The organism is Nonomuraea sp. SYSU D8015 (assembly GCF_008065375.1).
Taxonomy (GTDB): Bacteria; Actinomycetota; Actinomycetes; order Streptosporangiales; family Streptosporangiaceae; genus Nonomuraea.
Genome location: NZ_VJYI01000001.1, coordinates 1,297,400 through 1,412,742, shown reverse-complemented (window position 1 = coordinate 1,412,742; position 115,343 = coordinate 1,297,400). Strand labels below are relative to the sequence as shown.

Below are 115,343 nucleotides of genomic sequence, written 5' to 3'. Positions count from 1 at the left end.
CCCCGTCCCCGTCCAGCGGGCCGGGGCAGGCCAGACCCACTCCGAGGACCTTCCCGTCCGGCACGCCCGCCTCGCGCAGGATCCGCCGCGCCGCCCTGGCCATCTGCCGGATGACCGCCTCGGGGCTCAGCGCGGTCCGTACCGCGAGGTGCGAGCGCGCGACCGGCCGCCCCGCGAGGTCGGCCAGCACGCAGGAGATCTCCTGGGGGTCGAAGTGCACGCCGACCGCGTACCCGGCGCCGGGGTCCACGCGCAGGATCGTCCTGGGCTTGCCGCCGCTCGACGGCACGGACCCGTCCTCGACGACGAGGCCCTCTTCCAGCAGCCTGCGCACGATCACGGAGACGGTCTGCGCGGTGAGCCTGGTGCGGGCGGCGATCTGCACCCGGCTGATGCCGTCGGAGGCCTGGATCGTCTCCAGCACCACGGCCCGGTTGTAGCTGCCGATCTTGGGCAGGTTCGCGCCGAGCTGCATGTCAATATGTCAACACAAAGTATTGACTAAGTAAATCAAAAAGATTTACCTTCCAGTCAACTCAAGGTAACAAGGGGAGGCCGTGATGAAACGGACGCTGGCCGGTTCCCTCCTGCTGCTGACAGCCCTCGCCGGCTGCGGCTCCGACCCCGCGCAGGACGCATCCGGCAGCAAGGAACTCGAGGTCCTCTACAGGGTGGAGCCGACGTGGCCGCATCTGGAGAAGATGCTCACCGGCGCGAAGAAGCAGTACGAAGCCGCCCACCCCGGCGTCAAGGTCAAGCTGACCGCCGTCCAGGGCAACAACGAGGCGTACTACACGAAACTGGCGCTGCTCAACCGCTCCCCCGACTCGGCGCCCGATCTCTACTACCACGACACGTTCCAGGTCAACGCGGACGTCGCGGCCGGCAAGCTGGCCCCGCTCGACGACTACCTGGCCAAGTGGCCCGACTGGAACACCCAGTTCCCCGACTCCGTCAAACAGGCCGCCAAGGGCACGGACGGCAAGATCTACGGCGTCCCGGTCAGCACGGACACGCGCGGCCTGTGGTATCAGAAGGACGTCTTCGCCAAGGCCGGACTTCCCGTCCCGTGGGAGCCGAAGACCTGGAACGACGTGCTGACGGCGGCCCGTACGATCAAGCAGAAGGTCCCCGGTGTCATCCCGTTCACCATGTACTCCACGAAGATCCACGGCGAGGCGTCGACCATGCAGGGCTTCGAGATGCTCCTGTACGGCACCCCCGGCGGCACCCTCTACGACGAGACGCAGAAGAAGTGGGTGGCCGGCGGCAAGAACTTCACCGACGCCCTGACCTTCATCAACACGATCTACCGCGAGGAGCTCGGGCCCAAGCAGGCCGACGCGCACAACGCCAAGCTCGGCGACAAGATCACCCTGGAGTGGTTCCCCCAGGCCGAGCTCGGCATCTCCCTCGACGGCGCCTGGGCGTCCTCCGCCTGGAAGGCGACCGGCACCAAGCCGTGGCCTCAGTGGACCGAGAAGATCGGCTGGACGCCCATGCCGACCCAGAACGGCGAGCCGCCGGGCGCGGTCAGCATGTCGGGCGGCTGGGTGATGGCGATGAGCGCCTACACCCAGAACAAGCAGGAGGCGTTCGACTTCATCACCGTGGCCACCAACAAGGAGAACTCGATGGTGTACTCGGTCGGCACCGGCGACCTGACCGCCCGCAAGGACGTGGCCGCCGACCCGAAGTACACCGAGGGCAACCCGAGCATCAAGTTCTGGACCGACCTGGCCTCGGTCACCCACTACCGGCCCGCCTTCGAGGAGTACCCGAAGGTCTCCACCGAGATCCAGGAGGCCATGGAGGCGGTCACGACGGGCGCGCAGACCCCTGAGGAGGCGACGGCGGCCTACGTCAAGGCGCTGCCGGCGGCCGTGGGAGGCCCCGACAAGGTCCTGGCCCGATGACGGTCGCCACGGCGCCGCAGTCCCCGCCCGTGACGAGCCCGCCCGCGCGCGGCCCGGCACGGCGCGGGGCACTGCGCTGGATCCTCCCGCTCGGCCCCGCCCTGGTGCTGCTGGCGTTGTTCCTGGCCGGGCCGATCCTGTGGAGCGTCTACATCGCCTTCACCAACGAGACGCTCACCGGCTCCGCCTCGGTGAACTCGCAGTTCGTCGGGTTCGCCAACTTCGTCAAGCTCTTCGGCGACCCGAGCTTCCTCAACTCCTTCTTCCTGACGTTCGTCTTCGTCATCGGCTCGGCCGTCATCGGCCAGAACACCCTGGGCCTGATCATCGCCCTGCTCCAGCGCGGCCGCGGCCGGGTGACGCGCAGCGTGGTCAACGGCGTCGTGATCGCCGCCTGGGTGGTGCCGGAGGTCGTGGCCGCGGCCTGCTGGTTCTCGTTCCTGGCCGAGGACGGCACGCTCAACACGGTCCTCCGCATCGAGCAGGAGTGGCTCTACACGGCGCCGATGGTCGCGGTCATCCTGGCCAACATCTGGCGCGGCACGGCGTTCTCGATGCTGGTGTACTCGGCCGCGCTCTCGGAGGTCCCCGCCGACCTGGTGGAGGCCGCCGCCGTGGACGGCGCCGGGCCGGGACGCCGCCTCCTCCACATCACGCTCCCCCTGATCCGCAGATCGATCATGGCCAACCTCATGCTGATCACCCTGCAGACCCTGGCCAGCTTCGGCCTCATCTACGCCCTCACCGGCGGCGGCCCCGGGACGGCGAGCCAGACGACGCCGCTGTACATGTACGAGCAGGCGTTCCGCTACTTCGAGATCGGCTACGGCTCCGCGATCGCCCTGGTCCTGCTGGTGATCGGCGCGTTGTTCTCGCTGGTCTACCTGCGTCTGATCAAGGTGGAGGAGGGCGCATGACGCGGCTGGCCGCGAGGGGCGCGGCGGGGCTGGCCCTCCTGCTCATCACCCTGGCCTTCCTGGGCCCGTTCCTGTGGGTCCTGATCGCCTCGGTCCAGCCGGAGGCCACGCTGTCCGCGTCACCTGCCCTCGCCTTCTCCCTGGACAACTTCAAAGCCGTGCTGACCTGGGAGACGATCATCCTCCCGCTGATCAACTCGATCGTCATCTCGGGCGCCACGGCGATCCTGACGGTGCTCGTGTCGGGGCTGGCGGCGTACCCGCTGTCGCGCTACCAGCTCCGTTACCGCCGCCATTTCATGCTGACCCTGCTGTTCACGACCGGGCTGCCGGTGACGGCGATCCTGGTGCCGGTCTACGCGATGTTCTTCCGCTTCAACCTGTACGGCTCCGTCCCGGCGATGGTGCTGTTCCTGACCGCGAGCTCGCTGCCGTTCTCGATCTGGATGATGAAGAACTTCATGGACGGCGTACCGGTGAGCCTGGAGGAGGCGGCCTGGGTGGACGGCGCGGGCTGGGTCCGCTCCCTGACGGCCGTGGTGGGGCCGCTGATGGCCCCGGGGATCGCGGTAGTGGCGATCTTCGTGTTCGTCGGCCAGTGGGGCAACTTCTTCGCCCCGTTCGTGCTGCTGGACACCCCGGAGAAACAACCGGCGGCGGTCACCGTCTACACCTTCTTCTCGGAATACGGCCAGGTCGCCTACGGGCAGCTGGCCGCCTTCTCCATCCTCTACACGGCGCCCGCGGTCGTCCTCTACGTCGCCGTCAACAAATACCTCGCCAGCTCCTTCAGCTTCGCGGGCTCGGTGAAGGGCTGACCCCGTCACGGTGCCGCCCTCGCCGGTACCGGCCCTTCGACAGGTCCACCAGCACGAGCGGATTGCCAGGCAGGAGCGAGGCCGAGCCGGTCGACAGGACGATCTCGGTGTCGCCGTCGGGCACGGCGAGCCCGGTACGATGCCATGTGCCGACGATACGGGCCGGCGGTCCTAGGCCGAAGGGCCGACGGCAGGGGCGGCCGGCGGCCCATGTGCGGCGCGGGCCGGTTGCCTAACGTCGGGCATATGAGCGAACGAACTGTCTATGGCGTCGCGCTGCCGGCCTCGCCCCGGCGCTTCGACCGGCTCGTGGAGTCGGCACGGCTGGCCGAGGACCTCGGCGCGGATCTCATCACGATCTCGGACCACCCGTACATTCCCACCGAACTGGAGACCTTCTCCCTGCTGGCGCTGCTGGCGGGCCGGACCGAGCGGGTCCTGCTGGCGCCCAACGTCGCCCCGCTGACGCTCCGCCCGCCTGCCATGCTGGCCAAGGCCGCCGCCACGCTGCAGTTCGTCAGCGGCGGCAGATTCGTGCTCGGGCTGGGCGTGGGTGGCCCGTACGAGATGACGCCCGGCTTCGGCGGCGCCTGGCCCCGCCTCGGCGAGGCGATCAGCGCCCTCGACGAGGCCATCCCGCTGATCAGGCGGCTGTGGGGCCCGGAGCCCGTCGACCACGACGGCACGTACTTCCGGCTCCACGAGGCGAGCGCCGGCCCCCCGCCCGAGCCGCGGGTGCCGATCTGGGTGGGCTCGTTCAAGCCCAGGATGCTCGCCGTGACCGGCCGCCACGCCGACGGCTGGCTGCCCACGAACGCCTACCTCGACCTGGCCGAGGTCCCCGGGATGCACCGGCACATCGACGAGGCCGCGGCGGCGGCCGGCCGCGATCCCGGCCGGATCCGGCGGGTGTTCAACGTGATGGGGACGATCTCCGACCGGGTGCCGGAGCGGAACGACCGCCTGTTGAACGGCTCGGCGAAGCACTGGGTGAACGCGTTGCTGGACTACCGCGACCGGCTCGGGTTCGACTCCTTCGTGTTCTGGCCGGTGCAGGGGGACGTCCGCGAGCAGATCCGGCTGTTCTTCGACCACGTCCGCCCGCACCTGGACACGAAGTCCTGACTTACCAGAGATAGTTGAAAGGCGTACGGTTGACGCATGGCTGCGACCCCAGACACGGTGCACTGGCGGGGCGTGCACCATCTCGCCCTGGTGACCGCGGACATGGACGCCACCGTGCGGTTCTGGCACGGCGTGCTCGACGCCCGCCTGGTCACCACCCTCGCCCTCCCCGCGTTCAAGCACTACTTCTTCGAGGTGGCGCCGGGCAACACCGTCGCCTTCTTCGAGTACACCGACCAGCAGCTCGACAGCTTCGCCAAGCCGGCGGGCGTGCCGTACGCCAAGGCGGCGCAGTTCGACCACCTGGCGCTGCACCTGCCGGACGAGGACGCGCTCATCAGGCTCCGCGACCGGCTCAAGGCCCATGGCTGCGAGGTCACCGACGTGGTCGACCACGGGTTCCTGCGCTCGATCTACTTCAGCGACCCGAACGGCATCGCCCTCGAGGCCTCCTACTGGACCGTCGATCCGACGGGCCGGCCGGTCGACTACTCCGACGAGCGGCTGTTCGCCGACCCCGACCCGGTGCCCGCCGTGCGCGAGCTGCGCGACGACGGCCGGCTGCACCACACGGTGGCCACCCGTCTGGTGGACGGCGTCATCGAGGACCTCCGGCGCGAAGGGATCACGCTGGAGCAGTGACCGTCCCCGGATCGCCCGCCGCCGTCCCGGCCACGATCCCCCAGGTGCTCGCCGCCGCCGCGGACCGCGGCGGCGACCGGGGCTGGCTGCACCGCGACGCGTGAGCTCGGCCTGGTTGCCCCGCGTGACTGGACGGCCGCGCGGCCGCCGCCGTACAAGGTGCCGCGTTTCCGGCAGCAACTGGACGCCCCTGCCCAGGACGCCCACCGCCCACGTGGCCAAACACCTGCTCCCGTCCGGGCCCGGTGGGCTTGACCTGGCCTGACGCCGTGGTGACGGTGAGTGAGCGAGCAAGTGAACCCTGGAAGACGGCAAACGTTTACGGCCGCTCCATCCAAGATCACCCGAACGGTCGCCGATGATCTTTACGTTTACGGCGTTTGTGCAATGCCCCCCACCGCACGTGGAAGGACATCCATGCGCATTTCCGCTCGGGCATTCGTCGTCGCCTTAGCGACCGCCCTGGCACTCAGCAGCGTGAACGTGGCCGGCACCCCGGCCTTCGCGCAGGAGGACCCCGCCCTCGCAGCACTCACCCAGGTGGTCCCCGACATCGTCGAAGAGGCCAAGAACGTCCCGCCGACCGAGATCCCCGACGGTGACGTCCAGCGGCCGTTCGCCATCGCGACGGACCCCGACCGCACGCTGGTCGCGACCGTCAGCGAGACCGACATCGGCATCGGCATGCCGGACGCCGCCGGCAACGGCAACCAGCCGCTGCCCGGCCTGGTCACCTACGCCGCCAAGCAGCCCAGCGTCGCCTACGCACACCAGCGCACCGGCCAGATCGCCCGGGCGCTGACCGTCATCAAGGACGCCTCGGCGCCGACGGAGTACCGCTTCCCGATCACCGCCCCCGAAGGCTCCATGCTGGAGGTCGAGGAGGACGACGGCACCGTCCTGATCTACAACAACGACTTCTATCTCGCCGAGATCGACCTGCCCTGGGCCAAGGACGCCAACGGCAACCCGGTGCCGACCTCGTACCGGGTCGAGGGCATGACGCTCATCCAGACGGTGGACCACGCGGGCGCCGCCTACCCCGTGGTCGCCGACCCCGCGCTCAAGCTGCAGTGCGAGTGGTGGAAGGCCATGTGCCGGCTCATCTTCTCGAAGAAGCTCACCAAGAAGATCTACAACGCCTGGTTCGTCGCCGGCGTCGCCGGCGCCATCGAGGCGATGAAGGGCGCCTGCGACAAGCTCAAGGGCAAGGCCAAGCTGATCTGCAAGATCGCCTACACGGCGGGCGGCGCCTCGGCCATCTACAAGGTCCGGGAAGCCGCCAGGAAGAACCAGTGTTTCGCGGTCCGGTTCCAGGCTCCGGGCATCACCTGGTACGAGGTCCGCAAGAAGAGCTGCCAGAGCAAGTAACCCCGCTTCATCCTGACGCCCCCGCCGGTCGCGGCGGGGGCGTCGCCCTACGCGCACACCTCCCGGAGCCCTCATGCCTGCCCTCACGCCACGGGTCCTCGCCGGTGGCCTCGCCCTCCTGCTTCTCCCTCTGGCCTCTCCCCCGTCGCCCGCGGCCGCCGAACCACCCGCCGCGTCGCCGCCACCGGCCGCCAGCGCCACGAACCCCGCGGACGACCCGAGCGACCCCGCCCGTCTCACGGCCGAGCCGAGCGCGCCCGACGAGGCCTCCGCCCGGCTGTCCGCCCGGCTGACCGGCAAGCGGGTCGAGATCGCCGACGCCCGCACCGAGACCACCACGACCTACGCCAACCCGGACGGAACGCTCACGGTCGACTCGTTCGCGGGCCCCGTCAGGTTCCGCCGCGACGGCGCGTGGGCCCCGGTGGACATCACGCTCACCAGGGCGCCGTCGGGTGAGATCGTCACCCGGGGCCACGGCCGGGCGCTCAGGTTCGGCGGCGGCCGCTCAGGGCTGTCCCGGCAGGCGGCCGGCCCGACCGACCTGATCACGATCGGGGAGGGCGCCGCCAAGGTGACCATGCAGTGGAAGGGCGCGCTGCCCACGCCGCGCCTGTCCGGCGAGACGGCCACGTACCCGGATGTCATGCCGGGCGCCGACCTGGTCGTCACCGCCACCAGGACGGGCGCCGAGCAGTTCCTGCTGCTCAAGTCCCGCCCGGCTACACCGCTGACGTACACGCTGGGGCTGAAGGCGCCGGGCCTCCGGCCGCGCCAGGCCGCCGACGGCGGCGTGGAGCTGGTGGACGCCAAGGGCAAGGCCGTCGTCACCATCCCTGCGCCGGTCATGTGGGACGCCACCAAGCACCCGATCTCCGGCGAGCACCTGCGCCGCGTCCCCGTGGAGATGAAGGTCTCCGGCAACGACCTCGTCCTCACCCCGGACCCGGCTTTCCTCAACGACCCGGCCACGACGTACCCCGTCACCGTGGACCCGTCGCTCAACCTGGGCCAGGTCTTCGACACGTTCGTGCAGGAGGGCTACGGCACCGACCAGTCGGGCGCGGAGGAGCTCAAGATCGGCAACAACGGCAGCGGCCAGGTCGCCCGGTCGTTCATCACGTGGAAGACCCCCGGCATCGCGGGCAAGAAGATCATCTCGGCCACGCTGAAGCTCTGGAACTACCACTCCTGGTCCTGCGACGCCCGATCGTGGGAGGTCTGGTCGGCCGACCGCGCCTCGAAGTCGTCGCGCTGGCCGGGCCCGCACATGGCCGCCGAGTACGCCTCCTCCAGCCAGACGAAGGGCCACGGGAGCGGCTGCGCCGACGGCTGGGTCACCGCCAACGTCACCTCGCTGGTGCAGCACTACGCCACCCAGGGCTGGAAGGAGTCCGGCATGGGCCTGCGGGCCTCCAACGAGTCGGACAAGTACGCCTGGAAGAGGTTCCACTCGGGCAACGCCCCATCGCACGTCCCGGTGATCTCGGTGACGTACAACTCCTACCCGAGCACCCCGGTCTCGACCTGGGTCTCACCGTTCACCGAGTACGACGGCACCCTCCGGACCAACACGCTCACCCCGCAGCTGCGCACCCACGTGCGCGACCCCGACGGCGGCAACGTGCGCGGCAAGTTCGACCTGTACGCGGGCGAGACGATGCTGATCGACGACCTCTACGGCGCATACGTGGCCAGCAACGGCTTCTCCGGCGCGAACGTGCCCGCCGGCAAGCTCGCGAACGGCAAGACGTACTGGTTCCGGTCGTGGGCCAACGACGGCTCCCTGACCTCGAAGCAATGGCAGACGAAGGAGTTCTCCGTCGACACCGCCAAGCCGCCCGCGCCCAAGGTGACCTCGGCGGACTACCCCAACGACGGCGGCTGGCACGGCGACGCCGGCAAGGCCGGCACGTTCACCCTCACCCCCGCGAACGCCGACACCGGCTGGATCGCCTACAAGCTCGACGCCGGCGCCATCACGAAGGTGCTCACCACCGGCGCGGCCGTCACCGCCAAGCTGACCCCGGCCACGACCGGCGCCCACACGCTCAGCGTGTACACCGTCGACAAGGCCGGCAACGCCTCCCCGACCACCGCCTACACCTTCAACGTCGGGTCCGGCGCGGCCGTGGCCTCGCTCACCGCCCCCGCGGACGGCCTGCGCAGCACCGGCAAGGTGCCGCTCTCCGTGACGGGCACGGCCTTCACCCAGGCCAGGTTCCAGTACCGGCGCTCGGCGTCGGACGCCTGGGCGGACCTGCCGGTCGCGAACGTCACGGGCGCGGACGGCAAGCCGCTGACCGCCTGGCCCGTGGCGGCGGCCAACGGGGCGTCCGGCCTGGTGTGGGACGCCGGCACGCACCTCGGCGACGCCGCGGTCCAGGTGCGCGCGCTCGTCTCGGGCTCGTCCGGGGCCTCGGCGGAGTCCCGGCCGGCCGAGGTCGTCGTGGACCGCCGCGCCACCCGGGCCGCCACCAGTGAGGTCGGCCCCGGCACGCTGAACCTGCTCACCGGCGACTACCGCCTGCGGGCCACGGCGGGCGGGGCCTACGACCTGACGCTCACCCGCACGGCCTCCTCGCGCGACCCCGGCGGCGCGTGGTCGCCCGCGCTGGCCCTGCTCAAGGAGACCTCGCCCAACTCGGTCGAGCTGACCCGCGCCGACGGCACGCCGGTGCAGTTCACCAGGGCCGGGGACGGCTGGAAGCCGGAGCCGGGTGCCGAGGACCTGACCCTCACCGGCACGTACACGCTGACCGACGCCCGCGGCGAGGTCACCTCCTTCACCAAGCAGGGCGACGTGTACGTCCCCGCCGGCCACGTCTACGAGTCCGGCCGCCTCAAGTCGATCACCCGGTCGGGCCACACGCTCGACCTCGGCTACGACGCCACCGGACGCCTGGCCACCGTCTCGCTCAAGGGAGCGGTGATCGCCCAGTACGGCTACGACGCGGCGGGCCGGCTCGCCGAAGCGTGGGACCCGCGGATCAGCCCGCCGCTGAAGACGCTCTACGGCTACGACTCCGCAGGCCGCGTCACCACGCTCACCCCGCCCGGCGAGCTGCCGTGGACCTTCGCCTACGAGGCCGACGGCCGCCTGCGCTCCGTCACCCGCGCCACGCTCAAGCCCGGCACCGCCGACCAGGTCGCCGGCGAGGCGAAGACCACGATCGGCTACGGCGTGCCCCTCACCAGGGCGGGCGGCGGCCCGGCGGACATGACGGCCAAGGACGTGGCCGCCTGGGGCCAGGCCGCGGCGCCCGCGACGGCCACGGCGGTCCACCCGCCTGGCTCCACGACCCGCCCAACCGTCACGTACCTGGACGGATCCGGGCGAGCGATCAACGTGCTGACCCCCGGCGGGCACCTGTCCGCCGCCGACTACGACCGGTTCGGCCACGCGGTGCGGGTGCTCACCGCCTCGAACAGGGAGTTGTCGCAACGCCCCGAGACCGACTACCGGCTCGTCGAGCTGGCCATCACCGGCTACAGCCCGGAGGAGCGCGCCGAGCTGTTGTCCACCCGCTCCGTCTACGACCCCTCCGGCCGCCGCAAGGTGGAGGAGCTGAGCCCGGTCCACATCGTCAACCTGGAGTCGGACGTGGACGAGCTGCCCGCCGGGTACGCCATCGGCGCCAGGACCCGCACCGTCAGCGCGTACGACGAGGGCCGGCCCGCCTCCGCGACCGCCCGCGACCTGCCGACGACCGTCAAGGCCGGCGCCGTGATCGTCGGCCGCGAGTCCAGGCCCGCCGTGGACGTCAGGACCACCGCCATCGCCTACGACTGGGCCACCGGCCGGCGGCTCAGGACGGTCCGCGACCCCGGCGGCCGGACGGTCTCCGCCGAGACCCCCGCTCCCGTCCTCTACACGGCGACCGGCGGCGCCCCGTGCGGCGGACGCCCCGAGTGGGCGGGCCTGGTGTGCCAGGAAGGCGGCCGCACGTACACCTACGACACCGCCTCCGGCCGGCCGCACACGGTGACCGAGGGCGGCACGGTCACCACGATCAGGCGTGACCAGGCCGGCCGGCCCATCGCCACCAAGTCCGGCGGGGAGGCCGAGATCGGCATCGGCTACAGCCCGGCCACCGGCCGGCCCACCGAGCGGTGGCGCGGCGCGGAGAAGATCGTGACGGCCTACGACCGCCTCGGCAGGGTCATCTCCCACACCGACGCGGACGGCGGCCAGACCCGCACCGAGTACGACGACCTGGACCGCCCGGTCAAGGTCACGGACTCGGCCCCGTCCACCAGGGTCTACGCCTACGACCACGCGGCCGAGCCGCGCGGCCTGCCCACCTCGGTCACCGACTCGGTCGCGGGCACCTTCACCGCCCGCTACGACGCCGAGGGCCGCCAGGTCGCCGCCGACCTGCCTGGCGGGCTGCACACGCAGACCGCCTACGACGAGCGGGGGCAGATCTACGCCCGGATCCACACCCGGGACGGGCTCGAGGGCCCGCTGATGATCGACCAGGTCGGCCGGAACGCCCACGGCCAGGTGCTCCTGCACCTGCGCACCGACACCATGACCGAGCGGCAGCTCGGCTACGACAAGGCGGGCCAGCTCGCCTCGGCGCTGGAGCTGGGCTTCCCGCTGTGCACGCTGCGCCGCTACGACCACGACGGCGCGGGCAACCGGGTCCGGCTGGCGGTGCAGGCATCGGAGGAGGACTGCCCGGTGGCCGACGACTCCGCCGCGAGCATCACGACGTACGCCTACACCGCCGACGGCAGGCTGACCGGTGACGGCTACGGCTACGACGCGGCGGGCCGCACCACCTCGCTGCCGGGCGGGCGCACCGTCGGCTACTTCGCCGACGGCCTGCCGGCCGAGCAGACCTCGGGCGAGCGGCGCCTGCGGTGGACGCGCGACCCGGCGGGCCGGATCCGGTCGGAGACCGACGAGACGGGTGCGGTCACCGTCCACCATTACGGCTCCGACGGCGACCGGCCCTCCTGGACCGCCGGGAACGGCGCGGTCGTCCGTCATGTGGCCGGTGCCGGCGGCGACCTGGCCGCGCTCACGGGCGCGACCGGATCGGTGCGCGTCCAGCTGCTCACCGTCGACGGGCACGTGGGCACCGAGCTGGAACTCGACGGCGGCCTGGCCACCGTGATCGGCTACGACGAGTTCGGCGTGCCCTCCCAGCCACGCCGCTACGGCTGGCTGGGAGGCGCGTTCCACCCGACCACCCTGGACGGGACGGTCCTGGTGTCGGACCGCCTGTACGACCCGTCGCTCGGCCGCCACCTGCAGCGACCGTACTGACCCGGCGCGGCCCCGCCCAGGCCTCCTGGGCGGGGCCGCCCGGCGGCTAGACCCGGAAGAACAGGTTCAGGTAACGGTTCGACTGCCAGGGCACGAACGTCAACTGCACCCATCCTGAGGGAGGGCTTGCCCTCGCGACTTCCGGCTGGCCGCCGGACGACCGTGGCGTGCGGGCGGATCCTCAGGAGGGCGGGGTCTCGCGCGCGGCGAAGTACCCCTCTTGCCCGCCTACGAGGTGGAATCCCATTCGTTCATGCCGTTCATCTCCTACGGCGGACGACAGGCCTCGACGGTTCACCTGTCAATGTCTTCGGCGGGAAGAATCCCCTGGGCGGCAGGAGGGCGTCCAGGGGATTCGCGGAACGCTCAGGCGCACGTGTACCCGGACGGCGTCTGAGTGTTCCCGTTCGGCCGGCTGACCTGGAACCCGAAGCTGGTGCTGGCGTTCGGGGCCAGGTTGCCGTTGTATCCCGCGTTCCTGGCGGTGACGGTCTGCCCGCTCACCGACACCGAGGCGTTCCACGAGCCGGTCAGCTGGTGGCCGGCGGGCAGGGTGAACGTGACGGTCCAGCCGCTGATGGCGGAGGTGCCGGTGTTGGTGACGGTCACCGGCTGCACCACGTACCCGGTGCTCCACTGGTTCTGCACGGTGCCGGTCGCGGTGCACGGGCCGCCGCCCGGCCCCGACTGCGTCGTGAACGCCACCGTCGGCGAGTTGCCGGACAAGTTGCCCGCCCCGTCACGCGCTCGCACGTACACCTGGTACTGGGTGTTGGGGGTCAGGCCGGTGAGCGTGATCGAGTTCGTGGTGCTCTGGCCGAGCAGCGGGTCGGTGGCGCCCTGCTCGCGGTAGACGTTGTATCCGGCCAGCCCGCTGCCGCCCGTGTCGGTGGAGGCGGGCCACGTCACGGAGGCGGAGTTGGAGGTGACGGTGCCGGTCACGGGCGTGCCGGGCGTGGTCGGCGGCGTGTTGTCGGTGGTCGTGCCGCCGGCGAGCGCGTCGTGCACGGCGTTGTACGACGGCTTCGGCTGGTAGTTCTGGTCGTAGATCAGCGCGGCGCCCTGACCCTGGAAGGTGTCCGGCACCCACGAGTGCTTGTCGGTGAAGCCCCAGATCGTGACTCCTGCGCAGGCGGTCACGGCCAGGCAGGCGTTGACGACGTTGCGGTAGTAGGTGGCCTGCGTGGCGTCCTTGCTCGCGTCCCTGGGCATCTGCATGCGCACGTCCAGTTCGGTGATGCGGACCTGGACGCCGAGGTCGGCGAAGCGCTGCAGGTTCTGCTGGATGTCGTTGGGGAAGCCGTACTGGATGGCGAGGTGCCCCTGGAAGCCGACGCAGTCGACCGGCACGCCCTGCTGCCGCAGCGACCGGACCAGGTTGTACATCGCGGTGCTCTTGGCGTTGATCCCCTCGACGTTGTAGTCGTTGATGCACAGCCGGGCGTTGGAGTCGGCGGCGCGGGCGGCGCGGAAGGCGTCGGCGATGAAGCTCTGGCCGAGCGTGTTGTACCAGAACGAGGTGCGCATGCCGCCGTTGTCGTCGAAGACCTCGTTCACCACGTCCCACGAGACCACGGCCGCGTTGTCGGCGTAGCGGCCGACGACCCGGCTGATGTGGTTCTGCATGGCCGAGCGCATCGCGCTGGCGCTCAGGCCCTGCACCCAGCCCGGAGTCTGGCTGTGCCACACCAGCGTGTGGCCGTGGACCTCTTGGTTGTTCTGGGTGGCAAAGTTGACGATGGCGTCGGCGCCGGAGAAGTTGAACTGGTTCTGGTTGGGCTCGGTGGCGTCCCACTTCATCGCGTTCTCGGCGGTGATCTGGTTGAACTCGGTCGCCGCGATGGTGCGGTAGGCGCTCTCGTTGGCGAGCGGGCCGGTGGCGAGCGCCGCACCGATGAACTTGCCGCGGGCGGCCGCGTGCGTGCGCAGGGGCGATGACGCGTCGGCCGACGTGGCGGGCAGGAGGAAGGCCAAGAGCGTCCCCACCACGGTGAGGACTCTGGCGAGCGAGGACGAAAGCACGAACATCTACCTCCGGAGGCAGGCACTCGATCCGAAAGTTTCGATCCCTCTTGGATCGCACCGCAGACGGTATTGACATGCAAGTGGAGGGTCAATGCCGATCCTGGGCGGCCCTTAAAGCAGCAGTTGGGAGCATGAAACTATCGGACCAGTTATGAAATTTTCACAGGACGGGAAGCCCTAGCGCGGCATACCTACCGGTCGGTACTGTGATTTGTCACAGAATAATCGTCCACCCGTGGGGAGCGTTCTGCAGATGTCGCTTACGCACGCCCAGGTCCAGGCCCAGCTCACCGGCCCCGGCCAGCTCTTCGAGATGGAGGAGATCGGCGACACCGGGGTACGCACATGGAAGCACGCGCCCGCCCATTTCCGCGCGCTGCTGGAGACGAGCAGGTTCCACGGCGAGAAGGTCTTCCTCGTGTACGAGGACGAGCACCTCACGTTCGAGGACCACTTCCGCCGCGCCGCCACGCTGGCCCATCGCCTGATCGACGAGTACGGCGTGCGCAAGGGCGACCGGGTGGCCGTGGCCATGCGCAACTTCCCGGAATGGGTGGTCTCGTTCTCGGCGGCACTGACGGCCGGGGCCGTGGCCGTCCCGCTCAACGCCTGGTGGACGGAGGCCGAGCTGGCCTACGGCGTACGCGACTCCGGCGCGAAGGTGCTGATCGCGGACGGCGAGCGGGCCGCGCGGCTGGCCTCCACGGGCGTGCCGATGATCGTCACCAGGGGCGACGCCCCGGCGGGGGCGCGTGCGTTCGACGAGGTCATGGGTGAGGTCGCGGCCGACGTGAAGCTCCCCGACGTCGAACTGTCACCCGAGGACCCGGCCACGATCTTCTACACCTCCGGAACGACCGGCAACCCCAAGGGTGCGCTGGGCAGCCACCGCAACCTGGGCCAGGCTCCCATGACCGTGGCCTACGGGCTGATGCGCGCGGTCGCGATGTCGGGCAAGGACCTCGCCGCGGCGGCCGGAACCCGACGGATCACGCTGCTGACCGTGCCGCTGTTCCACGTCACGGGCTGCTTCTCGGCCATGACCACGATGATGTTCACCGGCGGCGGCCTGGTGCTCATGTACAAATGGGACCCCGAGCAGGCGTTGCGCCTGATCGAGCGGGAGAAGGTCACCGCCATGATCGGCGTGCCGACCAACGCCTGGCAGCTCATGTCCCACCCGGACTTCGGCAAGTACGACCTGTCGTCCCTGACCACACTCGGCTACGGCGGCGCCCCCGCCCCGCCCAAGCTGCTGGAGCGCATCACTGAGAACCTCCCCGACCGCGCGCCCTCCAACGGTTACGGCATGACCGAGACGACGGGCCTCGCCGTCGGCAACGGCGGCGCCGACTACCATGCCAGGCCCGACAGCATCGGCCTGCCCTCGCCCGTGGTGGACGTGCGCGTGGTGGACCCCATGGGCGGCGAGCTGCCGCCCGGCGAGGTGGGCGAGCTGTGCGTCCGCGGCCCCAACGTCATCCTGGGCTACTGGAACAGGCCCGAGGCGACGGCGGAGACCTTCGTCGACGGCTGGGTGCACACCGGCGACCTGGCCAAGATCGACGAGGAGGGCTTCGTCTACATCGTGGACCGGGCCAAGGACATGGTGATCAGGGCCGGCGAGAACGTCTACTGCGCCGAGGTGGAGGCGGCGCTGTTCGAGCACCCGGCGGTCGACGACGCGGCCGTCATCGGGGTGCCGCACGACGAGCTGGGCGAGGAGGTGGGCGCGGTCATCCGCCTGACCTCGGGCAGATCGGTCACACCGGAGGAGCTCCAGGCGTTCCTGGCCGGCCGGATCGCCAAGTTCAAGATCCCCGTCCATGTCTGGTTCCGCGAGGACGAGCTGCCCCGCAACCCCGGCGGCAAGATCCTCAAGACCCGCCTGCGCCGGGAGATCCTCGGAAACGCTTGATCAACTTTTCGGCGGCTCGCTACAGTTGGCGCTCCAACCCCCCCAGGAGTGCCTCGTGCCTCGCTACCGTTTCGGCAGAATCGCCGCGTCCGTCGCAGCAGCATATGTCATCGCGGCGATCGCCCTCGGCGTCGTCGCGCTGGCCACCGGCACGATCGATTTCGTCTGGTGGCCGCTCGTGCGGGAGGAACCGCTCGACGGGCTCACCGTCTCGTGGTGGGTCCTGCTGCTCCTGGGCCTCGTGGCCGCGGTGCGGAGCTGGGCCTGGTGGCAGGTGCTGCGCGGCCCGGTGCGCGGCGCGCCGCCCGTCGCGGACAGGCGCGTCACCCTCCTGCGACGGGTTCTGTACATCAGCGTCGCGTACTCCGTCGTCGTGCGGGTCCTCCCATGGTGGGAGTGGTGGCTGGGCATCCCCGGCGACCTCCTGTCCCTGGTCACCGTCGTGCTGTACTTCCTGGTGCTGCGCGTGGCCAGGTGGCTGCGGCTGGCCGTGCTCGCCGGAGGACTGCTGTCCCTGGCGAACGGCATCGTCCTCACCGTGTCGTTCGGCCTCGGCTTCCCCGACGAGCTGGAGGGCGTCTTGAGGCTGTCCGACCTGACGTTGCTGGCGTGGATGGTGCCGATCTTGGCGGCCCAGGCCAAGGATCCCCGCTGGAGCAGGACCACGGTCGGGATAGGGGCCCTCTCGCTGACGCTGAACCTTCTCCAGCCCAGCTCGCTCGGGGTCATGTGGGCGGCGGGCGAAGTGCCCCTCGCGCTGCTGGTCTACTCGCTGCTCGGGACGTTGAGCGTCTTCGGGACGGTGTGGGAGGCCCGTTCCGCGCACGATCTCGGGAGCCCGCTCCCCGCGCCCCGGCCCCGGCCCGTGCGGGCACCGGCCCGCCGATGGCCGCTCCCCGCGATGGCGGTCGTGCTCCCGCTGCTCCCCGCGGCCGTCAACCTCATGCGGGGGATGCCGTTCTGGCTCGGGCCCAGGGGTGAGATCGAGCGCTTCATCCGCGAGGACGGCAGCGACCCCGCGACCGTCGCGTGGCTCGCCTTCGACCTCATCGTCGGCGTCGGCGCCCCCGCCGTCCTCGTCCTCGTCGCGATCCTGCGCCGGACCCGGCGCCTGCTCCGGGTGACGATGTCGGCGTTGACGCTCACCGCCGCCGTCGGCGCCGGCAGCGTGCTCACCTACGCTCCCGGCGAATGGTGGGGGCCGCCCGACCGGGCACTGCGCATGTACCCCGACGACCTGTTCGTCAAGAACGACGAACTCGTCCTGACCGGCATCTCGCCCCTGTGGTACTGCGCCGCCCTGCTCGCCTCCGCCCTCCTCCTGCTGCTCCTGTACGCTGCCGCCCCGGCCGAGCGCCTGCGCCACCACGTGCTCGTGGCCGGTCTCGCCTCGCTCGTGACGCTGGCCTTCCTGCCCGCGGCCGACCAGTCCCGCGGCCCGGTCACCACGGCCCAGGACTGCGAGCCACAGATGGATTCGGAGACCGGGGGGTACAAGGACCCGGACCTGACGGCCGAGCAGAAGTACGTCTGCGGCATCCGGCGGAACGACCGGTTCCGGTTCGCCGCCACCACGCCCGACCAGGTGCTCCTGGTCCACGGGCGGCGGCTGTGCGGCGTCCACACGCGCAACGACCCGGCTGAGCTCGCCCGTGCGGGCTTCCAGCGCGAGAGCCTCACGTACCAGCTCGCCGACATCTGCCCCAGCGCCGCCACGACCGTCCAGGCCGAGCAGACGGCCCGTGACCGGGAGATCGAGGAGTGGCTGGCCGACGCCCAGCGCATGTGCGACGCCACCCCCCGCCACCGCCCACTGATCAAGCCGGTCATGGCGGCCCGGATCGAAGAACCCCAGAGGACGGACTACGGGGTCATGGAGGCCTACGGGCTGCCCGAGGACGACTACGACCCCGCCGGCATGGAGCTCCTGGACAAGGCCCAGGACAACGGCCTGGTCGCGGCCCGCCCCGGCCACCTGATGGTGCTGTCCCACTCCGACTTCGACGTGTGCGTCACCGTCGAGACCTACGCCCGCCGCCCGCCGGTCGAGACCAAGGGCTGGGACCACGTCGTCGAAGTGGGCTACGAGCGCGCCGGCGACTCGATCGTGCTGGAGGACTCGTTGGGCGGCGCCGAGCTGCCCGACCTCGCGCTCGACGGCTACCGGGGCCCATACCGGATCCGCGTGCACTACGACTGGTTCGACTGGAAGGGCGAGCGGGACAACGGCCAGCGCCTGCTGATCATGGCGTTCCCCGGCAAGGGCGACAAGGTCGTCACCTACCGGAAGCCGGCCCGCGCGCGGTGACCACGGTCACATTCTGACGGCGTCACCCCAGGTCGGCCGGGGTGTCACCGGCCTCGCTTACCTGACGCGTAATCGCGGCCCCTACGCGGTGGCTGACATCTTTCAAGTGTCACCACGAACCACGTGTAAGGAGCCAGATATGACCGCCGTCACCGTCACCGCCGACAAGGCCAAGTTCCTGCGCCTCGCGCTGGCCGCCGACGCCGTCGTCACCGGCGGCAACGGGCTGGTCTACCTGGCCTTCGCCGGCCCCGTGGGCGACCTCCTCGGCCCGGACGCGGCCCTGCTGCGCGGGATCGGCGTCTTCCTGCTCGCGTACGGCGCCGCGGTCGGCCTGCTCGCCTCCCGCAGGACGATCAGCCCGGCGGCCACCAAGGCCGTGATCGCCCTGAACATCATCTGGACCCTGGGCAGCGTCGCGACCGTCGTCACCGGAGTGCTGGACTACACCACGATCGGCGCCATCTGGGCCATCGCCCAGGCGCTGGTCGTCGCCGGGTTCGCCGAGCTGCAGATCATGGGCCTGCGCAAGGCCCGCAACCAGTAGTCGGAAGGGAAGACCATGAATCTCGTCGAACGCTACGTCGCCGCCTGGAACGAGACCGACGCCGACGCCCGCGCCAAGGCCGTGGCCGAGCTGTGGACCGAGGACGCCACCTACACCGACCCCCTGGCCGACGTGGCCGGTCACGCCGGGATCGCCGCGGTGATCGAGGGCGCGCAGGGGATGTTCCCCGGCCTGGTGTTCACCCCGGGCGAGGTGTACGACGCCCACCACCACATCGCCAGGTTCACCTGGCACCTCGGCCCGGCGGGCGGGGAGCCGGTCGCGGTCGGCTTCGACGTCGTCGAGCTGGCCGAGGACGGCAGGATCCGCAAGGTCCTGGGCTTCCTGGACAAGGTCCCCGCCTGACCCTCCGCATGGCCCCGGGTTTCCCGGGGCCATTGCCATGTGCGCGGGTGAAAACGATTTGCCCCGGGCTTGGCCCGCGCCCGACAATTTAACTTCGTGCCCGATCGACTAAAGCGTCTCCTTCGTCAGGTTTCCATCGACCTGAGCCCCCTGCGCGATTCGCGAGACTATCGCCTGCTGTTCGCGTCCGGGGTCATCACGATGTTCGGCACGTTCATCACCCTGGTGGCGGTGCCGTACCAGATGAAGGAGCTGACGGGCTCCTACCTGGCGGTCGGCCTGGTGAGCCTGGCGGAGTTCGTGCCGATGGTGGTGTGCGGCCTGTGGGGCGGCGCCATCGCCGACGCCCTCGACCGCCGCAAGATCATCGTACTGAGCGAGGTCGGCCTCCTGGTCACCTCGGCCGCCCTCATGGTCAACGCCCTGCTGCCGAACCCCCAGGTCTGGGTGCTGTACGTGGTGGGCGCCATCTCCACCGGCCTCGCCTCCCTGCAGCGCCCCAGCATGGAGGCGGTGTTCCAGCAGGTCGTCAAGCACGAGCAGCAGGGCGCGGCGGCGGTGCTGTCGAGCCTGCGCTGGAACTTCGGCGCCATCGTGGCCCCGGCCCTGGGCGGTCTGCTGGTGACGTCCGCGGGGCCGGCGGCCGCGTACGGGGTGGACGCGCTGACGTTCCTGCTGTCGCTGGCGCTGCTGTGGCGGATCAGGTCGCTGCCCCCTGCCGAGGACGCCGCGCCCGCGTCGCTGAAATCGCTGGTCGAGGGCGTGCGGTACGCCGTGGGACGCAGCGACCTGATGGGGACGTACCTCGTGGACATCGCGGCCATGGTGTTCGCGATGGCGACGGCGCTGTTCCCGTTCCTGGCCGACGAGCTGCGCGCGCCGCAGGCGCTCGGGCTGCTGTACTCGGCCGGGGCGGTGGGCGCGCTGATCGCCTCGCTCACCGGCGCTTGGGCGGCCCGGGTGCAGCGCCAGGGCCTCGGCGTGATCATCGCGGCGGCGCTGTGGGGCGTGGCGGTGGCCCTGACCGCGCTGGCCCCGAACGTCTGGCTGGTCTTCGTCTGCATCGCGCTGGCGGGCGCGGCCGACATGGTGAGCGGCATCTTCCGCATGACGATGTGGAACCAGACCATCCCGCGGGAGCTGCGGGGGCGCCTGGCGGGCATCGAGCTGCTGTCGTACGCCAGCGGCCCCATGCTCGGCAACGCCCGCGCCAGCCTGATGGCCAACTTCGGCGGCACCCGCTTCTCGCTGGGCGCGGGCGGCCTGCTGTGCGTCGGCGCCGTCCTCGCGCTGGGCGCCGCCCTGCCGAAGTTCCGCCGCTACGACGCCAGAACGGACGAGCACGCCCTGGCGGAGAGAGCTCGCAGGGAGGAGCCGGCGGCCCAGCAGCCCTAACGGCTCTCGGCCTTGGCGAACGCCCGCAACGCCTCGGCGTCGGAGTAGACGCTCGTCACGTATTCCGCCACCCACTCCTCGATGCCCTCGAACCCGCTCCCGGCCACCAGCCGCTGCCCCACCAGGGCGGGATCGAGCGGCGTCCACCGCAGGGCGACCGCCCCGCTGTCACCGTCCAGCAACGCCCAGTGCGCCCGTCCGCCCTTCCCGTACGGCATCCCGACGGACCCCGGATTGACCACCAGCACCCGATCGGCCAGCCGCACGAACGGCATGTGCGTGTTGCCCACCACCACGGTGTCGGCGCCCTCCCCCGCCAGCACCTCACCCCACCGCTCCAGCGAACTGTCGACCAGGATCATCTCCTCGTCGCTGCGCGGGGTCGCATGCACGAGCAACGTCGTCCCGAGCCGCCCGACCTCCAGGGTCTGCCGCGCCGGGAGCCCCGCCAGCAGCTCCACCTGATCATCCCGCAATCGCTCCGCCGCCCACTGGGAGATCGGGTAAGGGCTGGCCTTCCCACCGGCCGCCTCCACGAGCTCCCTGTCGGCGTTCCCGCTGAGCCACAACGCCCGCTGCCCCAGCCCGGCCAGCAGGTCGAGCGTCTCGACCGGCATCGGCCCCGCCGCCAGGTCTCCGGTGAGCACGATGAGATCGGCGGCGGCCACGTCGGGCTCGGCCAGCACGGCTTCGAGCGCGGGCAGCACTCCATGGATGTCGGACAACACGGCAACACGCATGCCGCCACTCTCCCCGATCCAGGCCTCCGGCGGGAGAGCTGTTCACGCCGGACGAACGCCTCCGCGTGTATGCGCATTCACTGGGCGTGAACGGACGCTCAACAAGAGCAGAAAGCGATAAGGGTGGGGCTCAGCCCGCCTCCCGCCACCCGTCGTACCGCTCCACCAGCTCGTCCACCTTGGCCAGCACGTCCTCGTTGAGCCCATCGACGACGACCAGCCACTGCGCGTCCTCAGCGTCGTCCTCCCCTGCGAGCGTCTCCCGCACGACGCGCGGCACCCCAAGCTCCGGAAACCACTCACCCAGCGTCTCCGCGACCTCCTCGGCGTCCTCACGCTCACCGAACACCAGCAGCTGCGTCATGCGAACGAATTCTGCCAGCCCGGCATGAAGAGTCGAACACGTGAACACATACAGCAGCAGTGCACTAACATTGCGCTATGGCAACCGCAGAAGAGGATCTTGACTTCCTCCCGTTCTGGGTCATCCCGCCCCCCTGAGGGATTCAAGGCCCAAGACCTCGATCACCTGCCGGCACTGCCCAACCACGCCGAGTTGATCGACGGGAGCCTGGTCTTCTTCGCCCCGCAAACCGACATCCACTGCCGGGCACTGATGCTGTTCCACTACGCGCTCGACCGCACAGCCCCCGACGATCTCCTCGTGCGCGGCCGGATGACCATCGTCCTCGACGAGGACCAACGCCCCGAACCGGACGTAATCGTCATCCGCGCCGAGGCCCAGAAAGGCCCGGACCAGACCTTCTACTTCGCGCAAGACGTCAAGCTCACGGTCGAAGTCGTCACTGACGACACCAGGTCCCGCGACAGGAAACGCAAGCCGCTCCTCCACGCCGAAGCCGGAATCCCGCACTTCTGGCGGGTCGAGACCGACACCGGCCGAGCGGTCGTCTACGTCCACGAACTCGACCCCGCCACCAGTTCCTACGCCCTCACGGGCATCCATCGAGACAGGCTGCGGCTGACCGTTCCGTTCGACCTGGAGATCGACCTCACGGAGATCGACCGCATCTGAAACGGAAAGGCCGGCACGGCACCCCGCCGCACCGGCCCTTACCAGGTTCAGGAGCTACGCAGCTGAGCCCCTACGCGATCGGCCGCCAGGGCCACCGCCGCGTCCCGCGCCGCCGTGGTCTCCTCCACCGTCAGCGTACGGTCGGCTGCCCGGAACCGCATCGAGTAGGCGAGCGACTTGTTCCCCTCGCCCACCTGCTCCCCGGCGTAGACGTCGAACAGCCGGATCGACTCCAGCAGCTCCCCGGCCCCGTCGCGCAGGGCCGCCTCCACGTCCGCCACCGGCGTGAAGTCGGGCACGATCAGGGCGACGTCCTGCGTGGCCACCGGGTAGGCGGACACCGGGGGCGTCTCGACCGGCCCCGGCATGGCCGCCTCCAGGCGAGACAGCTCCAGCTCCATGGCCGCGGTGCGCGCCGGCAGCCCGTACGCCTCGATCACCCGCGGGTGCAGCTCGCCGGCGTGGCCCACGAGCGTGTCACCCACGTAGAGGGCGGCGCAGCGCCCCGGGTGCCAGGGCTCGTGCTGGTCGGCGCTGATCGACAGCTCCAGCCGCGCCTCGGCCGCCACCAGCCGTGCGGCCTGCACCGCGTCGGCCCAGGAGGCCTGCCGGCCGGCGCCCCACCAGCCGGACCGCTCGAACTCGCCGACCAGCACGACCGCCACGCGCAGCGGCTGGTCGGGCAGTGCCGACTCGATCGAGGCCAACTCCTCGGGGGTGGGCCTGCGCTCGACGCCGAGCACCGGCGCGACGCCGGGAGCGTTGTCGCGCGGCCGGTAGACGGCGCCGCTCTCGTAGAGCGCCACGTCGGTGAAGCCGCGGCCGACGTTGCGTACGAGGGTCTTGAGCAGCCCCGGCAGCAGCGTGGTGCGCATGAGCGGCTCGTCCTCCGACAGCGGGTTGGCCAGCCGCACGGCGTGGCGGCGCGCGTCCTCGGCGGGCAGCAGCAGCCGGTCGAAGTCGTCGGGGCTGATGAACGGATAGCTCAGCACCTCGACGTAGCCGCCCTCGGCCAGCGCCCGGCCGACCCGCCTGCGCAGCCGCTGCCCCTCGGTGAGCCCGGCCCCTGCCGGGGCCTTGGGCAGCAGCGACGGCAGGCCTTCGTACCCCTCCAGCCGGATGACCTCTTCGGCCAGGTCGTTGGGGTCGGTGAGGTCGGGCCGCCACGACGGCGGAGTCACCGTGATCATGTCGTCGCCGGTGACGGCCAGCCTGGCCGCCAGCGCGCCGCCGGTCACGACCCCGGTCGGGTCGACGCCGCCCTTGCGCACGGCTGGGTCGTCGCCGTCCACCACGACGCAGCCGATCTGCTCCAGCCGGGCGACCACGGTCTCCTTGGCGTAGGGGACGCCGGCCACGGTGCCCGGGTAGCCGGCCGGGATCGCGATGCGCGCGGGCGACACCTCGACCTCGGCGTGCGTGACCCCAGGCTGGATGGTCGCGCCGCCCAGCTCGGCCAGCAGCTGCACCGCCCGCCACGAGGCGACGAGCGGCAGCTCCCGGTCGACGCCGCGCTCGAACCGCTTGGACGACTCCGACACCAGCCCGTGCCTGCGCGACTCGCGCGAGATGCCGGTGGCGGAGAAGTGGGCGGCCTCGATGACGATGGCGGTCGACTCGTCGGAGATCTCGGTCGCCAGCCCGCCCATGGTGCCCGCCATCGAGATCGGGCCCGACTGGTCGGTGATGAGGATGTCGTCGGGGTCGAGCTCGCGCACGACGTGGTCGAGCGTCTCGAGGCGCTCGCCGGCCACGGCCCGGCGCACGACGATCTCGCCGGTCAGCTTGGCCCGGTCGAAGGCGTGCAGCGGCTGCCCGAGCTCCAGCATCAGGTAGTTGGTGATGTCGACGGCCAGCGACACCGGCCGCATGCCGGCCCTGGTGAGGCGTACGCGCATCCAGAGCGGGCTCTTGGCGTCCGGGTCGAAGCCGGTGACCTCGCGCAGCACGAACCGGTCGCAGGCGGTCGGGTCGGCGATCGAGGCCGGCCACGCGGGCTCGGTCTCCTTGGGCACCTCGACGTCGGCGGGGTCGCGGAAGGCCACCCCGAACGCGGTCGCCGCCTCGCGCGCCACGCCCCGGATGGACAGGGCGTAGCCGATGTCGGGCGTGATCTCCAGCTCGATGACGTCGTCGCGCAGGCCGAGCAGCTCGACCACGTCGGCGCCGATCGGCGTGCCGGCGGGCAGCACCATGATGCCGCCGTGCTCGTCGCTGAGCCCGAGCTCGCGCTCGGAGCAGATCATGCCCTCGGACATGCGTCCGTACGTCTTGCGCGCGCCGACCTCGAACCCGCCGGGCAGCACGCCGCCGGGCAGCACGACGGGCACCCGGTCGCCTGCGGCGAAGTTCGTGGCGCCGCAGATGATCTCGCGGGGCGCCGCCTCGCCGGTCTCGACCTTGCAGTGCCTGATCGGCTTCTTGAAGCCGGTGAGCTCTTCGATCTCGAGCACCTCGCCGACCACGACGTTCTTGACGTCGTGGCCGTGCGAGGTGATCGACTCGAGCTTGAGCCCGGCCGCGGTGAGCTTGTCGGCCACCTCGTGGGCGGTGACCGCCGGGAGATCGACATACTCCCGCAGCCAGGAGAGCGGGACCTTCATCAGATCTCCATTCCGAACGGGAGCGTGAAGCGCACGTCTCCTTCGACCATGTCTCGCATGTCCTCGGCGTTGTGGCGGAACATCAGGGTCCGCTCGATGCCCATGCCGAACGCGAACCCGGAGTAGCGCGCCGGGTCGACGCCGCAGGCGACCAGCACGCGCGGGTTGACCATGCCGCAGCCGCCCCACTCGATCCAGCCCTCCGACTTGCAGGTGCGGCACGGCGGGTTGCCGGGCACGGCCGAGGCGCCGCGGCAGACGAAGCACTTGAGGTCCATCTCGGCGGACGGCTCGGTGAACGGGAAGTAGTTGGGCCGGAACCTGGTCGTGATCCCCTTGCCGAACATCACCTCGGCGAACCGGTCGAGCGTGCCCTTGAGGTGGGCCATCGTCAGGCCCTCGTCGACGGCCAGCCCCTCGGTCTGGTGGAAGACCGGCGTGTGGGTGGCGTCGAGCTCGTCGGTGCGGAACGTCTTGCCCGGCGAGATGACGTAGACCGGCAGCTCGCGCTCGAGCAGCGCGCGGATCTGCACCGGCGAGGTCTGCGTGCGCAGCACCATGCCGGACTCGGTGGACCCGACGAAGAACGTGTCGTGGTCGGAGCGGGCCGGGTGGTCCTTGGCGATGTTGAGCGCATCGAAGTTGAACCACTCGCCTTCGAGCTCGGGCCCCTCGGCCACTTCGTAGCCCATGGCGACGAACGCGTCGGCGATGCGCTCCTGCAGCGTCGTGAGCGGGTGGCGGGCGCCGCGCGGCCGGCGGTCCCACGGCAGGGTGACGTCGACGGTCTCCTCGACGAGCACCCGGGCGTCGCGCTCGGCCTCCAGCTCGGCCTGGCGGGCGGCCAGCGCCTCGTTGATCGCTCGGCGGGCGCCGCCGACCCGCTTGCCGGCCTCGGCGCGGGCGGCGGGCGGCAGAGCGCCGATCTCGCGGTTGGCCAGGGCGATGGGCGAGCGGTCGCCCGCGTGCGCCAGCCTGGCCTGCTTGAGTGCGTCGAGGCTGTCGGCAGCCTTGATCGCCGCGATGGCGTCGGCCTCCATGCGCGACACCTCGTCGGCATGCAGCGGTGTCACCTCGACGGGGTCGTAGTCAGACAAGAGTGAGCTCCGTATCCAGGGCTTGAGCGGAAAAGAGTCTAGTGGCGTCGGCCCACCGGGCCCGAATCCCGCTTTCCAGCGTCCCAGCTCCGTGCAACGGACTACACAGACGCGGAAGTGGCGAAGTCGGGCGTGCCGGTGGGCACGGTAAATCGAAACTCCGCCCCGCCCTCGGGCGCCCGCTGCACGGTGATCGTGCCGCCGTGTGCCTCGACCAGGCCCTTCACGATGAACAGGCCGAGCCCCGTGCCGCCGCGCCTGCGGCTGTTGCCGCCCCGCCAGAACTGCCTGAAGACGCGCGGGGCCAGCTCGGGCTCGATGCCCTCGCCCTCATCGCGCACCGACACGGCAACTCCCCATCCGACGGACTCGATCTCGATTGTCACAGTGCCGCGCCCGTGACGCAGCGCATTTTCCACCAGATTACCCAGAATCTGGTCGACTTTGTCCTGGTCGAGCCACATCTCCGGCAGGTCGTCGCCGACGATCAGGCGGAAGCGGTCTTCCGTCTCGCCGGCCGCGACCCGGCCCGCGATGAGCCTGCGCGCCCTGGCCGGCAGGTCGACGACCTGGCGGCGCACCTCCAGCCGCCCCGACTCGATGCGGGAGACGTCGAGCAGCTCGGTGATGAGCCGGGTGACGCGGTCGGCGTCGTTGTTGACCGTCTCGAGCATGACGCGCTTCTGCTCGTCGGTGAAGCGGCTCCACTTGGCCAGCATCGTCGCGGTGAACCCCTTGACGCTGGTCAGCGGCGAGCGCAGCTCGTGGGCCACGGTGGAGACCAGGTCGGCGCGGCTGCGCTCCAGCCGGGCGCGGGCGCCGCCGTCGCGCAGGGTGATCGTGACGCGCTCGACCTCGCCGCCGCGCTCGGGCTCGCGTACGAGCCGGGCGGCGACGTGGAGCTCCTGGCCACCGGGCAGGTGCAGCGGGCGCTCCGGCACCCGGCTGCGGGTGCGCAGCCCGCCCTCGGGGTCGAGCGCCTTCCACCAGTCGCGCCCGTCGTGGTCGCGGAAGGGGAACACGTCGTTCATGTGCCTGCCGACCGCACGCTCCACTGCGATCTTGGTCAGCCGTGCCGCGGCCCGGTTGACGGCCAGCACGCACCCATATCGGTCGGTCACGATGAGGCCGTCTGGAAGATCGTCGATGGCTATCGTGCACGCGGCGGCCACTACTTGCCCGTCGGTTTCTGCGCCGTGCACGACCTCGCCTCCTCCGCCTACAACGCCGACAATAGCGGGTTTCCCGCCGCCTAGGGCACTCGCTGCGCCCTAGCCGAGGAGTAAAGGCATACCGCCGCCGCGGTGGCCAGGTTGAGACTTTCAGCCTGTCCGTAGATGGGCACTCTGACCACATCGTCCGCGTCGGCGAGTAGCTCCTCCGGCAGTCCCCAGGCCTCGTTGCCGAAGATCCACGCGGTGGGGCCCGACAGGTCGACGTCGTCGAGCGTGTGCTTGCCCGCGCCGTCGGCCGCCAGCACGCGCAAACCGCGCTCCTTCAGTTGACGCACGGCGGCGGCCGCCGGTGCACCGACGACGACGGGCAAATGGAAAAGGCTGCCGACGCTGGCGCGTACGCACTTGCCGTTGTACGGGTCGACGGAGGCGTCGGTGAAGATCACCGCGTCCGCCCCGGCGGCGTCGGCGGCCCGCAGGACGGTGCCGGCGTTGCCCGGGTCGCGCACGTGGGCGAGCACCGCGACCAGGCGCGGCTCCTTCAGCGCCGTCTCCAGGGGGACGTGCACGAGCTTGCAGACCGCCACCAGCCCCTGCGGCGTGACGGTCTGGGACAGCTCGGCCATGACCTCGCCGCTGGCGCGGTGGACGGGCACGCCCTTGAGCCTGGCCTCGGTGATCAGCTCGGGGTGGCGCAGCTCGGCCTCGGCGGTGCTGAACAGCTCCAGTGTGACGCCGTCGAGCTTGAGCGCCTCGCGCACCGCCTGCGGGCCCTCGGCCAGGAACTTGCGGTCCTGATCCCTGAAGGCGCGCTTGGTGAGCCGCCTGGCGGCCTTCACCCGCGGCGACTTCACGTTGGTCAGCTCGGACCCGGCCATTGCTCTCCCCCTGCGCACCGCGCGTAGCGGCATGTCCACGTACAGCAAAGGGCCCACCGTCATCGGTGGGCCCCTCTCTTAAGGCAATTGCTTCAGCTCGCGGCCGGAGCGTTCACGTTCGCCGGGAGCGCCTTCTTGGCGGCCTCGACGAGCGTGGCGAAGGTCTGGCTGTCATTCACCGCGAGATCGGCGAGGATCTTGCGGTCGACCTCGATGTTGGCCAGGCGCAGACCCTGGATCAGGCGGTTGTACGTCATGCCGTTCTGACGGGCCGCGGCGTTGATCCGCTGGATCCACAGGCGGCGGAAGGCGCCCTTGCGGTCCTTGCGGTCACGGTAGGCGTACGTCATCGAGTGGAGCATCTGCTCCTTGGCCTTGCGGTAAAGACGCGACCGCTGGCCACGGTAACCGCTCGCCCTCTCGAGGACGACCCTGCGCTTCTTCTTGGCGTTGAGCGCCCGCTTCACGCGTGCCATGTTTCTTCTCCCCGGGGAATCGCGCTACTTACTTCGCGAGCAGCTTCTTGATCTTCTTGGTGTCGGCGTCGGAAAGGACGACCTCGTTCTTGAGACGGCGCGTCAGCGTGGACGACTTCCACTCGTTGTAGTGCGCGCGGTTGGCACGGCGACGCTTGATCTTGCCGGTGCCGGTGAGCCGGAACCGCTTCTTCGCACCACTGTGCGTCTTCATCTTCGGCATGTCGCCGTCTCTCCTCGTTTCGGTCGTGCCGGTGGCCGGGCCGGTGCTTGGCCGACCCGGTCGCGGCGTCTTTCGTCTGCCGGTGGCTGCTGGGGCGCGATGTAAGGCTAACCCCAACCGCAGGTCATCCTTCCTGTGCGGAAGATCCCTCAGTGCCACGCTGTGCCCTGGCTGCGGCCTTTTCGGCCTTGGCCTCGGCCTTCTTCTTGTGCGGACCGATCACCATGATCATGTTACGGCCGTCCTGCTTGGCGTGGGACTCCACGAAGCCGAGCTCCTGGACGTCGTCCGCGAGCCGCTGCAGCAGCCGGAAGCCGAGCTCCGGCCGGGACTGCTCACGTCCGCGGAACATGATCGTGACTTTGACCTTGTCTCCCGCCTTGAGGAACCGCACCACGTGACCCTTCTTGGTCTCGTAGTCGTGCGGGTCGATCTTCGGCCGGAGCTTGATCTCCTTGATGATCGTGTGCGCCTGGTTCTTGCGCGCCTCGCGCGCCTTCATCGCGGACTCGTACTTGAACTTGCCGTAGTCCATGAGCTTGCACACGGGCGGTCGAGCCGTGGCCGCGACCTCGACGAGGTCGAGGTCGGCCTCTTGGGCGAGCTTCAGGGCGTCGTGAATCGAGACGATGCCTACCTGCTCGCCGTTCGGGCCCACGAGGCGAACCTCGGGAACTCGGATACGCTCGTTGATGCGGGGCTCAGTGCTGATGGGGCCTCCTAGGTTTGCGATCCCTACGTGCTCGTCGTGCCGAGGCCTCCCGCGCTGAACGCGAAAAGCCCCGCACGTCGCGCATGCGGGGCCACTGAGCTCTTTGGCTTTCGTGGCCTCGAGCTCCCCGGAGTAGTCCGGCGTGATCCTGGACCCGGCCACCTTTCGGCGACTCGGGTGGGAGGGAGACCTCCGCTTGCGCGTCCAGCAAGGCATGCCGGACCGATCAGAGAGCTACATTACCACAACCACGCGGGGCCCTCGAATCATCCCCGCCGGCCAAATCTCCTGCCGTAAAGTTCTGACCTGGGAATTTGACCGGATCATCCCTATGGCCGAAGACGTCGCCGAGGAGGCGTGCGCGCTTCCCGTCTCGGACGCGCCGATCGCGCCAGAGCCAAGGCGCACGGTGACCCGCGACGGCACAGCGGGACCGTGATCAACCCGTTCGAGCCGCCCGCCTGAGGATCTCCGCTTGGCCGGCCGTACGCATCGCCTCCACCGGCACATCCGTCCTGCCGGTCATCAGCTCCACCTGCCGCACCGCCTGATGCAGCAGCATCGCGAACCCGCCGACCACCGTCCCCCCCGCCGCCTGCACGGCCGCCGCGGCGCGGGTCGGCCAGGGCGAGTAGACCACGTCGAAGAGGGCGGGCACCCCGGCCAGCCGGTCGGCGAAGGCGTCGGCCGCGCCACTCGGCAGCGTGGACACCACCAGATCCACCCGGGTGAGCACGTCGAGCTTGTCGAACGTCTCCACCGCCAGCGCCACGCCCAGCCGCTCGGCCACCTCGACCGTCCCACCGGCCCTGGCGGGGTCGCGCACCAGCAGCGTGGCCGAGAACAGCCCGAGGTTGCGCAGCGCCGCCAGCGTGGAGGCCGCCGTGGCGCCGCCGCCCAGCACCGTGGCCGATCGCGGCGCCGGCACCCCGGCCTCCGCCAGCGCCTGCTCGATGCCGTGGACGTCGGTGTTGTCGCCGTGGCGCCGCCCGTCGCGGAACACCACCGTGTTGGCCCCGCCGACCTCGACGGCCAGCTCGGACACGGTGTCGAGCAGCGGCAGCACGGCCCGCTTGAGCGGCATGGTCAGCGACAGCCCCGCCCAGGCGTCCGCGTCCTCCGCCCCTTGCCCGCGCACCGGCGCCAGCTCCCCCAGCAGCCCCGGCAGCCGCGCCTCGTCACACTCGAACGCCTCGTAGCTCCACCCGTCGAGCCCCATCGCCTGATAGGCGGCCCTGTGCAGGTAGGGCGAGAGCGAATGGGCGATGGGCGACCCCAACACAGCGGCCCGCATCGTCACTCCTTCCGGCCAGGAAGACCTTATCGCCGTCCGCCGGGCGCGCTGCGCAGCCGGGCGGACGGCGACTTCCCGGCCGGAACGGTCAGCCGCCGCAGCCGCCGTTCCTCTTGCACTCGGCGACCAGCGCCTGGTGCTCGGCATCGGTGGTGGCGAACTTCGTGACGCCGCTCTTGTCGGTGGCCACGAAGTACAGCCAGGGGCCCTTGGCCGGGTTGAGCGCGGCCTCGATGGCATGGTCACCGGGGTTGGCGATCGGGCCGGGCGGCAGCCCCTGATACTTGTAGGTGTTGTAGCGGGACTTGCTCTGCAGGTCCGCGTTGGTGGCGAAGGTGCCGTACTTGCCGAGCGCGTACATCACCGTGCTGTCCATCGACAGCGTCATCGGCGGCTTGTGCGCCATGCGGTTGTAGATGACACGGGCGATCTTCGGCATGTCCTCGGCGCGCCCGGCCTCGGCCTGGATGATGCTGGCGACGATCACGATCTCGTGCGGTGTGCGCCCGAGGGCTTTGGCGCCGCCTTCGAGGTCCACGCTCTTGGCGGTCTGGTTGAACCGGTCGACCATCATCGCGAGCATCTGCGACGCAGTGGTCTTGGGCTGGAACTCGTACGTGGCGGGGAAGGCGTAGCCCTCCAGGTTGCCCTTGGCGTACGGCGGCAGCTCCAGGGCGCGGACCTTCTTGGCCGCTTCGGCGAATTCCTTCTCCGGCTTGCCGGTCTCCTTGGCGAGCGTCTTGAGGGTGTCGGACAGGCGCAGGCCCTCCCGGATGGTCACCTTGGCGCGCAGCCGGTTGTCCGGGTTGAGCATCGACACGGCGGCGGCCGCGGACATCTGCTTGCGCAACTTGTACGACCCCGGCTGCAGCGAGGCGCTCTTGTTCGCGTTGCCGATCGCGTTGGTGAACGCCCTGGCGCTGGCGACGACCCCCTGCCGCTCCAGCTCCTGCGCCACCTCGGACGCGCTCTGGCCCGCCTTGATCTCGACGACGACCTCGCCGGTGCCCTGACCGGTGTAGTCGTCGGGCACGAGGGCGTCGCTGAGCCAGAGGTAGCCGTAGTATCCGCCACCGCCGATGATGCCCGCCAGCACGACGAAGGCGAGCAAGGGTGCTATGAATCCGCCCCGATTGCGGCGCCTGCGCCGCCTGCGGTTGGAGCCGCGCTTGCCGGAGCTTCGGGTGCGGCGCCGGGGCTGACCTTCGTCGTCCTCGGCGCCGAGCAGCGTGTTCAGATCGAGATCGTTCATAGGTTCGCTGGCCAATCTCCCGGTACGACCGGCCGGGAGTCAAGCGGAAGTGCCCAACCGGCAGGGGTTACCGAGCGGAACGGGGGAAGCCGCCGGACATGCTCCCATGACCGGCGGGGCTCACTCTGAGTAGCCATGCTAAGGGACGGAAAGAGGGCGCATGCCCCTTTTTGGGGCATTTGCGCAGGGACGGGAGCGGTCCCAACGAACATCAGTTCGCCCCGAGGTTCTTGTTCAACTCTTCCCGGTATCTCACGAACTCGCTCTCTTTGTTGGTGAATTTGGTGATTCTATGCGCCGGATCCGTCGTCACAAACCAGTGCCAATCACCTTTGGCCGGGTGCAGGGCCGCTATCAGCGCCTTCTCACCGGGATTGGCGATGGGCCCCGGCGGCAGTCCCTTGTGGCGATAGGTGTTGTAAGGATGGTCCACCTTGGTATCGTTCTCGGTGACTCTTAGTGTCCGCCGGTTCTGCGCGTACAGGACCGTGCTGTCGATCTCGAGCTTGGTGCCCCGCGCCAGGCGGTTGTAGATCACTCTGGCGATCTTGGGGTAGTCGTCGTCGGTGCCGCCCTCGGCCTGGATCAGGCTGGCCACGGTGACGGCCTCCAGCGGCGTCAGATGGACGCGTGCCGCCCGCTCCTCCAGCCTCACCTTCCTGGCCGCGACGCCGAAGCGCTCGACCATGGCGGCGAGGACGTCCACGGCGGTGTCGCCGGGCTCGATCTCGTACGTGGCGGGGAACAGGAAGCCTTCGAGGCCGGGCGCGTACTTCGGCAGGCCGACCAGGGCCTTGTCGACGTTCTGCAGCTCCTTGAGCGGCAGCCCGGCCTGTTTCGCGAGGCGGGTCAGCACCTCGCTCACGCGCATGCCCTCGGGGATGGTGACGCGTCGAACGACGCGGGAGGCCGGGCTGAGCAGCAGGTCCAGCGCCGCGCTCGCGGCCATGCCCTTGCGCAGCCGGTAGTGGCCGGGACGGAGCCGGTCGGCCACCGCGCGATCTTCGGTCGCGCGCACGAACGACTCCGTGCTCGCCACCACCCCGGCCTCGGCCAGCACCGATCCGATGGCCTCCGCGGTGGAGCCGGGGACGATCCTGACGGTCACGGCGCCGCTGCCGGTGCCTTCGTAGTCGTCGGGGCTGAGGTGCGGCTTGAGCACCGCGATCGCGCCCGCTCCCAGGGCCACCAGGGACACGATCAGGCCCCCGGCGACCAGGCCCGCCTTGCGCACGGCCCGCCGCCGCACGGCGGACGGCGGAACGCCCTCCGCCTCGCCGCCGCCTCCACGTCGGCGCCGATCCCCGCCCTGGGATGCTTCTCCGGCCCGGGACCCATCCCCGGCCTGGGGTCCCTCTCCAGTTCGGAGCCCATCCCCGACCTGGGGCCCATCCCCGTGCTCGGACCTCCCCGTGTCCGAGGATCGCTCCCCCTTTTGAGCCTCATCCCGGTCCTGGGGGTCGTCCTCGCTCTCGGGCATGTTTCCGGCCCCGGGCCCCTCGCCGGCCGGAGGTCCGTCCCCGCTCTCGGGCTGGAGCGGGCCGCCGTCCCCATACCGAAGCCCGTCACCGTCCTGAGGCCGGTCATCGTCCGGGAGCCGGTCGCCGTCTCGTGCCTCAGGCCCGTCGATGCCGGACTCGGGCGCCGGGTCGTCGGCACGGAACGGGATCATGTCGCCGACGTCGTCCTCGTCCTCCGGCATGCCGTTCGGCGGCTCATTGGGCGTGCCGCTCATGCGACCACCCCGCCGACCGCGTCCGTACCCGCGCGTCCAGCCGACCGGCTCATCACCAGCGACGACGCCCTGCGCACGCGCGCGGCGACAACGGACAAACCCGTGGCCGCCGCCACGCCGGCGCGTCGCCCGCGAGCCGGCGCCGCGCTCCCCCGCCCCGTAGGTCGCCGGCTCATTGGGCAGGTCCGTCGGCCGCTGGGGGCGGTTCGACGGGCCTGCCTGGTGGTCTTTCCGTCGCGCGCTCCGAGTCGAGCGCGTCCTGCAGCAGCACGACGGCCGCCGCCTGGTCGACGACCCCGCGCTGTTTCTTGGCCTTGACGCCGCTGGCCCGCAGCCCATGCGTGGCGGCGACCGTGGTCAGCCGCTCGTCGAACAGGCGTACGGGCGTGGGCGCGAGCCGGGCGGCGAGCCGGGTCGCGTACTCGCGGGCCAGCGCGGCCGCCTGCCCCTCGCGGCCCGACATCGACGTGGGCAGCCCCACCACGACCTCGATCGCCTCGTGCTCGGCGACGATCGCGGCGATGCGATCGAGGTCGCCCTTGCCCCGCTTGACGGTCTCGACCGGCGTGGCCAGCAGCCCCGATGGGTCGCTGCGGGCCACGCCGACGCGTACGGAGCCGACGTCCACGCCGATCCGTGAACCGAACCTCATGTCAGCCGAGCTGCCCCGTGATGGCCTCATCAACCAGGCGCAGCGCGTCGCCGATCGCCTCCGGTCGTGTGCCTCCGCCTTGCGCGACATCGTCCTTGCCGCCACCGCCACCCCCAAGCGCCTTGGCGGCGACGCCGACCAGCTGTCCGGCCTTGAGCCCCCGCTCGCGCCCCGCCTCGTTGACCGCGGCAACCACCACCGGCCGGTCGGAGGGGACGCCGACGATCACGATGACCGCCGGCCGGTCGGCCGGGAACCTGCCGCGCACATCAAGCGCGAGCTTACGCAGGTCATCGGCGCCGGTGCCATCAGGCGCGCGGTGTGTCACGACCGAGACGCCCTGCTGGTCACGAGCCTGCGACACCAGCTCGCCCGCCACCTGGAGCACCTGCGCGGAGCGGAGCTTCTCCAGCTCCTTCTCCGCCGTGCGCAGCCGGGTCACGATGCCGTCGATGCGCTCGGGCAGCTCCTCGCGGCGCGCCTTGAGCTGCTCGGTGAGCTGGTGGACCAGCACGCTCTCGCGGGCCAGGAAGCGGAAGGCGTCGATGCCGACGAGCGCCTCGACGCGGCGCACGCCCGCGCCGACCGACTGCTCGCCCAGCACCTTGACCAGGCCGAGCTGGCCGGAGCTGTGGACGTGGGTGCCACCGCACAGCTCGCGCGAGTAGTCGCCGATCTCGACCACGCGGACCTCGTCGCCGTATTTCTCGCCGAACATCGCCAGCGCGCCCATCGCCCGCGCCTCGGCCTGCGAGGTGTAGAAGGCGTTGACCTTGAGGTCGTTGATCAGCACCGCGTTGACCTCGTCCTCGACGTCGCGCAGCACGCTCGGCGGCACCGCGCCCGCCGCGGTGAAGTCGAAGCGGAAGCGGCCGGGCGAGTTTTCCGAGCCGGCCTGGGCCGCGGTCTCACCGAGCGCGTTCTTGAAGCCGCGGTGGACCAGGTGGGTGGCGCTGTGGCTGCGCGAGATCGCGCGGCGGCGCTCGATGTCGATCTCCGCCTGCGCCTCGTCGCCGACCCTCAGCTCGCCGCTGCGGATCTTGCCGCGGTGGACGACGAGCCCGGGCAGCGGGGACTGGACATCGACGATCTCGACCTCGGCGCCGCTGGTGCGGATCACGCCCTGGTCGGCGAGCTGGCCGCCGCCCTCCGCGTAGAACGGGGTGCGCCCGAGCACCACCTCCACGGTCGTGCCCGCGCCCGCCGCAGGAACGGTCGCGCCGTCGACGAGGATGCCGACCACGCTGGTGTCGGCCTCGGTCTGGTCGTAGCCGAGGAACTCGACCTTGCCGGCCGCCTCCAGCAGCTGACCGAACACCGAGATGTCGGCGTTGCCCGTCTTCTTCGCCGCCGCGTCGGCCTTGGCCCGCTGCCGCTGCTCCTTCATGAGCCGGCGGAAGCCCTCCTCGTCGACCTTGAGCCCCTGCTCGGCCGCCATCTCCAGCGTCAGGTCGATCGGGAAGCCGTAGGTGTCGTGCAGCTGGAACGCCTGCGCGCCCGACAGCGTCGTGCCGGACTTGCGCTTGGTCTCCTCGACGGCCACGTCGAAGATCGCCGTGCCGGTGCGGAGCGTGCCGAGGAAGCTCGCCTCCTCCGCGTCGATGATCCCGTGGATCTGCGGCGCGTCGGTCTTGAGCTCGGGGTATTGCTCGCCCATGACGTTGATCGCGACGTCGGTGAGCTCGTGCATGTAGCGCTCGTCGCCGGAGCCGAGCAGGCGCAGGTTGCGCACGGTCCTGCGCAGGATGCGGCGCAGGACGTAGCCGCGGCCCTCGTTGCTGGGCAGGACGCCGTCGGCGACGAGCATGGTGCCGGTGCGGACGTGGTCGGCGATCACCCGCAGGCTGACGTCGGCGCGCTGGTCACGCCCGTAGCGGGACTTGGTGAGCTCGGCCGCCCTGTCGAGGATCTTGTAGGTGGTGTCGATCTCGTAGATGTTGTCGACGCCCTGCAGGATCGCCGCCATGCGCTCCAGGCCCATGCCGGTGTCGATGTTCTTCGCCGGCAGCTCGCCCGCGACGTCGAAGTCGACCTTCGTGCGGACCGCGCTGAGCTGGTACTGCATGAAGACGAGGTTCCACACCTCGAGGTAGCGGTCCTCGTCGGCGACCGGCCCGCCCTCCTTGCCGTATTCGGGGCCGCGGTCGTAGTAGATCTCCGAGCAGGGGCCGCCGGGACCCGGCACGCCCATGTGCCAGTAGTTGTCCTCGAGGTCGCGGCGCTGGATGCGGTGCTCGGGCAGGCCGACCTTGTTGCGCCAGATGTCGTAGGCCTCGTCGTCCTCGAGATAGACGGTCGCCCACAGCTTGTCTTCGGGGAAGCCGAAGCCGCCGTCGGACTCGGACCTGGTGAGCAGCTCCCACGCGAACGGGATCACTTCGGACTTGAAGTAGTCGCCGAACGAGAAGTTGCCCAGCATCTGGAAGAACGTCGCGTGCCGCGTGGTCTTGCCGACCTCGTCGATGTCGGGCGTGCGCACGCACTTCTGCGCGGTGGCCAGCCGGGACGCCGGAGGCTTGCGCTGCCCCAGGAAGTACGGCTTGAACGGCACCATACCGGCAGGAACCAGGAGAAGCGTGGGGTCCTCAGCGATCAGGCTGGCCGAGGGCACGACCTTGTGCCCACGCTCCTCGAAGAAGCGCAGGAAGCGGCGGGCGATCTCTGCCGACTCCATGTTGGCCATCCTTTGCGATTAGTCAGTTGTCATCTTCAGGGTTGTCGAGCTTGAAACGCGCCCGCAACTCGGTTTCCCGCTCGGCGGCCTCGCCGAGCACGTCAGAGGTAAAGTCTCTCACCCTCTGGAGCATGCCCGCCGCACTGTCGGCGGTCCTGCGGGCGAGGTGGTCGGGGTGGAGCGCCTGCAGCCTGCGCATCACCCAGAAGGTGAGGAACGCGCCGAGCGACAGGTAGAACAGCCTTCTGATCATCGTGTCCGCCTGGGCTGCTGCCTGGACCTGGGCCGGGACGGCCGGCGGGCCTCGATGGCGCGCCGCACCCCGTAGCCCAGCGACGACACCTTGATCAGCGGCCCGGTGAAGATGGTCTGCGTCACCGCGCTCAGCTTGGCGGCGTGGCCGCTGACCTGCTTGACGTCCTTGGCGATGGCCTCGACGGCGATCAGCTGCCTGTTGGTCTCGTTGACCGTGACGCTCATGTCGTCGAGCAGCGGCGCCAGGCGGTTGTTGAGGTCGGAGACCGCCTTGGTCGTCTCCGTGAGCAGCCGGGCGAGCTTGACGAGCACCATGGCGAGAACGCAGACCAGGACTATCCAGCCCGTGGCGGCGATCAGCCCGGCGACCTCTCCAGCGGTAAGCATCCGCTCATCTCCCTCGTACGCTGGGCCGGAACGCCAAGACCCTATCGCGTTCGAGGGACAACGTTGGTGAGGACGGCGAGCCGTTATCAGGCCGCCACGCCGGCTCCCCGCAGTTGAGCAGCCGATCTCATGAGGGCCCGTGCCGCCCGGATCTCGGGCGCGACCAGCCGTTCCGGCAGGGCGGCCATGGCAGCGCGCAGCGCCTTGAGCGCCGTGTCGGCGGCGTATTCGGAGGCTCTGCCGCCGCGGCAGCCGTACATCTCCTTGGCCCACGCGGGCAGCGTCGCGAAGGCGAGCGCGCCCGCGGCGGGCAGCGAGCCGAGCTCGAGTGGCGGGGTGAGGAGCGCCAGCCGGACCGACAGCTGCGGGCTGACGCTGCGGCGCAGCGCGTCGCGTGCCTCGTCGGTGGCGGACAGGTACGGGCGCATGCCGGCGAAGTAGTCGCGCAGCTCGGCCACGTCGCCGGGGACGTCGCGCAAGCCGACGAGGCGGGCGCTGCGCCGCTGTTCGGCCACGTACGCGTCCGCCTCGGCGCCGCTCAGCGGCACGCCGCAGCGGCGGGCGATCTCCAGGTGGGAGGAGGTCTCCACGCAGTGGACCCAGCGGAGATTGTCGTCCTCGTTCACGCGGAACAGGGTGCCTGTGTCGGTGTCGAGGCCGATGAGGCGGGCGTGCACGCGGCGGACCCGCTCGGCCGCCTGCTCGGCCTGCTCACGGGTGCCGAACGTGCGCACGGTGACGAAGTCGAGCTGGCGCCGCAGCCGCGCGCGGGCCACTTCCGGGTCGTCGAGCAGGCAGTTCTGGGCGATGCCGCGGATGGTGCGGGGGTGCAGGGCCTGCAGTTGGAAGGCGCGCAGCACGGCGAGCCGGCCGAGGGACTCGGTGTGGATTCTCCAGGTGATCGACTGGGGGCCGAACAGGCCGCCGCCGGGGGTAACGGTCGCCTTCACACGGTTGTGATTCCCCGTGAACGCCTGTTTAGTACGGCTTTCACATACGCGTCGCACGGCCTGTCACCCATGCGTCGCGACTCTCACGCACGCGTCCGCGACCCGCTCAGGGGTGCGCCGGGACGCGGGCGTACGCGCGGACCGGGACGCGGGCGACGCCCCTGAGGCGGGGTGGGGCCGCCGTGAACAGCGCCCCGGTCGGCGGCAGGCTCTCCAGGCCGGTCAGCCTTTCGACGACGGGCACGCCTGCGCTCAGCAGCGTCTCGCGGGCGGGCCGCTCCTCGCGCGTGCCGTCGTCCAGGCCGTCGGCGTCGGTGCCGACCAGCGCGGCCTCGTGCTCCACCAGCCAGGCCGCGGCCGCCCGCGTGAGGCAGTGGCCCTCGCGGACGCCAGTGTGAAGGAGGACGGCGCGGCCGCGGACGTCGAAGGCGGCCAGTGATCCCACGTCCACCGATCGCCGCTCCGCGCCGGTCACCCTCACCACGACGGCGGGGACGTCGACGGTGCGCGGGAGCGGGATGGCGGGGAGATCGCCGTGAGGTGCCTCAAGGTAGGTGCCGCCCTCTTGCGGGAGGTGGTTGAGCTCGATCAGCGCGCCGCCGCCGGTGCTCTGGCGGGTGCGGCTCCCGTCCGACGGCCCTCCGCGGGTGCCTTTGTGCGGCTCGGCGAAGATCCGCACGTTGGTCAGCTCCACGGTGTCGGTCATCAGCAGGCCCAGGGAGGCCACGAACAACGCCGCGATCTGGTCCTTGGAGGCGTCGGGGCCGGGCAGGTCGACACGGAACCCGTGAACGGTGAGGTCACCGCCGTTGCTGAAGGCGATGGAGGCGTCGAGGGAGGCGCGGTACTGGCTCATGGCGCGCCCAATCTACCGCGCCCGTCCCCGACGACGTCCGGCCCGCCACCGCCCATGCGCCGCCTGACCGCCGTCCCCGTTGCGCCGACCTCCACCGCACCGCATCCCGCCGGCCTGGCGCCGGAGGGCGCGCCCCACACACAAGAGCCGCTCATCGGCGCGCCTTGCACCGCCGGCAGCGGCGCGCCCGGGCCGCCGGGCGGGGGCGGCCCGGGCCCTCCCGGGGGGTGGGTGCCGACTCAGCGCATGAGCTCCCTCATCGGTGCGACGCCCGTCGGGGCGGGTGGCACGCCACGGCCGGGTGTCTGTGTGGGAGGGGCCGGCGGGACCGGAGGGGCAAGAGGGGGAGGCGCGGAGGGACCGGAGGGGCAGGAGGGGGCCGAAGGGGCGGAGGCACGGGGTTCAGGAGCCGCGGAGGAAGTCGCGGATCTTGGACCAGCGGTCGGCGACCGGGGCCTCGGCGCCGTGCCGGGTCGGCTCGTAGTAGCGGCGGTCGCGGATCTGCTCGGGCGCGTAGTCCTGACGTACGAGGCCGTGCTCGAAGTCGTGAGGGTATTTGTAGCCCTCGCCGTGGCCCAGCTTGGCGGCCCCCGGGTAATGGGCGTCGCGCAGGTGGCCGGGGACCTGGCCGATGAGGCCGCGGCGGACGTCGCCGATCGCGGCGCCGATGGCCTTGACGACGGCGTTGGACTTGGGCGCCAGGGCGCAGTGGATGACGGCGTGGGCGAGGTTGATCTGCCCCTCGGGCAGGCCGATGAGCTGCACGGCCTGGGCGGCGGCGACGGCGGTCTGCAGGCAGGTGGGGTCGGCCATGCCGACGTCCTCGGAGGCGAAGATGACGATGCGGCGGGCGATGAAGCGCGGGTCCTCGCCGGCCTCGATCATGCGGGCCAGGTAGTGGAGCGCGGCGTCGGCGTCGGATCCGCGCATCGACTTGATGAACGCGCTGATCACGTCGTAGTGCTGGTCGCCCTGCCGGTCGTAGCGCACGGCGGCCTTGTCGACGGCCTTCTCCACGACCTCGACCGTGATGTCGTCGGCCAGCAGCGCCGCCGCCTCCAGGTACGTCAGCGATCTACGCGCGTCGCCGCCGGCGAGGCGTACGAGATGGTCCAGCGCCTCCGGCGCGAGCGTGACGCGCCCGTCGAGGCCGCGCGGGTCGGCGACGGCGCGCTCGAGAACCGCGCGGATGTCGTCGTCGGTCAGGGACTCCAGCGTGAGCAGCAGCGAGCGCGACAGCAGCGGCGAGATGACGGAGAAGAACGGGTTTTCCGTGGTGGCCCCGATGAAGGTGACCCAGCGGTTTTCCACGGCGGGCAGCAGGGCGTCCTGCTGGGCCTTGTTGAAGCGGTGGACCTCGTCCACGAACAGCACGGTCTGGCGGCCGGTCATGCCCAGCTCGCGCCGGGCGTTGTCGATGGCGGCCCGCACGTCCTTGACGCCCGCCGACACGGCGGAGATCTCGACGAAACGGCGCTTGGTGACGTTGGAGACGACGTACGCCAGCGTGGTCTTGCCGGTGCCCGGCGGCCCCCACAGGAACAGCGACATGGGAGCCTCGCTCTCGACCAGGCGCCGCAGCGGGGTGCTGGACTCGAGCAGGTGCCGCTGGCCGACGACCTCGTCGAGGGTGCGGGGGCGCATGCGCACCGCGAGGGGCTGCGGGGTGGCCTCCTCAGCCGCTGAATCGAACAAGCTCTCCACAGCGCGAGATTACATGCCCCACACGGCTCTCGCTCCGGAGTCGCCGGCCTGGAACACGTAGTAGCCGGCCACCGCGGCCAGCACCAGCGTCATACCGGACAGGATCAGCGTCGTGACACGGCCGAAGCGGTCACGGCCGACGGAGTCGCGGGCGGGGCGGGAGACGTACACGAGCAGGAGCGAGACCGCGGCGAGGCCGAGCACCGACAGCAGCAGCGGGTTGGCGAAGCCCTCATGGGCGGAGATGCGGGCGCCGAGCTCGCCGTCGGCGGTGGCGAAACGGGCCGCCTTGAGGCTCTCGCCGCTCTCCTTGGCCGCGTAGACGGCCGCGGGGGCGGCCAGGGAGAGCAGGACGACCGCCCAGGCCACGTACGGCCGCCAGCGCGGCACCAGGGCGTACACCGCGGCCACGGCGACGAGCACGGGGGTCAGGACGACGGCGAAGTGGACGATCAGGGGATGGGCTGGAAGGCCCAGGATCTGGTCGAACATGGGGGGCTCCTTCGTGCTCTTTTCACCTACGTATGCGAGCACGATATGGTTCGCGACCTCAGAAGTCGCACATCACGGCTTTCGCCACTTACGTCCGGCACATATCAAGGGCCGGTAGCATGCGCGGAGTTGTTTGGTCATGTGTCGGCAAAGATGAAGGAGACAAGCGGTGAGCGGCGAAGACCGCAAGAGCGAGCTGGCGCGGGAGCACAAGGAGCGGCAGGAGAAGCGCGCAGCGGCCGAACAGTCCGCCAAGGGCAGGCGGAACACCTTCATCGGCGCAGGCGTGGCCGTCGTCGTGGTGGCGGGCGGCATCTTCGCCGCGACCACGCTGGTCAACAAGGACGGCACCGACGCCGCGTCGGCGGAGAGCACGCCCTCGGCGTCCGCCTCCGCCTCCGCGTCGGCGCCACTCCCGAGTCCCACGGCGACCGCCAAGGCAGGGCCGGTGACGTGCACGTACAAGCGTGACACCTCGGTCCCGAACAAGTTCGTGGGCCTGCCGGGCAAGAAGCCCAACATGAAGCTGAAGAAGTGGACGATCAACTTCAACAGCGGCAAGGTCGTCGTCGACCTCATGACCGACGCGGCGCCGTGCACGGTCAACTCGCTCAGCTTCCTGAACAAGAAGCGCTTCTACAACGACATGAAGTGCCACCGCCTGGTCACTCCGGACGTGTCCGGCGTGCACCTGCTGCAGTGCGGCGACCCGCAGGCCAAGGCCGACGGCAAGAACCCGACCGACGGCCAGGGCACGGCGGGCTACGTGTACGCCGATGAGAACGCCGACATTCCCCCCGTCAAGGGCGTGGTCTTCATGACGCAGCCGGCGGAGGCGGCGGGCCAGAACAACAGCCAGTTCGCCTTCTCGCTGTCGGACGAGAACCAGCAGATCCAGCCGGGCTACTCGGTCGTGGGCGTGGTCAGCGAGGGCATGGACGTTCTTCTCGGGATGGCCAAGGACGGCAACGACCTCCTCGTCAACGAGGCCGACATCACCGGCGACGGCGGCACCACCGCCCCGAAGAACCCGGTGATCATCAAGAACATGACGTTCTCCTGAGCGGCTCCCCAGCGGGCTCACGCGAAAGCCGGTAGGGCACCTGCCCTACCGGCTTTCGCGTTTCTCAGGCGTTCTTCGGCGCGGCGTCGACGCCCGCCTCCTTGCGCTGCTCGGCGGTGATCGGCGTGGGCGCGCCCGTGAGCGGGTCGAAGCCGGAGGCCGTCTTCGGGAACGCGATCACGTCGCGGATCGACTCGCCGCCGGACAGCAGCATGCAGATGCGGTCCCAGCCGTAGGCGATGCCGCCGTGCGGCGGCGGGCCGTACTTGAAGGCCTCCAGCAGGAAGCCGAACTTGCTCTCGGCCTCCTCCTTGGAGATGCCGAGCACGTCGAAGACGCGCTGCTGCATCTCGGCCCGGTGGATTCGGATGGAGCCGCCGCCGATCTCCATGCCGTTGCAGACCATGTCGTAGGCGTAGGCCAGGGCCTCGCCGGGGTGGTCCTGGAAGGTGTCGGCCCACTCAGGCTTGGGCCCGGTGAAAGGGTGGTGCACGGCCGTCCAGCCGATCTCGCGGCCCACCTCGTCGTGGACGGGCTCGAACATGGGCGCGTCCACGACCCACAGGAACGACCACGCCGACTCGTCGATGAGGCCGCAGCGGCGGCCGATCTCCAGGCGGGCCGCGCCGAGCAGGTCGCGCGCGGCGTGCTTGGGGCCGGCGGCGAAGAAGACCGCGTCGCCGGGCGCGGCGCCGACCTTGCCCGCGAGCCCGGCGCTCTCCGCCTCGGACAGGTTCTTCGCGACCGGGCCGCCGAGCGTGCCGTCCTCCTGCACGAGCACGTACGCCAGGCCCTTGGCGCCGCGCGAGCGGGCCCACTCCTGCCAGCCGTCGAGCTCCTTGCGGGTCTGCGAGGCGCCGCCCGGCATGACCACCGCGCCGACGTATTCGGCCTGGAAGACGCGGAACGACGTGCCGGCGAAGTAGTCGGTCATCTCGACGAGCTCCTGGCCGAAGCGCAGGTCGGGCTTGTCGGAGCCGTAGCGGGCCATCGCGTCGGCGTACGTCATGCGCGGCAGCGGCGTCGGCAGCTCGTAGCCGGCGATCTCCCGCCACAGCCGGCCGATCAGCTTCTCGCCGACCTCGATGACGTCCTCCTGGTCGACGAAGGACATCTCGACGTCGATCTGGGTGAACTCCGGCTGCCGGTCGGCCCGCAGGTCCTCGTCGCGGTAGCACTTGGCGAGCTGGTAGTAGCGCTCCAGCCCGGCGACCTGCAGCAGCTGCTTGAACAGCTGGGGCGACTGCGGCAGGGCGTACCAGTTGCCGGGCTGCAGGCGCACCGGCACCAGGAAGTCGCGCGCGCCCTCCGGGGTGGAGCGCGTCAGGGTCGGCGTCTCGACGTAGACGAAGCCGAGCTCGTTCATGACCTCGTTGGCGAGGTAGGTGGCCTTGGAGCGGACGCGGATCGCGTTGGCCACCTGTTGGCGGCGGATGTCGAGGTAGCGGTGCTTGAGCCGCGCCTCCTCCGACACGCCCACGTTGCCCTCGATCGGGAACGGCAGCGGCGCCGCCTCGCTCAGCACCTCGACCGTGTCGGCCACGACCTCGATCTTGCCGGTGGGCAGGTCGGGGTTCTCGTTGCCCTCGGGGCGCGGGCGCACCTCGCCGACGACCTTCACGCAGTATTCGGCGCGCAGGTCGTGGGCGTGGTCCTCCTCGCGGAAGACCACCTGCGCCGAGCCGGAGGCGTCACGCAGGTCGATGAAGACCACGCCGCCGTGGTCGCGGCGGCGGGCCACCCATCCCGCGAGCGTCACCTTCTGCCCGGCGTGCTCCTCCCGGAGCGACCCGGCCGTATGCGTGCGGATCACTGCACTTTCCCTTCGTACGGATAGAGGAGGGGCGGCAGCGGCCCTGACGCGCCATTCACTGCACTTTTCCCCTTCAAGACGTCCACGACCTGGGCCAGCGGCACCTCGGTCTGGTCAGCGGTGGTCAGGTCTTTCACTTGCACGGCGTCGGCGGCGAGGTCACGCTCGCCCAGGATCAGCGCGAAGCGGGCGCCGGAACGGTCGGCCCCCTTCATCGCCCCCTTGAGCCCCTTGCCGCCGAAGGCCATGTCGGCGGCGACGCCGGCCGCGCGCAGCTCGCTGATGAGCAGGAACATCCGGCGCCTGGCGTCGTCACCCAGCGGGACACCGTACACCTGGACGCGCGCCCGTGCGGCCTCGTCGCCGAGCAGCCCCTCGGCCTCCATGGCCAGGAACGTGCGGTCGACCCCGAGCGCCCACCCGACGCTCGGCAACGGCGGGCCGTCGAGCATCTCGCTCAGCCCGTCGTAGCGGCCGCCCCCGCCGACGGCCGACTGCGAGCCGAGCCCGCCGTGCACGAACTCGAACGTGGTGCGCGTGTAGTAGTCGAGCCCGCGCACCAGCCTCGGGTCATCCTCGAAGGCGACCCCGGACGCGGTCAGCAGCGCGCGGACCTCCTCGTGGTAGGCATTGCAGGCGGCGCACAGGTGATCGACGACCAGGGGCGCGCCGGCGAGCTGCGCCTGCACCTCGGGCCGCTTGTCGTCGAGCACCCGCAGCGGGTTGATCTCGATGCGGGCCCTGGTGTCCTCGTCGAGGTCGAGCCCGCGCAGGAACTCCTGCAGCGCGGCGCGGTAGGCCGGGCGGCAGGCCTTGTCGCCGAGCGAGTTGAGCAGCAGCGTGACCTTCTTCAGGCCGAGCGAGGCGAAACCGCGGGCGGCGAGCACGATCAGCTCGGCGTCGAGCGCCGGGTCCTCCGAGCCGAGCGCCTCGGCGCCGACCTGCCAGAAGTGCCGGTAGCGGCCCTTCTGGGCGCGTTCGTAGCGGAACTGGCTTCCGGAATACCACAGCTTGACCGGGAGCTGACCGGTGTGCAGGTTGTGCTGCAGCACGGCGCGCACGACCGAGGCCGTGCCCTCGGGGCGCAGCGTCAGGGAGCGTCCTGCCTTGTCGGGGAACGTGTACATCTCCTTGGAGACGATGTCGGTCGACTCTCCTACGCCCCTGGCGAACAACTGTGTGTCTTCGAAGACCGGCGTCTCGATGTAGCCGTACCCCGCCTGGCGCAGCGGGGCGGCCAGCGCCTCGCGTACGGCGAGGACCCGCTCCGAGCGGGGCGGCAGCCAGTCGAAGGTGCCCTTGGGTGCTTGGAAGCTCATTAGATCCCTCGTGTGGGACCGGCGTGCGGCGCTGCTTCCTTCAGGTACGGGTTGGTGGCGCGCTCGCGGCCGATCGTGGTCTGTGGTCCGTGGCCCGGCAGGACGACCGTATCGTCAGGCAGCGGCAGACACTTGGTAGCCAGGCTGCGCAGAATCGTCGGGTAGTCGCCCCCGGGAAGGTCTGTGCGGCCGATGGAGCCGGCGAACAGCAGGTCGCCCGCGAACACGACGTCGTCGCCGGGCAGCCGGAAGATCACCGACCCCCTGGTATGGCCGGGCGTGTGGTCGACCACGAGCTCGAGGCCGGCGAGCTGGAGGACGGCGCCGTCGGTGAGCTCGCGCACGTCGTCGGGCTCGCTCAGCGTGAGGCCGCCGAACAACGAGGCGCTCGTGCCGGACCAGCCGGCGGCCGGGTCGCTCAGCAGGTGGCGGTCGTCGGGGTGGATCCACGCGGGGACGTCGCGCGCGCCGCAGACCGGGGCGACCGACCACACGTGGTCGAGGTGGCCGTGGGTGAGCAGGACCGCGACCGGCTTGAGACGGTGCTCGCGCAGCAGCTCGTCGACGCCGTCGGTCGCGTCCTGACCTGGATCGACGATGACGCACTCCTCACCGGCGGCAGGCGCGACTACGTAACAATTGGTCTGGAAGGCCCCTGCGGGGAAGCCGGCGATGAGCATCTGCCTCAGGTGATCTCGTCGAAAAGCCAATGGGAATGTAACCGAAGGGTACCGGTGCGGGTCGCCGGGCTGCGAATCATTACCCGTTGGCCGATACGATTCGCCCACCTCAGTTGATTGACTATGGGAGGCAAAGCGGTGGCCACGGGGAAGGACCGGCAGAAGCAGCTGGCGCGCGAGCACTACGAGCGGCAGATGCAGCGCCGTCTCGAGCGCGAGCAGAAGGCCAAGCGCAACGCGATCATCGGCTCCACCGTGGGCGTCGTGATCGTCATCGGCGGCATCGTGACCGCGGTGGCGCTGCTGGGCGGAGAGGACCCGGCGACGGAGGCGGCCGCCTCGCCCACGGCTTCGGCCGCCGACACCGCCTCGGCCCCGCCGAGCACGGGGCCCAAGCCGTACGACGCGGCGACCGGCACCTGTGAGTACGTCAAGGATCCCGGCGGCGGTCAGGTCAAGGACGTCGGCATGCCTCCGGCGAAGGTGAAGAACACGCCGGCCACGAAGACGATGACGTTCAAGACGAATCAGGGCGACATCGTGGTCGAACTTGACAACGCCAAGGCGCCCTGCACGACCAACTCGCTGGAGTTCCTGGCGAAGAAGAACTACTACGACGGCAGCAAGTGCCACCGTCTGGGCAACGACAAGTTCCCGATGCTGCAGTGCGGCGACCCGGCGGCCAAGGCCGACGGAAAGAGCCAGGACGGCACCGGCGGCCCCGGTTACGTGATGGCCGAGGAGAACCTCCAGGGCGCCCAGTACAAGCGCGGTGTGATGGCGATGGCCAAAACCCAGGCTCCGGGCACCACGGGAAGCCAGTTCTTCCTCGTTTACGGAGACATCGGACTCACCCCGGATTACACCCCGGTGGGTACGATCACCAAGGGACTCGACATCCTCGACAAGGTGAACAAAGCAGGTGTCATCTCCCCCGGAGCCGACGGGACGGGGGCGCCAAAGGAAACCGTCGAAATCAAAGACGTGACAATCGCCGGCAAGAGCTGACGTAATACAAACTAGGGACGAAGTAGTCCCGAAGGGTCTGATGGATAGTGCGGGAGGACACGGTGAGCACCGACCCGTGGGGCCGGGTAGACGACGACGGCACCGTCTACGTGCGTACGGCCGAGGGAGAGCGGGCCGTCGGCTCCTGGAAGGCCGGTGAACCCGAAGAGGCGCTGGCCTACTTCCATCGCAAGTACGACGAGCTGGCGGGCCAGGTTCAGCTGCTCGAGCAGCGGGTGAGGGGCACCGATCTGGCGCCGGCGCAGGCCGAGGCCAGCATCGCCAAGCTGCGCGAGGCCGTCGCAGACGCCCACGCCATCGGCGACCTGGCCGCGCTGACCGCCCGGCTCGACGGCCTGACGGAGCTGGTGGCCCAGCGCCGCGAGGAGGTCAAGGCGGCACGCGAGCAGGCGCGCGCCGAGGCCAGGGCGGTCAAGGAGCGCATCGTCGCCGAGGCCGAGCGCATCGCGGAGGAGACCACCCACTGGAAGTCGGGTGGCGAGCGGCTGCGGCAGCTGGTCGAGGAGTGGAAGGCCGCCGACCGCATCGACCGGGTCACCGAGGCCGCGCTGTGGAAGCGGCTGTCGGCGGCCCGCACGGCGTTCGCCAAGCGGCGCAAGGTGTACTTCGCGGGGCTGGACGAGCAGCGCGAGGGCGTGCGCGCGGCCAAGGAGCGCATCGTCGCCGAGGCCGAGGCGATCGCCGACTCCACCGACTGGGGCGCGACCGCGGCCGTCTACCGCGAGCTCATGCAGCAGTGGAAGAGCGCGGGCCGGGCCTCCAGGGAGGCCGAGGACGAGCTGTGGGCGCGCTTCAAGGCCGCTCAGGACCGGTTCTTCCAGGCCCGGTCGGCGGTCTTCGCCGAGCGCGACGCCTCGCTGGCGGCCAACGCGCAGGTCAAGGAGGAGCTGCTGGCCGAGGCGGAGAAGATCCTCCCGGTCACCGACGTACGCGCGGCCAGGGCGGCTCTGCGTCACATCCTTGAGCGGTGGGAGGCCGCCGGGCCCGTGCCGCGTGAGCAGCGCGACCGGCTGGAGGGCGGGCTCCGCAAGGTGGACGAGGCCGTGCGCAAGGCCGAGGACGCCGAGTGGAAGCGGTCCAACCCCGAGGCCAGGGCCCGCGCGCAGAGCACGGTCGACCAGCTGCGCGCCTCGATCGAGCAGCTGGAGAAGCGGCTGGCCAAGGCGCAGGCCGCCGGCCGCGCCAAGGACGTCAAGGAGGCCGAGGAGGCCCTGGTCGCCCGCCGTTCCTGGCTGGCGGAGGCCGAGCGGACGCTGGCCGAGTTCAGCTGACCTGACGACGTCGTTCCCGCCCGATCGAGGGGAATCGGGCGGACGCGGAGGGTCACCGCGATCTAGGCTGACGGCATGGATCCCGTCAGCGTCGCGCGTGCCCTCGTCGAGGAGATGTTCCCGGGAGCCCTGTACGCCTTCGTCGGCGGCAGCGTGCTCACCGAGCACCGCACCGGCACCTCCGACCTCGACGTCGTGGTGGTGCTCGACGGCCTGCCCACGCCCTACCGGGAGTCGCTGCGGTGGCGTGGGTGGCCGGTGGAGCTGTTCGTGCACAGCGAGACCAGCCTGCGCGCCTACCTCGACAAGGACTTCGACCGGCGGCAGCCGAGCCTGGCGCGCATGTGCGCCGAGGGCGCGGTGCTGACCGACCGGACCAGCGGCCGGGCCAGCGACCTGCAGGCGGCGCTCGGAGAGCGCCTGGCGGCCGGGCCGGGCGGGCTGACGGACACGCAGGCCGAGCGGGCCCGATACTGCCTCTCCGATCTCCTGGACGACCTGTCGGGAGCCACCGACGCCGGCGAGCAGACGTTCATCCGCTGGCAGGTGGTGGAGGAGACGGCCAGGCTGGCGCTCGGGTTCGGGCGCAGGTGGCAGGGCAGCGGCAAGTGGCTGCTGCGCGAGCTGCGCGCGCACGACCCGGAGCTGGCCGAGGAGCTGCTGGCCGCGCACTCCGACCCGGTACGCCTGGCGGGCGTCGCCTCGGGCGTGCTGGAGCGGGCGGGAGGGCGCCTCTGGGAGGGGTACAGGGCCGAGGGCGACCCGTTCCACCGGCCGCTGCGTCACGTGGCCTCAGGGGAGCTCTCGGGCGATACGGCGCAGAGTTCCGGCATGCGCCGGCTGGCCGCCATCAGCGGCGCCACGGCCGGGTCGTCGCGGCTGTGGATGGGGCAGACCCACGTCGCGCCCGCCACCCGGTCGTCCGATCATCATCACGGGGCGTCGGAGACGGCGATCTACGTGGTCAGCGGCACGCCCTCGTTCGTGTTCCTGGAAGGTTCCGAGGAGGTCCGGCTGGAGACCAAGCCGGGCGACTACGTCTTCGTGCCGCCGTACGTGCCGCACCGGGAGGAGAATCCGGACCCGTCGCAGGAGGCCGTGGTGGTGATCGCCCGCAGCACCCAGGAGGCCATCGTGGTCAACCTCCCCGACCTCCGCCCCCACTGACCGCGCACCGGCACCCGCGCCCCGGCGAGCCTTCCTCGCCCGGGGGCCTGCGCCCGCGGCTCGACGGCCCTTCGCCTGCGCGCCGCTACTCCGCGGCTCAACCGGCCCATCCCCCTCACCGGCTCGAGATCACGGGAGCAGCACGCCGGCGCCGGGCTCCCCGTAGGCCCCTGCATCCGTCGGCCGCCGTCCGCGTTGCGCCGAACTCCACCGCACCACAACCCGCCGACCCGATGCCGGGGAGAGCGCGGGCCGTGCACAGCACGCGCACCTCACATCAGCGCACGTACCAGATCAGCACCCGCGCGTTATCGGCCAGCGCACGCACCAGGTCAGCACCCGTGCGCCGTCGGTCGGCGCACGCACGCGCCAGCTCAGCATCCGCGCGCTCGCGATCGGCGCACGCACCCCCCGAAGCGGCGCATCCCCGTGCCCAGAGCCGCCCTCATCACGGTCCTGCGCCGACGCGGCATGCTCCCCCGCCAGCGCGCCCCACACGGCGACGCCGTCGAGGGCCTGTGCGGGGAGGCAGCAGGCAGCGTCTGGGCTCGGCGGCGGGTCCGCGTGCGTGGGTGAGCCGTGCGGCGGTGACCGGTGGCCGGGTCAGCCGCCGGCGCCGCTCACCCGGTAGACGTCGAAGACGCCCTGGATGCTGCGGACGGCCTTCAGCACGTGCCCCAGGTGCTTCGGGTCGCCCATCTCGAACGTGAACTTGCTGATCGCCACCCGGTCCCGCGACGTCGTCACCGACGCGCTCAGGATGTTGACGTGCTGGTCGGACAGAGTGCGGGTGACGTCGGAGAGCAGGCGCGGCCGGTCCAGGGCCTCCACCTGGATGGCCACCAGGAACACGCTGTCGTCGCTCGGCGACCAGCTCACCTCGACCAGCCGGTCCGGCTGCGACTTGAGCTGCTGGACGTTGGTGCAGTCGGCCCGGTGCACGGACACGCCGTGCCCGCGGGTGACGAATCCGACGATCTCGTCGCCGGGCACCGGGGTGCAGCACTTCGACAGGCGTACCCAGACGTCGGCGTCGCCCGCCACCACCACGCCCGCGCCGCCCCCGCCCCGGGGACGGCCGCGCAGCCGGGTCGGCAGGGCGGTCTCGGCGATGTCCTCCTCGGCGCTGTCGACGCCGCCGATCGAGGCGACCAGCTTCTGCACGACGGCCTGCGCCGCGATGTGGCCCTCGCCCACGGCCGCGTACAGCGCGGACACGTCGGGATAGCGCAGGTCGCGGGCCAGGGCCAGCAGCGCCTCGCCCGACATCAGCCGCTGCAGCGGCAGGCCCTGCTTGCGCATGGCGCGGCCGATGGCCTCCTTGCCCGCCTCGATCGCGGTCTCGCGGCGCTCCTTGGAGAACCACTGCCGGATCTTGTTGCGGGCCCGGCCCGACTTGACGAACTTCAGCCAGTCGCGTGACGGCCCGGCGTCGGGCGACTTGGAGGTGAAGATCTCGACGGTGTCGCCGTTGCCGAGGCGCGACTCCAGCGGCACCAGCCGCCCGTTGACGCGGGCGCCGATGCAGCGGTGACCCACCTCGGTGTGGACGGCGTAGGCGAAGTCGACCGGCGTGGCCCCCTCGGGCAGGGCGATGACCTGGCCCTTGGGGGTGAACACGTAGACCTCGGAGACCGACAGGTCGAACCGCAGCGACTCCAGGAACTCGCCCGGGTCGGAGGTCTCCTTCTGCCAGTCGAGGAGCTGGCGCAGCCAGGCCATGTCGCTGCCCGGCTTGACCTTGCCCGTGGGGCCGGGGGCGCCGACCTCCTCCTTGTATTTCCAGTGCGCGGCCACGCCGTATTCGGCCCGGTGGTGCATCGCGTGGGTGCGGATCTGCAGCTCGACCGGCTTGCCCTCGGGACCGATCACCGTGGTGTGCAGCGACTGGTACATGTTGAACTTGGGCATCGCTATGTAGTCTTTGAACCGCCCCGGCACCGGGTTCCACCGGGCGTGGATGGTGCCGAGCGCCGCATAGCAGTCGCGCACGCTGTCGACCAGCACGCGGATGCCCACCAGGTCGTAGATGTCGTCGAACGCGACGTCCCTGGCGATCATCTTCTGGTAGACCGAGTAGTAGTGCTTCGGCCGGCCCTTGACCACCGCGCGGATCTTCGCCTCGCGCAGGTCGCCGGAGACCTTCTCGATGACCTCCTGCAGGAACAGGTCGCGGCGCGGCGCCCGCTCCGACACCATGCGCGCGATCTCGTCGTAGCGCTTGGGGTAGAGCATGGCGAACGCGAGGTCCTCGAGCTCCCACTTGATCGTGTTCATGCCCAGGCGGTGGGCCAGCGGGGCGAAGATCTCCAGGGTTTCGCGGGACTTCTGGTGGCGCTTGTGCTCCGGCAGGTAGCGCATGGTGCGCATGTTGTGGAGCCGGTCGGCCAGCTTGATGATCAGCACGCGGATGTCGCGCGACATGGCGACGACCATCTTGCGCACGGTCTCGGCCTGCGCGGCGTCGCCGAACTTGACCTTGTCCAGCTTCGTCACGCCGTCGACCAGCGACGCGATGGTGTCGCCGAAGTCGCCGCGCAGCTCGTCGAGGCTGTAGGCGGTGTCCTCGACCGTGTCGTGCAGCAGGGCCGCGCACAACGTCTCGTCGTCGGTGCCGAGCTCGGCCAGGATGGTGGCCACGGCGAGCGGGTGCGTGATGTACGGGTCGCCGGACTTCCGCTTCTGGTCGCGGTGGTGGTAGGCGGCGACGTCGTAGGCACGCTCGATCAGGCGCAGGTCTGCCTTGGGATGGGTGGCGCGGACCGTGCGGAACAGCGGCTCCAGCACCGGGTTCATGGCCCCACCCCCAAACCGCCGCCGGCGCGTGGCTGGTACGCCGGCCGGCTCGGCACTGCCGGAGTCGGTTACGTCGGGCACGACCACATCACGGGGCACACAGACTCCTCCCGCAATGGCTCCTCACGCAATTGGCTCCTCACGTTAGAGTCCAGATCCCCCAGTGTATCCAGGCGGCGAACCCGGACCGTCGCGGGCCGGTTCAGACGATCACCAGGGAATGCAGGTTCACTTCCGGCAAACGCTCGCGTCCCTTGAGAAATGCCAGCTCCATGAGCACCGCGATGCCGACGACGTCACCGCCGGCCCTGGTCACCAACTCCACGGCCGCCTTCGCCGTGCCGCCCGTGGCCAGCACGTCGTCGACGATGAGGACCCGGTCGCCGGGCGCGAAGGCGTCGCGGTGGACCTCGATGGTCGCGGAGCCGTACTCCAGATCGTAGGACTCTTCGAGGGTCTCGGCGGGCAGTTTCCCCTTCTTCCGCACCGGCACGAACCCGGCCCCCGCCCGGTACGCCACCGGCGCCGCCAGGATGAACCCGCGCGCCTCGATCCCCACGATCTTGTCGACCTGATACAGCCCGGCCAGCTCCTCGACCACGGCCGCCATCGCGACGGGGTCGGCCAGCAGCGGGGTGATGTCCTTGAACAGGACCCCCGGCTTGGGGTAGTCGGGCACGTCCCTGATCCGGTCCAGGATCATGGCGCTCAGCTCACTCATGGCGTTTCCCTCGCATCTCTCCACCGGCCGTGTGCCGGGCTCCATGATGGTGCATTCCGCCTCCCGCGCGGACCGGGGACGGCCTCCAGGACGTCCTCTACGCGGCTCTGTGACGCCGCGGACGTCGTTCGGCCACCTCAGGACGTCCTGCGCGTCCCGGGGCGTCCAGGGACGTCCCTGGACGCCGGGAGGGTCCACGCAACGCGCGACGCCCCCGCCCGGTGAGGGGCGGGGGCGTCGTCGGTGTGTACGCGGTCCCGGCTGCTAGCCCTTGGCTACCGCCGCGCTTTTGGAGCCCTTCGCCCCCTTGCCGCCCGTGGAGGCGAGCCGCTTGGCGATGGCCTGGTACTTCGGCTCCCGCTCCTTCAGCGTCACCAGCAGCGGCGTGGCCACGCAGAGCGAGGAGTAGGTGCCGACGATCATGCCGACGAACAGGGCCAGCGACAGGTCCTTGAGCGTGCCCGCGCCGAGCACCGTGGTGCCGATGAACAGGATCGCCGCCACCGGCAGGATCGCCACCAGCGACGTGTTCAGCGACCGGATCAGCGTGTGGTTGAGCGCGTTGTTGGCGGCCATCGAGTACGTCATCTTCGATGTGTGGCCCAGCTTGGCCGTGACCTCCTTGATCATGTCGAACACCACGACCGCGTCGTAGAGCGAATAACCGAGGATGGTCAGGAAGCCCAGCAGCGTCGCCGGCGTGACCTCGAAGCCCGACCAGGCGTAGATGCCGGCGGTGATGACGAGGTCGTGGATGAGCGCGACGATCGCCGCGAGGGCCATCTTCGGCTCGAACGCCATCGACAGGTACAGAATGATCGCCACCATGAACGCGACCAGGCCCCACAACGCCTTCGTGGACACCTCACCGCCCCAGGACGGGCCGATCGCCTGGATACTGACCTCACCGGCCGGGACGTTGAAGTCCTTGGCGATCTCGGTCTGCACCTGGTTCCTGGTGTCCTCCGGCAGGCTCTCGGTGGTCACCCGCCAGCCGCCCTCGTTGCCGGCCGACTGGACGATCGCCTGGTGCACGCCCTCCTCGAGGACGGACGCGCGGACCTCCTCGACGGAGGTCTGAGGGGCCTTGAACGTGAAGACCGTGCCGCCCTTGAACTCCACGCCCAGGTTGAGACCGTTGATCAGCAGACCGGCCAGCGAGACGGCCAGCAGCAGGCCGGACAGGCTGTACCACAGCCTCCACTTGCCGACGAAGTCGACGTCGATCTCGCCGCGGTAGAGGCGACGTGCGAGTCCCATCTCAGGCCTCCTGCGGGGTGGTCGTGCGGGCGGCCGTGCCGGTCTCGCTCATGCGTTCGGCGTCGAGACCGGACAGCGGGTGGCCCTTGGCGAAGAACTTCATCTTCGCCAGCAGGGCGATGAACGGCTTCGTGAACAGGAACACCACCACGATGTCGATCAGCGTGGTCAGGCCCATCGCGAACGCGAACCCGGCCACACCGCCCACCGCCAGGAAGTAGAGCACGATCGCGGCGATGAACATGACGGCGTCGGCGATCAGGATCGTGCGCCGGGCACGGACCCAGGCCACCTCGACGGCCGCCCGCAGCGAGCGCCGCCCCTCCTTCATCTCGTCGCGGATGCGTTCGAAGTACACGATGAAGGAGTCGGCGGTGATGCCGATCGAGACCACCAGGCCGATGATGTGCGGCAGGGACAGCCGGAAGTTGGCGTTGTGGCCGAGCACGACCACCGACGTGTACGTGATGATCGTCGCCACCACGAGGCTCAGCACCGCCACGATGCCGAGGCCCCGGTAGTAGAGCAGGCAGTAGAGCACCACGAGCACCAGGCCGATGAGGCCCGCGATCAGGCCGCCCCTCAGCTGGTCCTGGCCCAGGGTCGAAGAGACCGTGTCCACGGAGCTGCGGTTGAACTTCAGCGGCAGCGCGCCGTACTTCAGCTGCTCGGCCAGCTGGGTGGCGCTGGCCTGGGTGAAGTTGCCGGTGATCTCGGCGCGGCCGCCGGGGATCGGGCTGATGATGTTGGGCGCGGTGATGACGACGCCGTCGAGCACGACCGCGACCTGGTTGCGCGGCGGCTGCGCGTTGTACGCCTTGGTGGTCAGGTCGCCCCAGGCGCCCGCGCCCTTGCTCTTGAAGTCGAGCTGGACGCTCCACTCGGACCTGCCCTGGGGGATGCCGGCGGAGGCGGTGTCGATGTCGGTGCCGACGACCTTGGCGACGTCGAGGACGTACTTGAAGCTGCCGTCGTCCTGGCAGGCGGCGTACTGCTTGTTCGGGTCGTCCTGGACGCCCTGGCCGCGGTTCTTCGGGTCGGCGCAGTTGAGCTTGTTGTACTGCGCCAGCACCGCCGGGTCGATGCCCTCGGTGTTGATGCCGGCGTTGGGGTCCTGCGCGGGCGGCGTGCTGGCCTGCGCGCTGGGCGAAGCCGTCGGCGTGGACTTGGCGTCCTGGCCCTTCTTGGACTCCTGCTTCTTGCCCTCGGCGCTCGGCGTGGCCGACGGCTGCGGAGAGCCGGACGCGCTCGGGGTCGGCGCGGTCAGCGCCGACGACAGCGCCTTGCCCGTCGGGGACGTGGTCGGCTTCGGCGCGCCCGCGGACTGAGTCGCGGTCGGCTTGGCCGACGACTGCTTGCCCGACGGCGTGGGCGAGGCCCCCGTCGCGGAGGGCGAGGCGCTCGGCGAGGGCGCGTTGGTGGCCAGCTCCTGCGGGACCTGCGTGGCCTCCGCTGCGAGGACCTGGCGGAAACGCAGCTCCGCGGTGGTGGCGACCAGCTTGATGGCCTCGTTCTGCCCGACGCCCGGAATGGAGATGATGATGTTGTCGCCGGACTTGGCGACCTCCGCGTCGGAGATGCCGGTGCCGTTGACCCGGTCACGGATGATGTTGACCGCGCGGTCGAGGATCTCCTCTGGAGGACTCGCGTTGTTCAGGGTCACGGGCGACAGAGTCACCGTCGTGCCGCCGGCGAGGTCGAGTCCCAGCTTGGGCGTGTACGCCTTTTGCAGGAGCATCGTCCCGCCCATGGCGAGGATGAGCGCCAGCAGCACCAGGAGCGTGCGCCCCGGTCGGCTGTGGCGACTGGTCGGTCGGGCCACTGGTCGTCAGTTCTTTCGGATAGAGGTTTGTCGCAGAGCTTAGTCAGGACTGCTTGGTGCCGGAGTCCTGGCCGTCGTTGCGATCCACGGTGGCCTCGGACTCGTTCTTGCCCTCCCCCGCCTCGTCGGCGTCCGGCTCGTAAGCCGCCGGGGCGTCGCCAGGTGCGACGACGCGGCCGATCGCGGCCTTCACCCAGCGGGTCTCGATCCCGGGCGCGACTTCGAGGATGACGTCCTCATTGTCCACCGCGGTCACGGTGCCGAACAGGCCCGTCGTCGTCATGACGCGGGTGCCGGGCGTCAGGGAGTTCTGCATCTGGACCGCCTCTTGCTGGCGCTTGCGCTGAGGGCGGATCAACAGGAAGTAGAACACCACCACCAGCAGGATCAGCGGCAGGATGCTCATGAGTTGGTCCATTTGGGGTGACCTTCCATTGTCGTACAAGAAGTTGACACCGGCCTCGCGCCGGAAATTCCATGCGTTGCGTCGGGCCGCGCCGCTCAGCCCGTCAGCCTACACAGCCAGCCAAGCCACGGAGTGTAGGCGCTTGTTGCGAAACGCGGCAACGAGGCAGCGTTTCGGCGCGCGGGGAAGTTCCCGATTTGAAATGGTTGCAACCGATCTGTAATCAGTCGAAATTCGCGGCTCCGAACGCGTCCGGCGGCGGGGTCATTCCGAGGTGGATCCACGCCGCGGCCGTGGCGACCCGGCCGCGGGGCGTCCTGGCCAGTAAACCCTGGCGGACGAGGAACGGCTCGGCCACCACCTCGACCGTCTCCGGCTCCTCCCCCACGGCCACGGCCAGCGTGGACAGGCCGACAGGGCCGCCGCCGAACTTCTTCAGCAGCACGCCGAGCACCGCCCGGTCGAGCCGGTCGAGCCCTTCGGCGTCCACCTCGTACAGGTTGAGCGCTGCGGAGGCGATGTCGCGGTTGATCACGCCGTCGGCGCGCACGTCGGCGAAGTCGCGTACGCGTCTCAGCAGGCGGTTGGCGATGCGGGGCGTGCCGCGCGACCGCCTGGCGATCTCGTGGGCGCCCTCGGCGGGGAGGTCGACGCCGAGCAGCCTGGCCGAGCGGTAGAGCACCTGCTCCAGCTCGCTCACCTCGTAGAAGTCCATGTGCGCGGTGAAACCGAACCTGTCGCGCAGCGGCGCAGGCAGCAGCCCGGCCCGCGTGGTGGCGCCGACCAGGGTGAACGGGGCGATGTCGAGGGGGATGGCGGTGGCGCCCGGGCCCTTGCCGACGACGATGTCGACCCGGAAGTCCTCCATCGCCATGTAGAGCATCTCCTCGGCGGGCCTGGCCATCCGGTGGATCTCGTCGATGAACAGCACCTCGCCCTCGGCCAGCGTGGACAGGATGGCCGCGAGGTCGCCGGCCCGCTCGATCGCGGGGCCCGAGGTGATGCGGAGCGGGGCGTTCAGCTCGGCCGCTATGATCATGGCCAGGGTGGTCTTGCCGAGTCCCGGGGAGCCGCTCATCAGCACGTGGTCGGGCGGGCGGCGGCGGCGCAGCGCGCTCTCCAGCACCAGCGACAGCTGCTCGCGCACGCGGCCCTGCCCGATGAACTCGCCCAGCCGCTTGGGCCGCAGCGCCGCCTCGATCTGCAGCTCGTCCCCTGCCGCATCGGGCGACACGAGCTCCCGCTCAAACCCCACGCCGACCACACCTCCTCACCGGAACCACACCACCACGGCCACCACACTGGACGCCACGCCGACGCCGCACGGCGCCTCCGACTGCCGGCACCAGACCCGCACCCCAGGGTCCGGACTTCTCACCGTACGGCCCTCAGCCGTCACCATGGGGCGACGACACGGGCGCGGGCGACGGTCATCGCGCCGCCGGACCGCGGCGTCCCTCCGGTGTGCGGGGCTCGGACCGGAAGGCCCGAAGACGAAGTGACCGGCGGCGGTGTGAGCGAGGGCGGAGTGACCGGGAGCGCGATGACCGGCAGCCGCGTGACCGAGAGCGCGATGACCGAGAACGCGATGACCGGCAGCCACGTGGCCCAGAGCGGGATGGCCAGGAGCGGGATGATCGGCAGCCGGGTGACCCAGAGCGGGATGGCCGGCGGCGAGGCGGTCCAGGGCGTGGGCGGGGGTGCGGGGCGGGGTCATCGGACGCTCAGGGCGCGGAGTGCGGCCTTGAGGAGGGCGGCGACCTGGGGCTGGCGACCGGCGGCGAGCTCCGCGTCGGCGTCGGGCTCCACCACCGCGATCGCCTCGTCGGCGTCCTTGCTGGAATAGCCCAGCCCCACCAGCCCCGAGTGGACCTGCTCCCGCCACACCGCCACCCGGCGCTCCCCCTTGAGCGCGGCGTTGACGGCCTCCTCGGGCGTGCCGAGCCGGTCCTTGAGCTCCAGCACGATGCGCTGCGCCCCCTTCTGGCCGATGCCCGGCACTTGCGTGAGGGCCTTGAGGTCGGCGCTCGCCACGGCGACCCGGAGCGCGTTGGGGGTGTGGACGGCCAGCATGGCGAGGGCCAGCTTAGGGCCGACGCCGCTGGCGGTCTGCAGCAGCTCGAACACCACGCGTTCGTCGTCGGCGGCGAAGCCGTAGAGGGTGAGCGACTCCTCGCGCACCACCAGCGAGGTCGCCAGGCGGGCCGTCTCGCCGACGCGGAGCGTGGCGAGCGTGCCCGGGGTGCAGTGGGTGAGGATGCCGACGCCGCCGACCTCGATGACGGCCGCGTCCGGGGCGATGGCCGCGACCTTTCCCGCGACTGACGCGATCACAGCCTGGTGTCCTTTCGTGTGGCCTTGGCCAGGGCCTCGGCGAGACGGCTCTGGGCGCCGCCGCGCCACACGTGGCAGATGGCCAGGGCGAGCGCGTCGGCGGCGTCGGCGGGCTTGGGCATCTCGGAAAGGCGGAGCAGGCGGGTGACCATGGCGCCGATCTGCTTCTTGTCGGCGGTGCCGCTGCCGGTGATGGCGGCCTTGACCTCCGACGGCGTGTGCAGCGCCACGGGCAGCCCGCGCCTGGCCGCGCACAGCACGGCGATGCCGGCCGCCTGGGCGGTGCCCATGACGGTGCGTACGTTGTGCTGACTGAAGACCCGCTCGACCGCGACCGCGTCGGGCCGCACCTCGTCGAGCCACCGCTCGATCCCGGCCTCGATGCCGACGAGGCGGGCGCCGAGCTCCTCCTCCGCGCCGGTGCGGACCACCCCGACGGCCACCAGCGTCAGCGGCGCGCCAGGACGCCCCTCGACGGCTCCCAGGCCGCACCGGGTCAACCCCGGGTCGACGCCCATCACCCGCACCGGCTCACCCTCCCGCACACACTGCCGAACATCTGTTCGGCACGAGACTCTACCGTGACGGAGGTGGCCGCGCATCGTGAAACGCCCGGCCCTCTCGCGGCAGGCTCGTCTCCGGACGGGACAAGTGTCTCCCGCGATCTGACGCGTCCGTCAGGCAGGCCAGGGCGGACCGTGGCTGAGATCCGCGGACTCCGCGCTCCTGCAGGGAGTGCGACTTCCGGGCCACCGCCGGACGCCGTCCCGCTGCGACAGAAAGCTACACCGCGATCACCCGGTCAGAAGTACTCCAGCATGTACGGCCGGGCGGCGAAGGCCATGTCGAGGGCCTCGTCGTACCGGACGTCGCCGGACATGAGACCGGCGAGGCGGAGGGTGGCGGTCGGGATGCCGCTGTACAGGGCGGCCAGGCCATTGGCGGTGAGCACGGCGCCGGACGCCCCCGCGCCCTCGGCGACCGGGACGGCCGCACCCGAGCCGCCCGAGATCTCCAGCCGCCACGTGCCGCCGCCCAGCAGCGGGTCTTCCACGGTGATGACGGCCTCGCAGGTCGCCGGCACCGGGTAGCCCCTGCGCTCGACCGCGGCGGCCACGTCGAGCACCCTGAGCATCCACCGGACCTGCTTGACCTGCTCCTTGCCGCGCTCCCGCAGCAGCCACAGCACCGGGTCGTCGGGCGCCACGGGGGCGATGACGTGCTGGGCGATCGAGGACGCGCTGCCCACCAAGGTCCACAGCGCCCTCGCCGTCTCCGCCGAACCGGCGACGAGGCTGTCGACCAGGATGTCGTCGCCCTTCCACCGGTAGATCACGAAGCCGTCGTCGGCGAGGTAGAGGAAGTCGTCCTCCGCCTCCAGCCACAGGCTCCAGGTGCGCTCGTCCCACGAGACGGGGCCGCTCACCCGGGTGGCCGCGTACACGCGGTGCAGCACGGAGATCAGCTCGGCCGCGTCGTCCGGGCCCATCCTGCGCAGCTTGACCTGCCCGGACGGGCGGATCCCGCGCAGGGCCTCGGCCGGGAGCCGCACGTTGTGCTGGGCTCCGGCGTGCTCGTAGCCGACGCCCCGGTAGATGGGGGTGGTCGCCGGGTAGAGCGTGGAAACCGCGTCGCCGAGCGCCGCGGCCCGGTCGACGACCGCGCGCATGAGCCGCGTGCCGACGCCGCGGCCGCGGTCCTCGGGGTTGACGGTGACGCCCGCGATCCCGGCCATCGGCTGCGGCCTGCCGTGCCACCACTGCGTGAGCGACCGCAGCCGGGCGGCCGCGGCGAGCCTGGTGCCCTCGAACACGCCCAGGTAGCGTCCTTCACCGAGCACCGGCGTCACCGCGCGTCGCCATCTGTCCCTCTCCGACGCGGAGGTCGGTCCGAACGAGCGCTTGCGCAGGTCGAGGACGGCGTCGAGGTCGTCGGGGGTCACATCGCGAATTTCCACAGCGGACCAACTTACGCAGCCGGGGGACGCGAACGCGAATCGTTTGTCGAGAGGGCGAGCCTGTCGAGGTAGAACAGCTGGGCGGCGACGGCGGCCAGCAGCGCGACGACGATCACGAGCAGCGGCGTGGCGGCGCCGACGTCGAGCGAGCCGGGAGCGCCGAACCGGCTGAGCTGGTTCACCTGGGCGACGGGGGCCGTGTGCAGGGCGGGCTTCACGGCGACGAGCAGCGGCCAGAGCAGGTCCTGGGCGTTGAGCAGCGCGACGGCCCCGGTCAGGATGCCCGCCATGGGCAGCGAGGGCAGGACGACGCCGCCGAAGAAATCCCTGTCGTTGCGCTCGGCCAGTCCCCTGCACAGCAGGGTGAGCACGAGCAGGGCGGGCACGCTCACGAGGAGCGGCGGGACCAGCGCGAGGAAGCTGTTGAGCAGGCCGAGGTTGTACACGTTCTGCCAGTTGGCGACGCCGAGGGGGCCGGTGCCGACGAACAGCCAGGGCGCGAACACCAGCAGCAGCCAGTCGCTCCCACGGCCGAGGGGGCGCAGGCCGCCGATGCCGAGTGCGGCGAGGTACGCGACGCCGACCGAGACCAGCGCTCCGGCGATGGCGGGCACCCAGGTGTTGACCTGCGCCTGCAACCCCCCGGCGGGGCTGTCCGGCGAGGCCGACGCACCGGAGATCCAGGGCCAGGTCAGCACGACGCCCACGGCCACGAAGAGCACCAGCGCCGACACCCCGACGACCACACCGGCGGTCTTCACAGGGCGGCTGGAGGGCGGCGTGGGCGCGGCACCGGAGGATCCGGCGGCGGGGGGCCCTCCGGTGGGCGGCCCGGCAAGAGGAGAACCGGCGACTGGGCCGCCGGACGACCCGGCGGGAGGGCCCCCGGGCGGCCCGGCAGGAGGGCCGGTGGGAGGGCCGGTCGGAGGAGGCGGGGAGAAGAGCGGCGGCCCGCCGGCCGGAGGAGCGGAGAGCGGCGTCCCCGGAGCGTGCGGCCCCGGAGCGTGCGGCCCGGGAGCGTGCGCCTCTGAAACGGGAGGTCCGCCGGTGGCCGAGGCGCCCGGCGCGAGGGCGCCGGCGGTGGGGATGAGGGTGATGCGGGTGCGGAAGGCCACGGCGACGGCGGTCGCGACAAGGCCCAGCACGCCCAGGAGCACCCCCACGAGCGTCGCCACGGACGCCCCGGCGCCCAGCTCGACCTCGATGAAGGCGAGCTGGTACTGGAGCCCCATGAGCGTCTGTGTGGATCCGTTCGGCCCGCCCCGGGTGAGCACGAACCCGATCGAGAAGGTCTGCAACCCCACGGCGACCACGGCGATCGCCATGAGCACGCCGACTACGATCATGGCGGGCAGGGGCGTGCCGCCGCGCAGGGCGGGCAGGTACGCGAGGACCCCCAGTGCGCACACCACGCCGAACGTGGCCGCGGCGATGATCAGCTGCAGCGCCGCAGGCGCCGTGACCGGGTCACGCAGCCCGTGGGCCAGCGCGAGCAGGCCGGACGCCTCCGGGGAAACCCCTTGGAACCAGGCCGTCGCCACCCCCACCGGCGAGAACGTGACGATCGCCAGGGACGTCACGATCCGTCCCGCCCGCCGCGGCCAGGTGCCCGCCCGGTCGAGGGCCAGCGCCAGCAGCGGCGCCACCAGCACGGCCACGAGCAGCGGCACGATGATCAGCGAGAGCGTCACCATCAGCGCCGGGAAGATCTCGCCTTCCCTCAGCAGCTCGTCGTAGTTGGCCAGTCCGGCGTACTCGATCTCCCTCAGGACGCCGCCGCTCTGGAAGCTGAGCCAGATCGTCTGCGCCGTCGGCAGCACCAGCGTGATGAGGGCGCCGAGGAAGGCCGGCAGGACCAGCAGCCAGCCGATCGCCCGGAAGGACGCTTGTGGTGGGTTGGGGGAAGTCACGTCGCCCGACCCTACGCCGCCAACGGGCCCTCTCGCACGTGGAAACCGCGTGTACTGCGGATACGCGCGAGCGAGGGCCCGGCGGAACCGAGCCCTCGGTCAGGGAGGCGGGAAAGCCTACTCCGCGCCGAGGCGCTCCAGGACGGCGTCGCTGACGTCGAAGTTCGCGTAGACGTTCTGCACGTCGTCGCTGTCCTCCAGCGCCTCGATGAGGCGGAACACCTTCTTGGCGCCCTCCTCGTCGAGCGGCACGCTCAACGTCGGCAGGAAGCTCGACTCGGCGGAGTCGTAGTCGATGCCGGCGTCCTGCAGGGCCTTGCGCACCGGCACCAGGTCACCGGCCTCGCAGACGACCTCGAAGGAGTCGCCCATGTCGTTGACCTCTTCGGCGCCCGCGTCGAGCACGGCCATGAGCACGGTGTCCTCGTCGAGCCCGTTCGCGGGCACGATCACGACGCCCTTGCGGTTGAACATGTAGGAGACGGACCCGGGGTCGGCCAGGGAGCCTCCGTTGCGGGTCAGCGCGACGCGCACCTCGGAGGCGGCGCGGTTGCGGTTGTCGGTGAGGCACTCGATGAGCACGGCGACGCCGCCCGGCGCGTAGCCCTCGTACATGATGGTCTGGTATTCGGCGCCGCCGGCCTCCAGGCCGCCGCCGCGCTTGCGGGCCCGCTCGATGTTGTCGTTGGGCACGGAGTTCTTCTTCGCCTTGTAGATGGCGTCGAAGAGGGTGGGGTTGGCGTCCGGGTCAGGGCCACCGGTCCGGGCCGCCACTTCGATGTTCTTGATGAGCTTGGCGAACAGCTTGCCCCGCTTGGCGTCGAGCGCGGCCTTCTTGTGCTTCGTCGTCGCCCATTTGGAGTGGCCGGACATTACTTAGAGCTCCCTAACCATGTCTACGAAGTAACGGTGCACGCGCGTGTCCCCGGTCAGCTCGGGGTGGAACGACGTCGCGAGCAACGGACCTTGACGGACTGCGACGATCCTATCGCCAGGCTCGCACCGGCCCAGCACTTCGACGTCGGCGCCGACGGATTCGACCCAGGGGGCGCGGATGAACACCGTGTGCACCCGCTCGCCCGCGAAGTCCAGATCCTCCTCGAACGAGTCGACCTGGCGGCCGAAAGCGTTGCGCCTGACCACCATGTCGATGCCGCCGATCGTCTGCTGGCCGGCGATGCCGTCCTCGATCCTGTCGGCCAGCATGATCATGCCGGCGCAGGAGCCGTAGGCGGGCATGCCCTCCTTGACCCGCATCCGCAGCGGCTGGAGCATGTCGAAGGTCTCGGCGAGCTTCCACATGGTGGTCGATTCGCCGCCGGGGATGACCAGGGCGTCGACCGCGTCCAGCTCGGCGGGCCTGCGTACGGCGACGGCCGTCGCACCTGCCTCCTGGAGCATGCGCGCGTGCTCGCGCACGTCTCCCTGGAGAGCGAGTACACCGATCGTGGGCACAGTCGATCCTTCCGTTGGGTGCGGGTTCCGACAATTCAACACCAGGATGGCCCCGCATCTTCCTAAAGGGCGAGCTTGACGTAGACGGGCTTGTGGTCGGACAGGGTCACCTGGCGTTCGACGTGGCAGCGCCGCACCGTGCCCTTCGGGGCGAACAGGTAGTCGAGCTTCTTGCCCTCGCGGGTCCAGCGGCCGGTGCGGCGCGTGCCTCGCTGGTCGCATTCCTGGTACGCCCGATAGACCGCCGCGACGGCGCGGCGCCCGGCGGCGCCGCCGTACCCGCCGTCGGGCGGCGAGACGTTGAGGTCGCCGCCGAGGACGGCCCGATGCCCGGGCTTGGCCGCGACCTCGAGCAGGCGCTTGATCTGCCTGGTCCGGTAGGGGGCGCCGGGCTGCCGGTCGTCGTACTGCGCGCCGGAGGACAGGTGGGTGCCGCAGGCGTGGACCTTCCTGGCGGGGATGGTCGCGCAGAGCACGGCGCGCTTGACGAACCAGGGCGGCGCGGGCAGCGGATGGATCTCGAAGGCGGCCTCGCCCGCGACCGCGACGGCGATGCTCTGCGCGCCACGCGGGCGGCCCAGGCGGTCGGGGTGGCAGGCGTACGGGGAGCCGTCGTGGGAGACCAGGCCCCATGAGCCGATGGTCCAGTTCCGCCGGGTGCGCTGTTCCAGCCAGTGCTCCAGCGTGCCGGTGGCGCCCGTGCAGAACTCCTGCAGGAAGATCACATCGGGCTTGATCGGCTGGTTGAGCGCGTAGGCGCCGATGTTCTGCGCCAGCTCGACGGCGGAGGCGCGGTAGAAGGGGCAGTCGGAGTTGGTGCCGGTGCAGACGTTCCAGGTCATCACCGACAGGTCGGTACGCGCGGGGGCCGTGAGCAACCCGGCGGCCAGCAACAGGACCTGTCCCACCATGGTGGGACATCTTAGAAGGCCCGGCCGCCCCGAGGCGGCCGGGCGCGTGGTCGCTAGGGACGCTCGGTCTCCAGGCGGACCGTCTCCTCGACGGTCATGGGCTTCTCGCGGAACAGCGTCGGGTCGAGCGGCCTCAGGTACGTCTGCTGGACCCCCGGCACCCGGTCCTCGATGACGAACGTGGCCCGCGTGTAGACCTCGGCCCCCGGCTCGGTGACCCGGGGCACGACCTTGAAGTCGGCCGTCATCTGATCGCGCTCGATCTTCGTCAGCACGTATCCGCGCTGGTTGTTGTAGAACTTCAGGTGCGGGTTGATCTTCAGGAACGGGTGCGTGGCCGGGTCGGAGTCGGCGCCGTTGCCGCCGGTGGAGATGGAGGTGGCCACCAGCTCGGAGCCCACGGACGGCCCGGTCGGGTCGTCGTAGTCGAGCTTGAGGTCGCTGGCCCAGTGCGCGTGCACGTCGCCGGTCAGCACGACGGGGTTGCGCACCTTGGCGTCGAGCCAGCCCTGGGTGATGCGGCGGCGGGAGGCGACGTAGCCGTCCCAGGCGTCCTGGCTGGTGACCTTGGCGGGGCCGGCGTTGTTGTCACGCTGGGCGAAGAAGACCTGCTGGCCGAGGATGTCCCAGTGGGCCCGGGAGTGGTGGAATCCGTTCAGCAGCCACTCCTCCTGCTCGGCCCCGGTGATCGAGCGGGCGGGGTCGACGGAGGCCGGGCAGTTCTTGTAGCCGTCGCCGCAGCCCTGGTCGTCGCGGTACTGGCGGGTGTCGAGCATGTGGAAGGTGGCCATGCGGCCCCAGCGGATGCGCCGGTAGAGCTGCATGTCGATGCCGCGCGGGATGGAGGTGCGGCGCAGCGGCATGTTCTCGTAGTAGGCGCGGAAGGCGGCCTCGCGGCGGGACAGGAAGTTCGGCTGCGGGACCTCGGGCTTCTCCGGGATCTCGTCGGCCCAGTTGTTGTCCAGCTCGTGGTCGTCCCACACGACCAGCCAGGGCGCGGCGGCGTGCGCGGCCTGCAGGTCGGGGTCGGCTTTGTACTGGGCGTGGCGCTGGCGGTAGTTGGCCAGGGTCTCGGTCTCGGGGCCCTCGTGGTGGCGGATGTTGCCGCCGGGGATGTTGTAGGTGTTCTTGGTGTACTCGTACTGGTAGTCGCCGAGGTGCAGGATCAGGTCGGGACGCTCCTCGGCCAGCCTGCGGTAGGACGTGAAGAAGCCGTGCTCGTACTGGGCGCAGGAGACGAACGCCATGGCGAGGCCGCCGCCGTACGACAGGGGGTGCGGGGCGGTGCGGGCGCGGCCGACCGGCGAGATGTACGGGCCGACGCGGAAGCGGTACCAGTACTCGCGGTCGGAGCTGAGGCTGTCGACCTCGACGTGGACGCTGTGGCCCCACTCGGGCGCGGCCACGGTGACGCCGGAGCGGACCACGCGGCGGCAGCGCTCGTCGGCGTAGACCTGCCAGAGCACCGGGAAGGGCCGCTGGGGCATGCCGCCGAGCCCGTCCTCGGCGAGGGGCTCCTGGGCGAGCCTGGTCCACAGCACGAAGCCCTCGTGGTCGGGGTCGCCGGAGGCGACGCCCAGCGTGAACGGGTCGGTACGCAGCCCGCGCGAGGCCAGCGTGTGGGCGGTCTCGGCGGCGGGATCCGGTTCGTCGGCGTGCGCGGCGGTGGCCGGGATGGCCGCGGCGGCGCCGGCCGCTAAACCGGTGACGAGGAAGTGCCTGCGGTTCAACTTCGCCATGTGTGGCTCCTGGGACGATCGAGGGTGAGGGGGACTCCCGTAGCCTTACTGACGATCATGACTGCGCAGTGAACACCACACAACACGAAAAAGACGACATCCTTCGCGGATGTCGCCTCTTTCGGAAATTTCCGTCGTCACCGTCGCCCGGTGGCACCCCCGCCAATGGGGATCATCTCACCGGAGGCGGGTCTGCGACCTGCAACGACGCGCCGGATCACCAGCCGCGCTCGGCCAGGCGGTGCGGCTGCGGGATCTCGTCGACGTTGATGCCGACCATGGCCTCGCCCAGGCCGCGCGAGACCTTGGCGATGACGTCGGGATCGTCGTGGAAGGTGGTGGCCTTGACGATGGCCGCGGCGCGCTTGGCCGGGTCGCCGGACTTGAAGATGCCCGAGCCCACGAAGACGCCCTCGGCGCCGAGCTGCATCATCATCGCGGCGTCGGCCGGGGTGGCGATGCCGCCCGCGGTGAACAGCACGACCGGCAGCTTGCCGGTCTTGGCGACCTCGGCGACCAGCTCGTACGGCGCCTGCAGCTCCTTGGCGGCGACGTACAGCTCGTCCTCAGGCAGCGAGGTGAGACGCTTGATCTCGGCGCGGATCGTGCGCATGTGGGTGACGGCGTTGGAGACGTCGCCCGTGCCGGCCTCGCCCTTGGAGCGGATCATGGCCGCGCCCTCGGTGATGCGGCGCAGGGCCTCGCCCAGGTTGGTGGCGCCGCACACGAACGGCACCGTGAACTGCCACTTGTCGATGTGGTTGGCGTAGTCGGCGGGGGTGAGCACCTCGGACTCGTCGATGTAGTCGACGCCGAGCGACTGCAGCACCCGGGCCTCGACGAAGTGGCCGATGCGGGCCTTGGCCATCACGGGGATCGACACGGCGTTGATGATGCCGTCGATCATGTCGGGGTCGCTCATCCTGGACACGCCGCCCTGCGCGCGGATGTCGGCGGGCACGCGCTCGAGGGCCATGACGGCGACCGCGCCGGCGTCTTCAGCGATCTTGGCCTGCTCGGGGGTGACGACGTCCATGATGACGCCGCCCTTGAGCATCTCGGCCATGCCGCGCTTGACGCGGGCGGTTCCGGTGACGGGGGTGCTTGCTGGCGTGCTGCTGGACACGGTCATCCTCACGGGCTCTCAACGGCGAATCGGTAAGTTATCAAGCCCATGGTAGGTCCTGAAGCGCCCCCTTCCCGACATGCCACCATGTCAGGAATTACCGGCAAATCATCAGGGGATGACGGGCTTGCGGCTGGCGAGGGCCACCCAGACCTGGCCGGGCGCGAAGTTCATCGGCTCGCCGCTCTCCGTGGTGAACGTCGTGCCGCCCTTCTCTGATTCCCGCTCCCAGTTCGCCTTGAAAGCTTTGCCGTCGCGCAGCACGATCGCCTTGCCCTTGCCCGTGGTGTGCACGAGCGGCGTGTAGCTGTCGTTCTTGTCGTGGAACTGGGAGCGCTCGGTCTTGGTGTACTGGACGACGATCGTCGGCGCGCTCAGCTGGCCGCCCTCGGCGGCCATGTCTTTCTTGCCGTCCTGGAAGATCATCCACTGCTTCTTCTGCTCCGACCAGGAGAAGGTGAAGCGCGCGGCGGGCCACTTGACGGTGTACGACTTCCGCTCCACGCCGCCCTCGGCCGGCGCCTCGCCGAAGGTGAAGCCGATGTCCTTGGCCTTGCTCGCCTTGGGCGCGTTGGCCAGCATCTGCTTGGGCCGGCCGAACAGGTTGTACGGGGCGACGCGGCCCGGCTGCCGGAAGTACGCGCCCGGGCTGCGGGTGTCGCCCACGTCGAACAACGACGCCTCGGCGATGAGCGGCAGCATCTTGGTCTGCGCGCCCGAGTAGGAGAAGGCCGGTTTGCCGAACATCGGCGCGATGTGCAGGTCCGAGATGCGGGCGCTGCGGACCGGGCCCACCTTGGGCGGCAGCTTGGAGGAGAAGATGGCCATGAGCCGGGTCAGGCCGGCTTCGACCTGCTCGATATAGACGATGTCCGCGCTCTTCAGCCCGAGCTGCGGCTTGCCCGCCGCGGTGTTCTCGATCTTCACGGCGAGCACCGGCTTGAGCTCGTCGTACGGCTGGCCGGTGAAGGGGTGGCCCGGCGGCTCCTTCGTGGGCTCCTCGCTGGGCGCGGCCGTGGCCGCCTGCGGCGCCTTCCCGGGGGCGGGCTCATCGGAGGAGCAGGCCGCGACAGGCAGCAGGACGGCCGCTCCGGCCAGCGTGACCGTGATGATCCGGGGTAGCCGCACGTGTAACTCTCCTCGCTTCAGCCCGAAAAACGGGATGAAGCTTACTGGCTTCCCCAAACCTGGTCATTCAGTTGCCATAGTCGCAGGCGGATTGTCATCAATCTCAAAGAATTGGGGGTATTCGGTATGCCCCGCCAGCCGCAGCGTCCGGGCCAGCCAGCGGCGCTGCGCCGTCCGCGTGACCGCCACGGCGTTGTTGTAGAAGCGGCGCGAGTAGACCACCTTGGCCACCGCCGCCTCGAGCTCCTCCAGCAGGTCGCCGCCGCCGGGCGACTCCGACAGCTTCTCCCTGAACCGCTCCTGGTCCACCGCCGCGCGCAGCGCCCGCGACAGGTCGCTCTCGGCGTGCTCGCGCTCCTCCGGCCCGGCGATCCTGGCCTCGTGGGCGGCCGCGGCCAGCACCAGTGACGTGGCCGGGTCCAGCAGCCGCGAGCCGGCCAGCTCCAGCACCACCGCCCGGCGCCGCATCAGCGCCGCCTCCAGCGACTCGCGGGCCAGCTCGAGGCGGATGTGCAGCCGGTCCAGCCGGCCCGCCCGCCATGACACGTACACGGCCATGAGCACCACGACGATGCCCACGATCAGCACGATCATCGTGGACGTCACAGGTCTTCCTCCACCCGCCCCGCACTGCTCGTGGTGACGGTCTCGTAAACGCGCACGACGTCGCGCGCCACCGTCGACCAGTCGTATTTCCTGACCGCCACCAGCGCCTCCGCGGCCAGTTTGGCCCGCCGCTCCGGCGCGTCCAGCAGGGCCGCCGCCTCGCGCGCCAGCGAGCCGGGGTCGCCGTTGGCGAACAGCGCGCCGGCCTGCCCCTCGCCCAGCACCTTGCGGAAGGCGGGGATGTCGCTGGCCAGCACCGTGGCCCCGGACGCCATCGCCTCGGCCAGCACGATGCCGAAGCTCTCCCCGCGCGTGTTGGGCGCGCAGAACACGTCGACCGAGTGGTACGCGCGGATCTTGTCGGCCTCGCTCACCATGCCGAGCACGGTCACCCGGTCGTGGAAGCGCTTCGGCACCCGCTCGTAGACGTCCTTGGCGTCGCCGGGGCCGGCGATGAGCAGCTTGACCTCCGGCCGCTCGGCCGCAAGCACCGAGAACGCCTCCAGCAGGATCGGCAGGCCCTTGCGTTCCTCGTCCATCCTCCCCAGGAAGCCGATCGTGGCGCCGTCGGGCCCCCACCCGTCGAGCGGCTCGGCCTCGGTGTAGCGGGAGACGGTCACGCCGTTCGGGATGAGCACCGTGTCGCCGCCGAACTGCTCCACCAGGCTCTTGCGCGCCGCGTCGGAGACCGCGATGCGGCCGCTGAGCTTCTCCAGCGCGCTGCGCAGCAGCGGCTCGGCCACCGCGATCGCCCGCGAGCGCTGGAACGACGCGTGGAACGTGGCCACGATAGGCCCCTTCGCCGCCCAGCAGGCCAGCACCCCCAGGCTCGGGATCAGCGGCTCGTGGATGTGCAGCACGTCGAACTCGCCGGTGCGCACCCACCGCCGCACCCGCGCCGCCGACAGGAAGCCGAACGACATCCTGGCCACCGAACCGTTGTACGGCACCGGCACCGCCCGCCCCGCCCCCGTCACGTAGGGAGGCAACTCGTCGTCGTCGGCCGCGGGCGCGATCACCGACACGTCGTGCCCCTGCGCCATCAGCGCCTGGGCCAGGTCGTCGATGTGCTGTTTGACGCCGCCGGGCATGTCCCACGAGTAGGGGCACACGATGCCCACCCTCATGGGCCGACCTTATGGGGCCGCAGGTCTTCCAGCCAGAGCCGCTGCAACATGTGCCAGTCCTCGGGATGCTCGGAGATGCCCTTCTCGAACACGTCGGCCAGCCGCTGCGCCACCACCGCGACCTTCTCCTGCCTGGTGCCCTCCTGCGGGACGGGGATCTCCTCGTGGATGTGGATGCCCCAGTCGTCGCCCACGAAGTAGACGGTCGCCGGCAGCAACGCGGCCCCGGTCTGCACGGCCAGCAGCGGCGGCCCCGCGGGCACCTTGGTGGTGGCGCCGAAGAAGCGCACCTCGACGCCGCTCTTGGTCAGGTCGCGCTCGGCCGGCAGGCAGACGACTCCGCCCTTGCGCACCCGCAGGGACAGGGTGGCGAAGTTGTGGCCGTCGCCGCCGGTCAGCGGCAGCACCTCCATGCCGAGGCCCTCGCGGAAGGCGACGTAGCGGCGGAACAGCGACTCGGGCTTGAGCCGCTCGGCCACCGTCGTGAACGGGTGGCCCACGCCCACCAGCCAGGCGCCGGCCTGGTCCCAGTTGCCCATGTGGGGCAGCGCCAGCACCACGCCCCGCCCGGCGGCCACGGTGTCGTGGATGTGCTCGGCGCCGATGACGTGGGTGCGGCGCACGATCTCCTCGGTGCTCATCGACGGCAGCCGGAAGATCTCGTGGAAGTAGCGGAAGTACGAGCGCATGCCCGCCCTGGTGAGCTCGCGCAGCTCACGGCTGCCGACGTCCAGGCCGGTCACCCTGGCCAGGTTGGACTCCAGCCGGCTCACCGACTTGCCGCGCCTGGCCCATACCCGGTCGGCCAGGAGCCGGAAGACGGCGGCCGTCGGGCGCTCGGGCAGCAGCGGGACGAGCTTCCAGCCGGCCGCGAAGCCCGCGGCGACGACGTGATCGCCGAACGACGCCTTCTCGCTCATCTCTCCCTCGTCTGCTCGTACACGTGCTTCACCCGCTGACCCACGGTGATCACGCTGGCCACCGCGAGCAGCCACATCCCGGCGGGCAGGATGTACGGCACCCCGAGCCCCGAGAAGCAGGCCGCGACCAGCGCCACGACCAGCCGCTCCGGCCGCTCGGCCAGCCCGACGTCGGCAGTCAGCCCGAGCCCCTCGGCCCTGGCCTTGGCGTAGGAGACCAGGGCGCCGGCGATCAGGCAGACCAGTGTCACCGAGGTCATCAGCGTGTCGCCTCTGGAGACGAAATACAAGATCAGGCCGGCGAAGATGGCGGCGTCGGCGACCCGGTCGAGCGTCGAGTCGAGGAACGCGCCCCAGGTGCTGCCCCCCTTCCCGCCGAGTCGGGCCACCACGCCGTCGAGCAGGTCGAACAGCACGAAGACCGTGATCACGAGGGCTCCCACGGTGAGGAGTCCCATGGGGAAGAAGGTCAGGGCCGACACGACGGTGCCGAGGGTGCCGATCGCCGTGACGGCGTTCGGGCCGATCCCGCGGCTGACGAGGGCCCTGCCCAGCGGCGTGAGTATCCGGGTCATTGCCGGGCGCAGGAGTTTGAGCATCGCCGTCCGATCGTAGGCCATCACGGACCTGACAACTTTCTTTCGTAGGCCGGCACGGGCCTGACAACTTTCTTTGCCCCGGACCTCTTGTGATATCCGCCACAGGGGTATTTGGTGAACACACCGCGTCCATGCGGTTTCTGTCACCTTCCGCGCGGGCGCGGCGTTGGGAAACAACGACCAACGCTGGAGGCTGATGTGGCGGAAAGAAGTTCGGGCGGCGCCGTGGGAGCCGCGGGCAGGGCACCCGTGGCCGACAGGGCGGATGCGATACGCAATGTCGTGCTGGTCGGCCACTCAGGAGCGGGTAAGACGACCCTCGTCGAGCAGCTGCTGGCCGCCACGGGCACCATTCAACGCCCGGGACGGGTGGAGGACGGCAACACGGTCAGCGACTTCGACGAGGTCGAGGTCAGGCAGCAGCGGTCGGTCAACCTCGCCTTGGCCCCGCTGGTGCACAACGGCATCAAGATCAACCTCCTCGACACCCCCGGCTACGCCGACTTCGTCGGCGATCTGCGGGCCGGGCTGCGCGCGGCCGACGCGGCGCTCTTCGTGGTGTCGGCCTCCGAGGGGATCGACGGGCTCACCCAGATGCTCTGGGAGGAGTGCGCCCAGGTCGGCATGCCGCGGGCGGTCGTGATCACCAAGATCGACCACCAGCGGGCCGACTTCGACGAGGTGCTGGCCACCTGCCAGGACGTCTTCGGCGACGGCGTGGCGCCCCTCTACCTGCCGGTGATCACCAACGGGCACGTCAACGGGCTGATCGGGCTGCTCACGCAGAAGTTCTACAACTACGCGACCGGCACCCGCACCGAGAACGAGCCGGGGCCGGAGTACGAGGGGCGGATCGAGGAATACCGCGGCACCCTGATCGAGGGCATCATCCAGGAGAGCGAAGACGAGTCTCTCATGGAGAGGTACCTCGAGGGCGAGCCGATCGACACCAAGGTCCTCATCGAGGACTTGGAGAAGGCCGTCGCGCGCGGCAGCTTCTACCCGGTGCTGTGCAGCGGGCTCGGGGTCGGCGCGATGGAGATCCTCGAGGTCGTCACGCAGGGCTTCCCGTCACCCCTCGAACACCCACTGCCTGAGATCACCGACCTGTCCGGCAAACCGGTCAAGGTCAATGCATGCGACCCCGACGGCCCGCTGGTGGCCGAGGTCGTCAAGACCACCAGCGACCCGTACGTGGGCCGCATCAGCCTCGTGCGCGTCTTCTCCGGCACGCTGCGCCCCGACATGACCGTCCACGTGTCCGGCCACGGCCTGGCCGACCGCGGGCACGAGGACCACGACGTGGACGAGCGCATCGGCACCCTGACCTGCCCGCTGGGCAAGCACCAGCGCCCCATCGGCAAGGGCGCCGCGGGCGACGTCGTGGCCGTGGCGAAGCTGTCGCGCGCCGAGACGGGCGACACGCTGTCCGAGGTCGACCGGCCGCTGCTCATGACCGCCTGGGCCATGCCCGACCCGCTGCTGCCCGTGGCGATCAGGGCCAAGTCCAAGGCCGACGAGGACAAGCTGTCGCAGGCGCTGGGCCGGCTGGTGGCCGAGGATCCCACGCTGCGCCTGGAGAACAACGCCGAGACCCGCCAGCTCGTCCTGTGGTGCATGGGCGAGGCCCACACCGACGTGCTGCTCGACCGGCTGGCCAAGCGGCACGGCGTCGAGGTCGAGCGGGTCGAGCTGCGAGTCCCGCTGCGCGAGACGTTCGGAGGCAAGTGCCAGGCGATGGGCCGCAACGTCAAGCAGACCGGCGGCCACGGCCAGTACGCGATCTGCCACCTGGAGGTCGAGCCCCTGCCCTCGGGCTCCGGCTTCGAGTTCGTGGACAAGATCGTGGGCGGCGTGGTGCCCCGGCAGTTCATCCCGTCGGTGGAGAAGGGCGTGCGCGCGCAGATGGAGCGGGGCGTCGTCGCCGGCTACCCGGTGGTGGACGTGCGCGTCACGCTGTACGACGGCAAGGCGCACTCCGTCGACTCCTCCGACATGGCCTTCCAGATCGCCGGCCAGCTGGCGCTGAAGGAGGCGGCGTCGAAGGTGCCGACCCTGCTGCTGGAGCCGGTGGACGAGATCTCGGTGCTCGTGGCCGACGACTACGTCGGGTCGGTCATGTCCGACCTGTCGTCGCGGCGCGGGCGCGTGCTCGGCACCGAGCCCGTGGGCACCGGCCGCACGCTGGTCAAGGCGGAGGTGCCGGAGCTGGAGATCACGCGCTACGCGATTGATCTGAGATCCATGTCACACGGCACGGGAACCTTCACGCGCTCGTTCCTGCGGTACGAGCCGCTGCCGCCGAACCTCGCCTCCAAAGTGACGGCCGCGCATTGAGCTGAGGAGCCGGGAGGGAAACTGGAGTCCCTCCCGGCCCAGCGGTGTTTTTCCATCACAGAACGATCCCGACTTTATTGCGTTTCTTCGTTCCGACCATCCGTGAGCAGCTGTCACACTGGGTGGCACTATGCGAACTGGACGCCCACTCCTAGCCGCCGCAGCCCTCGCCGTCGTCACCACGAGCGCCGCTTACGCGTTCGGCCCCGGTGCCGCGGAGAGCCCCGCGGCGAGCAAGAAGAAGACGACCACCGCCGCTCCCGCCGCCGCCTGCACGGCCGACGCCCGCTACCCGAAGCGTCAGCTGCGCGGCGTCTGGATCGCCACCGTCAAGAACATCGACTGGCCGTCCCGCAGCGGCCTGTCGATCGAGCGGCAGAAGGCCGACTACGTCAAGATTCTCGACAGCGCCGTCAGCCGTCGGCTCAACGCCGTGTTCGTGCAGGTGCGGCCCGCCTCCGACGCGCTCTACAAGTCGTCGATCGAGCCCTGGTCGCAGTTCCTGACGGGCAAGGCCGGCAAGGACCCCGGCTGGGACCCGCTGCCGTTCCTCATCGACGAGGCCCACAAGCGCGGCCTGGAGTTCCACGCCTGGTTCAACCCGTACCGCGCCTCGTACGACGCCGACGTCTCCAAGCTGCCCGCCAACCACCCGGCGCGGCAGCACCCGGACTGGACGGTCAAGTACGGCGACCGGCTCTACTACAACCCGGGCCTGCCACAGGTGCGCGAGCACGTCACCAAGGTCATCACCGATGTCGTCGACCGGTACGACGTGGACGGGGTGCACTTCGACGACTACTTCTACCCGTACCCGGGCGAGGGCGGGCAGTTCAACGACAAGGCCGCCTTCGCCAAGTACGGCAAGGGCAAGAGCCTCGCCGACTGGCGGCGCGACAACGTCAACACGCTCATCGCCCAGGTCGACAAGGTCATCCACGAGCGGAAGAACCACGTCAAGTTCGGCATCAGCCCGTTCGGGATCTGGCGCAACAAGTCGAACGACCCGTCCGGGTCCGCCACCAACGGCATGTCCGCCTACGACTCGATCTTCGCGGACGCGAAGGCGTGGATCGAGTCGGGCACCGTCGACTATGTGATGCCGCAGCTCTACTGGTCGCGCGGCTTCAAGGCGGCCGACTACAGGGCGCTGGCGCCGTGGTGGGCGGGGGCGGTCGAGGGCTCCGGCGTGCATCTGTACATCGGGCAGGCCCTCTACCGGGTCGGCGCCAAGGACGACAAGGCCTGGACCAGGCCGGGCGAGCTGTCGGCGCACCTGATGCTCAACCGCAAGTACGAGCAGGTGGACGGCGACGTCTATTTCAGCGCCAAGCAGCTGCTCACCAACCCGCTGGGCGCCATGGACCGGGTGGCCAAGGATCACTACGGCCGTCCGGCCCTGCTGCCCCTGATGAAGGAGCGCGGCGGCCAGGCCCCGGCCCAGCCGGCGGGGGCCAAGGTCTCGGGCACGACGGTGTCGTGGACGGGCTCTGAGGGGGCCCGGGCGTACGGGGTGTACCAGGTGCCGAAGTCCGGCAAGGACTGCCAGGCCACGGACGCCCGCAACCTGGTGGCCGTGGTCACCGGGCCGTCCTTCACGGCCAAGTCGGCGGGAACGTACCTGATCACCTCGCTCGACCGCCTGCACAACGAGAGCGCGCCGGTCCGGGTGAAGGTGGAGGAGATCTGACCCCGGCCTGACACCGGCCTGACACCGCCGGGGCCGCCGGCGACGGCGGGCCCCGGCACCGCCACGCCGTCGGCGGGCGGCGGCCCCGGGCTGAGGGGCGGGGCCCGGCCGGGGCGCCGGTCCAGGGGCCTGCCGCCGGACGGGCGCATCGCGTGTCATGAGGCCGCACGTGGTACGCCGACAGCGCACGCACCACGTGTCACGGGGTCACGCGTCGCCGGGCGGTGGCGTGGAGCCGCTGGCCCGAGCCCGGCCCAATTGAGCGACCGGCGTTTCACCGCCCCCAGGCGGAAGATTCTCCGCAGTTGTCAAGGCGCACTCCACTTCGTGAGAGGGTAGTCGGGTCTCGTGGCGCCGGGAGGCGACCGTCCTCCACCGTGGCGCCGCCATCAGCGACAGCAGGAGGTCATCGGGGTGAGGCGCGCGGTAGTCGTGCTGGCCGTGCTGCTCGGCCAGATGCTGCTCGGCCAGGGCCTGTCAGCCGCGGCGGCGGCACGGGCGGAGGACGGCACGGGCCGGGTGGCGCTCATCGGGGTGCCCGGGCTGCACTGGAACGACCTCACCCAGGCCGACACGCCCAACCTGTGGGAGCTGGCCAGGTCGAGCGCGATCGGCTCCCTGTCGGTCCGCACCGTCGGCAACGTGACCTGCCCCTACGACGGCTGGCTGACCGTGTCGGCGGGCACCAGGTCGGCGGTCGGCTACGGCTGCGGCGCGCCCCCGATGCCCGAGGCGCAGGGCGAGGGCGCGGTCATCCCCGACTACCGCTACCTCATCGACGTGGCCGGGCAGCGCAACGCCGGCACCCTGGGCGAGTCGCTGAAGGCGGCCGGCCAGTGCTCGATCGCGATCGGCCCGGGCGCCGCGCTGGCGCTGGCCGACCGGCAGGGCGCGGTGCAGACCTACCGCTCCTCGCCGCTCCAGGTGAAGACCGCCGACCTGGAGAAGTGCCGGGTGATCGCCATGGACGTGGACGACCTGATCCGCCCCTACCTGACCGCCGACCGGCTGCCGAAGGTGCCCGACCAGCTGACCGCCGCCCAGCGGCGCGACGCGCTGCGCCTGGCCGACGCCAAGGCCGGCGCGCTGCTGTCGGTCCTGCCCGCCGACACGACGGTGCTGCTCGCGGGCCTGTCCGACCACGGCTCCGTACCCCACCTGCGGGTGGCCGCGCTCCGCGAGCCGGGCGCGCAGGGGCGGCTGCTCGGCACGTCCTCCACCCGCCGCGCGGACATCTCGATCCTGACCGACCTGACCGCCACCGCGCTGACCAAGGCCGGCGTGCCGGTGCCCGACTCGGTCGTGGGCGTGCCGTTCCAGGTGGGCGAGCAGGGCGCCACGTTCGAACGGCTCCAGCGCGCCGACGCCACCGCGCAGACCATGCGCTCGGCGAAGGGGCAATACTTCACCGCCCTGGCGGTCCTGCAGGTCCTGTTCTACGTGCTCGCGTTCGTGCTGCTGCGCCGCCACAAGCACCTGCCCTGGGTGCGCCGGGCCGCCGTGGCCCTGGCGGCGCTGCCGGTCACCTCGTTCCTGGTCAACCTGCTGCCGTGGTCCAACCACCTGCAGTTGTTCGGCGCCATGCTGGCCTGGTGGGCCGTGATCACGGCGCTGGCGCTGGCCGGGCCCTGGCGGCGCCGTCCGCTCGGCCCGCTGGCCGTGGTCGCCTCCGTCACCGCGCTCACGCTCGCCGCCGACCTGCTCACCGGCACCACGCTCCAGCTCAACAGCTTCATGGGCTTCAGCGCCGAGCAGGGCGCCCGTTACTACGGTCTGGGCAACATCCCGTTCGCGCTGCTGGCCACGGGCACGCTGCTGGCCACGACCACGATCGCGCACCGCTGGCCGGGCAAGATCGGCCTGGCCGCCATCGTCGGGCTGGGGGCGGCCGCGATGGTGCTCGGCGGGTCCGGGATGGGCAGCGACTTCGGCGGCGTCATCGCGTTCGTGCCCGGCATCGCGGTGACCGCGCTCATCCTGTCGGGCAAGCGGGTGTCGCTGGTGCAGCTGGCGCTGTTCTGCGTGGCCGGCGGGGTGATCGTGATGACGTTCGCCTGGCTCAACTACCTCAAGCCGGCCAGCGAGCAGTCGCACCTGGGCAGGTTCGTGGGCCAGGTGCTGACCGGCGAGGCGCTGGAGGTCATCTGGCGCAAGCTGCAGGCCATGCTCGGCACGCTGCTCAATCCCAACCTGATGCCGATCGTGATCGTGGCCGTGGCGTTCCTCGTGTACGCGATCGTGCGGCCCGAGCAGGCCTCGGCCGGGGTGGTGCCGGCGGCGTTCGAGCACTCCCCCGCGCTGCGGGCCGGATTCATCGGCACGCTGGTCAGCGGCGTGGTCGGCATGCTCGTCAACGACTCCGGCGCGGCCGTGCTGTCCATGGCGCTGGCCCTGGCGGTGCCGCTGCTGCTGGCCACCGGGATCGGCGTGCTCCTGCAGCGGGAGGAGTCAGTCCCAGGCGTCGGCGAGCAGCTGGCGCGTGTCGCGAAGTAGCTGCGGCAGGACCTTCGTCTGGGCGACGACCGGCATGAAGTTCGTGTCGCCGCCCCAGCGGGGCACCACGTGCTGGTGCAGGTGGGCGGCGATGCCCGCGCCGGCCACGTGCCCGAGGTTCATCCCGACGTTGAAGCCCTGCGCGCCGCTCGCCTTGCGCAGGGCGCGCAGAGACTTCTGGGTGAACTCCCCCATCTCGATCAGCTCGTCCGGCCGCAGCTCGTCGTAGTCGGACACGTGCCGGTAGGGGACGACCATGAGGTGGCCGGAGTTGTACGGGTAAAGGTTGAGCACGGTGTAGACGGTGGTCCCGCGGGCGACGATCAGGCCGTCCTCGTCGCTCATCTTGGGGATCGCGTCGAACGGGCACCCGTCGTCGGGGCCGGTGCCCGTCGGTTTGTTCTCACCCTTGATGTAGGCCATGCGATGCGGGGTCCACAGACGGTCGAAGTTGTCCGGGGTCCCTGCCCCTGCCTGATCGTGCATAACTAGCAGCATAGGACCACGGACAAACGGCGCGGTCTTCCGGCACAATCCTGTGCATTCGCCTACAGGAGGCCGCGATGAGCGACGCGTTAGCCGAACACCCCGTCCCCGAACCGGTTCCCGCGGATCCGCCCGCCGAGCCGCCCGCGTACACCCCGGGTGCGACCGTGAAAGGGCGCATCAAGGTCGCCGACGAGGTGGTGGAGAAGGTCGCCGCCCTGGCGGCCCTGGAGGTGGCCGGGGTGGCCGACATGGGCGGCGACCTGGCTCGGGCGTTCGAGTCCGTACGCGACCGCATCGGCATCGGGTCGCGGCGCGCCAACCAGGGCGTCAGCGCGCAGATCCAGGACCGGCAGGTGGCGGTGAGCCTGACGATCGTGGTCGAGTACGGGCACGTGGTGATGGAGGTCGCTTCAGAGGTCAAGACGAACGTGGCCAGGAACGTCAGCCGGATGCTGGGCATGCGGGTCATGGAGGTGAACGTGACGGTGGACGACGTCCGCATGCCCGGCGAGGCCCGCCCCGCCCCCACCGACGACCCGGCCGACGAGGATCCCGGCTCCGCCTCCCCCTGATCCAATCGCCCGTGCACCGCCTTCCGTCGCCGCCGGATCCGTTCCCCGTCGCTCCGGGATGGGGTCGGAAGGCCGGACGGCCACGCTGCTCCCGCACGCACGACGACGGCACGACTGGGAGCGGAGCGGCGGCGCTCGACCGGGCGTCCGGCGTCGCCGCACACGGTCGCCCCCCGGCACGTGGCCTCGGCTCGCCGTCGCCCGACACCAGCCCCGCACGGTAACGCCCCCAACGCAGGACAGCAGGCGCACCTCGACGGCCTTCCAGACCCGGCTCCCCGCACCCGGGCGCGGGGAGCCGGGTCCGTCCCAGGCGGGTCGGAAGCGGGCGCGGGCCGGTGGTAGGGCCCGAGAGCGGGTCGGAAGCGGGCGCGGGCCGGCGGTGGGCCCCCCGAGCTCGGGGCGCCGCCGCGGAGCCGGATCGGCAGACGCACGTCCGGCACCGCGGGGCGCCGCCGCTGAGCCGCCCCGGCAGGGGCGAGTCCGGCACCATGGCACGGAGTCCCCGGGGGAGCCGTTGGGCGGTCACTCCGCTCGCGTCATGTCCGAGGGGTAGCCGCCGCCTCCCGGATACACCCAGGCGCCGCTGACCGTGTTGCCGTCGGCGGAGAAGGTGCCGCGGTAGTAGGCGGGCGAGCCCTTCTCATTGCCCCAGATGGTCAGCGTGTCGCCCTCCAGTTCGTACACGTAGTCGAGGGTGTCGCCCCGGTTTCCGTAGTACCGCGACTTGATGTCCTCGCTCGGCTTGTCGGCGCCGAACGGCATCTCCCTGCCGATGATCTCCATCCCCTTGATCGGCTGCCCGTCCTGCACCAGGTCCACGTCCTGGATCAGGAAGAAGCCGCCCTCCATCCACCGGTAGGTCACGGTGCCCGGGGCGCCGCCGGTCACCCGCCAGGTGCCGACCAGCCGGTCCAGAGCCTTGAGCTGGGCGTCGGGCTGCTGCTGCTGCGGGTACTCCACCATCGTCGTTCCCTTTCTCCGAAGTGCCTGAAGTGATGTCGCGCCCATATGACGGCGCCGGCCGGGAAAAGGAATCGGTCTTGGAGGAGGAATTTCAGAGCGTCTCGGGCAGGCCGAAGGCGGCGTGCAGCTCGGTGCCGAAGGTCGTGATCTCGGCGATCAGGCCGTCCTCGATGCGCAGCACGTCGACGTTGACGGCGATGTAGGAGGTCTCGCCCGGGCGGCGGCCGTAGTTGGCGAGGGCCGGCTGCCGGTTGGCGTACGTCGCCAGCGCCTTCCACTCCCACGCCTCCGGTCCGACGAGGTGCGGCCGCCACATGTCGAGGATGGCCACGCGCCCGTCGTACACCAGCGACGCCGGGGGCATCGTCTGCCTGGCGTCCTCGCGCAGCAGCGCCGTGAGCGCCGCGAGGTCGCCCTCGACGGAGGCGTCCATGTACCGGCGCAGCACCGCCCGCTCCTCCTCGCTGGGCGGGGAGGCGGGACCCCACTGGGAGCGGCGCTGGGGCAGGTGGAGGCGGAGCGTGGCACGCGCCCGCTGGAGCGCGCTCTTGACCGCCGCCACGCTCAGCTCCAGCGCGCCGGAGGTCTCCTCGGCCGACCAGCCGGCGACGTCTCGCAGGATCAGCACGGCCCGCTGGCGTGGCGGCAGGTGCTGGATGGCGGCGAGGTAGGCCAGCTCGATCGTCTCGCGTGCGACGGTCACCGCGTCCGGATCGCTCACGGCCAGGTCGAGTGCCCGGTCAGGGTACGGCTGCAGCCACGGCACCTCGGTGAACGGCGAGCCCGGCTCGCTCCCGGCGCCGGCCGCGACCTCACGGGAGCGCGTGGGCCCGGACAGCAGGTCGAGGCAGGCGTTGGTGGCGATGCGGTAGAGCCAGGCCCGCAGCGTCGCGCGCCCCTCGAACGTCTCCCGCCGCCGCCAGGCCCGCAGCAGCGTCTCCTGCACCATGTCCTCGGCGTCGGTGTACGAACCAAGCATGCGGTAGCAGTGGACGTGCAGCTCGTGCCGGTACGCCTCGACCAGTTCCCCGAAGCCGGCCCGGTCACCGGCGCGGACGGCCTCCACGACGTCGTCCCGCTGCCCCATCGGCCCCTCCCCCGCTGCGTCCGCGGCCATGCTAGTGCCGCGCGTCTATGGTGTGCTCCATGACGACCGATCAGCTCGAACCGATGCCAAGCGACTGGCAGCGCGCCCTGGCCATCGTGGCCCACCCCGACGACCTCGAGTACGGCTGCGCCTCCGCGATCGCGACCTGGACCGACGCCGGTCGCGAAGTGGTCTACGTGATCGCCACGCGCGGGGAGGCGGGCATCGACACGCTCGAACCCGCAAAGAGCGGCCCGGTCCGCGAGCGCGAGGAGCGGGCCAGTGCCGCCGTGGTGGGGGTGTCGACCGTGGAGTTCCTCGACCATCAGGACGGGGTGATCGAGTACGGCACCGCGCTGCGGAAGGACATCGCCGCCGCCATCCGCAGGCACCGCCCGGAGCTGCTGATCACCTTGAACCCGGCGGACACATGGGGCGGCACGTACTGGAACTCCCCAGATCACCGGGCGGTCGGGCGGGCGGTGCTGGACGCCGCCGCAGACGCCGGCAACAGGTGGATATTTCCGGACACCGAGGCCCCCGCCTGGAAAGGGCTCCGCTGGGTCGCCGTCGCCGGCACCGACTCCCCCACCCACGCCGTGGACGTCACCGACGGCCTGGAGCGCGGCGTGCGCTCGCTCATGGAGCACCGCGCCTACATCGAGGCCCTCACCACCGAGGACCCGGAGACGTACGCACGCACCCTCATCGAGGGCTTCGCCCGCGAGCAGGCCGAACGCTTCGGCGGGCGGCCCGCCGTGACATTCCGCCTATTTCCCTGTTAATTCAATGAAATCTGAAATGCCAGCGACGGCCGGGGCGCCTTGCTAGGGTTTCATGCCCTGCGGTCGAGATCTCCCGCAGGCATTGCCGGTCGGGCGCGCCATGCCATGCCCTGCGCCCGGCCGATCCCCCAAAAATCCGAAAGGTTCCCCCTCATGACCAAGTCATGGCTCGTGGCCGTCCTGCTCTGCTTCTTCCTCGGCGCGCTCGGCGTGCACCGCTTCTACGTCGGGAAGATCGGGACGGGCATCCTCCAGCTCGTCACCCTCGGCGGCCTCGGCGTGTGGGTGCTGATCGACTTCATCATGATCTTGATCGGCAAGTTCACCGACAAGCAGGGCCAGCCCCTGGCCAAGTAGGACGCGGGGCGGAGCGGCCTCCCCCCGGGCGAACCACTGCCCGGCGGGGACGGCCGCTCCGCCCCGTTGCCGTCAGACCTGGACGCGGTGCTCCACCGCGTTGACGATCTCGGCGATCGCCTCGTCGACCGGCACGCCGTTCTTCTGCTCGCCGCTGCGGTAGCGGAACGAGACCGCTCCGTTGGCGATGTCGTCGTCGCCGGCCAGCAGCATGTAGGGCACCTTGGCCTTCTGCGCGTTGCGGATCTTCTTCTGCATGCGGTCGTCGGAGGCGTCGACCTCGATCCGGATGCCGCGCTCGCGCAGCTTCTTCGCGACGTCCTGCAGATAGGGCACGTGCGCGTCGGCGATCGGGATGCCCACCACTTGGACCGGCGCCAGCCAGGGCGGGAAGGCGCCGGCGTAGTGCTCGGTCAGCACGCCGAGGAAGCGCTCGACCGAGCCGAACAGCGCGCGGTGGATCATGACCGGGGTCTGCCGGCTGCCGTCGGCCGCCTGGTATTCGAGGCCGAAGCGCTTGGGCTGGTTGAGGTCGAGCTGGATGGTGGACAGCTGCCACGTGCGGCCGATGGCGTCCTTGGCCTGCACGGAGATCTTCGGCCCGTAGAAGGCCGCGCCGCCCGGGTCGTCGACCAGCGTCAGCCCCGACTCGGTGGCCACCTGGCGCAGCGCCTGGGTGGCCTCCTCCCACTCGGCGGGGTCGCCGATGAACTTGTCGGACTCGTCGCGGGTGGACAGCTCCAGGTAGAAGTCAGACAGACCGAAGTCGCGCAGCACGCTGAGCACGAACCTCAGCAGCGACTTGATCTCGTCGGCCATCTGCTCCCTGGTGGTGTAGATGTGCGCGTCGTCCTGCGTCATGCCGCGCACCCGGGTCAGCCCGTGGACCACGCCGGACTTCTCGTAGCGGTAGACCGAGCCGAACTCGCACAGCCGCAGCGGCAGCTCGCGGTAGGAACGCCCGCGCGCCCGGAAGATCAGGTTGTGCATCGGGCAGTTCATCGGCTTGACGCGGTATTCGATGCCCTCCAGCTCGAAGGCCGGGAACATGTCGTCGGCGTACCACGGCAGGTGGCCGGAGGTCTCGAACAGCGACGACTTGGTGATGTGGGGCGTGTTGACGAACTCGTAGCCCGCCTCGGCCTGCCGCCTTCGCATGTAGTCTTCCATCTCCTTGCGGATGATCCCGCCCTTGGGATGGAAGATCGGAAGGCCGCTGCCCAGCTCCGGCGGGAAGCTGAACAGGTCGAGCTCGACGCCGAGCTTGCGGTGGTCGCGCTTTTCGGCCTCTTCCAGGAGCTTGAGGTATTCGTCCTGCTTGTCGCGGGACTCCCACGCGGTGCCGTAGATGCGCTGCAGCTGCGGGTTCTTCTCACTGCCCCGCCAGTAGGCGCCGCCGGAGCGCATGAGCTTGAACGCCGGGATCGAGCGGGTGGACGGCACGTGCGGGCCGCGGCACAGGTCTTTCCAGCGCAGCTCGCCGCTCTTGGCGTCGAGGTTGTCGTAGATGGTCAGCTGGCCGGCGCCGACCTCGACCGACTCCTCGGCGTCGGCGCCGCCCTTGAGGCCGATCAACTCGAGCTTGTAGGGCTCGGCGGCCAGCTCCTCGCGCGCCTCGTCGTCGGTGACGGGACGGCGGGAGAACAGCTGGCCCTCCTTGACGATCTCGCGCATGCGCTTCTCGATGCGCTTGAGGTCGTCGGGGTTGAACGCCTGCTTGACGTCGAAGTCGTAGTAGAACCCGTTTTCCACGGGCGGCCCGATGCCCAGCTTGGCCTCGGGGAACAGCTCCTGCACCGCCTGCGCCATGACGTGGGCGGTGGAGTGGCGGACGATGGCCCTGCCGTCCTCGCTGGAGACCTCGATCGGCTCGACGACGTCGTCCTGGGCCAGCGGGTGGGCCAGGTCGCGGGGCACGCCGTTGACCCGGGCCGCGATGACCGTGCGGCCGTCGGCCTCGAGCGCCTCACCGGCCGTCGTGCCGGCCGCGACCACACGCTCGGCTCCGGCGAGGGTGATGCGTAGCTCGGCTGACACGGTGACTCCCTTGAGATCGCGCTCCGGCGCTCGGCACCGGCGCTGCTTCGATGGTGAACACCGATGCTATCGCGGGTGAAACCCCAGCTTTGTCAGCTCCTTGCGGGTCCCGTGGAAGACGTTGCGGTCGATCGGGCTGTTGGCGTACTGGTGGATGGTCCAGTCCCGCCACGGCCTGGGCACCGTCGGCCGCCCGCGGGGGTGCTCCGGGCCGGCGATCCAGAGCGGGTATTCGGCCAGGCCGGCGCAGTTTCCGCGGTTCGCGAACGAGAAGAACGTGTAGACGAACGGCCGCACGTGGCCGTGCCGCTCGACGAAGTGGCACCAGCGGCGCGCGTACCTGGCGACCTGCTCGGGCCGGAGCCCGTCGTCGGACTCCAGGTCGAGGGCGACCAGATCGCCGCGCCGCAGCCCGCCGGCCGCCCTGATCGTGTCCAGGAAGTGGCGGGCCTGCGCGATGGGGTCGCCCTTGGGCCTGGCGAAGTGGTACGCGCCGCAGACCATCCAGCTCTCGCGCATGCCGTTCCAGTTGCGCGCGAACCACTTGTCGACGTAGTCGCCGCCCTCGGTCGCCTTGGCGAAGGCGAAGGCCACTCCGGCTTCGGCGTGACCGGTCCAGTCGACGGAACCCTGCCAGTTGGACACATCGATGCCTTGCAGCACGCGCTTCACCTTGCCGGAGTTTATTGAGATGTCTCCCGATCAGCCCTTCGCCGCGCCGATCAGCAGGTTCCGTGTGCGTTCCCGGTTGGCGTACACGGAGGCCACGAAATCGGTCACCCCGGCCCGCTCCAGCTCCTCGAGCTCGGCCAGCACGGCCTTCTCGTCGCCCACGATGGCCACGTCGCCGGGGTTCGCCGCGCCTTCCCTGTCGAGCATGGCACGGTACGACGGCAACTGTCCGTACACCTCGAAAATCTCGTTCGCCCGCTGGACGGCGGAGTCGCGGTCGTCGGTGACGCAGATCGGCAGCGCGCAGACGATGCGCGGCGGCTCACGGCCCGCCTCGGCGGCCGCCGCCGTGATCGTGGGCGCGACGTGCTCGGCGATGGTCTTGGGCCCGGTCATCCACAGGACGGTGCCGTCGGCCACGGCGCCGGCCAGCTTGAGCATGCGCGGGCCGAGCGCGGCCACCAGCACGGGGAAGCCGGCTCCCGGACCGGTGAGCCTGAGGTTGGCCCTGAGCGTCTCGCCCGCGTACTCGACCTGTTCGCCGCGGCCTGCGGGGATCAGGATGTCGAGGTACTCCTTCATGTGCCGGCCGGGGCGCTCGAAGTCGTAGCCGTACATGCCCTCGATGACGATCTTGTGGGAGAGCCCGATGCCGAGCGCGAGCCGCCCGCCGAGGGCGGCGTTGGCGGTCATGGCCTGCTGGGCCAGCACGGCCGGGTGGCGGGGGTAGGTGGGCACGACGGCGGTGCCGAGCTCGATGGCGGGTCCCTGGGCGCCGGCGGCGGCCAGGGCGGTGAGGGCGTCGAGGCCGAAGATGTTGGAGAGCCAGGCCGAGCTGAAGCCGTCCGCGGCGGCCTGCGCGATCTGGTCGCGGAGCACGCCGATCGGATCGGAGCCTTTCGGCTCGACGAGGTAGTAGCCGTAACGCATGGAAACAGAACTCCATTCTGGTGACTGACGGGAATGTACCTTCCCACGCCGCCACGCGGTCACCCGCCGGTCCGGCCACCATTTGTAAAGTGGCCTACATGAGCCACGATCGCGCCGGACAGCCCGCTCAGCCCGCCGACCTGGTCGACGTCCCCCGCCTGGTGACGTCCTACTACGCCCTGCATCCCGACCCGGACGAGGTGGGGCAGCGGGTCGCGTTCGGCACGTCGGGGCATCGCGGGTCGTCGCTGAAGACGGCCTTCAACGAGGACCACATCGTGGCCACCAGCCAGGCCATCTGCGAATACCGGCAGGCGCAGGGCACCGACGGGCCGCTGTTCCTGGGCGTCGACACGCACGCGCTGTCGGAGCCCGCGCGGGTGTCGGCGCTGGAGGTGTTCGCGGCCAACGGGGTCGAGGTGCTGATCGACACGCGCGACGGCTACACGCCGACTCCGGCGGTCTCGCACGCCATCCTGCGGCACAACCGGGGGCGCACGTCGGGGCCGGCCGACGGGGTCGTGATCACGCCGTCGCACAACCCGCCCGGCGACGGCGGGTTCAAGTACAACCCGCCGCACGGCGGGCCCGCCGACACCGACGCGACCACGTGGATCCAGGACCGCGCCAACCGGCTGCTGCGAGACATGAGCGCCGTCCGGAGGGTCCCGTACGCGAAGGCCCTGGGCCTGGCGGGACGCTACGACTTCCTCGGCTCGTACGTCGACGACCTGCCGTCCGTGCTGGACCTCGACGCGATCCGGGCGGCCGGGGTGCGGATCGGGGCCGATCCCCTCGGCGGGGCGAGCGTGGCGTACTGGGGAGAGATCGCCGAGCGGCACCGCCTCGACCTGACGGTCGTCAATCCGCAGGTCGATCCCACGTGGCGGTTCATGACGCTCGACTGGGACGGCAAGATCCGGATGGACTGCTCGTCGCCGTACGCGATGGCCTCGCTCATCGCGAACCGGGACAAATACGATATTTCCACAGGTAACGATGCCGACGCGGACCGCCACGGCATCGTCACCCCCGACGGCGGCCTCATGAACCCCAACCACTACCTGGCCGTCGCCATCTCCTACCTCTACTCCCACCGCGACGGCTGGCCCGCGGACGCCGGGGTCGGCAAGACCATGGTCAGCAGCGGCGTCATCGACCGGGTCGCGGAGTCGCTGGGCCGGCGGCTGTACGAGGTGCCGGTGGGCTTCAAGTGGTTCGTGCCGGGGCTGCTCGACGGCTCGCTGGGCTTCGGCGGCGAGGAGAGCGCGGGGGCGTCCTTCCTGCGGCGGGACGGCTCGGTGTGGTCCACCGACAAGGACGGCATCATCCTGGCGCTGCTGGCGTCGGAGATCCTGGCCGTCACCGGCAAGTCGCCGAGCGCTCACTACGCCGACCTGGTCGGGCGGTTCGGCGAGCCCGCGTACGCCCGGGTGGACGCCCCGGCCACGCGCGAGGAGAAGGCCGTGCTCGGGAAGCTGTCCGCGGCGCAGGTGACGGCGTCGTCGCTGGCCGGCGAGCCGATCACGGCGGTGCAGACGTCGGCTCCCGGCAACGGGGCCGCGCTGGGCGGGGTGAAGGTCGCGACGGAGAACGCCTGGTTCGCCGCCCGGCCCTCGGGCACGGAGGACGTCTACAAGATCTACGCCGAGTCCTTCCGCGGCCCCGACCACCTGGCCAAGGTTCAGGAGGAGGCCCGCTCCCTGGTCTCCGCCGCCCTCGGCTGACCCCACCCCACCCGGCGCCCGGTCCGGCCGTCCGCCGCACGATGACGGGCACTGTCGCCGGACTGCGGCCCCGGCCGCATCGGCCGGGCCCACCGCACCTGCCGGGCGCTCCGCCGGCGCGCCCCACGGTGCCGAAGTCCCCGGCTGGCGCGCCACCACAGAGGCCGGAGTCCCCGGCCCGGGGCGCCGCACAGTTCCGGGCCTCGATCGGTGAGCCGGACCGCGCGGGGCCCCGGTGGTCGCGGCGCGGCGCAAGCGGCCGGGTCGGCGGGTCAGGGGTCGCGGGCGGTCGCGAGCGCGCCGTCGCGTGTCAGGCGGGTGAGCAGGTCCGTGACGAGCGCGCGCAGGGTCGCGTCCCGGCCCAGATCCTCGCCGAAGACCTCCGTCAGGCCCAGCAGCCGATCGGCCACCTCACGCGGGTCCGCCTCCGGCATGCTCAACCGCGCCGCCAGGGGGTCGGTGACCGTGATCGGCGTGCCGTCGTCGGCCCGGCCCGCGGAGACGTACCGCATCCAGGCGGCCACCCCCAGCGCCGCCCATCGGGGCTCGGCGCCCCGGGCGAGGCGGTCGCGGATCACCGGGAGCAGGCGCTGCGGCAGCTTGTGCGACCCGTCCGCGGCCACCTGCGCGATCGGGTGCCGCAGCGCCGGGTTGGCCAGCCTGGCGAGCAGCCGCTCCCGGTAGGCGTCCAGGTCCACGCCGGGCGGCGGCGCGAGCGTGGGCGCTGCGTCGAACTCCAGGTAGCGGCGGCCCGCCTCGGCGAGCTCCGGCCGGGTCGTCGCCTCGGCGGTCGTGCCGAGGCCGGCCAGCGCCCCCAGGTAGGCCAGCACCGAGTGGACGCCGTTGAGCAGGCGCAGCTTCATCGTCTCGTACGGCTCCACGTCCCCCGTGATCATCGCCCCCGCCCGCTCCCACGGCGGCCGCCCTCCGGGGAACCGGTCCTCGATCACCCACTGCCGGAACGGCTCGGTCGTCAGCGCCGCCCGGTCCGCCACGCCGAGCAGCCGCGCCGCGGCGGCCCGGTCGGCGTCGGCAGGGGCGGGCACGATGCGGTCGACCATGGCGGACGGGAAGGCGGCGTTCCCGTCGTGGATCCAGGAGAGCAGCTCGTCGTCGCGGGCGAGCTCGCAGAACTCGGTCACCAGGCCGCTCAGCAGCCGCCCGCCGCCCGCCAGGTTGTCGCAGCAGACGACGGCGAGCGGCCCGGAGCCTGCGGCGCGGCGGGCGCGCAGCCCGGCCACCAGCCGCCCCACCGGCGTGCGCGGCGGGCCGCCCGCCAGGTCGGCGGCCACGTCGGGATCGGCCGCGCGCAGCCGCCCGGTGGCCGGGTCGTGCCGGTAGCCGGGCTCGGTCACGGTCATCGTGACCACCCGCACGCCGGGGTCCGCGATCCTGGCGGTCCCGGCCTCCGGGCCCACCGCCTCCGTCAGCATCCCGCACACCCGGATCGAGGCGTGCTCACCGTCGCGTTCGAGCACCGAGTACAGCAGGTCCTGCGCCGACAGCAGCTCGGCGGCGGCCATGCTGCGCATCGTCACCCCGCACACGCCGTAGGCGGGGTCGCCGGCGTCCTCGGTGTACAGCGCCTGGTGGGCCCGGTGGAAGGCGCCGAGGCCCAGGTGCACGATCCCGGTACGCAGCTCGCCCGGCTGGAACCGGGGCCGGGCGGCTGCGGGGACAGTGGGCAGCGCGGCCCGCGACAGCCTCATCGCCGCGCCACCGGCCACGCCGGCCCGCAGGCGACCCGCCGCCCGCCCTGGGCGGACTCCGGCGGCCGCATCAGTAGCCCAGGTGCCGGCCGCCGTCGCCCACCAGCACCTCACCCGTCACCATGTCCGCCTCCACCAGCGCGGTCACCATCTGGGCGATGTGCTCGGGACGTGCCGTGCGGCGCAGCGGCGCCTTGGCCTCCTCCCTGGCCGCCATCTCGGTGAAGACCTGCTCGCCCACCCGGTCGATGTGCCAGCGCGTGGCCACGATGCCGGGTGCGACCGCGTTCACCCTCACCTCGGGCCCGAGGGCGACCGCCAGGTCGCGGGTGAGCTGGATCAGGGCCGCCTTGCTGACGCTGTAGGCGATGGAGGAGCCGGTGGCGAGGATGCCGGCGATGGAGGAGACGTTGACGATGGCGCCGCGGGCCGCCCGCAGGTCGGGCGCGAAAGCGCGGGCGCAGTAGTAGGGGCCCATGAGATTGACGCCCATGATGTGGCGCCACACGTCGTCGGTGAGCCCCTCCAGGTCGGGGAACGGCACCCACTTGGTCGTGCCCGCGTTGCAGACCAGCACGTCCACGCGCCCGTACCGGTCGCGTACGCGCTGGGCCATGCGGCGCACGGCGGCGTCGTCGGCCACGTCGGCGGCCACGGCCTCGGCCTTGCAGCCCAGCTCCAGGAGGCGGGCGACGGTCGCCTGGGCGTCCGCCGCCGAGCGCGAGTAGTTGACGACCACGGCCGCCGCGCCCTTCCTGGCCAGACTCTCGGCCACGGCCGCGCCGATGCCGGTGCCGCCGCCGGTGATCACGGCCACCGTCCCGTTGACGTCCATGTCCTACTCCTCCACCACTGGTCTGCGCACCGGGTCGACGGCCGCGATGTCGACGTCCTTGGTCTCGCGCGAGGCCCAGAACGCCCAGAACGAGATCACCGCCGTCCCGACGAGGAACGCCGCCACGAGCCACGGCCGCCCGCCCATCCGCGCCGCGAGCGCCGCGCCGATCAGCGGGGAGAACCCGGCCAGCGCCGCCCCCAGCTCCCGTGAGGCGGCGAACCCGGTGTAGCGGACCCGCGCCCCGAACAGCTCGGCGTAGAACACCGGCTGCACGGCCACCTGCGGCGCGAACCCGAGCGCCCCCATGATCATCATCGCCAGCCACACCACCACGGGCACGCCGGTCTCGACCATGACGAAGTACGGGTACACGAACACCGCCACGAACACCACGCTGAACAGGTTGAGCGGCCGCCGCCCCACCCGGTCCGACAGGCGCCCGTAGAAGGGCTGGAGCACGATCACGGTCAGCCCGAACAGGATCACGCCCAGCAGCGCCGTCCGGCTGGACAGGCCGAGCCGCTGGGTGGCGTACGCGACGCTGAACGTGGCGAGCGTGTAGACGACGGCCGTGTCGTTGATGTGCGCCCCGACGCCGATGAGGAAGTTCCGCGGGTAGCGGGCCAGCGCGTCCCTGATCGGCAGCTTGACGATCTCGCGGCTGCGCTCCATCTCGCGGAAGACCGGCGACTCGGCCACTCGCAGCCGCACGTACAGCGCCACCCCGATCAGCGCGAAGCTCACCAGGAACGGCAGCCGCCAGCCCCAGGAGAGGAAGTCCTCCCGGGGCATCAGCTGCACCAGCAGGAACGCCGAGGTGCCGAGCACGAGGCCGATCTGCACGCCGGTCTGGGCATAGGAGGCGTAGTAGCCGCGCCGGCCGGGCGGGGCGTGCTCGGCCAGCAGCGTGGCCGCGCCGCCGAACTCCGCGCCCGCGCCCAGGCCCTGGCAGACCCGCAGCAGCGTGAGCAGGAGGGGCGCCGCCACGCCGATGGAGGGGTAGGTGGGCAGCAGCCCGATGAGCCCGGTGGACACGCCCATGATGACGGTCGTGATGATCAGGGTGGAGCGGCGGCCGATCCTGTCGCCGAGGTGGCCGAACAGGACGCCGCCGAACGGCCGCACCACGAAGCCCACGCCGAACGTGGCGAACGCGGCGATCGTGCCCGCGGCCGGGTCGGCGTCGGTGAAGAACAGCTGGTTGAAGACGAGGGCGGCGGCGGTGCCGTAGATGAAGAAGTCGTACCACTCCAGGGCGGTGCCGACGAGGGCGCCCAGGACGACGCGCTTTAACTCGGGTGTTGTCGTGGCGGACATCTAACCTCCAAGGGGGGTGTCAGGCCGGCGGAACGCCGAGCCGCGCGGCGAGCGCCGCCAGCTCCGCCCACACCGGTGCGGGCACCGGGATCCCCTCCTCCAGCCGCGCCCGGCGCGCTTCGGCCTCGGGCTCCCCCGGCACGACCACGCCGGGGCCGGAGGCACGCAGGGCCTCGCAGAAGGACTCGACCTGGGCGACGTAGCTCTCCAGGGGGACGAACCCGGCGATGTCGACCGCGCTGATCACCGTGCCGAACGTGCCGTCGTACTCCGGCGAGCAGGCGGTGCCGGTGCCCGTGAGCAGGCCGCCGACCAGTTCGATGAGGACGCTCAGGCCGTACCCCTTGTGGCCGCCGAAGGGCAGCAGCGCACCGCCCCGGTAGAAGTCGTCCGGGTCGGTGGACGGACGCCCCGCGGGGTCGACGAGCACCCCTTCGGGCGCCGGAGAGCCGGCCACGCGCAGGAGGCCGAGCTTGCCCTCGGCCATGGCGGCGGTCGCCCAGTCCATGACCACGGCCGCGCCGCCGGCCCGCGGCACGGCCCAGGCCAGGGGGTTGGTGCCGAGCATCCTGCGGTGCCCGCCGTACGGGGCGACGGTCGGGTCCGCGTTGCCCACCACCTGCGCGATCAGGCCCTGCGCCGCCAGCGACCCGGCGTACTCGCCGAGCCTGCCGACGTGGTTGCACTCCCTGATCGCCACGACGCCGGCGCCGTGCTCCCCGGCCAGCCGCGCCGCCTCCTCGGCGGCCAGCCGGGCCGCGGCCTGCCCGAACCCGCGCCTTCCGGACACGACGGCGGTGGCGCCGCGACGGGAGACCACCTCGGGCCGGGCGCCGGGCACGATCACGCCCGCCTCGATCCTCTCGAGGTACGGCAGGAGCCGCCGCACCCCGTGCGAGCCGTGCCCGGCCAGATCGGCCTCGACGAGGGACGCCGAGACCGTCGCGGCGAGGTCGGCGGGCACGCCGGCCGCGACCAGGAGATCCCTGGCGAGGTCGCGGAGAGGATCGGCGGCGACGAGGCGAGGGGGTGCGTTCACGGGCCACCTGTCCGCATCGTTAGGACTGCGTTCCGTGTGCGCGCTTATGCCCGCTCCGCGCCCGCCCAAACGGATCAACGGAAAGGGCTTACCAAACGCTTGTTCCGCTTCTCGCCGCCGTCCCGACGCGCCGGCCAAGCCGGTGATGCTCTTGCGCGTGGATCCCCTGATCATCCCATTGGCGGAAGACCAAAACGATCACCGGTAAACGCGTCCCCGATCTTCGCCAAGGGCTCGACATCGAGAAAGCGGAAAGTCACCAGGTGAGCTCGCCGGCGGTGGCGGTGGTCACGCCGGTGCGGCCGAGGTCGGCGCGGCGGCCGGCGGCGACGCCGTCGCGGTAGCCGGTGCCGCTGGTGCGGGGGACGCTCATCCTGATCGTCGGGTAGTGGGCCGCCACCGCGCGGTCCACCTCCGCCCGGCGGTCGGCCAGCACCAGCGCGGTACCGGGGCCGCCGGACTCCGACTCGGCGCGGGACTCCGCCTCGCACAGCAGGCGGTAGACCTCGTCAATGAAGCCCAGCAGCCACGACCGCCGGTAGGCCCGCACGGCCGTCACTCCCTCCGGCAGGCGCACGCGGGCCAGGCCCGAGGCCATCTGGAGCAGCAGCGAGGTGGCCAGCAGGTCGGCCCGCTCCAGGTCGGCAGCGAAGCCGAACACGTGCACCCGCTGGCCGCCGTCCCCCCGCCCGATGAGCAGGGGGCGGCAGCGTACGGCCTGCGCGACCAGGCTGACGAGGCGGGCCTTCTCCCTGGCCCACGGGTTGGGCAGGGTGACGATGCGGTCGCCGGGGACCTGCCGCGTGCCGGCGGGCGGGAGGGTGTCGATGCCGTGCTTGGCCATGAGCGTCGACGCGGCCGCCATGAACGTGGCCCGCTCGTGCTCGTTGTCGGTGCGCTCGGCCTTGGCCAGGAGCTTCCTGACCCGGTCGAGCGTGCGCTCACGCGACAAACCCGCCCCCCGGTGGTGCTCAGTGCTTGGTCAGCACCCTCCCGTCGGCCCCGATGACGGGGAAGGCGCCCGTGTCGACGATGCCGTGCTGCTGGTACAGCGCCTCGATGAGGGCGTGCGCCTGCGGCTCCAGCTTCCACAGGGCACGATACTCGCGCGCCGTGGCCAGCGAGATCCCGATCTCCTGGGCGATGTCCACGGTACGCGGCACGATGCCCTTGGCGATCTGCCGGTCCCAGTACTCGCGGGCGGCCCGCATGAGCGCCGCGCGCTCGGCGGTGGAGACGACCTGCGGGGTGGTGTCGAGCACCTCGACGTCCTCGTCCTCGTCGTTGACGAGCTCGGCCAGTGCGGGCGGCAGCGCCGGGCGGGCGGGCACCGGGTGCTGCTCGGCGTCGTGCTCCCAGGGCACCCGGGGGTCGGCGTCGATGAGCGCGGAGGTGTTGTAGAGCGCGGCGATCTGGGCCAGCAGCGCCTCCTGACGGGCCGGGTCCACGGCCAGGCCGGTGTGCTCGACGGCCTGGTCCATGGCCTTGTCGAGCTTGGCCAGCGCGGCGCGCATCTTGCGCTCGGGGGCCCCGGCCTCGCGCAGCGCCTTGGCGCGCTTGGCGGCCAGCGCGACCCTGGTGAGCCTGCGGTGGGCGTCGACGTCGGAGGCGGTGCGGTCGCTGACCTCGGCCAGCCCGAGCCGTACGAGGATCCGCTCCGGCGTGAGCCGCCAGTTGATGCGCCCGGTGCCGCGGATGCGGTGGCGTTCGATGGCCATGCCGCGCTCCCACAGCCAGGCGGCCACCAGCGGCGCGGCGAGCCGGAAGACCGCCTCGGGCAGGCTGCGCGCGTCCATGCTGGACAGCACGGCGGTCAGGCAGGTCAGCGCCCAGACGGCGATGCCGTCGATGCCGGCGGAGAAGTTCTCGCGCATGTTGCGGCGGGCGCGGACGGCGCTGGTGATGATCGCGATCTCGATGAACGCGAACAGCAGCAGCCTGAGCGGGCCGTCGAGCCCCAGCACGTCCTCCGAGAAGCGCCACATGCCCTGCGCGGACACACCGGTGGCGATGGAGGCGGCCGCGATGGTCAGGACGTCCTCGATGGGACGCGGGGCGACGTATCGGGCGAACGACCAGGCAAAGGCTTTCCAGGCGATCCTGATGATCAGGAACGCGAGTGCCAGCCCGGCAAGACTGAGCAGCGCGATGACAGCGGTGGCGAGCGGCTTCTCGTTGATGAAGGCTGCTATTTCCTCGAATGTCGGCATCTGTCACTATCCGTGGGGGGCTCTAGCTCCGGCTCTATGCGACGAGATCATCGCAGAATGTCGCCATCTTGTACGCCAAACACCATCTGCCGCCCCAGTTTGCCCTGCTTTCCCACCTTCAACACCGCCGGAATCGGCCTCTCCTGTCGGTGACAGGCATGAGCCGAACCTGGCCGCCCCGTCACAGCCCGCTCACAATGCGGGCGAGAGGAGGGATCGTGGGCAAGCGACGCTTAGGTGATCCGGGCTCTGGCCGGAGCCGGAGTCAGGTGATGCGGACGTGCCGCCCGCCCGCGCCGCGCCCGAGGCCGGGTGGCCGGCGAGGCCGGTGTGACCTGAACCACGGCCGGTCTGAGATGAAATTCGTCCTTTCGGAGGGCGCTGGAGACCCGTTCCTGATGGGACCATCGGTCGAGGGATTTATCCCCGGAAGTGCGATCTATCCCAGCAGGACGGATATCGATGTCAGACAATGAGTTCCCGCTCGTCCAGTTCATGCGCGACGGGTTCGACCCTGTGGGCGAGCTCGGCCGCATCCGGGCCGAGCACCCGGTCTTCCCGATGGAGATCCCCGGCGGCCAGACCGTGTATCTCGTGACCCGCTGGGAGGACGTCCGCGCGGTGCTCGGCGACCACGAGCGCTTCAGCAACGACTTCGCGGGCGTGATCGGCCTCGGCTCCAACCAGGAGGACCCGGGCGGCCTGGGCTTCCGCGACCCGCCCGAGCACACGCGGCTGCGCAGGTTCCTCACCCCCGAGTTCACCGTGCGGCGACTGCGCCGGCTGGAGCCGCGCATCGAGGCCCTGGTGGAGGAGGCGCTCGACCGCATCGAGGCCAAGGGCGCCCAGAGCATGCCGGTGGACCTCTTCGAGGAGTTCGCGCTGCCCATCCCGTCGCTGGTGGTGTGCGAGCTGCTGGGGGTCCCGTACGACGAGCGCGCCGACTTCGTGAAGATCAGCAAGGACCGCTTCGACTTCACGGCCGGGCCCGAGGCGTCGCTGCAGGCGATCAACGACGCGATGACCTACCTGACGGAGCTGGTCGCGAGGGAACGTCAGAACCCCGGCGAGGGCCTGCTGGGACAGCTGCTGCGCGACCACGGTGACGAGCTGGACGACCGGACGCTGGCCAGCATGGCCGACGGGCTGCTCACCGGCGGGCACGACACCAGCACCAGCATGCTCGCACTGGGCACGCTGTGGCTGCTGCAGCACCCCGAGCAGGCCGCGAAGGTGCGCGAGGTCGACGGCTACATCAACGACGTGGTCGAGGAGCTCCTGCGCTACATGTCGGTCGTGCAGGTGGCCTTCCCGCGCTTCGCCCGCGACGACCTGGAGCTGCACGGGGTGCCGATCAAGAAGGGCGAGCTGGTGCTGTGCTCGCTCATCGGCGCCAACCGCGACCCGGCGGCCATGGGCGAGGACGCGGACGAGATCCGGCCCGGCCGGGAGGCCTCGCATCTGGCCTTCGGCCACGGCATCCACCGCTGCATCGGCGCGCCGCTGGCGCAGATGGAGATGCGCATCGCCTTCCCCGCCCTGCTGCGCCGTTTCCCGACGCTGCGGGTCGAGGGAGAGGCGCCGTTCCGGGAGCTCGCCATCGTCTACGGCCTCAAGGAGCTACCCGTCGCCTGGTAGAGCGGTTACGTTCACAGTGTGAGCGAACCCGTCATCGACCCCGTCATCGATCTCGCCAGGATCAGCGCCGTCGTGTTCGACACCGACGGTGTGGTCACCGACACCGCGCGGGGGCACGCGGCCGCCTGGAAACACGTCTTCGACGCGTTCCTGCGCGGCCGCTCGGGGCCGTTCGACATCCGCGACGACTATCTGCGTCACGTGGACGGCCGGCCCCGGCTCGACGGCATCCGCACGTTCCTGGCCTCGCGCGGCATCACGCTGCCCGAGGGGTCGGCGGACGATGAGCCGGGGGCGCCGACCGTGCACGGGCTCGGCCTGGCCAAGGACCGGACCTTCATGGCGCAGGTGGACGAGTACGGGGTCGCCGCGTTCCCCGCCACGGTCGCGCTCCTGCACGAGCTGCGGCGGCGCGGCGCCCGTACGGCGGCGGTCTCCGCCAGCCTGCACGGCCGCAAGCTGGTGAACTCGGCAGGCGTCTCCCACCTGTTCGACGTGCTGATCGACGGGGACGACGCCGCGCTGATGAACCTGCCCGGCATGCCCGATCCCGCCCTGTTCCTGGAGGCGGCCCGCCGCCTGGGTCTGCCCCCGGCCAGGGTCGCGGTGGTGGACGCCGCGCTGCCCGGCGTCGAGGCGGGCGAGAAGGGCGCCTTCGGGCTGGTGGTCGGAGTCGTCAGGGAGGGCGGCGCGGCGGGCGAGCTGCGCGCGCAGGGGGCCGGGGTCGTGGTGTCCGACCTGGGCGAGATCGAGGTGCGCGGCAGGGTCCTACCCTTGACGTCGTGACCGTTCTCATCGACCCGCCCAACTGGCCGGGGCCGCGCGGCCTCATGTGGTCGCACCTGGTCAGCGATCATTCCCTGGAGGAACTGCACGACTTCGCGGCGCGGCTGGGCGTGCCGGCGCGGGCGTTCGACCGGGATCACTACGACGTGCCGGAGACCGTGCACGCGCGGGCGGTGTCGCTGGGGGCGGAGGCGGTGAGTTCGCGGGAGTTGTTACGGCGTCTGATCGCCTCCGGGCTGCGCCGCCGCAAGCGCCGCTAGCTCGGCGGCCATGTTGGCGCGGGCCCGGTCCTCCCACAGGTCGCGGGCCTTCGCGGTGCGGTAGAGGCGCGGGGTGGCCAGCAGGCGGCGCAGCACCTCGGCGCGGCCCTTCCTGAACAGGTCGTCCGGCACGTGGGCGTACTCCTCGCGGATGGCCCGCGCGTAGGCGTCGTACCCGGGACCGCCGAGGACGGCCAGGTCGGCGTCGCACAGGACCGCGCCGTCGGCGTCGCCGTCGGCGAGGGTCTCGTGGGCGGCGGTGAGGCGGACCAGGCGGGCGACCTCGGCGACCCTGGGCGCGGGCACGCCGCACCTGGGCAGCCTGGCCTGGGCGAGCTGGGCGCTGCGCTCCTCGTCCCATCCGGGGCGCCCGTCGTAGACGGCGTCGTGGAACCAGGCGGCCAGCCGTACCGCCACCGGATCGTCGGCCTGCTCGGCGAGGTGGTCGATGGCGGCGAGGACGGCGGCGAGGTGGTGCGGGGTGTGGTAGCGCCGGTGCGGCTCGGCCCAGCGGGCGATCAGCTCGGCGCCGGTGGCCCGCGAGGCCGGCGAGCCGCCCGCGAGCGCGACCCAGCCGGCCACGAGCGCGTCACGCCCGGCCGTGCGCGGGGCCGCGTCCCCGGTGGGGGCCGTGGGGCGGCGATCGTCGATCATCATTCCACCGTACTCACCGAGGGCCTTCGCTGATGCGCCCGCTGCTCCGTTCCCGCCCGTCCGGGGGTACCTGACGTGAGCGGGCTGTCAGACGGCGACCCGACTCGGGTAGCGTCCTGGGCATCGACGCGAATGCGAAGGAACCACGGCGCCTGCCCCGATGGCGGGAGCTGCGGGACGTGCTGCCCCAGAGGCCGCGATGGTCCAGGAGCCGGCGGGTGGCCCAGGCGGCGGACGTCCACGATGTACGGGAGCTCGCCAGGAGGCGCGCGCCGCGGATGGTGTTCGACTACGTGGACGGCGGGGCCGAGGGCGAGCGGTCGATGGCCAGGGCGGTGGAGGCGTTCGACCGGGTGGAGTTCCGGCCGAGGGTGCTGCGCGACGTCGCCGAGGCGGCGACCGCGGTCGAGATCCTGGGCAGGCGGATCGCGATGCCGGTCGTGCTGGGGCCCACCGGGTTCACCAGGATGATGCACCGGGCCGGCGAGCGGGCCGTGGCCAGGGCGGCGGAGCGGGCGGGGGTGCCGTACACGCTGTCCACCATGGGCACCACGTCCGCCGCCGACGTGGCGGCCGCGGCTCCCGGCGGGTGGAACTGGTTCCAGCTGTACGTCGTCCGCGACCGCGCCCGCAGCCTGGACATGCTGTCCCTGGCGCGGGAGGCGGGCATGGACGTCCTGGTGGTGACCGTGGACGTGCCGGTGGCCGGGGCGCGGCTGCGGGACGTGCGGCACGGCCTGACGGTCCCGCCCTCGCTGCGCTGGCGCAGCGTGCTGCAGGCGGTGCGCCGCCCGGCGTGGTGGTTCGACTTCCTGACCAGTGAGCCGCTCAGGTTCGCCACCGTGGAGGGCGGGCCCCGCGACCTGGCCGGGATCACGAACCTGATGTTCGACCCGTCGGTGACGATCAGGGACCTGGAGTGGATCAGGTCGGCGTGGCAGGGCCCGCTGCTGGTCAAGGGCGTGCAGCGGGTCGACGACGCCAAGGAGCTCGCCGCCGTCGGCGTGGACGGCCTGGTCGTGTCCAATCACGGCGGGCGGCAGCTCGACCGCTCCCCCACGCCTCTGGAGCTGCTGCCCGAGGTGGTGGACGCCGTGGGCGACCGCGCGGAGGTGTTCCTGGACGGCGGCGTCCGCAGCGGGGCGGACGTGGCCGCCGCGGTCGCGCTGGGGGCGCGGGCCTGCTTCGTCGGCCGGGCCTACCTGTACGGGCTGATGGCCGGGGGCGAGCAGGGCGTGACGCGGGTGCTGGAGCTGTTGCGCGCCGAGCTCGTACGGACGACGCAGCTGCTCGGCGTGGGCGGCGTCGCCGGGCTCGACCGCGACGTCGTCCGCCTCCGATAGGCAGGAACGATCAGGCCTGACCAGAGTCGTCAGAAATGACGCGTATCTGGCCGGTGGTGTCGCCTCTCTGCTCCTTCACACGGGGACCTGGTCCTCGACCCGGAAAGGAGAACAGATGGCAACCGGAGAGTTCCAGGTGATGAAAGTGCCGGCCGAGCAGCTGGCCGGCACTCTTCACGGGCAGGTTGTCGATCCGGGCGCGCAGCCCACCACTATCGTTCGGCGCGGCGAGGGTTGGACCGTGGACGTGAGCTGGGAGGTGACCGGCGAGCTGGTCGACTGGCTGGCCGGCCGATGGCAGCTGGAGATCATCGCCGACCTGGTGGGCGGCGGCGAGTCGAGACACCCGTCGCCACCGGTGGAGATGACCTTCACCCCTGGCTCGGGCCGATATACCGCCTCCATCCCGATGCGCGGCCAGCTGGCCCCCGGCACCTATGACCTTGTGGTCAACCTCACCACCACGACGGCCGCCGGCTCCGCGGGGGCGCTCGGCGGCTTCGTGGTGCTCAGCAAGATCACAGTGAAGGAATGACGGTGAAGGGAATGACTCAGCGGAGCCGGCGCTCCAGGAGGTGGGCGCCTCGTCCGGACAGCAGCGAGGCGCACCACGCGCGCAGGTCGGCCGGCTTGGGCCCGCTCACCTCGCCGCCGTCCAGCAGGTCTGCCCAGTCCAGCAGGGACTCGGCGAGCATGAGCGGCACCTCGCGCCGCTCGTGCACCTCGGCGGCCGCCTCGAAGTGCTCGGCGGCGCGCCGCGGATCGCCCATGGTCATGGACAGGTGGGCCAGGTAGTGGTGGCCGCAGTGGTGCGCCACCGTCGAGTGGCCGAAGCTGTCGCCCTCGGCGGCCAGCGAGTCGTACAGCCGGCCGGCCAGATCGGCCCGCCTCAGCCGGGAGGCGGCCACGGCCAGGTTGTCGAGCGCGGGCCGGTGCGCCATGTTGCGCGGCGGGACCGCGCCCCGGCCGGCCAGGATGCGCTCCAGCAGCGGACCGGCCTCCTCGTCGGCCAGCTCGCACAGGTAGCGCAGCACCGCGTGCACGGGGTCCACGCGGGGCGCCTGGGCGGCGCGGCGCAACCGGTCCTGCAGCTCCCACAGCCTGCCCTGGAGCCGCCGGATCTCGGCGATCTGCTCGGCGTAGATGGCCACGGCCTCCAGCCGGCGGCCGATCTCGGAGCCGAGCCGCAGGGCCGCCGTGGCCTCCGCCTCGGCCTGGGCGAGGTCGCCCTGCATGAGGGTCAGGCCCGCCCGGGAGTAGCCGACCAGCCAGTGGAGGTGCGGCTGGGCCAGGCGGTGGGCCAGCTCGTCGGCCTGGTCGAGCAGCGCCGCCGCCTTGGCCGCGTCGCCGCTGTCGAGGACCGGAGGCGTCCGCTGCACGCACGCGTTGAACAACACGAGGTCGTCGCCCGTGCGGCGGGCCGCCTCCAGCATCTCGTCGCCGTCGCGGTGGCGCTGGTGCAGAGGGTCGGCGGGGATGATGGTCAGGCTGCGCAGGCACAGCACGAGGGCGAGCGTGCGCGGGTCGCCCGACTTGCGGGCCAGGGCCACGGCCTCGTCGCTCAGCGCGAAGCGCCGCTCACCGTCGGGCGCCCAGATCAGCTCGGCGGCGAGGTGGGCGGCCAGCAGCGCCCTGGTGCTCACGTCGGTGGAGTCGACCAGCCGCCTGGCCTCGGTCAGCAACGCGATGCGCTGCTGATCGGGCGCGGCCGAGATGCTGGTGAAGCCGCGGTCGCCGCCGAGCGCCGCGGTGACGATCAGGTCGCCGCGGTCGCACTGCCTGGCCAGGCCGGCGGCCGCCACCAGGGTCGGCCGGGCGTCGGGGTGGCCGGCCAGCCACATCGCCCGGCCGCACTGCACCATCAGCTCGGCCCGGCGTTCCAGGGAGGCGGCGGGGGAATCGGCCAGCAACTCCAGCACCCGCTGGTACCAGGTGACGGCCTCGCGGTGCGCCAGCCCTTCCAGCGCGTGCTCGGCCGCCCGCACCGCCGCCTCCGCGGCCGCGCCCACCCGGGCCGGGTCGCGGCCGTGCTCGGCGGCGGCCAGCAGGTGCGCGGCCACCACGTACGGCCGCGACTCCATGGCCTTCGGGTCCGCCCGGCACAACGCGTCGGCCACGCGCCCATGCAGCAGCCCGGCGCGCAGCGGGGACAGGGTGGCGTAGAGGGCGTTCCTGGTCAGCTCGTGCGAGAACCGGCAGGTCCCGCGGGCGGACATGGTGACCAGCCCGGCGCCCATCGCCTCTTCCACGGCGGCCACGAAGCGGGCCTCGTCGAGGCCGAGGCCGAGGCGCAGCTCGGCCGACTCCATCCGCTCGGCCACGGCCAGCAGGCTGATCAGCTCTCTGGCGTCCGGGTGGAGCTGCGCCAGCCGGGCCAGCACCATCCGGGTGACCGAGTCGGGCACGGTCAGCGCGTCGAGGTCTTTGCCCGCGGTGAGCTCTCTGGCCACCTCGCTGATCAGGAACGCGTTGCCGCCGGTGATGCGGTGCAGCAGCTCGGCGTCGCCTCCGGGGCGGACCTCCGACAGCACGTCGGAGACCTCGTCGAGCCCGAATGACGACACCTGCACGACGCGGCCGCCGGCGGTGAGCTTGTGGAGCTCCGGCATGGCCGACTCGACCGGCACCGGCCGCGACGTGGCCAGGATGAGCAGCGGCATGGCGTCGGCCTCGTACATCAGGGCGTGGAGCATCTGCAGCGACTCCAGCGTCGCCCACTGCAGGTCGTCGATCACGAGCAGCACCGGCCGGACGGTGGCCAGCCGCTCGATCAGGGTGCGTGCCGCCGCCATCAGGTGGTAGCGCTCGGAGACCGGCTCGGTGGCCGGCGGGACCTCCAGCGACAGCGGCGGCGCGCCCAGTGACGGCGCCAGCCGGACCAGCTGGCCGCACTGCTGGTCGATCCCGGCCCGCAGCAGCAGCGCGGGCGAGGTGCGGGCCAGCCGCTCGACCGCGCCGGCGATCGGCTCGTACGCCTGCCGCGCCGGATCCGTGCACCGCCCCGCCAGCACCGTGAACTGCCGCTTGAGCGCCTGCCTGGCCACCATGGACGCCAGCCGGGTCTTGCCCACCCCCGGCTCGCCCTCGAGGACGACCAGCCCGATGCCGAACTCGGCGGCCGCCAGCTCGCCGTCGAGCGCCCGCAGCTCCTCGCCGCGGCCCACGAACGGCAGCACGTGCCCGTTGTCGAGCCAGGTCGGCAGCCCGCCGCTCTGGTGGTGGTCGGCGTTCTGCCAGTGCAGCTCGTAGGTGTGCAGCGGCTCGCGCAGCCCCTTGCCCGGCAGCCGCCCGAGATCCTTGAACTCGTGCCGGCTGCGCCCCTGGGCCAGCCGCCGCACCAGGTCGGTGCAGAGCACCTGGCCGCCCTCCGCCACGGCGACCAGCCGGGCGGCCTCCACGGTCGGCAGTCCGCTGACGTCGTCGTGGCCCCAGCACACGTCGCCGGCGGCCAGCGCGGCCTTGATGGAGATCTTCTCCAGCGCGCGTTCGTTCTCGTCGGCCACGGCCTGCTCCACCGCGATGATGGCGTCGAGCCCGGCGGTCGCCGAGTCGAACACGGCCATCAGCCCGTCGCCGAGGCTCTTGGTGAACGTCGAGCCGCTCGCCGTGACCACGGAGTGGAGCAGCTGGTAGAGGCGGCGGAAGACGACGTTGGCCCGCTCTTCGCCCAGCCTGATCCGCAGCGCTGTGGAGCTGACCACGTCGGTGAACAGGATCGTCGCCGTGGTCAGCGTGCCTGGCTCGTGCGGGGCAGTCACGCGCGCAGCCCCTTCCGCGCGGGCGCTCGTACTTTCTGCCGGACATTCTGCCGGACGCTGCGGCGGATCTCGCGGGTTTTCACGGCGGTCTTCGACTGCCTGATCCGCCAGGCGCGGGCCAGCTCGCCGGGGATGCGGAACGGCGCCTGGCCGCCGGAGTGGCGGTCGACCAGGGCGATCACGATGTGCCGCCCGGCCCGGCGCACGAGCCAGCGGACCACGCCGTCGACCGGCCGGCCCAGCCACGGACGCCGATGGGCCGCCCGCGCCAGCGTGAACAGCGCGGTGCACCACCACGCGGCCGGGGGCACGCCGAGCAACTCCGGCACCCGGTCGGCGCCGTATTTCGCGTCGCGGAAGACCCAGTGCACCAGGCTGCGGGGCAGCTTGCGCCACCCCAGGTGCATGAACTCCTCCATCTCCTCCAGGAGCCTGGCCATGAGCATGCGGCCCTCGGGGCTGGACTCGTAGAGCCGGCCCAGGCGTTCGCTGACCGGCACGACGTCGCCGAGGGTCAGCGGCCCCTCCCGGCACGCCTCCACGCCCATGAGGTGGCCGAACACGCTCCACGTGTAGAGGTGGGCGGCGCGCTGCTCGTCGTTCAGCACCACGCCCATGGTCTCCAGCGCCTCCCACGTCACCACGGAGAAGTCGAAGATGGTGGCCAGCAGCAGCTCCTGGTTGACCGGCGGGCCGTATTTCGCGGTGTCCCACTGGTCGCCGAAGCGCTCGTCGACCAGGGCGCGCACGAACGAGTGCAGGATGCGCAGCCCGATCGCGGTGGTGTGGCCGGGACCGCCGGGCAGCAGGCTGCCGGTGGCCTTCAACCCCATGACGTCCACGAGCATCTGGCCGGTCTCGGCCACCCGGCGGGTGAGGCTGTGCGTGGCCAGGCCGGAGACGCCGGCCAGCACCTTGGCGCTGGACACCTCGACGTACGCCATGGGCAGGCACTTGCAGAACAGCGCGGCCGACTGATAGAGCCCGTAGTCGGCGAACACGGCCTGCCCCCTGGCCAGCAGCTCGGCGTCGTCGCCCCAGTCGGGCAGCTGCTGGGCGAAGTCGAGCGCGTCGAAGACCTGCGAGGCGGGCGGCTCGCCCGAGGGCGACCTGGCCTCCCGCTTGGCCAGCCCCAGCTCCTCGATCACCGCCTTCACCAGCTCGAGCGGCCCCCGCCCCTCGGGCTGCTCCTTCAGGTAGCGCGCCACCACCTCGTCGATCTCCGGGTCCGCCGTTTGCCTCAGCTGCCGGAACCGCTCCTCCGGCCAGCGCGCGTCCCTGTCCATGGGCCGCTCGTTGCGATCGTTCATGAGCCCCGTACTCCAGATTCGGTCAGAGCCCGCCCCGCTTGCGCAGGGCGGCGACGTCCAGCAGGCTGATCGTCCGGCCCTCGATGGCGATGAGGCGCCGTGACACCAGCGACTGCAGGGCCCGGTTGACGGCCGGCCGCGTCGCGCCGATCAGCGCGGCGAGGTCCGACTGCGTCAGGCCGGGCAGGTCCACCACGCCCTCGGTGTTGCCGTGCTTGTCGGCCAGCTGCAGCAGCAGCTTGGCCAGCCGCCCGCCCAGGTCGAGGAAGGCCAGGTCGGCCGCCTGGCCGGTGAGCCTGCGCACCATGTGCCCGAGCATGCGCAGGAACTCGTCGGCCAGCCCCGGGTGCTCCCGCATGAGCTCCAGCAGCCGCGCCCTGGGCAGCGCGAACACCCACGACGGCCGCGCGGTGACGATCGAGGCCGACCGCGGCGAGCCGTCCAGCAGCGCCATCTCCCCGAAGGTGTCGCCGCGGGCGAGCATGTTGAGTACGATCTCGTCGCCGTGCTCGGTGGTGAACACGACCTTCACCAGGCCGTCCAGCAGGACGAAGAGGGACTCCCCCGGGTCCCCCTGATGGAAGATGATCTGCCCGGCCCGGTATCGGCGGGCGAGCCCGGCCCGCGCCGTGCTCTGGATGCCGCTCTCTCCGAGTACGCGGAACAACGGGATCTCCGCCAGCACGGCCGCGACCTGCTGGACGTCCTGTGGAACCCCGCTGCGCCCGTCCATGCAAGAACTTTAGGCCGCAATCGCCGCCCGGGCAGCAGGTGGTAAGCGATCTCCCCGATGTGACGAGGACCACACCGAGAGTGTCACTCCCGAAACAGCCCTCGCCGATCTTCAGGCGCAGCGTTGGGTTGCCGGCCGGAAATGGCCCCCCGAGTAGCCGGACCGGCGAGGAGTCAGACATGCAGTTGGAGACCATCGAACGCCGCGACACGGGCGCGCTGGTGTCGGCCGCGCAGAACGGCGACCCCGAGGCGTGGGAGCGCCTGGTCGAGGAGTTCACCCCGATGCTGAAGGCGCGCATCCGCCGCTTCCGGCTCGGCCATGAGGACGCCCAGGACGTGCTGCAGACCACCTGGTTGCTGGCCTGGCAGAACCTCAGCAGCGTGGCCGACGGGCAGCGGATGGCCGGTTGGCTGGCCACGATCGCCTTCCGCGAGTGCTTGAAGCTCACCAGGAGGACGAAGGAGATCTGCACGCCCGACCTGGACACGCTCGGCAGCACCGACGACGTGGACAGGGAGCTGGCCAGGAGCTGGCTGGCCGGCACGCTCGACGAGCTGGTCGAGGCGCTGCCGGACGCGCAGCGGGTCCTGTTCAGGGCGCTCACGGAAACCTCCGAGCCGCACTACGTGGACGTGGCACGCAAGCTGGGCAGGCCGGTCGGGAGCATCGGGCCCACCCGAGCCCGCTGTTTCGCGAAACTGCGCGGGCTCCTCCAGGCCCGCGAGATCACCAGGGATTTCCTGGACTGAGTCATGTGACGTTCGGGTCGAGCGGGATCGCCTCCAGGAACGGCTCGAAGTCGAAGTGCGCCATCTCGTACGCGTCCGGGTCGGTCTCGGTCGGGTAGCGGTAGAGCTTGCGCCGGATCGCGGGCAGCCCCGGGTCGTTCCTGAACATCTCGCTGACGGCCTGGGGCACCAGGCCCTTCGCCATCTCCTCGGCGAGCCCTTCGGCGATCTTCTTGTCGAAGGGCACGTCGAAGAGGGCGCTGACGTGCTGGTAGACGCGGAAGTAGCTGACGATGAAGCGCATGCGGTCGGGGTAGGACACCCAGTTGGCCACGCCCGCCGTGGAGGCCTCCTGGTCCTCGGTGATGAACTCCTCGGCCAGCTTGCGCACGCGCTCGTTCTGGATCGGCGCCCACACCTTCGCCAGGTCCACCCCCGCGGGCGGTTCCAACGGCTTGCCGACCTTGATGTCGCTCAGCGGCGTGCGCACGGAGAACAGGTGGCGGGTGTAGAGCCCGGCCCACAGGTCCTCGAGCGTGCGGGTCAGCCACGGCTGGTCCTCGTGGCGGGCGGCGTACAGGCGGAATCTGGGGAACGGGCGGCGGGTCACCAGGGAGATCAGCGCCCGCCACGACACCCGCGTCAGCCACCTGACCGGCCGGTAGAGCACCAGCTCCAGCGCCTTCTGGGCGCGTTTCTGCTCGTACGCCGACAACGCGATGTTGGCCCCCAGCATCAGCTCGGCCCGCGCCTCAGGGTCGACGGCCTGCTTCGCCTCCACCATCAGCTGGGCGGCGTCCCGCAGGTAGCGGGCGTCGGCCTGCTCCAGCAGCTCCGTCAGGAACTCCGGCGGCGTGGGCGTCAGGCTCGACTCCGGGCTCACCTTCAGGAACCGGTCGGGGGTGTCGTTCCACAGGTTGACCGCGAGGCTGGCCGTCTCCAGGAAGATCGCGCGGTTGGCCAGCGCGAGCCCGAGCTGGTAGCTGGGGCCGAGCAGGGTGAGGAGCGTGGCGCGGAAGAGCCGGCGGAAGCGGCGCGGCACCCCGAAGCGGCGGCCGAAGTCCTGGATGAACGGGGAGTCGGGAGTGAGGTCCAGGCTCTCGCCCACCGCCTTGGAGGTCCAGGTGGCGTAGCAGTACCAGTTGTTGGCGTCCCTGCCGAGGTGCTCGGCCAGGTCGGCGGCGACGCGGTGGTAGGCGTAGGCGATGACCATGGCCTCCAGGGCCGGGCTCCGGTCCTTGTAGGCCGCGATGCGCAGCACGTCGTCCGCGGTCATCGGAGTGTCGGACATGCGGTCTCCCGTTTCGCTGGTCCCGTCGCCTCACGGAGTCAGAGCATCCCCGGCGGCGTCAGATACAGCCCGGCGGCCGGCTTGCTCCCCGTGGCCGCCGGGAGCACCGAGCGTAGAGGCGGCGACTTGCGAAGGGCTTGCAGGAGAATCGATCAGAGGGCGAGGGTCTGGCCCGCCTCGATGGCCTCGCGGACGCTCTTGGCCAAGGTCTCCTCCAACGCGTCGCCATGGGCGGCGAGCGCGCGCATCCCCTCGGCGTCGTCCGTCTGGGCCAGCAGCTCGCGGTATTTGTCGTTGTTGTCCAGCGCCTCGCGGGCACGCAGGGCGGCGTCGGCCTCCTGGACGCGGCGGGCGTACCTCTCCAGGCCCTCGACCCTGGCGGTCACGGCGGCGACGGAGCGGTCGAGCGCCTTCTGCTGGGGCTCGAGGACGGCCAGCAGCTCCGGCGTCACCACGCCCTGCCGGGCGCGGTCCTGCTCCTCCTGCAGCTGCGCCTGCATCCGCAGGAGCTTGGCGATCTCCCAGACCTGGCGCGGCAGCAGCACCTCGTTGGCCAGGCCGTCCAGCAGACGCCGGTGCATGACCTGTGACCGGTAGACCACGTTGACGGCCCGCCGGGCGCGGGCCAGGAGCGCCCGCGCGGGCGCGGGCAGCTCGGACACGACCACGAACCTGTCCCGGTGCGGCGCGGCCGCCTGAGCCAGCCTGGGGATGAAGGAGTCGAGGACGGCCAGGCGCTCCTCCTCGGTCAGCGCCGGGTCGGCGACGAGGTCGACGGTGCGCCTGACGTGGTCGCGCTCCAGGGCGAGCCGGTGCTGCTCCTCGGTGGTGAGGGCCCTGCGGCGCAGCACGTCGTGCACGACGACGAAGCCGCACAGGACGATGGGGGCCAGCAGCACGGCGACGACCGCGGCGAGGGGGCCCAGCCGGACGTAGAGGGTGGTGCCTGTCAGGAGCACCCCGACGGAGGCCGCGAGTGATGCCAACGCCCAACCCCAGCCTCTGGCCACACCGTCCCCCTCCGAGCGAGTTTCCGAAGTGCCGTGACAGCCACTGTAGCCCCCGAATTCGCCATGATCACCACCCTTTGCCGGGAGATTGGGCCGTCACCTGTTCATAACCTCACTGCGTGAGGCGGGCTCGGTCGCCAGATGCCGCCACCTTCCCCCGTCGCTCCTTCGTCGCTCCTCCTCCAGGCGACGGCACTCCCTCACCGCAGGTACGAGGCGCCGTTCAGGTCGAGCACGGCCCCGCTGGCCCATTCGGCCGCCGGTGACGCCAGATAGAGGACGGCGGCGGCGATCTCCTCCGGCCGGGCCACCCGCCCGAACGGGCTCTGCGCGCGGATCGCGTCGCCGCGCGGCGCCTTGAGGTGCTCGTTGGTCATGTCGGTCTCGACGAATCCGGGGGCGACGGCGGCGACCGCGATGCCGTGCGGCGCGAGCGCGACGGCCAGGGACTGGCTGAGGGCGTTGAGCCCCGCCTTGCCGGCGCCGTAAGCGGGGCTGTCGGGCTCGCCGCGGAAGGCGCCGCGCGAGGTGATGTTGACGATCCTGCCGCCGGCGGGCATGTGCTTGATCGCGCACCAGATGACGTTGGCGGCGCCGACGAGGTTGACGTCGAGGGTCCGCCGCCAGGCGGCCTGCCACTGCTCGTAGGTCAACTCGGTGATGGGGTGGTGGAGGTAGATCCCGGCGTTGTTGACCAGGACGTCGATGCTGCCGAGCGCCTCGGCCGCGGCGCCGACCAGGCGCCGCACGTCCTCCGGGTCGGCCAGGTCTCCCTGGACGACGGCGTGGCCCTGCCCGGGGAGCGCGCCCAGGAGGCTGTGCGCCTCGTCGGCCGAGTCCCGGTGGTGGACGGCGACCCGGTCGCCCTGCGCGGCGAAGGCCGCCGCGATCGCCCGCCCGATGCCGCGTGAGGCGCCGGTGATGAGAATTCCACGTCCGCTCATCCGCCGCACGATAGCCCCATCGCTCACATGTCATCACACCCGCCCCTCCCTTCATCCGGCCATCCGCCGTCCCCGGCGGGGTCTCCCAGGGGAGTCGCACCTGGGCGCAGGTCCATCAGGGGCAGGGACGGAAGGTGCGGGGAGGCGACGACGATCGCGCGGCGGGCCGGTCTCTTCGGGAAGCCGGGCTTCGGTGCAGGTGCCGAAGGCGGGGTGGGCTAGAAGCGGCGTGAGCGGCGCAGGGCCGCCGGGCGGCCGTCCGGGTCGACGCCGAAGCGGTAGAGCGGCAGGGCCAGCAGCCTTCGCGTTCCCGACAGGGACGGGGCCGGGTGGGGGCGCAGCCGACCGGGCGGGCGCGGCCCGGCCCTTCCGCCCTGGTGCCAGCTCTCCAGCCGCGACGCCTGCCGCTCGAACGCCTCGAAGGCGGCGACCGGGTCGCACAGCGTGTCGCGTTCCTCCTCGGGCAGGTCCAGGTGCTCGGCCATGAGGGTCAGGCGCAGGTCGCGGGCGAACTTTCGGGGGCGGTGGGGCGTAGCCATGGGGGTAGAACACGGTGCGCCGTGCGGCGGCCGTGGATCCTCGTGCTCGTCCAGGACGGCGCAGCTGAGCTCGGAGTCGTAGGTCCAGGAACGCAGGTTGACGTTGTCGGAGCCGACCGCGGCCCAGACGTCGTCCACGACGCACACCTTGGCGTGCACGTAGATGGGGGTGCCGTGGTGGTTCTCCAGGTCGTAGACGGCCGCCCGGTCGCCGCCGGCCGCGCGCAGCCGGCGCAGCGCCTCGGCGCGGCCGATGAGGCTGGCCGGGCCGGCCAGCCAGCCGTCCTGGTCGGGGTGGCGCGGCACGACGATGATCATACGCAGGCCGGGCTCGCGCTCCAGGGCCTCGGCGAACGGCTCGATCACGTCGGTGGACCACAGGTACTGGTCCTCCAGATAGATCAGTGAGCGGGCGCGGGCCAGCACCTTGCGGTAGGCGTGGGCGATGCTGCGCTCGCCGCGCGGCGCGAACGGGTAGCCGCGGCGCCTGGCCGGGTAGGTGCGCAGCAGTTGCACGGTGTGGTGGCCGGCGCGCGGCGGGGGCGGCCCCGGCGCGGGCAGGGCGGGGGCGTCGTCGAGGCGTTCGACGTGGTCGCGCAGACGGCGCAGCGGGTCGCGGGTCTCGGGGGCCGGGTCCTCCCAGCGCTCGCAGAACACCTGCGTCACCTGCTCCACCGCGGGGCCGCGGATGGCGACCTGGACGTCGTGCCAGGGCGGGCGAGGGCCGTACACGCTGGGCATCGGGGCGCGCTGCGGGTCGCCCTCGTGGGCGGCGTCGTCGCGGCGGCTGTGGCACAGGTCGATCCCGCCGACGAAGGCCACGTCCCGTCCGGGGTCGCGGTCGTGGCGCAGGACGACGAACTTCTGGTGGTGCGAGCCGCCCGGCTTGGTCCGCGTGTCGAGCAGGGCTTGGCCGCCGGAGGCCTCGACCTCCTCGCCGAGGTGGCGGTTCTCGGCAGAGCTGAAGCGCAGCTGATCCAGGTGGGAGCGCCAGATGAGGCCGCGGACGAGGGCGCCGCGCTCGGCCGCCGCGGCCATCGCCGCGCCTACGGTCGGCCCGTCGGGGGCGAGCCGCTCGTCGGGGTCGCCGCGCCAGTCGGCGAACAGCAGCAGGTCGTCCTTGCCGAGCCCTTCCAGGCCGTCGAGCAACTCGGCGAAGTACGTCGCGCCGTGCACGAGCGGGCGCACGTCGTTGCCGACCGTCCACGGCTGCAGCCTGGTCGCCGGGTTGCCGCGTTCCTCGTCGGTGAGGAGCCAATCCTCGATGCGCATCCGCTCTCGCCTACCCCGGCGCGGGCCGCTAATGCGGTCCCTGTCGGGACGTCCGAAAGAGACGTCCGAAAGAGAGACGCCCGAGAGACGCTGAGGCGCCCTGCCGAGGCAGGCGCTGACGCGGCCCTACGCCGAGTGGGCGGCCGGCTCCGGCTCCGACGGCGGGTGCGGCGGCCGGCCGGAGGTGTCCGCGGGCAGGCGGACGGTGAAGACGGCGCCGGCTCCCGGCCGCCCGCCGGCGGTGATGGTGCCGTCGTGGCCCTCCACCACCTCCCGTACGAGCGCCAGCCCCAGCCCGAACCCCCCGCCCACGAACCGGGTGAACAGCCGCTCGGCATCGGCCGGGTCCAGTCCGACGCCGTCGTCCCTGACCGTCAGCTGGACCACGTCGGAATCGCCGGTGAGCGTCACCCAGATGTGGCCGCCGGGGCTGGTGTGGCCGAGGGCGTTGTCCAGCAGCGCCGAGATCACCCGCCGCAGCGCGGACTCCACGCCGCGGACGACGTGGTCGCCGGAGCCGTCGCAGCGGACCTCGATCGTCACGCCGCGGACCTGGGCGCGGGCGTTCTCGGCCACGGCCAGCTCCGCGGCCAGCGCGGCCAGGTCCACGGGCCCGAACGGCCGCCGCAGCTGGTTGAACCGGGCCGACTGCAGCAGGTCCTCGACCACCTCGCCGAGCTGCCTGCTGCCCTCCACCAGCTGGTCCACCTCGTCGACGAGGAGGATCGGGTCGGTGCCGCCGCGCATCCTGCGGGCGAGCAGCTGGGCGCGGGTGTTGAGCCGGGTGAGCGGGGTGCGCAGCTCGTGGCTGACGTCGGCGGCGAAGCGGCGCTGGCGGGCCAGGGCCTCGCCGAGCGGGGCGATCGCGCGGCGGGAGATGACCTGGCCGACGAGCACCGCGGCCAGCAGGCCGGCCAGCTCGGCGAAGGCGAGCGTGCGCAGCAGCCTGTTGCGTTCGGCGGCCTGGTAGCGCAGGTCCATCGCGGCCTGGACGACGGCGCCGCCGCGGCGCTCGGTGCGGACCAGGTAGGCGCGGCCGGCCGCCTCGACCGGGGTGACCTGCGGCTCGCCGCCGCGGCCGACCCGGTCCAGCTCCGCGCGCACCGGGAGGGCGGCGGGGGCGCCGGGCGAGCTCTGGACGGCGCCGCCGCGCTGCTCGTACAGCCAGACGCAGGGCGGCGGGCGGGCGACGGTGGCGCTCTGGACGGCGGCCGACAGCTCGCGCCGCGCGTTGAAGCTCTGCTCGTGCGCCATGAAGCAGTAGACGATCACGCCGACGAGCGCGACCACGACCGAGATCGCACCGGCGACCTGCACGGTGAGCCTGCGCCTGGCGCGGACCAGCAGCCGCAGCTCCGGCCCGCGGCCGTCGGCGCGCGCGGACCGGCTCAGCAATCGCCGCGCCGGGCGCGAGCCGTCAGCCCGTGCCCGCCGGGCACGGGGCTGCCGCCATCCGCCGCTCACAGCTCACCCAGCCGGTATCCCACGCCCCGCACGGTGCAGACGACCTGCGGCCCCAGCTTGTTGCGCAAGTAGTAGACGTAGGTGTCCACGATCGATTCCTTCTGCGCGCCGTCGAAGACACGCTGCCGCAGCGACGTGCGGGTGTGCACCTGCCGCGGCCGCGTGGCGAGGGCGCTGAGCAGCCGGCATTCCTGCCCCGACAGCATCACCTGCTCCCCGCTCGGCAGGCGTACGAGGTGGGCCTCGGCGTCCAGCCAGCCCCCGCCGAGCGGAAGCAGCGTGGCCTGGTCGAGGTTCCTGCGGTGCAGGGCCCGCACCCTGGCCAGCAGCTCCTCGATGTCGAACGGCTTGACGAGGTAGTCCTCGGCGCCGGCGTCGAGCCCCGCGACCCGGTCGGCCACCGAGCCGAAGGCGGTGAGCACGAGCACCGGCGTCGTGACGGCCTGCCGGCGCAGCCGCCGCAGCAGGTCGATCCCGTCCAGCGCGGGCAGGCCGCGATCGACGATCAGCACGTCGTACGCGCGGCTCAGTCCCAGGTGCAGCCCCCGCTGCCCCTCCAGTGCCAGGTCGACGGTGTATCCCTGTTCGGTGAACAGGTCGACCAGCATGTGCCCCAGCTCGCGGTCATCTTCGATGAGCAGCAGCCGACGGGAGGGCAGGTCGGCCGTGCCCGATGTCCCAGCCACCAGACCACGTTGACATCTGTGTCAGGGAAACGCCAGGTCCACGTGACCATTGGCCCGTTCTAAAACCACGACATTTCGTCCTATCTGCGACTTCATCCTGAATTGGACCTGACAACCCGCTCTTCCAGGGGAGATTCCCCGACGGGTTCGATGGAACGCTCGAGCCGGTCCGGCAGCGCGAGCTTGTACAGCGGCAGCGCGCCTGCGGTGGTGAGCACCGCCACGAGCACGAGCATGGCGAACAGCTCCTGCGTGATCATGCCCTGGGCCAGGCCGATGTTGATGAAGATCAGGATCATCAGCCCGCGGGCGTTCATCAGCGCGCCCACCGCGTACGACTCCCGCCAGCCGAACCCGATCCCCCGCATCGCCAGCGAGCAGCCGAAGTACTTCCCGCAGAACCCGGCCACCAGGATCAGCCCGAACGCCAGCAGCATGGTTCCGCCCGCGATGCCGCCCAGGTGGGTGTTGAGCCCGGAGAAGGTGAAGAACGTCGGCAGCAGCAGCGTCGAGACGATCTCCATCATGCGGCCGTGCAGCACCTGCCGGAAGGCCGGGTCGCGGGGCATGGCCAGCCCGGCGATGAAGCCGCCGAAGACGGAGTACACGCCGATCCAGTCGGTCAGCCAGCCGGCGGTGAGCGGGACGAGGACGACGACGTACATGCCGCCGGAGCCGAGCCTGCCGGTGCGC

General features: G+C 71.2%; 98 protein-coding genes (2 of these 98 running past the window's edge). 30 read left to right on the top strand and 68 right to left on the bottom strand.

Features of this window, described 5'->3' with window-relative positions; translation table 11 throughout:
- Nucleotides 1–475 carry the start of an ROK family transcriptional regulator gene (locus ID574_RS08880; RefSeq protein WP_188188189.1) on the bottom strand. 695 nt of this gene lie to the left of the window's left edge, so 475 of the gene's 1,170 nt are visible here — the first part of the coding sequence; the start codon lies at nucleotides 473–475; its stop codon lies off the left edge, out of view.
- Nucleotides 476–560: 85 nt separating this feature from the next.
- On the opposite strand from ID574_RS08880, the gene ID574_RS08875 reads away from it, so the two are divergent.
- The 7 genes from ID574_RS08875 to ID574_RS08845 all read left to right on the top strand — a co-directional run bounded on the left by ID574_RS08875 (nucleotide 561) and on the right by ID574_RS08845 (nucleotide 12,067).
- The gene (locus ID574_RS08875; protein WP_188188188.1) at nucleotides 561–1,916 is read left to right on the top strand and encodes an extracellular solute-binding protein; all 1,356 of its coding nucleotides are present in this window, start codon (nucleotides 561–563) and stop codon (nucleotides 1,914–1,916) included.
- On the top strand, nucleotides 1,913–2,833 hold the full coding sequence (locus ID574_RS08870; RefSeq protein ID WP_188188187.1) for a carbohydrate ABC transporter permease: 921 nt from the start codon (nucleotides 1,913–1,915) through the stop codon (nucleotides 2,831–2,833). Before ID574_RS08875 ends, ID574_RS08870 begins: the two co-directional genes overlap by 4 nt.
- Nucleotides 2,830–3,651 carry a carbohydrate ABC transporter permease gene (locus tag ID574_RS08865; protein ID WP_188188186.1) on the top strand — a complete coding sequence of 274 codons (822 nt, stop codon included), beginning with the start codon at nucleotides 2,830–2,832 and terminating at the stop codon, nucleotides 3,649–3,651. The genes ID574_RS08870 and ID574_RS08865 overlap by 4 nt, the downstream gene beginning before the upstream one ends.
- 246 nt (nucleotides 3,652–3,897) lie before the next feature.
- On the top strand, nucleotides 3,898–4,776 hold the full coding sequence (locus ID574_RS08860) for an LLM class flavin-dependent oxidoreductase (RefSeq protein ID WP_188188185.1): 879 nt from the start codon (nucleotides 3,898–3,900) through the stop codon (nucleotides 4,774–4,776).
- Between the two features lie 36 nt (nucleotides 4,777–4,812).
- The gene (locus ID574_RS08855) at nucleotides 4,813–5,418 is read left to right on the top strand and encodes a VOC family protein (RefSeq protein ID WP_188188184.1); all 606 of its coding nucleotides are present in this window, start codon (nucleotides 4,813–4,815) and stop codon (nucleotides 5,416–5,418) included.
- Between the two features lie 417 nt (nucleotides 5,419–5,835).
- Nucleotides 5,836–6,789 carry a hypothetical protein gene (locus tag ID574_RS08850; RefSeq protein ID WP_188188183.1) on the top strand — a complete coding sequence of 318 codons (954 nt, stop codon included), beginning with the start codon at nucleotides 5,836–5,838 and terminating at the stop codon, nucleotides 6,787–6,789.
- A 73-nt stretch (nucleotides 6,790–6,862) separates the two neighbouring features.
- Nucleotides 6,863–12,067, top strand: coding sequence for a DNRLRE domain-containing protein (locus ID574_RS08845; protein ID WP_188188182.1), 5,205 nt, complete (start codon nucleotides 6,863–6,865; stop codon nucleotides 12,065–12,067).
- A gap of 366 nt (nucleotides 12,068–12,433) precedes the next feature.
- Here ID574_RS08845 and ID574_RS08840 read toward each other — a convergent pair whose 3' ends face one another.
- Entirely contained in the window at nucleotides 12,434–14,095 is a 1,662-nt protein-coding gene (locus ID574_RS08840) for an endo-1,4-beta-xylanase (protein WP_188188181.1), read from the bottom strand.
- Nucleotides 14,096–14,345: 250 nt separating this feature from the next.
- On the opposite strand from ID574_RS08840, the gene ID574_RS08835 reads away from it, so the two are divergent.
- The 5 genes from ID574_RS08835 to ID574_RS08815 all read left to right on the top strand — a co-directional run bounded on the left by ID574_RS08835 (nucleotide 14,346) and on the right by ID574_RS08815 (nucleotide 20,626).
- The gene (locus ID574_RS08835; protein ID WP_188188180.1) at nucleotides 14,346–16,010 is read left to right on the top strand and encodes a class I adenylate-forming enzyme family protein; all 1,665 of its coding nucleotides are present in this window, start codon (nucleotides 14,346–14,348) and stop codon (nucleotides 16,008–16,010) included.
- A 55-nt stretch (nucleotides 16,011–16,065) separates the two neighbouring features.
- Nucleotides 16,066–18,318, top strand: a complete 2,253-nt coding sequence (locus tag ID574_RS08830) for a hypothetical protein (RefSeq protein WP_188188179.1) — start codon at nucleotides 16,066–16,068, stop codon at nucleotides 18,316–18,318.
- Nucleotides 18,319–18,457: 139 nt separating this feature from the next.
- Nucleotides 18,458–18,865 (top strand): hypothetical protein, encoded by a 408-nt coding sequence (locus ID574_RS08825; protein ID WP_188188178.1) that lies wholly within the window; start codon nucleotides 18,458–18,460, stop codon nucleotides 18,863–18,865.
- A 15-nt stretch (nucleotides 18,866–18,880) separates the two neighbouring features.
- On the top strand, nucleotides 18,881–19,231 hold the full coding sequence (locus ID574_RS08820; protein WP_188188177.1) for a nuclear transport factor 2 family protein: 351 nt from the start codon (nucleotides 18,881–18,883) through the stop codon (nucleotides 19,229–19,231).
- Nucleotides 19,232–19,327: 96 nt separating this feature from the next.
- Nucleotides 19,328–20,626 (top strand): MFS transporter, encoded by a 1,299-nt coding sequence (locus tag ID574_RS08815; RefSeq protein ID WP_223166487.1) that lies wholly within the window; start codon nucleotides 19,328–19,330, stop codon nucleotides 20,624–20,626.
- Here the strand turns inward: ID574_RS08815 and ID574_RS08810 are convergent.
- Both ID574_RS08810 and ID574_RS08805 read right to left on the bottom strand, forming a co-directional pair.
- A complete protein-coding gene (locus tag ID574_RS08810) occupies nucleotides 20,623–21,366 on the bottom strand; it encodes a metallophosphoesterase family protein (RefSeq protein WP_188188176.1) in 744 nt (247 codons plus the stop codon). The genes ID574_RS08815 and ID574_RS08810 overlap by 4 nt on opposite strands.
- A 130-nt stretch (nucleotides 21,367–21,496) precedes the next feature.
- A complete protein-coding gene (locus ID574_RS08805; protein WP_188188175.1) occupies nucleotides 21,497–21,730 on the bottom strand; it encodes a hypothetical protein in 234 nt (77 codons plus the stop codon).
- 192 nt (nucleotides 21,731–21,922) lie between these two features.
- Between ID574_RS08805 and ID574_RS08800 the strand changes: the two genes are divergently transcribed.
- Entirely contained in the window at nucleotides 21,923–22,402 is a 480-nt protein-coding gene (locus ID574_RS08800; protein WP_262495953.1) for a Uma2 family endonuclease, read from the top strand.
- Nucleotides 22,403–22,449: 47 nt separating this feature from the next.
- Here the strand turns inward: ID574_RS08800 and ID574_RS08795 are convergent, their stop codons facing one another.
- From ID574_RS08795 to ID574_RS08710, 18 genes are all read right to left on the bottom strand, one after another.
- Nucleotides 22,450–25,005 (bottom strand): phenylalanine--tRNA ligase subunit beta, encoded by a 2,556-nt coding sequence (locus ID574_RS08795; RefSeq protein WP_188188174.1) that lies wholly within the window; start codon nucleotides 25,003–25,005, stop codon nucleotides 22,450–22,452.
- Nucleotides 25,005–26,045, bottom strand: coding sequence for a phenylalanine--tRNA ligase subunit alpha (gene pheS / locus ID574_RS08790; protein ID WP_223166520.1), 1,041 nt, complete (start codon nucleotides 26,043–26,045; stop codon nucleotides 25,005–25,007). Before pheS ends, ID574_RS08795 begins: the two co-directional genes overlap by 1 nt.
- Nucleotides 26,046–26,203: 158 nt before the next feature.
- A complete protein-coding gene (locus ID574_RS08785) occupies nucleotides 26,204–27,304 on the bottom strand; it encodes a sensor histidine kinase (RefSeq protein WP_188188172.1) in 1,101 nt (366 codons plus the stop codon).
- A gap of 50 nt (nucleotides 27,305–27,354) precedes the next feature.
- Nucleotides 27,355–28,155 carry a TrmH family RNA methyltransferase gene (locus ID574_RS08780; RefSeq protein WP_188188375.1) on the bottom strand — a complete coding sequence of 267 codons (801 nt, stop codon included), beginning with the start codon at nucleotides 28,153–28,155 and terminating at the stop codon, nucleotides 27,355–27,357.
- A 92-nt stretch (nucleotides 28,156–28,247) separates the two neighbouring features.
- Entirely contained in the window at nucleotides 28,248–28,631 is a 384-nt protein-coding gene (gene rplT / locus ID574_RS08775; RefSeq protein ID WP_043622113.1) for a 50S ribosomal protein L20, read from the bottom strand.
- A 28-nt stretch (nucleotides 28,632–28,659) separates the two neighbouring features.
- Complete coding sequence (gene rpmI / locus ID574_RS08770; RefSeq protein ID WP_113702878.1) at nucleotides 28,660–28,854, bottom strand: 50S ribosomal protein L35; 195 nt, start codon at nucleotides 28,852–28,854, stop codon at nucleotides 28,660–28,662.
- Between the two features lie 124 nt (nucleotides 28,855–28,978).
- Nucleotides 28,979–29,548, bottom strand: coding sequence for a translation initiation factor IF-3 (gene infC, locus ID574_RS08765; protein ID WP_223166519.1), 570 nt, complete (start codon nucleotides 29,546–29,548; stop codon nucleotides 28,979–28,981).
- A gap of 457 nt (nucleotides 29,549–30,005) precedes the next feature.
- Nucleotides 30,006–30,860 (bottom strand): shikimate dehydrogenase, encoded by an 855-nt coding sequence (locus ID574_RS08760; RefSeq protein WP_188188171.1) that lies wholly within the window; start codon nucleotides 30,858–30,860, stop codon nucleotides 30,006–30,008.
- Nucleotides 30,861–30,948: 88 nt separating this feature from the next.
- On the bottom strand, nucleotides 30,949–32,112 hold the full coding sequence (gene mltG / locus ID574_RS08755; RefSeq protein ID WP_188188170.1) for an endolytic transglycosylase MltG: 1,164 nt from the start codon (nucleotides 32,110–32,112) through the stop codon (nucleotides 30,949–30,951).
- Nucleotides 32,113–32,323: 211 nt separating this feature from the next.
- The gene (gene mltG, locus ID574_RS08750; protein ID WP_223166485.1) at nucleotides 32,324–33,847 is read right to left on the bottom strand and encodes an endolytic transglycosylase MltG; all 1,524 of its coding nucleotides are present in this window, start codon (nucleotides 33,845–33,847) and stop codon (nucleotides 32,324–32,326) included.
- Nucleotides 33,848–34,019: 172 nt separating this feature from the next.
- Nucleotides 34,020–34,499 (bottom strand): Holliday junction resolvase RuvX, encoded by a 480-nt coding sequence (ruvX, locus tag ID574_RS08745; protein ID WP_223166484.1) that lies wholly within the window; start codon nucleotides 34,497–34,499, stop codon nucleotides 34,020–34,022.
- Between the two features lies 1 nt (nucleotide 34,500).
- The gene (alaS, locus tag ID574_RS08740; protein ID WP_188188168.1) at nucleotides 34,501–37,173 is read right to left on the bottom strand and encodes an alanine--tRNA ligase; all 2,673 of its coding nucleotides are present in this window, start codon (nucleotides 37,171–37,173) and stop codon (nucleotides 34,501–34,503) included.
- A gap of 22 nt (nucleotides 37,174–37,195) precedes the next feature.
- Nucleotides 37,196–37,426 (bottom strand): hypothetical protein, encoded by a 231-nt coding sequence (locus ID574_RS08735; RefSeq protein ID WP_188188167.1) that lies wholly within the window; start codon nucleotides 37,424–37,426, stop codon nucleotides 37,196–37,198.
- Nucleotides 37,423–37,815, bottom strand: a complete 393-nt coding sequence (locus tag ID574_RS08730) for a DUF948 domain-containing protein (protein ID WP_188188166.1) — start codon at nucleotides 37,813–37,815, stop codon at nucleotides 37,423–37,425. Before ID574_RS08730 ends, ID574_RS08735 begins: the two co-directional genes overlap by 4 nt.
- Nucleotides 37,816–37,901: 86 nt before the next feature.
- Nucleotides 37,902–38,765, bottom strand: a complete 864-nt coding sequence (locus ID574_RS08725; RefSeq protein WP_188188165.1) for an oxygenase MpaB family protein — start codon at nucleotides 38,763–38,765, stop codon at nucleotides 37,902–37,904.
- A gap of 106 nt (nucleotides 38,766–38,871) precedes the next feature.
- Nucleotides 38,872–39,621, bottom strand: a complete 750-nt coding sequence (locus ID574_RS08720) for a cyclase family protein (protein ID WP_188188164.1) — start codon at nucleotides 39,619–39,621, stop codon at nucleotides 38,872–38,874.
- 402 nt (nucleotides 39,622–40,023) lie between these two features.
- Nucleotides 40,024–41,265 carry a replication-associated recombination protein A gene (locus tag ID574_RS08715; protein ID WP_223166518.1) on the bottom strand — a complete coding sequence of 414 codons (1,242 nt, stop codon included), beginning with the start codon at nucleotides 41,263–41,265 and terminating at the stop codon, nucleotides 40,024–40,026.
- 69 nt (nucleotides 41,266–41,334) lie between these two features.
- Nucleotides 41,335–41,817, bottom strand: coding sequence for a DUF2231 domain-containing protein (locus ID574_RS08710; protein WP_188188162.1), 483 nt, complete (start codon nucleotides 41,815–41,817; stop codon nucleotides 41,335–41,337).
- 169 nt (nucleotides 41,818–41,986) lie between these two features.
- On the opposite strand from ID574_RS08710, the gene ID574_RS08705 reads away from it, so the two are divergent.
- Entirely contained in the window at nucleotides 41,987–42,880 is an 894-nt protein-coding gene (locus ID574_RS08705; RefSeq protein WP_188188161.1) for a peptidylprolyl isomerase, read from the top strand.
- Between the two features lie 64 nt (nucleotides 42,881–42,944).
- Here ID574_RS08705 and aspS read toward each other — a convergent pair whose 3' ends face one another.
- The 3 genes from aspS to ID574_RS08690 are packed head-to-tail and all read right to left on the bottom strand — an operon-like array spanning nucleotide 42,945 to nucleotide 46,692.
- Nucleotides 42,945–44,693: an aspartate--tRNA ligase gene (gene aspS / locus ID574_RS08700; protein ID WP_188188160.1), complete on the bottom strand. Its 1,749-nt coding sequence runs from the start codon at nucleotides 44,691–44,693 to the stop codon at nucleotides 42,945–42,947.
- Complete coding sequence (hisS, locus tag ID574_RS08695; RefSeq protein WP_188188159.1) at nucleotides 44,690–46,012, bottom strand: histidine--tRNA ligase; 1,323 nt, start codon at nucleotides 46,010–46,012, stop codon at nucleotides 44,690–44,692. Before hisS ends, aspS begins: the two co-directional genes overlap by 4 nt.
- Nucleotides 46,012–46,692 (bottom strand): MBL fold metallo-hydrolase, encoded by a 681-nt coding sequence (locus tag ID574_RS08690; RefSeq protein WP_188188158.1) that lies wholly within the window; start codon nucleotides 46,690–46,692, stop codon nucleotides 46,012–46,014. Before ID574_RS08690 ends, hisS begins: the two co-directional genes overlap by 1 nt.
- Before the next feature lie 138 nt (nucleotides 46,693–46,830).
- Here ID574_RS08690 and ID574_RS08685 point away from each other — a divergent pair, with 138 nt between their 5' ends.
- The 3 genes from ID574_RS08685 to ID574_RS59580 all read left to right on the top strand — a co-directional run bounded on the left by ID574_RS08685 (nucleotide 46,831) and on the right by ID574_RS59580 (nucleotide 50,159).
- Entirely contained in the window at nucleotides 46,831–47,700 is an 870-nt protein-coding gene (locus ID574_RS08685; protein ID WP_336245493.1) for a peptidylprolyl isomerase, read from the top strand.
- 62 nt (nucleotides 47,701–47,762) lie between these two features.
- The gene (locus ID574_RS08680) at nucleotides 47,763–48,992 is read left to right on the top strand and encodes a DUF349 domain-containing protein (RefSeq protein ID WP_188188156.1); all 1,230 of its coding nucleotides are present in this window, start codon (nucleotides 47,763–47,765) and stop codon (nucleotides 48,990–48,992) included.
- Between the two features lie 75 nt (nucleotides 48,993–49,067).
- Entirely contained in the window at nucleotides 49,068–50,159 is a 1,092-nt protein-coding gene (locus ID574_RS59580; RefSeq protein ID WP_223166483.1) for a cupin domain-containing protein, read from the top strand.
- Between the two features lie 603 nt (nucleotides 50,160–50,762).
- Here ID574_RS59580 and ID574_RS08670 read toward each other — a convergent pair.
- From ID574_RS08670 to pgsA, 20 genes are all read right to left on the bottom strand, one after another.
- Nucleotides 50,763–52,955, bottom strand: a complete 2,193-nt coding sequence (locus ID574_RS08670; protein ID WP_188188155.1) for a RelA/SpoT family protein — start codon at nucleotides 52,953–52,955, stop codon at nucleotides 50,763–50,765.
- A 202-nt stretch (nucleotides 52,956–53,157) separates the two neighbouring features.
- Nucleotides 53,158–53,676 carry an adenine phosphoribosyltransferase gene (locus ID574_RS08665; RefSeq protein WP_188188154.1) on the bottom strand — a complete coding sequence of 173 codons (519 nt, stop codon included), beginning with the start codon at nucleotides 53,674–53,676 and terminating at the stop codon, nucleotides 53,158–53,160.
- A 264-nt stretch (nucleotides 53,677–53,940) separates the two neighbouring features.
- Nucleotides 53,941–54,936 carry a protein translocase subunit SecF gene (secF, locus tag ID574_RS08660; protein WP_188188153.1) on the bottom strand — a complete coding sequence of 332 codons (996 nt, stop codon included), beginning with the start codon at nucleotides 54,934–54,936 and terminating at the stop codon, nucleotides 53,941–53,943.
- A 1-nt stretch (nucleotide 54,937) separates the two neighbouring features.
- Complete coding sequence (gene secD, locus ID574_RS08655) at nucleotides 54,938–56,758, bottom strand: protein translocase subunit SecD (RefSeq protein WP_336245492.1); 1,821 nt, start codon at nucleotides 56,756–56,758, stop codon at nucleotides 54,938–54,940.
- A 43-nt stretch (nucleotides 56,759–56,801) separates the two neighbouring features.
- Nucleotides 56,802–57,164, bottom strand: a complete 363-nt coding sequence (gene yajC, locus ID574_RS08650) for a preprotein translocase subunit YajC (protein WP_223166482.1) — start codon at nucleotides 57,162–57,164, stop codon at nucleotides 56,802–56,804.
- 223 nt (nucleotides 57,165–57,387) lie between these two features.
- Entirely contained in the window at nucleotides 57,388–58,419 is a 1,032-nt protein-coding gene (gene ruvB / locus ID574_RS08645) for a Holliday junction branch migration DNA helicase RuvB (protein ID WP_188188151.1), read from the bottom strand.
- A 458-nt stretch (nucleotides 58,420–58,877) separates the two neighbouring features.
- The gene (ruvA, locus tag ID574_RS08640) at nucleotides 58,878–59,498 is read right to left on the bottom strand and encodes a Holliday junction branch migration protein RuvA (protein WP_188188150.1); all 621 of its coding nucleotides are present in this window, start codon (nucleotides 59,496–59,498) and stop codon (nucleotides 58,878–58,880) included.
- A complete protein-coding gene (gene ruvC, locus ID574_RS08635; protein ID WP_188188149.1) occupies nucleotides 59,495–60,025 on the bottom strand; it encodes a crossover junction endodeoxyribonuclease RuvC in 531 nt (176 codons plus the stop codon). Before ruvC ends, ruvA begins: the two co-directional genes overlap by 4 nt.
- Before the next feature lie 275 nt (nucleotides 60,026–60,300).
- Nucleotides 60,301–61,455: a GNAT family N-acetyltransferase gene (locus tag ID574_RS08630; RefSeq protein ID WP_223166481.1), complete on the bottom strand. Its 1,155-nt coding sequence runs from the start codon at nucleotides 61,453–61,455 to the stop codon at nucleotides 60,301–60,303.
- A gap of 11 nt (nucleotides 61,456–61,466) precedes the next feature.
- Nucleotides 61,467–63,365: a hypothetical protein gene (locus ID574_RS08625; RefSeq protein WP_188188148.1), complete on the bottom strand. Its 1,899-nt coding sequence runs from the start codon at nucleotides 63,363–63,365 to the stop codon at nucleotides 61,467–61,469.
- A 117-nt stretch (nucleotides 63,366–63,482) separates the two neighbouring features.
- A complete protein-coding gene (locus tag ID574_RS08620) occupies nucleotides 63,483–64,238 on the bottom strand; it encodes a YebC/PmpR family DNA-binding transcriptional regulator (protein WP_188188147.1) in 756 nt (251 codons plus the stop codon).
- Between the two features lie 3 nt (nucleotides 64,239–64,241).
- On the bottom strand, nucleotides 64,242–64,820 hold the full coding sequence (gene pdxT, locus ID574_RS08615) for a pyridoxal 5'-phosphate synthase glutaminase subunit PdxT (RefSeq protein WP_188188146.1): 579 nt from the start codon (nucleotides 64,818–64,820) through the stop codon (nucleotides 64,242–64,244).
- 62 nt (nucleotides 64,821–64,882) lie between these two features.
- Nucleotides 64,883–65,731: an endonuclease/exonuclease/phosphatase family protein gene (locus ID574_RS08610; RefSeq protein ID WP_188188145.1), complete on the bottom strand. Its 849-nt coding sequence runs from the start codon at nucleotides 65,729–65,731 to the stop codon at nucleotides 64,883–64,885.
- A gap of 53 nt (nucleotides 65,732–65,784) precedes the next feature.
- On the bottom strand, nucleotides 65,785–67,470 hold the full coding sequence (locus tag ID574_RS08605) for an alkaline phosphatase D family protein (protein WP_188188144.1): 1,686 nt from the start codon (nucleotides 67,468–67,470) through the stop codon (nucleotides 65,785–65,787).
- Between the two features lie 217 nt (nucleotides 67,471–67,687).
- Nucleotides 67,688–68,602: a pyridoxal 5'-phosphate synthase lyase subunit PdxS gene (gene pdxS, locus ID574_RS08600; RefSeq protein ID WP_188188369.1), complete on the bottom strand. Its 915-nt coding sequence runs from the start codon at nucleotides 68,600–68,602 to the stop codon at nucleotides 67,688–67,690.
- A gap of 105 nt (nucleotides 68,603–68,707) precedes the next feature.
- Nucleotides 68,708–69,724: a DUF3048 domain-containing protein gene (locus tag ID574_RS08595; RefSeq protein ID WP_223166480.1), complete on the bottom strand. Its 1,017-nt coding sequence runs from the start codon at nucleotides 69,722–69,724 to the stop codon at nucleotides 68,708–68,710.
- A gap of 63 nt (nucleotides 69,725–69,787) precedes the next feature.
- Nucleotides 69,788–70,318, bottom strand: coding sequence for a hypothetical protein (locus ID574_RS08590; protein ID WP_442939253.1), 531 nt, complete (start codon nucleotides 70,316–70,318; stop codon nucleotides 69,788–69,790).
- A gap of 8 nt (nucleotides 70,319–70,326) precedes the next feature.
- The gene (locus ID574_RS08585; RefSeq protein WP_188188142.1) at nucleotides 70,327–71,457 is read right to left on the bottom strand and encodes a glycosyltransferase family 4 protein; all 1,131 of its coding nucleotides are present in this window, start codon (nucleotides 71,455–71,457) and stop codon (nucleotides 70,327–70,329) included.
- On the bottom strand, nucleotides 71,454–72,377 hold the full coding sequence (locus ID574_RS08580; RefSeq protein WP_188188141.1) for a phosphatidylinositol mannoside acyltransferase: 924 nt from the start codon (nucleotides 72,375–72,377) through the stop codon (nucleotides 71,454–71,456). The genes ID574_RS08585 and ID574_RS08580 overlap by 4 nt, the downstream gene beginning before the upstream one ends.
- Nucleotides 72,374–72,997, bottom strand: coding sequence for a phosphatidylinositol phosphate synthase (pgsA, locus tag ID574_RS08575; RefSeq protein ID WP_223166516.1), 624 nt, complete (start codon nucleotides 72,995–72,997; stop codon nucleotides 72,374–72,376). The genes ID574_RS08580 and pgsA overlap by 4 nt, the downstream gene beginning before the upstream one ends.
- 177 nt (nucleotides 72,998–73,174) lie before the next feature.
- Here pgsA and ID574_RS08570 point away from each other — a divergent pair, with 177 nt between their 5' ends.
- The 3 genes from ID574_RS08570 (at nucleotide 73,175) to ID574_RS08560 (ending at nucleotide 79,496) form a co-directional block, all read left to right on the top strand.
- Complete coding sequence (locus ID574_RS08570) at nucleotides 73,175–75,313, top strand: elongation factor G-like protein EF-G2 (protein ID WP_188188140.1); 2,139 nt, start codon at nucleotides 73,175–73,177, stop codon at nucleotides 75,311–75,313.
- Nucleotides 75,314–75,443: 130 nt separating this feature from the next.
- On the top strand, nucleotides 75,444–77,003 hold the full coding sequence (locus ID574_RS08565) for a glycoside hydrolase family 10-like protein (RefSeq protein ID WP_188188139.1): 1,560 nt from the start codon (nucleotides 75,444–75,446) through the stop codon (nucleotides 77,001–77,003).
- A gap of 414 nt (nucleotides 77,004–77,417) precedes the next feature.
- Complete coding sequence (locus ID574_RS08560) at nucleotides 77,418–79,496, top strand: hypothetical protein (protein ID WP_223166479.1); 2,079 nt, start codon at nucleotides 77,418–77,420, stop codon at nucleotides 79,494–79,496.
- Here ID574_RS08560 and ID574_RS08555 read toward each other — a convergent pair.
- Nucleotides 79,452–79,982: an HIT family protein gene (locus tag ID574_RS08555; RefSeq protein WP_223166478.1), complete on the bottom strand. Its 531-nt coding sequence runs from the start codon at nucleotides 79,980–79,982 to the stop codon at nucleotides 79,452–79,454. The genes ID574_RS08560 and ID574_RS08555 overlap by 45 nt on opposite strands.
- Before the next feature lie 77 nt (nucleotides 79,983–80,059).
- Between ID574_RS08555 and ID574_RS08550 the strand changes: the two genes are divergently transcribed.
- A complete protein-coding gene (locus ID574_RS08550; protein ID WP_188188136.1) occupies nucleotides 80,060–80,557 on the top strand; it encodes an Asp23/Gls24 family envelope stress response protein in 498 nt (165 codons plus the stop codon).
- A 525-nt stretch (nucleotides 80,558–81,082) separates the two neighbouring features.
- On the opposite strand, the gene ID574_RS08545 is transcribed toward ID574_RS08550, so the two are convergent.
- Complete coding sequence (locus ID574_RS08545; protein WP_188188135.1) at nucleotides 81,083–81,523, bottom strand: hypothetical protein; 441 nt, start codon at nucleotides 81,521–81,523, stop codon at nucleotides 81,083–81,085.
- A 91-nt stretch (nucleotides 81,524–81,614) separates the two neighbouring features.
- A complete protein-coding gene (locus ID574_RS08540) occupies nucleotides 81,615–82,610 on the bottom strand; it encodes an RNA polymerase subunit sigma-70 (protein WP_188188134.1) in 996 nt (331 codons plus the stop codon).
- A gap of 59 nt (nucleotides 82,611–82,669) precedes the next feature.
- On the opposite strand from ID574_RS08540, the gene ID574_RS08535 reads away from it, so the two are divergent.
- Both ID574_RS08535 and ID574_RS08530 read left to right on the top strand, forming a co-directional pair.
- Nucleotides 82,670–83,395, top strand: coding sequence for a PIG-L deacetylase family protein (locus ID574_RS08535; RefSeq protein WP_188188133.1), 726 nt, complete (start codon nucleotides 82,670–82,672; stop codon nucleotides 83,393–83,395).
- A gap of 153 nt (nucleotides 83,396–83,548) precedes the next feature.
- Nucleotides 83,549–83,752: a TM2 domain-containing protein gene (locus tag ID574_RS08530; protein ID WP_188188132.1), complete on the top strand. Its 204-nt coding sequence runs from the start codon at nucleotides 83,549–83,551 to the stop codon at nucleotides 83,750–83,752.
- Between the two features lie 72 nt (nucleotides 83,753–83,824).
- Here the strand turns inward: ID574_RS08530 and thrS are convergent, their stop codons facing one another.
- The 3 genes from thrS to ID574_RS08515 all read right to left on the bottom strand — a co-directional run bounded on the left by thrS (nucleotide 83,825) and on the right by ID574_RS08515 (nucleotide 87,391).
- Nucleotides 83,825–85,789: a threonine--tRNA ligase gene (gene thrS, locus ID574_RS08525; protein WP_188188131.1), complete on the bottom strand. Its 1,965-nt coding sequence runs from the start codon at nucleotides 85,787–85,789 to the stop codon at nucleotides 83,825–83,827.
- Nucleotides 85,790–85,855: 66 nt separating this feature from the next.
- Nucleotides 85,856–86,452, bottom strand: a complete 597-nt coding sequence (locus ID574_RS08520; RefSeq protein ID WP_188188130.1) for a glycoside hydrolase family 25 protein — start codon at nucleotides 86,450–86,452, stop codon at nucleotides 85,856–85,858.
- Nucleotides 86,453–86,491: 39 nt separating this feature from the next.
- Nucleotides 86,492–87,391, bottom strand: a complete 900-nt coding sequence (locus ID574_RS08515; protein WP_188188129.1) for a TIGR03564 family F420-dependent LLM class oxidoreductase — start codon at nucleotides 87,389–87,391, stop codon at nucleotides 86,492–86,494.
- Nucleotides 87,392–87,489: 98 nt separating this feature from the next.
- Here ID574_RS08515 and pgm point away from each other — a divergent pair, with 98 nt between their 5' ends.
- Nucleotides 87,490–89,118: a phosphoglucomutase (alpha-D-glucose-1,6-bisphosphate-dependent) gene (gene pgm / locus ID574_RS08510; RefSeq protein WP_188188128.1), complete on the top strand. Its 1,629-nt coding sequence runs from the start codon at nucleotides 87,490–87,492 to the stop codon at nucleotides 89,116–89,118.
- A gap of 272 nt (nucleotides 89,119–89,390) precedes the next feature.
- Here pgm and ID574_RS08505 read toward each other — a convergent pair whose 3' ends face one another.
- From ID574_RS08505 to ID574_RS08480, 6 genes are all read right to left on the bottom strand, one after another.
- Nucleotides 89,391–90,827 (bottom strand): mannitol dehydrogenase family protein, encoded by a 1,437-nt coding sequence (locus ID574_RS08505; RefSeq protein WP_188188127.1) that lies wholly within the window; start codon nucleotides 90,825–90,827, stop codon nucleotides 89,391–89,393.
- Between the two features lie 70 nt (nucleotides 90,828–90,897).
- The gene (locus ID574_RS08500) at nucleotides 90,898–91,662 is read right to left on the bottom strand and encodes an SDR family NAD(P)-dependent oxidoreductase (RefSeq protein WP_188188126.1); all 765 of its coding nucleotides are present in this window, start codon (nucleotides 91,660–91,662) and stop codon (nucleotides 90,898–90,900) included.
- A gap of 3 nt (nucleotides 91,663–91,665) precedes the next feature.
- On the bottom strand, nucleotides 91,666–92,982 hold the full coding sequence (locus ID574_RS08495; protein WP_188188125.1) for an MFS transporter: 1,317 nt from the start codon (nucleotides 92,980–92,982) through the stop codon (nucleotides 91,666–91,668).
- Nucleotides 92,983–93,001: 19 nt separating this feature from the next.
- On the bottom strand, nucleotides 93,002–94,021 hold the full coding sequence (locus ID574_RS08490) for an Ldh family oxidoreductase (RefSeq protein WP_188188124.1): 1,020 nt from the start codon (nucleotides 94,019–94,021) through the stop codon (nucleotides 93,002–93,004).
- Nucleotides 94,022–94,277: 256 nt separating this feature from the next.
- Nucleotides 94,278–94,973, bottom strand: a complete 696-nt coding sequence (locus ID574_RS08485) for a DUF2786 domain-containing protein (RefSeq protein ID WP_188188123.1) — start codon at nucleotides 94,971–94,973, stop codon at nucleotides 94,278–94,280.
- Between the two features lie 19 nt (nucleotides 94,974–94,992).
- Complete coding sequence (locus ID574_RS08480; RefSeq protein ID WP_188188122.1) at nucleotides 94,993–96,231, bottom strand: hypothetical protein; 1,239 nt, start codon at nucleotides 96,229–96,231, stop codon at nucleotides 94,993–94,995.
- A 462-nt stretch (nucleotides 96,232–96,693) separates the two neighbouring features.
- On the opposite strand from ID574_RS08480, the gene ID574_RS08475 reads away from it, so the two are divergent.
- From ID574_RS08475 to ID574_RS08465, 3 genes are read left to right on the top strand one after another with little or no spacing between them, the layout of a single operon-like run.
- The gene (locus ID574_RS08475) at nucleotides 96,694–97,869 is read left to right on the top strand and encodes a cytochrome P450 (protein ID WP_188188121.1); all 1,176 of its coding nucleotides are present in this window, start codon (nucleotides 96,694–96,696) and stop codon (nucleotides 97,867–97,869) included.
- Between the two features lie 18 nt (nucleotides 97,870–97,887).
- Entirely contained in the window at nucleotides 97,888–98,655 is a 768-nt protein-coding gene (locus ID574_RS08470; protein WP_188188120.1) for an HAD family hydrolase, read from the top strand.
- Entirely contained in the window at nucleotides 98,652–98,915 is a 264-nt protein-coding gene (locus tag ID574_RS08465) for a DUF4031 domain-containing protein (protein WP_188188119.1), read from the top strand. The genes ID574_RS08470 and ID574_RS08465 overlap by 4 nt, the downstream gene beginning before the upstream one ends.
- Here the strand turns inward: ID574_RS08465 and ID574_RS08460 are convergent.
- On the bottom strand, nucleotides 98,868–99,569 hold the full coding sequence (locus tag ID574_RS08460) for an HD domain-containing protein (protein ID WP_223166477.1): 702 nt from the start codon (nucleotides 99,567–99,569) through the stop codon (nucleotides 98,868–98,870). The genes ID574_RS08465 and ID574_RS08460 overlap by 48 nt on opposite strands.
- A 218-nt stretch (nucleotides 99,570–99,787) precedes the next feature.
- Between ID574_RS08460 and ID574_RS08455 the strand changes: the two genes are divergently transcribed.
- Nucleotides 99,788–100,912: an alpha-hydroxy acid oxidase gene (locus tag ID574_RS08455; protein ID WP_223166476.1), complete on the top strand. Its 1,125-nt coding sequence runs from the start codon at nucleotides 99,788–99,790 to the stop codon at nucleotides 100,910–100,912.
- A gap of 115 nt (nucleotides 100,913–101,027) precedes the next feature.
- Complete coding sequence (locus tag ID574_RS08450) at nucleotides 101,028–101,447, top strand: hypothetical protein (RefSeq protein ID WP_188188117.1); 420 nt, start codon at nucleotides 101,028–101,030, stop codon at nucleotides 101,445–101,447.
- Between the two features lie 16 nt (nucleotides 101,448–101,463).
- Here the strand turns inward: ID574_RS08450 and ID574_RS08445 are convergent, their stop codons facing one another.
- The 3 genes from ID574_RS08445 to ID574_RS08435 are packed head-to-tail and all read right to left on the bottom strand — an operon-like array spanning nucleotide 101,464 to nucleotide 106,713.
- Nucleotides 101,464–104,670 (bottom strand): ATP-binding protein, encoded by a 3,207-nt coding sequence (locus tag ID574_RS08445; RefSeq protein ID WP_188188116.1) that lies wholly within the window; start codon nucleotides 104,668–104,670, stop codon nucleotides 101,464–101,466.
- Entirely contained in the window at nucleotides 104,667–105,980 is a 1,314-nt protein-coding gene (locus tag ID574_RS08440; RefSeq protein ID WP_188188115.1) for an oxygenase MpaB family protein, read from the bottom strand. The genes ID574_RS08445 and ID574_RS08440 overlap by 4 nt, the downstream gene beginning before the upstream one ends.
- 22 nt (nucleotides 105,981–106,002) lie before the next feature.
- On the bottom strand, nucleotides 106,003–106,713 hold the full coding sequence (locus ID574_RS08435; protein WP_188188114.1) for a Crp/Fnr family transcriptional regulator: 711 nt from the start codon (nucleotides 106,711–106,713) through the stop codon (nucleotides 106,003–106,005).
- Nucleotides 106,714–106,892: 179 nt separating this feature from the next.
- Between ID574_RS08435 and ID574_RS08430 the strand changes: the two genes are divergently transcribed.
- The gene (locus ID574_RS08430; protein WP_188188113.1) at nucleotides 106,893–107,465 is read left to right on the top strand and encodes an RNA polymerase sigma factor; all 573 of its coding nucleotides are present in this window, start codon (nucleotides 106,893–106,895) and stop codon (nucleotides 107,463–107,465) included.
- A gap of 1 nt (nucleotide 107,466) precedes the next feature.
- Here the strand turns inward: ID574_RS08430 and ID574_RS08425 are convergent, their stop codons facing one another.
- The 7 genes from ID574_RS08425 to ID574_RS08395 all read right to left on the bottom strand — a co-directional run.
- Nucleotides 107,467–108,735 (bottom strand): hypothetical protein, encoded by a 1,269-nt coding sequence (locus ID574_RS08425; RefSeq protein WP_188188112.1) that lies wholly within the window; start codon nucleotides 108,733–108,735, stop codon nucleotides 107,467–107,469.
- Between the two features lie 152 nt (nucleotides 108,736–108,887).
- Complete coding sequence (locus ID574_RS08420) at nucleotides 108,888–109,721, bottom strand: hypothetical protein (protein WP_188188111.1); 834 nt, start codon at nucleotides 109,719–109,721, stop codon at nucleotides 108,888–108,890.
- 224 nt (nucleotides 109,722–109,945) lie between these two features.
- Nucleotides 109,946–110,689 carry an SDR family NAD(P)-dependent oxidoreductase gene (locus ID574_RS08415; RefSeq protein WP_188188110.1) on the bottom strand — a complete coding sequence of 248 codons (744 nt, stop codon included), beginning with the start codon at nucleotides 110,687–110,689 and terminating at the stop codon, nucleotides 109,946–109,948.
- A 218-nt stretch (nucleotides 110,690–110,907) separates the two neighbouring features.
- Nucleotides 110,908–112,500, bottom strand: a complete 1,593-nt coding sequence (locus ID574_RS08410; RefSeq protein ID WP_188188109.1) for a phospholipase D family protein — start codon at nucleotides 112,498–112,500, stop codon at nucleotides 110,908–110,910.
- A 126-nt stretch (nucleotides 112,501–112,626) separates the two neighbouring features.
- Nucleotides 112,627–113,895, bottom strand: a complete 1,269-nt coding sequence (locus ID574_RS08405) for a sensor histidine kinase (protein ID WP_223166475.1) — start codon at nucleotides 113,893–113,895, stop codon at nucleotides 112,627–112,629.
- 65 nt (nucleotides 113,896–113,960) lie between these two features.
- Entirely contained in the window at nucleotides 113,961–114,650 is a 690-nt protein-coding gene (locus tag ID574_RS08400; RefSeq protein WP_223166474.1) for a response regulator transcription factor, read from the bottom strand.
- A 92-nt stretch (nucleotides 114,651–114,742) separates the two neighbouring features.
- Nucleotides 114,743–115,343, bottom strand: partial view of a cation:proton antiporter gene (locus tag ID574_RS08395; protein ID WP_188188108.1) — the 3' end only. The gene runs 722 nt beyond the window's last position; 601 of the gene's 1,323 nt are visible here — the last part of the coding sequence; the start codon falls outside the window, past its right edge; its stop codon occupies nucleotides 114,743–114,745.

Coding starts and splice junctions, on each gene's coding strand:
- ID574_RS08875 (WP_188188188.1), top strand. CDS start 561: ATGAAACGGACGCTGGCCGGTTCCCTCCTGCTGCTGACAGCCCTCGCC.
- ID574_RS08870 (WP_188188187.1), top strand. CDS start 1,913: ATGACGGTCGCCACGGCGCCGCAGTCCCCGCCCGTGACGAGCCCGCCC.
- ID574_RS08865 (WP_188188186.1), top strand. CDS start 2,830: ATGACGCGGCTGGCCGCGAGGGGCGCGGCGGGGCTGGCCCTCCTGCTC.
- ID574_RS08860 (WP_188188185.1), top strand. CDS start 3,898: ATGAGCGAACGAACTGTCTATGGCGTCGCGCTGCCGGCCTCGCCCCGG.
- ID574_RS08855 (WP_188188184.1), top strand. CDS start 4,813: ATGGCTGCGACCCCAGACACGGTGCACTGGCGGGGCGTGCACCATCTC.
- ID574_RS08850 (WP_188188183.1), top strand. CDS start 5,836: ATGCGCATTTCCGCTCGGGCATTCGTCGTCGCCTTAGCGACCGCCCTG.
- ID574_RS08845 (WP_188188182.1), top strand. CDS start 6,863: ATGCCTGCCCTCACGCCACGGGTCCTCGCCGGTGGCCTCGCCCTCCTG.
- ID574_RS08840 (WP_188188181.1), bottom strand. CDS start 14,095: ATGTTCGTGCTTTCGTCCTCGCTCGCCAGAGTCCTCACCGTGGTGGGG.
- ID574_RS08835 (WP_188188180.1), top strand. CDS start 14,346: ATGTCGCTTACGCACGCCCAGGTCCAGGCCCAGCTCACCGGCCCCGGC.
- ID574_RS08825 (WP_188188178.1), top strand. CDS start 18,458: ATGACCGCCGTCACCGTCACCGCCGACAAGGCCAAGTTCCTGCGCCTC.
- ID574_RS08820 (WP_188188177.1), top strand. CDS start 18,881: ATGAATCTCGTCGAACGCTACGTCGCCGCCTGGAACGAGACCGACGCC.
- ID574_RS08810 (WP_188188176.1), bottom strand. CDS start 21,366: ATGCGTGTTGCCGTGTTGTCCGACATCCATGGAGTGCTGCCCGCGCTC.
- ID574_RS08805 (WP_188188175.1), bottom strand. CDS start 21,730: ATGACGCAGCTGCTGGTGTTCGGTGAGCGTGAGGACGCCGAGGAGGTC.
- ID574_RS08795 (WP_188188174.1), bottom strand. CDS start 25,005: ATGAAGGTCCCGCTCTCCTGGCTGCGGGAGTATGTCGATCTCCCGGCG.
- pheS (WP_223166520.1), bottom strand. CDS start 26,045: ATGGAGGCCGACGCCATCGCGGCGATCAAGGCTGCCGACAGCCTCGAC.
- ID574_RS08780 (WP_188188375.1), bottom strand. CDS start 28,155: ATGGCCGGGTCCGAGCTGACCAACGTGAAGTCGCCGCGGGTGAAGGCC.
- rplT (WP_043622113.1), bottom strand. CDS start 28,631: ATGGCACGCGTGAAGCGGGCGCTCAACGCCAAGAAGAAGCGCAGGGTC.
- rpmI (WP_113702878.1), bottom strand. CDS start 28,854: ATGCCGAAGATGAAGACGCACAGTGGTGCGAAGAAGCGGTTCCGGCTC.
- ID574_RS08760 (WP_188188171.1), bottom strand. CDS start 30,860: ATGCGGGCCGCTGTGTTGGGGTCGCCCATCGCCCATTCGCTCTCGCCC.
- mltG (WP_188188170.1), bottom strand. CDS start 32,112: ATGAACGATCTCGATCTGAACACGCTGCTCGGCGCCGAGGACGACGAA.
- mltG (WP_223166485.1), bottom strand. CDS start 33,847: ATGAGCGGCACGCCCAATGAGCCGCCGAACGGCATGCCGGAGGACGAG.
- ruvX (WP_223166484.1), bottom strand. CDS start 34,499: ATGAGGTTCGGTTCACGGATCGGCGTGGACGTCGGCTCCGTACGCGTC.
- alaS (WP_188188168.1), bottom strand. CDS start 37,173: ATGGAGTCGGCAGAGATCGCCCGCCGCTTCCTGCGCTTCTTCGAGGAG.
- ID574_RS08735 (WP_188188167.1), bottom strand. CDS start 37,426: ATGATCAGAAGGCTGTTCTACCTGTCGCTCGGCGCGTTCCTCACCTTC.
- ID574_RS08730 (WP_188188166.1), bottom strand. CDS start 37,815: ATGCTTACCGCTGGAGAGGTCGCCGGGCTGATCGCCGCCACGGGCTGG.
- ID574_RS08720 (WP_188188164.1), bottom strand. CDS start 39,621: ATGAGCCAGTACCGCGCCTCCCTCGACGCCTCCATCGCCTTCAGCAAC.
- ID574_RS08715 (WP_223166518.1), bottom strand. CDS start 41,265: ATGCGCCCCCGCACCCTCGACGAGGTCGTCGGCCAGCGGCACCTGCTC.
- ID574_RS08710 (WP_188188162.1), bottom strand. CDS start 41,817: ATGTTCGACCAGATCCTGGGCCTTCCAGCCCATCCCCTGATCGTCCAC.
- hisS (WP_188188159.1), bottom strand. CDS start 46,012: ATGAGCTTCCAAGCACCCAAGGGCACCTTCGACTGGCTGCCGCCCCGC.
- ID574_RS08690 (WP_188188158.1), bottom strand. CDS start 46,692: ATGCTCATCGCCGGCTTCCCCGCAGGGGCCTTCCAGACCAATTGTTAC.
- ID574_RS59580 (WP_223166483.1), top strand. CDS start 49,068: ATGGATCCCGTCAGCGTCGCGCGTGCCCTCGTCGAGGAGATGTTCCCG.
- ID574_RS08670 (WP_188188155.1), bottom strand. CDS start 52,955: ATGAACCCGGTGCTGGAGCCGCTGTTCCGCACGGTCCGCGCCACCCAT.
- ID574_RS08665 (WP_188188154.1), bottom strand. CDS start 53,676: ATGAGTGAGCTGAGCGCCATGATCCTGGACCGGATCAGGGACGTGCCC.
- secF (WP_188188153.1), bottom strand. CDS start 54,936: ATGGGACTCGCACGTCGCCTCTACCGCGGCGAGATCGACGTCGACTTC.
- yajC (WP_223166482.1), bottom strand. CDS start 57,164: ATGAGCATCCTGCCGCTGATCCTGCTGGTGGTGGTGTTCTACTTCCTG.
- ID574_RS08620 (WP_188188147.1), bottom strand. CDS start 64,238: ATGTCCGGCCACTCCAAATGGGCGACGACGAAGCACAAGAAGGCCGCG.
- ID574_RS08610 (WP_188188145.1), bottom strand. CDS start 65,731: ATGGTGGGACAGGTCCTGTTGCTGGCCGCCGGGTTGCTCACGGCCCCC.
- ID574_RS08605 (WP_188188144.1), bottom strand. CDS start 67,470: ATGGCGAAGTTGAACCGCAGGCACTTCCTCGTCACCGGTTTAGCGGCC.
- pdxS (WP_188188369.1), bottom strand. CDS start 68,602: ATGACCGTGTCCAGCAGCACGCCAGCAAGCACCCCCGTCACCGGAACC.
- ID574_RS08590 (WP_442939253.1), bottom strand. CDS start 70,318: ATGATCGTGCTGATCGTGGGCATCGTCGTGGTGCTCATGGCCGTGTAC.
- ID574_RS08585 (WP_188188142.1), bottom strand. CDS start 71,457: ATGAGGGTGGGCATCGTGTGCCCCTACTCGTGGGACATGCCCGGCGGC.
- ID574_RS08580 (WP_188188141.1), bottom strand. CDS start 72,377: ATGAGCGAGAAGGCGTCGTTCGGCGATCACGTCGTCGCCGCGGGCTTC.
- pgsA (WP_223166516.1), bottom strand. CDS start 72,997: ATGGCCTACGATCGGACGGCGATGCTCAAACTCCTGCGCCCGGCAATG.
- ID574_RS08565 (WP_188188139.1), top strand. CDS start 75,444: ATGCGAACTGGACGCCCACTCCTAGCCGCCGCAGCCCTCGCCGTCGTC.
- ID574_RS08555 (WP_223166478.1), bottom strand. CDS start 79,982: ATGCACGATCAGGCAGGGGCAGGGACCCCGGACAACTTCGACCGTCTG.
- ID574_RS08550 (WP_188188136.1), top strand. CDS start 80,060: ATGAGCGACGCGTTAGCCGAACACCCCGTCCCCGAACCGGTTCCCGCG.
- ID574_RS08545 (WP_188188135.1), bottom strand. CDS start 81,523: ATGGTGGAGTACCCGCAGCAGCAGCAGCCCGACGCCCAGCTCAAGGCT.
- ID574_RS08540 (WP_188188134.1), bottom strand. CDS start 82,610: ATGGGGCAGCGGGACGACGTCGTGGAGGCCGTCCGCGCCGGTGACCGG.
- ID574_RS08535 (WP_188188133.1), top strand. CDS start 82,670: ATGACGACCGATCAGCTCGAACCGATGCCAAGCGACTGGCAGCGCGCC.
- ID574_RS08530 (WP_188188132.1), top strand. CDS start 83,549: ATGACCAAGTCATGGCTCGTGGCCGTCCTGCTCTGCTTCTTCCTCGGC.
- ID574_RS08515 (WP_188188129.1), bottom strand. CDS start 87,391: ATGCGTTACGGCTACTACCTCGTCGAGCCGAAAGGCTCCGATCCGATC.
- pgm (WP_188188128.1), top strand. CDS start 87,490: ATGAGCCACGATCGCGCCGGACAGCCCGCTCAGCCCGCCGACCTGGTC.
- ID574_RS08505 (WP_188188127.1), bottom strand. CDS start 90,827: ATGAGGCTGTCGCGGGCCGCGCTGCCCACTGTCCCCGCAGCCGCCCGG.
- ID574_RS08500 (WP_188188126.1), bottom strand. CDS start 91,662: ATGGACGTCAACGGGACGGTGGCCGTGATCACCGGCGGCGGCACCGGC.
- ID574_RS08495 (WP_188188125.1), bottom strand. CDS start 92,982: ATGTCCGCCACGACAACACCCGAGTTAAAGCGCGTCGTCCTGGGCGCC.
- ID574_RS08480 (WP_188188122.1), bottom strand. CDS start 96,231: ATGCCGACATTCGAGGAAATAGCAGCCTTCATCAACGAGAAGCCGCTC.
- ID574_RS08475 (WP_188188121.1), top strand. CDS start 96,694: ATGTCAGACAATGAGTTCCCGCTCGTCCAGTTCATGCGCGACGGGTTC.
- ID574_RS08460 (WP_223166477.1), bottom strand. CDS start 99,569: ATGATCGACGATCGCCGCCCCACGGCCCCCACCGGGGACGCGGCCCCG.
- ID574_RS08450 (WP_188188117.1), top strand. CDS start 101,028: ATGGCAACCGGAGAGTTCCAGGTGATGAAAGTGCCGGCCGAGCAGCTG.
- ID574_RS08440 (WP_188188115.1), bottom strand. CDS start 105,980: ATGAACGATCGCAACGAGCGGCCCATGGACAGGGACGCGCGCTGGCCG.
- ID574_RS08435 (WP_188188114.1), bottom strand. CDS start 106,713: ATGGACGGGCGCAGCGGGGTTCCACAGGACGTCCAGCAGGTCGCGGCC.
- ID574_RS08430 (WP_188188113.1), top strand. CDS start 106,893: ATGCAGTTGGAGACCATCGAACGCCGCGACACGGGCGCGCTGGTGTCG.
- ID574_RS08425 (WP_188188112.1), bottom strand. CDS start 108,735: ATGTCCGACACTCCGATGACCGCGGACGACGTGCTGCGCATCGCGGCC.
- ID574_RS08415 (WP_188188110.1), bottom strand. CDS start 110,689: ATGAGCGGACGTGGAATTCTCATCACCGGCGCCTCACGCGGCATCGGG.
- ID574_RS08410 (WP_188188109.1), bottom strand. CDS start 112,500: ATGCGCATCGAGGATTGGCTCCTCACCGACGAGGAACGCGGCAACCCG.